Source organism: Deinococcus apachensis DSM 19763 (assembly GCF_000381345.1).
GTDB classification, from domain to species: domain Bacteria; phylum Deinococcota; class Deinococci; order Deinococcales; family Deinococcaceae; genus Deinococcus; species Deinococcus apachensis.
Window position 1 is genome coordinate 1 of the sequence record NZ_KB906411.1, and the last position, 110,981, is coordinate 110,981.

General features: G+C 68.4%; 82 protein-coding genes and 3 pseudogenes. 43 read left to right on the forward strand and 42 right to left on the reverse strand.

The annotated features are described in order from the left end of the window. Window positions 1-310 precede the first annotated feature (310 nt). Window positions 311-1,375 carry an IS4 family transposase gene (locus F784_RS0116380; RefSeq protein WP_026332528.1) on the forward strand — a complete coding sequence of 355 codons (1,065 nt, stop codon included), beginning with the start codon at window positions 311-313 and terminating at the stop codon, window positions 1,373-1,375. 830 nt (window positions 1,376-2,205) lie between these two features. Then, window positions 2,206-2,631: pseudogene (locus F784_RS27270) on the forward strand (transposase domain-containing protein); the annotation flags it as partial. A 126-nt stretch (window positions 2,632-2,757) separates the two neighbouring features. Here F784_RS27270 and F784_RS24760 read toward each other — a convergent pair. Then, the gene (locus F784_RS24760) at window positions 2,758-4,050 is read right to left on the reverse strand and encodes a S8 family serine peptidase (protein ID WP_019587812.1); all 1,293 of its coding nucleotides are present in this window, start codon (window positions 4,048-4,050) and stop codon (window positions 2,758-2,760) included. A gap of 364 nt (window positions 4,051-4,414) precedes the next feature. Between F784_RS24760 and F784_RS24765 the strand changes: the two genes are divergently transcribed. The 4 genes from F784_RS24765 (at window position 4,415) to F784_RS23555 (ending at window position 7,723) form a co-directional block, all read left to right on the forward strand. After that, window positions 4,415-6,892, forward strand: a complete 2,478-nt coding sequence (locus F784_RS24765) for an EAL domain-containing protein (RefSeq protein ID WP_019587813.1) — start codon at window positions 4,415-4,417, stop codon at window positions 6,890-6,892. Between the two features lie 50 nt (window positions 6,893-6,942). After that, window positions 6,943-7,131 carry a helix-turn-helix domain-containing protein gene (locus F784_RS27890; protein WP_083939259.1) on the forward strand — a complete coding sequence of 63 codons (189 nt, stop codon included), beginning with the start codon at window positions 6,943-6,945 and terminating at the stop codon, window positions 7,129-7,131. Next, window positions 7,064-7,270 carry a helix-turn-helix domain-containing protein gene (locus F784_RS27895; protein WP_483782814.1) on the forward strand — a complete coding sequence of 69 codons (207 nt, stop codon included), beginning with the start codon at window positions 7,064-7,066 and terminating at the stop codon, window positions 7,268-7,270. Before F784_RS27890 ends, F784_RS27895 begins: the two co-directional genes overlap by 68 nt. Before the next feature lie 72 nt (window positions 7,271-7,342). Then, a complete protein-coding gene (locus F784_RS23555) occupies window positions 7,343-7,723 on the forward strand; it encodes a transposase (RefSeq protein WP_157465321.1) in 381 nt (126 codons plus the stop codon). Between the two features lie 286 nt (window positions 7,724-8,009). Here the strand turns inward: F784_RS23555 and F784_RS0116415 are convergent, their stop codons facing one another. From F784_RS0116415 to F784_RS0116455, 10 genes and pseudogenes are all read right to left on the reverse strand, one after another. Beyond that, a complete protein-coding gene (locus tag F784_RS0116415) occupies window positions 8,010-8,870 on the reverse strand; it encodes an alpha/beta fold hydrolase (protein WP_019587815.1) in 861 nt (286 codons plus the stop codon). Next, window positions 8,867-10,339 (reverse strand): NAD(P)/FAD-dependent oxidoreductase, encoded by a 1,473-nt coding sequence (locus F784_RS23560; protein WP_019587816.1) that lies wholly within the window; start codon window positions 10,337-10,339, stop codon window positions 8,867-8,869. The genes F784_RS0116415 and F784_RS23560 overlap by 4 nt, the downstream gene beginning before the upstream one ends. 99 nt (window positions 10,340-10,438) lie before the next feature. Beyond that, window positions 10,439-10,975: a TetR/AcrR family transcriptional regulator gene (locus F784_RS23565; protein WP_040383439.1), complete on the reverse strand. Its 537-nt coding sequence runs from the start codon at window positions 10,973-10,975 to the stop codon at window positions 10,439-10,441. Window positions 10,976-11,120: 145 nt separating this feature from the next. Further along, a pseudogene (locus tag F784_RS25515) lies at window positions 11,121-11,864 on the reverse strand (IS6 family transposase). Between the two features lie 46 nt (window positions 11,865-11,910). Then, window positions 11,911-12,276 carry a transposase gene (locus F784_RS27275; protein ID WP_245557911.1) on the reverse strand — a complete coding sequence of 122 codons (366 nt, stop codon included), beginning with the start codon at window positions 12,274-12,276 and terminating at the stop codon, window positions 11,911-11,913. A 27-nt stretch (window positions 12,277-12,303) separates the two neighbouring features. Continuing rightward, window positions 12,304-12,567, reverse strand: a complete 264-nt coding sequence (locus F784_RS27280) for a hypothetical protein (protein WP_245557917.1) — start codon at window positions 12,565-12,567, stop codon at window positions 12,304-12,306. Beyond that, window positions 12,497-12,919 carry an IS110 family transposase gene (locus F784_RS27285; RefSeq protein WP_245557912.1) on the reverse strand — a complete coding sequence of 141 codons (423 nt, stop codon included), beginning with the start codon at window positions 12,917-12,919 and terminating at the stop codon, window positions 12,497-12,499. The genes F784_RS27280 and F784_RS27285 overlap by 71 nt, the downstream gene beginning before the upstream one ends. Before the next feature lie 354 nt (window positions 12,920-13,273). Next, a complete protein-coding gene (locus F784_RS0116445; protein ID WP_019587821.1) occupies window positions 13,274-13,759 on the reverse strand; it encodes an NUDIX domain-containing protein in 486 nt (161 codons plus the stop codon). Window positions 13,760-13,926: 167 nt separating this feature from the next. Then, a complete protein-coding gene (locus tag F784_RS0116450) occupies window positions 13,927-14,403 on the reverse strand; it encodes a GbsR/MarR family transcriptional regulator (protein ID WP_019587822.1) in 477 nt (158 codons plus the stop codon). Next, a complete protein-coding gene (locus F784_RS0116455; RefSeq protein WP_019587823.1) occupies window positions 14,400-15,266 on the reverse strand; it encodes an alpha/beta fold hydrolase in 867 nt (288 codons plus the stop codon). Before F784_RS0116455 ends, F784_RS0116450 begins: the two co-directional genes overlap by 4 nt. A 608-nt stretch (window positions 15,267-15,874) precedes the next feature. Here F784_RS0116455 and F784_RS0116460 point away from each other — a divergent pair. Next, on the forward strand, window positions 15,875-16,966 hold the full coding sequence (locus F784_RS0116460; RefSeq protein WP_019587824.1) for an IS701 family transposase: 1,092 nt from the start codon (window positions 15,875-15,877) through the stop codon (window positions 16,964-16,966). Window positions 16,967-17,194: 228 nt separating this feature from the next. Here the strand turns inward: F784_RS0116460 and F784_RS26660 are convergent, their stop codons facing one another. The 5 genes from F784_RS26660 to F784_RS0116485 form a co-directional block, all read right to left on the reverse strand. Further along, the gene (locus F784_RS26660; RefSeq protein WP_019587825.1) at window positions 17,195-18,298 is read right to left on the reverse strand and encodes a hypothetical protein; all 1,104 of its coding nucleotides are present in this window, start codon (window positions 18,296-18,298) and stop codon (window positions 17,195-17,197) included. Between the two features lie 1,179 nt (window positions 18,299-19,477). Continuing rightward, window positions 19,478-20,206 (reverse strand): cysteine hydrolase family protein, encoded by a 729-nt coding sequence (locus tag F784_RS24775; protein WP_019587826.1) that lies wholly within the window; start codon window positions 20,204-20,206, stop codon window positions 19,478-19,480. Between the two features lie 287 nt (window positions 20,207-20,493). Continuing rightward, on the reverse strand, window positions 20,494-23,133 hold the full coding sequence (locus F784_RS24780; RefSeq protein WP_019587827.1) for a GAF domain-containing protein: 2,640 nt from the start codon (window positions 23,131-23,133) through the stop codon (window positions 20,494-20,496). Window positions 23,134-23,346: 213 nt separating this feature from the next. Continuing rightward, window positions 23,347-24,309 (reverse strand): alpha/beta hydrolase family protein, encoded by a 963-nt coding sequence (locus F784_RS0116480; protein WP_019587828.1) that lies wholly within the window; start codon window positions 24,307-24,309, stop codon window positions 23,347-23,349. Window positions 24,310-24,335: 26 nt separating this feature from the next. Next, window positions 24,336-25,355: an aldo/keto reductase gene (locus F784_RS0116485; RefSeq protein WP_019587829.1), complete on the reverse strand. Its 1,020-nt coding sequence runs from the start codon at window positions 25,353-25,355 to the stop codon at window positions 24,336-24,338. A 155-nt stretch (window positions 25,356-25,510) separates the two neighbouring features. Here F784_RS0116485 and F784_RS0116490 point away from each other — a divergent pair, with 155 nt between their 5' ends. Next, a complete protein-coding gene (locus F784_RS0116490) occupies window positions 25,511-26,125 on the forward strand; it encodes a TetR/AcrR family transcriptional regulator (protein ID WP_019587830.1) in 615 nt (204 codons plus the stop codon). Window positions 26,126-26,242: 117 nt separating this feature from the next. On the opposite strand, the gene F784_RS24785 is transcribed toward F784_RS0116490, so the two are convergent. From F784_RS24785 to F784_RS0116515, 5 genes are all read right to left on the reverse strand, one after another. Continuing rightward, a complete protein-coding gene (locus tag F784_RS24785) occupies window positions 26,243-29,353 on the reverse strand; it encodes a PAS domain S-box protein (RefSeq protein ID WP_019587831.1) in 3,111 nt (1,036 codons plus the stop codon). Window positions 29,354-29,515: 162 nt separating this feature from the next. Then, entirely contained in the window at window positions 29,516-30,265 is a 750-nt protein-coding gene (locus F784_RS0116500) for a hypothetical protein (RefSeq protein WP_019587832.1), read from the reverse strand. A 133-nt stretch (window positions 30,266-30,398) separates the two neighbouring features. Then, window positions 30,399-32,507, reverse strand: a complete 2,109-nt coding sequence (locus tag F784_RS0116505) for a tetratricopeptide repeat protein (protein WP_157465322.1) — start codon at window positions 32,505-32,507, stop codon at window positions 30,399-30,401. Window positions 32,508-32,814: 307 nt separating this feature from the next. Then, the gene (locus F784_RS23590) at window positions 32,815-33,549 is read right to left on the reverse strand and encodes a carboxypeptidase-like regulatory domain-containing protein (RefSeq protein WP_019587834.1); all 735 of its coding nucleotides are present in this window, start codon (window positions 33,547-33,549) and stop codon (window positions 32,815-32,817) included. Beyond that, the gene (locus tag F784_RS0116515) at window positions 33,546-34,301 is read right to left on the reverse strand and encodes a carboxypeptidase-like regulatory domain-containing protein (RefSeq protein ID WP_019587835.1); all 756 of its coding nucleotides are present in this window, start codon (window positions 34,299-34,301) and stop codon (window positions 33,546-33,548) included. The genes F784_RS23590 and F784_RS0116515 overlap by 4 nt, the downstream gene beginning before the upstream one ends. A 420-nt stretch (window positions 34,302-34,721) precedes the next feature. Here F784_RS0116515 and F784_RS0116520 point away from each other — a divergent pair, with 420 nt between their 5' ends. The 4 genes from F784_RS0116520 (at window position 34,722) to F784_RS23595 (ending at window position 40,376) form a co-directional block, all read left to right on the forward strand. Then, a complete protein-coding gene (locus tag F784_RS0116520; protein ID WP_019587836.1) occupies window positions 34,722-35,753 on the forward strand; it encodes a hypothetical protein in 1,032 nt (343 codons plus the stop codon). Window positions 35,754-35,835: 82 nt separating this feature from the next. Continuing rightward, window positions 35,836-36,594: a carboxypeptidase-like regulatory domain-containing protein gene (locus tag F784_RS0116525; protein WP_019587837.1), complete on the forward strand. Its 759-nt coding sequence runs from the start codon at window positions 35,836-35,838 to the stop codon at window positions 36,592-36,594. Between the two features lie 74 nt (window positions 36,595-36,668). Next, the gene (locus F784_RS0116530) at window positions 36,669-37,211 is read left to right on the forward strand and encodes a DUF3592 domain-containing protein (RefSeq protein WP_019587838.1); all 543 of its coding nucleotides are present in this window, start codon (window positions 36,669-36,671) and stop codon (window positions 37,209-37,211) included. Between the two features lie 108 nt (window positions 37,212-37,319). Next, window positions 37,320-40,376, forward strand: a complete 3,057-nt coding sequence (locus F784_RS23595) for a BTAD domain-containing putative transcriptional regulator (RefSeq protein WP_019587839.1) — start codon at window positions 37,320-37,322, stop codon at window positions 40,374-40,376. Between the two features lie 118 nt (window positions 40,377-40,494). On the opposite strand, the pseudogene F784_RS25520 reads toward F784_RS23595, so the two are convergent. Together F784_RS25520 and F784_RS0116545 are read right to left on the reverse strand one after the other, a co-directional pair. Further along, window positions 40,495-41,152, reverse strand: a pseudogene (locus F784_RS25520) (IS6 family transposase). A gap of 49 nt (window positions 41,153-41,201) precedes the next feature. After that, window positions 41,202-41,873, reverse strand: coding sequence for a Type 1 glutamine amidotransferase-like domain-containing protein (locus F784_RS0116545; protein ID WP_019587841.1), 672 nt, complete (start codon window positions 41,871-41,873; stop codon window positions 41,202-41,204). 482 nt (window positions 41,874-42,355) lie between these two features. Between F784_RS0116545 and F784_RS0116550 the strand changes: the two genes are divergently transcribed. Genes F784_RS0116550 through guaD form a run of 4 tightly spaced genes read left to right on the forward strand, consistent with a single transcriptional unit; the run spans window position 42,356 to window position 48,306 of the window. After that, window positions 42,356-43,762, forward strand: coding sequence for a xanthine dehydrogenase small subunit (locus F784_RS0116550; RefSeq protein WP_019587842.1), 1,407 nt, complete (start codon window positions 42,356-42,358; stop codon window positions 43,760-43,762). Further along, window positions 43,759-46,149 (forward strand): xanthine dehydrogenase molybdopterin binding subunit, encoded by a 2,391-nt coding sequence (xdhB, locus tag F784_RS0116555; protein ID WP_019587843.1) that lies wholly within the window; start codon window positions 43,759-43,761, stop codon window positions 46,147-46,149. The genes F784_RS0116550 and xdhB overlap by 4 nt, the downstream gene beginning before the upstream one ends. A gap of 1 nt (window position 46,150) precedes the next feature. Further along, a complete protein-coding gene (gene xdhC / locus F784_RS0116560; protein ID WP_019587844.1) occupies window positions 46,151-46,990 on the forward strand; it encodes a xanthine dehydrogenase accessory protein XdhC in 840 nt (279 codons plus the stop codon). Continuing rightward, complete coding sequence (gene guaD / locus F784_RS0116565; RefSeq protein ID WP_019587845.1) at window positions 46,987-48,306, forward strand: guanine deaminase; 1,320 nt, start codon at window positions 46,987-46,989, stop codon at window positions 48,304-48,306. Before xdhC ends, guaD begins: the two co-directional genes overlap by 4 nt. 20 nt (window positions 48,307-48,326) lie before the next feature. Here guaD and F784_RS0116570 read toward each other — a convergent pair whose 3' ends face one another. Further along, window positions 48,327-48,737, reverse strand: a complete 411-nt coding sequence (locus F784_RS0116570) for a response regulator (RefSeq protein WP_019587846.1) — start codon at window positions 48,735-48,737, stop codon at window positions 48,327-48,329. Next, on the reverse strand, window positions 48,734-50,587 hold the full coding sequence (locus F784_RS24795; RefSeq protein ID WP_019587847.1) for a sensor histidine kinase: 1,854 nt from the start codon (window positions 50,585-50,587) through the stop codon (window positions 48,734-48,736). The genes F784_RS0116570 and F784_RS24795 overlap by 4 nt, the downstream gene beginning before the upstream one ends. 181 nt (window positions 50,588-50,768) lie before the next feature. Between F784_RS24795 and F784_RS23610 the strand changes: the two genes are divergently transcribed. The 3 genes from F784_RS23610 (at window position 50,769) to F784_RS0116590 (ending at window position 54,643) form a co-directional block, all read left to right on the forward strand. Further along, entirely contained in the window at window positions 50,769-52,430 is a 1,662-nt protein-coding gene (locus F784_RS23610; protein ID WP_019587848.1) for a sensor histidine kinase, read from the forward strand. Window positions 52,431-52,489: 59 nt separating this feature from the next. After that, on the forward strand, window positions 52,490-52,933 hold the full coding sequence (locus F784_RS0116585; protein WP_019587849.1) for a response regulator: 444 nt from the start codon (window positions 52,490-52,492) through the stop codon (window positions 52,931-52,933). A gap of 312 nt (window positions 52,934-53,245) precedes the next feature. Next, window positions 53,246-54,643 (forward strand): NCS2 family permease, encoded by a 1,398-nt coding sequence (locus tag F784_RS0116590; protein ID WP_019587850.1) that lies wholly within the window; start codon window positions 53,246-53,248, stop codon window positions 54,641-54,643. Window positions 54,644-55,303: 660 nt separating this feature from the next. Here the strand turns inward: F784_RS0116590 and F784_RS0116595 are convergent. Genes F784_RS0116595 through F784_RS0116610 form a run of 4 tightly spaced genes read right to left on the reverse strand, consistent with a single transcriptional unit; the run spans window position 55,304 to window position 59,316 of the window. Further along, window positions 55,304-55,864, reverse strand: a complete 561-nt coding sequence (locus tag F784_RS0116595) for a TetR/AcrR family transcriptional regulator (protein ID WP_019587851.1) — start codon at window positions 55,862-55,864, stop codon at window positions 55,304-55,306. 49 nt (window positions 55,865-55,913) lie between these two features. Further along, window positions 55,914-56,675 (reverse strand): (S)-ureidoglycine aminohydrolase, encoded by a 762-nt coding sequence (gene allE, locus F784_RS0116600; protein ID WP_019587852.1) that lies wholly within the window; start codon window positions 56,673-56,675, stop codon window positions 55,914-55,916. Beyond that, complete coding sequence (locus F784_RS0116605) at window positions 56,672-57,940, reverse strand: allantoate amidohydrolase (protein WP_019587853.1); 1,269 nt, start codon at window positions 57,938-57,940, stop codon at window positions 56,672-56,674. The genes allE and F784_RS0116605 overlap by 4 nt, the downstream gene beginning before the upstream one ends. Next, window positions 57,937-59,316, reverse strand: coding sequence for an aldolase/citrate lyase/malate synthase family protein (locus F784_RS0116610; protein ID WP_019587854.1), 1,380 nt, complete (start codon window positions 59,314-59,316; stop codon window positions 57,937-57,939). Before F784_RS0116610 ends, F784_RS0116605 begins: the two co-directional genes overlap by 4 nt. A 58-nt stretch (window positions 59,317-59,374) precedes the next feature. Here F784_RS0116610 and F784_RS0116615 point away from each other — a divergent pair, with 58 nt between their 5' ends. Then, a complete protein-coding gene (locus F784_RS0116615; RefSeq protein WP_019587855.1) occupies window positions 59,375-60,631 on the forward strand; it encodes a glycerate kinase type-2 family protein in 1,257 nt (418 codons plus the stop codon). A gap of 106 nt (window positions 60,632-60,737) precedes the next feature. After that, the gene (gene aceB, locus F784_RS0116620) at window positions 60,738-62,306 is read left to right on the forward strand and encodes a malate synthase A (RefSeq protein WP_019587856.1); all 1,569 of its coding nucleotides are present in this window, start codon (window positions 60,738-60,740) and stop codon (window positions 62,304-62,306) included. Between the two features lie 189 nt (window positions 62,307-62,495). Here aceB and F784_RS0116625 read toward each other — a convergent pair whose 3' ends face one another. The 4 genes from F784_RS0116625 to F784_RS0116640 form a co-directional block, all read right to left on the reverse strand. Continuing rightward, the gene (locus tag F784_RS0116625; RefSeq protein ID WP_019587857.1) at window positions 62,496-63,335 is read right to left on the reverse strand and encodes an SDR family NAD(P)-dependent oxidoreductase; all 840 of its coding nucleotides are present in this window, start codon (window positions 63,333-63,335) and stop codon (window positions 62,496-62,498) included. Window positions 63,336-63,338: 3 nt separating this feature from the next. Then, the gene (locus F784_RS0116630) at window positions 63,339-64,856 is read right to left on the reverse strand and encodes a flavin-containing monooxygenase (protein ID WP_019587858.1); all 1,518 of its coding nucleotides are present in this window, start codon (window positions 64,854-64,856) and stop codon (window positions 63,339-63,341) included. After that, window positions 64,853-65,719, reverse strand: coding sequence for an alpha/beta fold hydrolase (locus F784_RS0116635; RefSeq protein WP_019587859.1), 867 nt, complete (start codon window positions 65,717-65,719; stop codon window positions 64,853-64,855). Before F784_RS0116635 ends, F784_RS0116630 begins: the two co-directional genes overlap by 4 nt. A 311-nt stretch (window positions 65,720-66,030) precedes the next feature. After that, a complete protein-coding gene (locus F784_RS0116640; RefSeq protein WP_019587860.1) occupies window positions 66,031-66,288 on the reverse strand; it encodes a hypothetical protein in 258 nt (85 codons plus the stop codon). Between the two features lie 221 nt (window positions 66,289-66,509). Between F784_RS0116640 and fdhF the strand changes: the two genes are divergently transcribed. From fdhF to fdhD, 3 genes are read left to right on the forward strand one after another with little or no spacing between them, the layout of a single operon-like run. Further along, window positions 66,510-69,509, forward strand: coding sequence for a formate dehydrogenase subunit alpha (gene fdhF / locus F784_RS23615; RefSeq protein WP_019587861.1), 3,000 nt, complete (start codon window positions 66,510-66,512; stop codon window positions 69,507-69,509). Next, window positions 69,509-70,009: a helical membrane plugin domain-containing protein gene (locus F784_RS0116650; protein WP_019587862.1), complete on the forward strand. Its 501-nt coding sequence runs from the start codon at window positions 69,509-69,511 to the stop codon at window positions 70,007-70,009. Before fdhF ends, F784_RS0116650 begins: the two co-directional genes overlap by 1 nt. 4 nt (window positions 70,010-70,013) lie before the next feature. After that, on the forward strand, window positions 70,014-70,838 hold the full coding sequence (gene fdhD / locus F784_RS0116655) for a formate dehydrogenase accessory sulfurtransferase FdhD (protein ID WP_245557913.1): 825 nt from the start codon (window positions 70,014-70,016) through the stop codon (window positions 70,836-70,838). Between the two features lie 397 nt (window positions 70,839-71,235). Here the strand turns inward: fdhD and F784_RS0116660 are convergent, their stop codons facing one another. Next, window positions 71,236-72,084: a tryptophan 2,3-dioxygenase gene (locus F784_RS0116660; RefSeq protein WP_019587864.1), complete on the reverse strand. Its 849-nt coding sequence runs from the start codon at window positions 72,082-72,084 to the stop codon at window positions 71,236-71,238. 60 nt (window positions 72,085-72,144) lie between these two features. Here F784_RS0116660 and F784_RS0116665 point away from each other — a divergent pair, with 60 nt between their 5' ends. The 4 genes from F784_RS0116665 (at window position 72,145) to F784_RS0116680 (ending at window position 77,935) form a co-directional block, all read left to right on the forward strand. Further along, the gene (locus F784_RS0116665; RefSeq protein WP_019587865.1) at window positions 72,145-72,984 is read left to right on the forward strand and encodes a VOC family protein; all 840 of its coding nucleotides are present in this window, start codon (window positions 72,145-72,147) and stop codon (window positions 72,982-72,984) included. A gap of 470 nt (window positions 72,985-73,454) precedes the next feature. After that, on the forward strand, window positions 73,455-75,596 hold the full coding sequence (locus F784_RS23620) for a family 1 glycosylhydrolase (protein ID WP_019587866.1): 2,142 nt from the start codon (window positions 73,455-73,457) through the stop codon (window positions 75,594-75,596). Window positions 75,597-76,162: 566 nt separating this feature from the next. Continuing rightward, a complete protein-coding gene (locus F784_RS0116675) occupies window positions 76,163-76,333 on the forward strand; it encodes a hypothetical protein (protein WP_157465324.1) in 171 nt (56 codons plus the stop codon). Between the two features lie 216 nt (window positions 76,334-76,549). Further along, complete coding sequence (locus F784_RS0116680) at window positions 76,550-77,935, forward strand: ATP-binding protein (protein ID WP_019587868.1); 1,386 nt, start codon at window positions 76,550-76,552, stop codon at window positions 77,933-77,935. 238 nt (window positions 77,936-78,173) lie between these two features. Here F784_RS0116680 and F784_RS0116685 read toward each other — a convergent pair whose 3' ends face one another. Together F784_RS0116685 and F784_RS0116690 are read right to left on the reverse strand one after the other, a co-directional pair. Continuing rightward, window positions 78,174-78,611: a response regulator gene (locus F784_RS0116685; RefSeq protein ID WP_019587869.1), complete on the reverse strand. Its 438-nt coding sequence runs from the start codon at window positions 78,609-78,611 to the stop codon at window positions 78,174-78,176. Beyond that, entirely contained in the window at window positions 78,608-80,188 is a 1,581-nt protein-coding gene (locus F784_RS0116690) for a sensor histidine kinase (RefSeq protein ID WP_019587870.1), read from the reverse strand. The genes F784_RS0116685 and F784_RS0116690 overlap by 4 nt, the downstream gene beginning before the upstream one ends. 366 nt (window positions 80,189-80,554) lie before the next feature. Between F784_RS0116690 and F784_RS0116695 the strand changes: the two genes are divergently transcribed. Beyond that, window positions 80,555-81,754: a glycosyltransferase family 1 protein gene (locus F784_RS0116695; protein WP_019587871.1), complete on the forward strand. Its 1,200-nt coding sequence runs from the start codon at window positions 80,555-80,557 to the stop codon at window positions 81,752-81,754. A gap of 31 nt (window positions 81,755-81,785) precedes the next feature. Then, a complete protein-coding gene (glf, locus tag F784_RS0116700; protein ID WP_019587872.1) occupies window positions 81,786-82,925 on the forward strand; it encodes a UDP-galactopyranose mutase in 1,140 nt (379 codons plus the stop codon). A 172-nt stretch (window positions 82,926-83,097) separates the two neighbouring features. Here glf and F784_RS27630 read toward each other — a convergent pair whose 3' ends face one another. Further along, window positions 83,098-83,229 (reverse strand): response regulator, encoded by a 132-nt coding sequence (locus tag F784_RS27630; protein ID WP_157465325.1) that lies wholly within the window; start codon window positions 83,227-83,229, stop codon window positions 83,098-83,100. A 118-nt stretch (window positions 83,230-83,347) separates the two neighbouring features. Further along, window positions 83,348-86,209, reverse strand: coding sequence for a PAS domain S-box protein (locus F784_RS24800; RefSeq protein ID WP_019587874.1), 2,862 nt, complete (start codon window positions 86,207-86,209; stop codon window positions 83,348-83,350). Window positions 86,210-86,549: 340 nt separating this feature from the next. Here F784_RS24800 and F784_RS0116715 point away from each other — a divergent pair, with 340 nt between their 5' ends. Both F784_RS0116715 and F784_RS0116720 read left to right on the forward strand, forming a co-directional pair. After that, window positions 86,550-87,014, forward strand: a complete 465-nt coding sequence (locus F784_RS0116715) for a response regulator (RefSeq protein ID WP_019587875.1) — start codon at window positions 86,550-86,552, stop codon at window positions 87,012-87,014. 271 nt (window positions 87,015-87,285) lie between these two features. After that, a complete protein-coding gene (locus F784_RS0116720) occupies window positions 87,286-87,705 on the forward strand; it encodes a response regulator (protein WP_019587876.1) in 420 nt (139 codons plus the stop codon). A 300-nt stretch (window positions 87,706-88,005) separates the two neighbouring features. Here the strand turns inward: F784_RS0116720 and F784_RS0116725 are convergent, their stop codons facing one another. Both F784_RS0116725 and F784_RS0116730 read right to left on the reverse strand, forming a co-directional pair. Next, on the reverse strand, window positions 88,006-89,535 hold the full coding sequence (locus F784_RS0116725; protein ID WP_019587877.1) for a hypothetical protein: 1,530 nt from the start codon (window positions 89,533-89,535) through the stop codon (window positions 88,006-88,008). A gap of 80 nt (window positions 89,536-89,615) precedes the next feature. After that, the gene (locus F784_RS0116730; protein WP_019587878.1) at window positions 89,616-90,680 is read right to left on the reverse strand and encodes a glucose-1-phosphate thymidylyltransferase; all 1,065 of its coding nucleotides are present in this window, start codon (window positions 90,678-90,680) and stop codon (window positions 89,616-89,618) included. A 509-nt stretch (window positions 90,681-91,189) separates the two neighbouring features. Between F784_RS0116730 and F784_RS0116740 the strand changes: the two genes are divergently transcribed. Continuing rightward, window positions 91,190-93,022 carry an NPCBM/NEW2 domain-containing protein gene (locus F784_RS0116740; RefSeq protein WP_019587880.1) on the forward strand — a complete coding sequence of 611 codons (1,833 nt, stop codon included), beginning with the start codon at window positions 91,190-91,192 and terminating at the stop codon, window positions 93,020-93,022. 145 nt (window positions 93,023-93,167) lie between these two features. Here the strand turns inward: F784_RS0116740 and F784_RS0116745 are convergent, their stop codons facing one another. Next, the gene (locus tag F784_RS0116745; RefSeq protein ID WP_019587881.1) at window positions 93,168-95,588 is read right to left on the reverse strand and encodes an AAA family ATPase; all 2,421 of its coding nucleotides are present in this window, start codon (window positions 95,586-95,588) and stop codon (window positions 93,168-93,170) included. 847 nt (window positions 95,589-96,435) lie between these two features. On the opposite strand from F784_RS0116745, the gene F784_RS0116750 reads away from it, so the two are divergent. The 10 genes from F784_RS0116750 to F784_RS24810 all read left to right on the forward strand — a co-directional run bounded on the left by F784_RS0116750 (window position 96,436) and on the right by F784_RS24810 (window position 108,109). Next, the gene (locus tag F784_RS0116750; RefSeq protein WP_019587882.1) at window positions 96,436-97,386 is read left to right on the forward strand and encodes a GDP-L-fucose synthase family protein; all 951 of its coding nucleotides are present in this window, start codon (window positions 96,436-96,438) and stop codon (window positions 97,384-97,386) included. A 122-nt stretch (window positions 97,387-97,508) separates the two neighbouring features. Beyond that, window positions 97,509-98,900 (forward strand): UDP-glucose dehydrogenase family protein, encoded by a 1,392-nt coding sequence (locus F784_RS0116755; protein WP_019587883.1) that lies wholly within the window; start codon window positions 97,509-97,511, stop codon window positions 98,898-98,900. Beyond that, window positions 98,897-99,859: a UDP-glucuronic acid decarboxylase family protein gene (locus F784_RS0116760; RefSeq protein ID WP_019587884.1), complete on the forward strand. Its 963-nt coding sequence runs from the start codon at window positions 98,897-98,899 to the stop codon at window positions 99,857-99,859. The genes F784_RS0116755 and F784_RS0116760 overlap by 4 nt, the downstream gene beginning before the upstream one ends. Continuing rightward, complete coding sequence (locus F784_RS23630) at window positions 99,856-100,851, forward strand: glycosyltransferase family 2 protein (RefSeq protein ID WP_019587885.1); 996 nt, start codon at window positions 99,856-99,858, stop codon at window positions 100,849-100,851. Before F784_RS0116760 ends, F784_RS23630 begins: the two co-directional genes overlap by 4 nt. An 11-nt stretch (window positions 100,852-100,862) precedes the next feature. Further along, a complete protein-coding gene (locus F784_RS0116770) occupies window positions 100,863-102,020 on the forward strand; it encodes a glycosyltransferase family 4 protein (protein WP_019587886.1) in 1,158 nt (385 codons plus the stop codon). A 532-nt stretch (window positions 102,021-102,552) separates the two neighbouring features. Then, complete coding sequence (locus F784_RS0116775) at window positions 102,553-104,028, forward strand: lipopolysaccharide biosynthesis protein (RefSeq protein ID WP_019587887.1); 1,476 nt, start codon at window positions 102,553-102,555, stop codon at window positions 104,026-104,028. 63 nt (window positions 104,029-104,091) lie between these two features. Beyond that, window positions 104,092-104,604: a hypothetical protein gene (locus tag F784_RS0116780; protein ID WP_019587888.1), complete on the forward strand. Its 513-nt coding sequence runs from the start codon at window positions 104,092-104,094 to the stop codon at window positions 104,602-104,604. Between the two features lie 51 nt (window positions 104,605-104,655). Further along, window positions 104,656-105,627 carry a glycosyltransferase gene (locus tag F784_RS24805; protein WP_019587889.1) on the forward strand — a complete coding sequence of 324 codons (972 nt, stop codon included), beginning with the start codon at window positions 104,656-104,658 and terminating at the stop codon, window positions 105,625-105,627. A gap of 53 nt (window positions 105,628-105,680) precedes the next feature. Next, the gene (locus F784_RS27290; RefSeq protein WP_019587890.1) at window positions 105,681-106,928 is read left to right on the forward strand and encodes a hypothetical protein; all 1,248 of its coding nucleotides are present in this window, start codon (window positions 105,681-105,683) and stop codon (window positions 106,926-106,928) included. A gap of 287 nt (window positions 106,929-107,215) precedes the next feature. Then, a complete protein-coding gene (locus F784_RS24810; RefSeq protein WP_169405704.1) occupies window positions 107,216-108,109 on the forward strand; it encodes a glycosyltransferase in 894 nt (297 codons plus the stop codon). 160 nt (window positions 108,110-108,269) lie between these two features. Here the strand turns inward: F784_RS24810 and F784_RS0116800 are convergent. Beyond that, window positions 108,270-110,981, reverse strand: a 2,712-nt coding sequence (locus F784_RS0116800; RefSeq protein ID WP_245557915.1) for an NPCBM/NEW2 domain-containing protein, incomplete at its 5' end; no start/stop codon positions are given.

Consider the following 110,981-nt stretch of genomic DNA (forward strand, 5'->3'; position numbering starts at 1 on the left):
CATTGACGCCTTGGAGCGTGTTGGCGACGCTCAGGAGTTCTCCGGTGGGTCGGATGACGACATCCAGGCGAGCCTGACAAACGTCGATGCCGACGAACAGTTCTTCGGACATACGAACCTCCTGGGGACGGTCCAGTACAGCCCGGCCTTGCATACGAGGTGGACTCCGTCAACCGTTCGGGCTTGGACTGGGGGGCCAGCACGGTGACCCAGCTACAGGACGGTCTCGAAGATCGACGGTGTTTACGGCCTCCCGTGCTGCGTCCCGGTTCAGTTATAGCCCCGGCCTTATACAAGGGTGTTTTCTGCGATGAACACACCTGGGAGCCGACTCCCCTACGATAGCTTGCAGACGGCGCTGCGGTCTGCCTTTGCTCTGGATGCCCGCCGCCTGGCGGTGCTGGCGGCCCTGGTCCTGGCGATGATCCAGGCCCGGACCGTGGTGTTGTACACCCTGAAAACGCACGTGCAGCTCCCGGGTTCCCTGGAGGTGCGCTACCAGCGGCTGCTGCGCTTCGTCCAGTTTCAGGTGCCCGACGGCCTGTTTGTCCGCTTTGCTCTGCGGTGCCTCCCCGAGGGCCCACTCGACCTGATCCTCGACCGAACGAACTGGAAGTTGGGCCAGCACGACGTGAACATCCTCCTGCTCTCCGCCGTGTGGAACGGCTTCAGCCTGCCGTTGATGTGGTCACTGCTCCCACACGGCGGTTCGAGTTCGCAGACCGTGCGGGAAGCGCTCATGGAGCGCTTCTTCGCGGCTTGTCCAGAACGCACGTTCAGCGGTCTGCTCGCTGACCGGGAGTTCATCGGCAAGGACTGGTTTGCCTTCCTCGCTCGACACGACCTCGACCCGTGCATTCGTCTGCCCGCCACCGCCACAGTAGGCAGGTATGGCCTGCCCGTCTGGGCATGTTTCAAGAAGCTCCAACCCGGCGAGGTGCGCATCTGGTTTCGCCCCCTGCTGGTCTACGGCGTCGCGCTGCGGGTCAGCGCGACCAAAAATGCCGCTGGGGAGACGCTCTATCTGGCACACCGGGGACGGGCGACCACCAGCCTTCAACGGTATGCGCAGCGTTGGCAGGCCGAGAATCTGCACTCAGCTCTCAAGACCCGGGGGTTCAACCTCGAAGATACGGGCCTGACCCGGGCGGAGCGGGTCTCCACGCTGCTGACCGTCGTCTCGGTTGCCTTCATCTGGGCCTGTCTCACTGGGGAACTCCTGGCCGCCAAGACACCCCCGCTGCGCAAGAAACACGGACACCGTGCGGTGTCCGTGTTCCGACTGGGCCTCGATTACCTCCAAGACCTCTTGCTGCACCCCTCCCCGGCGTCCTGGCAGGCCCTGTCCGCTCTCATGCCACGTTTTGAGGGGTAGTCAGGCCCAGGCGAGCCGCTCCTGCCAGAGGTGGAGTGCGGGTAGCACGCTCCTTCGGCCGCCCAGGTCTCCTCGCTCCGCGAGAAACCCGCCTGGGCCTGAGCGGGTGCGAGGGGAAGTCCCTGTCTGGGAGCGGGGGTGCCTCAGCGCATGAGGAACGGCATGAGTCCCAGGGTGAGGACGAGGATCAGGAGGGCGAGCAGGGTCATTTGGAGGGCTTCACTTCGCTGAAGCCGCCATACAACTCGGCGGATTGTGTGTTTCATCACTCAATACTTGCCTGTGGCCCGAGAAGTTCACCGTCAAATACTTCGGATGGCAGGGGTACCCCCACCCAGAAATAGGCTCACCCAGGGGTGGGGCACTTCGAGCTACGGGTCCAGTTCAGGCCGGGGCTCAAGCTCCCGGGGCTCGTCGTTCAGCGACAGAAAGCCCAGGATCACCAGCAGCACGGTCACGCCGAACATCACCAGGGTGAGCACCACGGTTCAGTCCGCCCCCTCTCCAGCCAGGCCCAGGTCGTAAGCGGAAAGCTGGGTTCGGAGGAGCCGCGCCAGGAGGCCAAGGCCAAGAAGCATTCCGCCTGCTGCCGCACCTAAGAGCATGGTCACCATGAGGCACTGTGCCCCGCGCCCGGCTACAGCAACGCTAATGCGCCACGGCGCAGTGGGGGGGTTGGGGGTGTGCCAGGTTTTGCGGCCGATGCCGAAGCGGCGGCGACAACAGTTTGCCTCCTCTGTGGTTCCGCCTGTTCCTGAGGAGCGCGCTGCTCGTCCTGCTCTCTCGGTGGGAGCGGCTCTGGCAAGTTAAGGGGAGCCGGGTGGAGAGTTGTGTGTGACCGGAAGTCGTATCGCCATCGTTTTCCCTTGAATGGCCCGGGCGACGCCCTGGGGCTGTCCCACCACTTCCCCATGAGCCAGCGGGATGTCCAGGAGTTGCTGCCAGGGCGTGGTCTTCGGGTCAGCCACGAGACCCTGCGCCAGTGGGACCTCAAAGGTGCTCCGCTGCTCACCGAGGAACGGCGTCACCGGGAACCCCGTCGGGGTTCCCGGTGACCTCTGGACGAGGTCTGCGTGCCGGTGGGAGGAGTCAACCACGGGCTGTAGCGCGGTGGAGGAGCAGGGCGCCGTGCCCGACCTCCTGCTCCAGGCTCACCGGGACGCGGAGGCAGCCCGAACCTTTTGCTGGGTGAGGCTGAGTTCCCGGAAGTCACTCATCCCGACCAACTCTGGAGCGCTGGGATCGCGGTTCTGGAACGTTACGTGTTCCATTCAACAGTGACAGAGCCAGACGGCGTCGCCGATGACGGCAAAAGGAAATGGGTCGCCGGGAGATTTCGGACCACGTCTGCTCGTCTGCCCGAGCGGCTGGGTGGCTGGCGATCAGCGCAGGTCGGTGAAACGGGCGGTACCGGCCTGACCCGTCGCGCGGTCCCCAGCAAGGTCTGGCTTGAGGGCCAGCGCGCCGGACGCCACCGCCGTGGCCATGGACGTCCCCGTCCAGCGCGCCGCCCCACCAGCCGGTGCGGCCGTTACCAAGTCCTTCCCCGGCGCGAGCAGTTCCGCCTGCATTCCGCCACTGCTCCACACTTGCGGCTGGGACCACTGTCCGTTGACGGACGCGCCGACACTCACCTCGCCGTGCAGGTCCGGGGCGAGCGCCGCGGGGAAGTCCATCGTGCCCGCGCCCGTGTTCCCTGCTGCAGTGACAACCTCCACGCCGCGGCTCACCGCGTACCGGATGGCCGCGTCGATAGCGGGGCTGGCGTCCTGCACACCCAGGCTCAAGTTGATCACGTTCGCCCCCTCGTCCACCGCGAGGGCAATCGCCTCTGCCAGCTGGTCCGTCGTCCCCTGCCCTTCGGAATCCAGCACCCGGATAGGGAGGAGTGCCGCGCCTGGCGCCACCTGTGCAACGAGACCCGCGACGGCTGTGCCGTGCCCGTAACCCGCTGCGCCCGGCGTGCCCTCCGCTGGCGTGCTGTCACCGTCCACCAGATCCCGCCACGTCGACGGGTCCGTGAGGCGGCGCTGCAGCAGCGGATGGGTGAGATCCAGGCCGCCGTCGATTACCGCCACCGTTCGCCCTGCGCCCGCGGCCGCGCCGCCCCGCGCTGCTTGCGCCTCCCTCAGGCCCATCGCGTCCCACGCCGCGCCGTTGCTGCCCTGCGCCACCTGGTTCCCGTTGCCGTCCATCCAGATGGGAGTCCCACCGTCCATCCAGATGGGAGTCCCGCCGTCCATCCAGATGACGGCGCCCCCATCCATCCAGATGGGGGTCCCACCGTCCATCCAGATGGGAGTCCCCCCCTGGGCGCTGAGGTGCGGACCGGGAGCCGCGCTCAGGCCGGGCTGGAGGCTGTTGACGCGGTGTCCCGCGTCCTCAACCGCGCCCAGCGCTTGCGCCTGCAGTGCCGAGGTCCCCGTGGACAGGCGCAGCACCGCGAAGCCCGCCCGGCCCGCGTACAGCGCCTGTACCTGCGCGCCCGGGTACCGCTTTTGAAGTTCTCCGCGCGTCGTGCCACTCGGCGCGGGGACCGTCAGCAGTTTGGCGGTGTCTGCCGAGGGCGTGCTGGGCGACTGACCGCAGGCGGCGAGGGTGAGGGCCGCCAGGACAGCGGTGGCAGCCCGGATGAGAAAGGCGGGAGTGGAAGCGTGACGCAGGGGTTGCGGCATACCCCCATTCTTTCATCTTTTCCTCCTAATTTTCAAGATTCCTACACGAAAATTTCACTTAGTTGGATAATGGACTCATCAAGAGCTCAGCCGGGGTTAACAGACCGTCCAATTGGGAGGTGTCCCGCCAGAACCTTCCGTTCGTCCGGGGAGGCTGACGGTTCCCTGCGGTCCTCGTCTCGACCCGGTGAGCTGGGCACGAGGACAACTCCTACTCGATCCGTCACGCCCGCCCCCGACGACGGGAGGCCCGTTGCGTACAGGTGGGGCTCACCCGTCCGTGTGGCCTGAGACCGGACGAGGCGGCCTTGCCCGGGCTGACTTTGTAAGGCGACCGGCAGAGGGCAAGCGGCAAACTCCTGGTATGAATCTGCGTCGCGAGGCCCGCGAACCCACCGACCGGCGCCCCACATCCCCCCCCCACCCCACTGTTGTCCAGGCCCTGCTCGATGCCGCCAGCCAGCACCGCGCTGCGGGCGACATCACCCTCGCCCTGCACGCCGCGCGGGCCGCAGTGGGCGCCGAACCGGACAACGACCGCGCCCACGTGCTGTTGGGCACGCTCCTCGCCAGCTGCGGCGAGAACCTGGAAGCGCACCAGCACCTCGACCGGGCCGTCACCCTTCGTCAGATCGCACGGAGCCCCCAGGTACACGGCGCCCGCGTCAACCGCGCGATGGTCCGCCTGTCCCTCGGCGACGCCGAGGCGGCCATCCAGGACCTGCTGCTCGCCGAGACCGCGCTGCGCGGCACACCGTGGCACGCGGAAGTGGAAGGCAACCTCGCGTACGCCCTGCTCGTCGGTGGGGACGCCGAGCGGGCTGAGCAGGTCGCCCGCCGTGCCCTGGACTCCCGGCATGACACGAACCTGCGGGTGCACGCCGCGATGCTCCTCAATCACGGGGAGGCCCTCGCGCAGCTTGGACGGCATGATGAGGCCATCATCGCCTTCCGCGAGGCGGCGGGTTGCACGGACCTGGATCGCTGGCCCGGGTTGCACGCCATCGCCTGCGCGGGTCTGGCCAGCCAATTGCGCCGCCGTGAGGACTTCGGCGCTGCGGGAACTCAGTTGCAACGGGGTCTGGAGGCAGGCCTGCGTTCCCGGGAGCTGCGACCGCAGTTGGAAGTCCGGCTGGAATGCGCGCGGCTGCACCTCGCCCGGGGTGAATTTGACGCGGCCGCAGTGGATGCCGAGGCGGCGACGCTGCTCGGGATGGCCGCGGGTGGTCTGGACACGTTGGGCCAGAGCGAGCTGGACTTGCGGGTCCAGGCACACGAGTTGCGCGCACAAGCGCTGGCCGCTGCGGGACGCTGGCGGGAGGCGCACGCCGCGTTACAGGCGGCGCGCGGCGAGGAGCGGGCCGTCAGCGCTCTGCGTGCCCAGCGGCAGCTGAGCCTCGCGCAGGCCCAGGTGGACTTGCAAGAAGCCCAGGCTGCCCGCGACCGCGCTGAAGCTGAAGCGCAGCACAAAAGCGAAGCGCTCGCGCACCTCACGACCCACGACGCCCTCACCGGGCTCCCCAACCGCGCGCACTTTATGCAGCAGCTCGGCACGCACCTCCAACGCGGGCGTCACTCTGATCACACGGCACACCTGGCGGTCGGCATTCTCAATCTCAGCCGGTTTCGCCGCGTGAATGACGCCCTCGGCCACAGTGCCGGTGACCGCCTGCTGCAGGCCGTAGCAGAGCGGTTGCGCTGCTGGCAGCAGCCTGATGAGCACCTCGCGCGGATGGGTGGGGACGAGTTCCTCGTGATGCTCCCCACCGGTCCTGGTTGCGTGCCGGTGACAGAACGGGCGCAGGCGCTGATCCAGGCCCTCGACGAGCCCTTCATGATTGACGGCGATCCACTCAAACTTCGCGGCAGCCTGGGCCTCACCCACTGGACGAACTCCACGCACACGGCGGAGGATCTGCTGCGCCTCGCCGACCAGGGACTGTATCTGGCCAAACGCGCTGGCGGCGGGTACCGCCTCTGGGAAGGGCAGCAACCCGACCCCGGGGAGGGCCAGGGACCGGGCGGGATGGGCCTACTGTCGCTGGAACGCGCCCTGACCCGCAGCACCCTGGAGGGCAAGGGCTTTACCCTGCTACACCAGCCCATCATCGACCTCCAACGCGGGCACGTGCTGGGCGTCGAATCCCTTCTGCGCTGGTGTACCCCGGGCGGCATGCCAGTTAGCCCCGCGGTGTTCGTGCCCGTTCTGGAAGACAGCGGGCTGCTGGACCAGGTGGGCCGCTGGGTGTTGCTGCAAGCCTGGCAGGAGCTCGAACCGTTCAGCACACCTGACGGCACGCCTCTGCGCGTCAGCGTGAATGTCTCCCCCCGCCAGCTGCACGTTCACGCCGGGCAGAGCAGTATCGTCGACATCGTTCGTGAAGGCGTCGCGCTGGGCCTTGACCCACGGCGCCTCACCCTGGAACTCACCGAGTCGTCCCTGATGCAGGACGCCGCGCACGCGGCGCGGATCCTCGGCGAGGTCGGTGACCTGGGTGTTCGCGTTGCCATTGACGACTTCGGGACCGGCTACTCCAGCCTCAGCGTCCTGCGGGACCTGCCGGTACACACCCTGAAAATCGACCGAACGTTCACCGCTGACCTCGCTGCGGACAGCGCCGACCCGACCAGGGCGGGATTCGTGCAGGTCGTGCACGCGCTCGCGAACACCCTAAACCTCACCACCGTCATCGAAGGTATCGAGCGACCCGAGCAGGCCCGCGCCGCGCAGGCCCTCGGCATTCAGGCCGCGCAGGGCTGGCTGTACCACCGCGGCGGCTTCCTCCACGAGCTGCCACAGGTCCTCGCGGACACCGTTGCGAAGATGGTCCGCAACCCATAAGGGTTCTGGCAACTTAGGGCGGGGCGCAGAAAGGTTGCCGAAGGAGTAGGGTGGGGTATACGCACCCCCAGGATTTACGGCTGCGAGTCCTGGCTTGGTTGCGGGCGGGGGACCAAGTCGAGGTGGTCGCGCAGCAGTACAACGTCGATCCACGACCGGTGGAACGCTGGCGTGAACGCCAGCGAGAAGAGGGGCATGTCTTGCCCCACGCCATCCCGGAGGCATCCCCGGAAACTTGATGCCGCGCTGGACCAGCGGCTGGCTGAACAGTGCGACCAGCACCCTGACGAGACGCTGGCTCAGCACGCTCAATGTCTGGCCCAAGAACAACAGGTCCAGGTGTCGCGGCAGACGGTGGGGCGGGCCTTGCTGCGCTAGGAACGCCTGAGAAAAAAGACGCTGTACGCCAGTGAACGCGATGAAGCGGTGCGCCACGCCTGGCGGACCGCCATGCAGCACCAATCGGCGGATGAGTTGGTGTTTGTGGACGAGAGCAGTACTCATGCGGCGATGACGCCTCTGTACGCCCGAACGCCACGTGGAGAGGGGGCTTACGCCGCGGTCCCCCGCAACAAATGCGCCAACTTCAGCCTGCTGGCGGCGCTGAGCACCCAAGTGATGAGCGCCGCCATGACGGTGCCTGGGGCCGTCGGCGCCCTGGCCTTCGAGCGCTACGCCGAACACGTCCTGCTGCCCGAGTTGTCTCGGGGACAAACGGTCGTCATGGACAAGCTCAGCGTGTACAAGAGTGCACGCGTCGCCCAACTCCTGCACGATCACGGCTGTACCCTGCGGTTTCCCCTCCTACTCCCCCAACCTGGCGCCCATTGAGTGGGGGTTTGGCAGAGTCAAGACGCTAGTTCGCCCCGATCAGCCACGGACACAAGACGAGCTCGACCAATCGATTGGTCGAGCTCTGGCCGCCGTTTCCTCTCAGGATGCTCAGGGCTGGTTCGAGCGCTGCGGTGACCCCCTCACCAGGCTAATACGAGCCGCCAAGCTACCCGCTGCGAGTCCTGGCGGTCCACGTGGACGGAAACACGCCTTCACACCGCCCGTTTCCGGCGTTCACCCCCCTCTGGCTCCCTTCCCGGAACACAGGCTGTACCCCGCTTCCTCAGGGGAGGGCGCCCCGGGCCAGCCAGTTCGTCAGCACCTGCGTGACGGCCCCTGCCGCGTCGTGTTGCACGAAGTGTCCCGCTCCCGGCAGCGTGACCAGGGTGAGGTCGCGCTCCACCCACTGCCAGGTGTCGTTCAGGCCCCCCGGCAACAGGGCCTCGTCGCCCAGCCCGTGGATGACGAGGGTGGGGGCCTGAATCTTCAGGACCGGGCTCTGGGGTTCCCGGTACGGCGGGCGCGGGTAGTTCTGCTTGTAGTAGTGCAGGAGCGCCTCGAAGTCTGAGCGCCCCAGGGCTTCCCGGTAGCGTTCGCGGGCCTCGTCGTCCCTCACCCAGCTGATCAGGCGCTCCAGGTCAAGCCGTTCATGCGCGCCCTCCTCCTGGAAGGTGCGGGCGTATCCACTGTTTCGCTGCTGCTCGGGATTGCGGGCCAGTTCGCGCGCCAAGCCCTGGGGGTGCGGCAGATTCAAGATCACCAGGCGTTCGACCATGCCCGGGAAGTGCATGGCGAACTGCCAGGCAATCGCCCCGCCCCAGTCGTGTCCCACCAGGATGGCCCGCTCCTGACCGAGGTCCCGGATGATAGCCGCCACGTCCTCCAGCAGGTGCCGCATGGCGTAGTGCTCGCCCCCCCTGGGCTGGTCGCTGAGGTTGTAGCCGCGCAGGTCGGGGGCGGCCACCCGGTGCCCCTGGGCGAGCGCGGGCATCTGATGGCGCCAGGTGTACCAGAAGTCCGGGAAGCCGTGCAGCATCACGATCAGTGGACCCTCACCCAGGGTGACGTAGTGCAATCGGACGCTCCCGTTGTGGGCGAAGCGGTGGGAGACCTGGGTGTCGAGGTCCGGGGTGGAGAGCGTCATGCAGTCCTCGCAGGGGCGTGGAAGGGTGTGGCGGCGGGGCGAGCGCGCAGGAGTGAGACTTGCTCCGGGGAGAGGGCTTGCGCCCCGCCGTGTTCCAGCCCCTTCCCCCTCAGCGCATGGGCGAGGCTGCCTCTCAGGACCCGCGCCAGGATGGCCGGACGGGCGAGGATCGTGGGCGGCTGAAGGTACATGATCATGTCTAGAAAGGCGCCCGCCACCACCTCGTCCCGTACGGCCTGCCTGAGGACCAGGTTCCCGTAGGCGTGTCGCAGGCGCAGGCCCGGCCCCACGGCCGCACCGGTGAGCCGCACGCCCGGCCAGCGCAGGTCCTCGCCCGTGGCAATCTGCCACGGCACGGCAACGACCTGAGCGAGCGCTCTCTGAAAGGCCTGCTCGAAGTCCGGCCGTCCCGTCTTCAGGCTCGTCTCCAGCGCCTCGGCACTCACGGCCGCCGCACTCATGCCTTGCCCGTAGATGGGGTTGTAGTGGCACACGGCGTCCCCCAGGGCAATCAAGCCGCGCGGCCAGCGCGCCAGGCGCTCGAAGTGTCGCCAGGTGTTTGTGGGCGTGCGGTAACCTCGGATGGGCGTGAGGGGTTGGGCCACGCGGATCGCCTCGTACAGGCCGGGATCCGGCAGGTCGCGTGCCCAGGCGAGGAAGCCCGCCTCATCGGTGGGTGGGTGGTGCCCCGCGAAGCCGCCCAGGGTGACGTGCCAGCGCCCGTCCTCGACCGGCAGGATCAGGCCTGCCCGCGGGTTGTGCGGCGGACGGCCGTTGATGATCAAGCCGTGCCAGGGGGCGGGGAAACCCTCGGGGCGCCGGTAGAAGCGCGAGGCGTACCCGATGTCGGAGGTGACGCTCTCCTCGGGGACCGCCCCGTACCCAAGGTCCTGGAGCCAGCCGCCCAGCTTCGAGGTCCGCCCGCTCGCCTCGACCACCAGGTCGGCGTGCAAGACCTCGGGGTCGGCCCGCCCATCCCGGTAGCGGACCTGCACGCCCACCACGCCCGTCCCGTCCTCGCTGGACACCAGCCGGGTGACTTCCGCAGCGGGAAGGAAGCGGACGTTCGTGTGTTCGCGCAGCCACTGCCGCACATGCCATTCCAGTAGGAAGCGGCTGAAGGCGAGGTACTCGCCCTGCCCGCTCAGCGGCGCGGCCGGGAGTTTCCCAGCAGGGGTCACCTGCAAGATGGGGATGCCTTCCCGGGTATGGAAGGCGCCCGCCTGGGCCAGGGAGGCGAGCAGGCCGGGGAACAGCCGGGTGAGGACGTCGTGCCCGCGGGGGAGCAGGCCGTGGGCGTGATGGGACTGCGGCACGCCCGCCCGGTGATTGGGAGCCTGAGGGAAGACGTCGCGGTCGAGCACCACGACCTCGTTGTAGTGGTTACTCAGGACGCGGGCGGCGAGCAGGCCTGCCATGCTTCCCCCGATGACGAGGGCGTGTCGGTTGGCGGTGGAGAGGTCGGTCATGGGCGGCTCCTTGGGGTGAGGGGGCGAAGATGGGCACGACGGACCGCTGAACCCGGAGAAGTTTGTAAGTAATCACTAATAAAAAGGGAAAAGAGAAGTTCAGGGATCCTCCCAGGCTAGCAGTTCCGGGAGGTCGAGGACCGAGGCGATGGTGATCAGCATGCCAGAGGCGAAGAAGTTCTGGACCTGCGTGTGCGAGGCGCCGGACAGGGCGCGCACCTCCTCAAACAGCGCCCGGTAGCGGCGGCGGACCTCCTGGCGGATCTCGTCCTCCCCGCTGGCGCTGAAGGCCTGGAGCAGCAGCAGCAACTCGTGGCGCCGTGAGCGCAGCCCCTCATAGGCGAGTCCCATCGCGTCCAGTTTGTCCCCCTGGGTGGACTGGGCGGCGACGGTGAAGACCCGCTGGACGTGAGCGAAGACCGCGTCTACGGCCGCCAGGAACAACTCCCGCTTGGTCCCGAAGAGGCGAAAGACGTAGGGTTGCGAGATCCCCACGCGCCGCGCGATGGCGTCCGTCGAACCCCCAGCGTAGCTGTGCTGGGCGAACTCCTCGATGGCCGCCGCGATCACGGCCGCGCGCCGCTCCTCGCCCGACTGCCGGGCGGGAGGTGTGGAGCCGGAAGTCGAACGGGCCATAAATTAGTTTGTACTCACTAACAAGGAAAGTCAAGTGGCGGACGCCTGTCTGCCTCACACCTGCAGGGGGCTGAAGTTGGAGCGCGGTGTGGAGCTGGCCCTGAATCCGGTGCCTCGTGCTGGCGAGTTCCTGCCTTCGCCTGCGTCACGAGGGTTCTGGCAACGTCACCGTAATGGGTCGAATACGCCAGCAGGCGGCCTGCTGAACGGCTTGGTGCCCAGTTCGAAGGGCCTTGGTGTGGTTGTTTGGTCTGAGGGAGGCGGGGCTGGTCATTCGGGTGTGGCGGTGAAGGGTGGAGACTCGGGCGTATTCCGGAGTCCGTCTTGGCCATTTGAAGCCGAGCTGGGTGGGTTCTTGCTGAGGTTTGGGGCGGGGGGCCTGTTCAACCAGGTGGTGGCAGCGGGCCGCTGCCACCACCTGGACGTGCTCCACGCCGTGGAACACGGGAAGTTTCCGAAGCGCTGCGCCGTCACGCCCGAGCGGGTCGGTGTGGATCACCTCGGAAACCTCGTCCTCTCCCAGCCGCCGGGTGAAGCAGGTCCGAGCCGCCTTGGTGTCGCGGTGTTCCTGAAGCAGGAGGTCCAGAACAGCTCCAGACCCATCCACGGCCCTCCAGAGCCAGGGCCCCACCCCGCCAACCTCGACGCACCCCTCGTCCAGAGGCCAGCGGGAACTCAGATGGAGTTCCCGCTGGCGCAGTGCTTCGGTCAGGAGCGGCGCACACCCCGTGTTCCACTACCGGAGGGTCTCGTGGCTGACCTGAAGACCACGCCCTGGCAGCAACTCCTGGACATCCCGCTGGCTGAGGGAGAAGCGGTGGGACAGCCGCAGGGCGTAGCCCAGGCCACTCCAGGGAAAACGATGGCGATACGGCTTCCGGTCACACACAACTCTCCACCCGGCTCCCCTTAAATACTGTGTTGACCTGGCAGCGTCAAGCGGCCAGAGAAGGCTGGCGTCGATAGTTCGGATCGAATTTCTGGCCTGACTTCAGGACGGCGAACGCGACTCGGAGGAGTTTGCGAGCCAGGGCAATGAAGGCGACTTTCTTGGGCTTCCCCTGGGTGACCAGGTGGCGGTAGAAGTCGCCGAACACATTCTTCATGCGCGACGCGGTCAGGGCACAGAGGTAAAATGCACGTCTGAGACGTGCGTTTCCTCTTTTAGAGATCCGGGTTCGTCCGGTAAAACTGCCGGACTGACGGGGAACGGGCGACAAACCTGCGTCGGCGGCCCATTGATTCGAGCTCTCCATGCGGCTCAGGTGCAGGGTCTCGACCAGCAGGATCGAGGCCGTCAACGGGCCGATCCCGGGGATCGAGGTGAGTCAGTTGACTTGCTCCTGCACCTCCCCGGGGGCCACCACCAGCGCCCCTATCGCCTCATTGGCTTCCTCCAGTTGCTGTTCGAGCAGCTTCTGGCGCACTTCACAGAAGCTAAGGGCTCTCGGATGGGGGCGGTACTGGTGATCCATCGCGTGGTGGCGGCCTGCTTCTAGGGTCAGGAGCTCCACGATGGTGTCACGAGCATGGAGCAAGGCACGCAGCTCGACCAGGTCTGCTTCGGGGGGCAGCCAGCACGCTGGCTGCATGGTGGCCCCGTACCGCGCAATCAACTCCGCATCCAGCTTTTTTCCCCCGCCTCAACGTGCTTTTCGCGAAGTCCTTGATCTGCGCCGCCTTGACCACGCTGACCGCACAACCCGCGTCATGCAGGGTCATCGCCATCCGCTCCCAGTACACACGGGTGGATTCCATCACCACCGAAAGCTCTTCATCTACGGTGGCTGACTTCGTCAGCCACACGAGCAACTGTTCATGCCCGCGGGCCGTGTTCGCAACGGCTTTCACTGCACCAACCTGGGTCGGGGACTCAGGGGACTGAACTCGGAGCAGGCAGGCGTACAGTTCAGTTTTGCCGACATCGAGACCCAGCACAAACATAAAAACCCCCAGAAAGGGAAACAGAGGGTCACCACCCCATTCCGGTCGGCGGAAGGTGCAGGCTTCTCTGGCCTCAGATCCTGTTGCGCCTGATCGAAAGGGGCTCGAGCCGGCCAGGATTTAACGAACGATCTTGGAGGACCCTCCTTGCCAGCAGGCTTGTCGGCTCGAGTGGGCGTGACGAGCCGAGCTTCTCACGGCTCAGCTCAACACACAATCTTGCCAGAGCCTTCCCAACGCCCTTCGAAGGATCAATCCGCGTTCTGCCGCAGGCCAGCCTCTCCACCAGCCACGCACGGGTCGATCACGCGTCCAGTCACGGCTATCAGAAGCGCGCGAGGGTCCCCGGCAAACTCACACCACTGGCCGCGCCTGGCGGGAGAGGTAGTACGTCAGCGCCGCACGGTCGAGCCAGCTGAACTGATAGGGCTGCTCGTTCAGCAACCGCCGAAGGTCCCTCAGTTCCACCCACCTGAGGTCCCGGCTGTCGTCGCCCCGCTCCAGCAGCGTGCCACTCACATGACAGCGGAAGTAGTACCCGAGCGAGTCGACCGGGCCGCGCAGCGTCTGGTACGCGAAGTACGGCAGGAGGCATTCCGCCGCGCCATCGTCCCCGTCAACAACCGCGCGTTGTGGATCGTCGAGGATCACGGTGACCTCCAGGCCCGTCTCCTCCCGCACTTCGCGTCTGAGTGTGTCGAGGATGCTCTCGAACGGCTCAACGCAACCGCCGGGCGTTTCCAGCCGGGCAGGGACACCCACCTCATCTCGACGTTGCAGCAGCAATGCGGGCACGTGAGGCAATTCGCGTTCGATGAGGGCGCGGGCGTTGACGTACATCACTGTCAGAGGGTAGCAACCCGTCCTCGTCGCGTTGGCGTCGTCAGGATCACGTCGTAGTCGTGGGTCGCATCGACCTGCCCTGCGTCCTCCGCGAGTCATCCTTGTGGCCGCGTGACAGGGCGTCGTTGATGTTCTTCCGGTCGCTCTGACGTGACGGTGAGCGTTCAGCTCCGCGTGTTCCTGGGCTCCTCCCGCTCGCGCTGCCAGCGTTCGAGCAGCGCCGGGTACTCCCGCTCGATGAAGGCGAACAGGTCCCGCATCTCCTCCAGCTGGGTGCAAGCGGCGGGTGTGTCCGGCGTGACGGCCAGTCCCCGTTCGGCCAGCTCACGCATTGCGCTCGCCATGACGGCATTGCGGGCCAGGAGTCGCACCCAGGCATCGGCTCGGACGCGGTAGTGGTCGCGGCGATCGCCGGGTACGCCGACCCGCTCGATGAGGCCGAGGTCCACAAGCATTCGGGTGGTCAGGCTGATCGCGCCCTTGCTCGCTGAGAGTGCGTCAATGAGCGCGCCCGTCGGCTGAAGGGGCGGTTCAGCGGTCATCAGGAAGCCCAGCACCCGGCCCGCCATGCGCGGCAGGCCCTGCCCCTCAAAGAACACCCCGACCTCCTCGACGTACTGCGCGCGTTCCGGGGTGATCACGAGGTCTCCCTCACGGTGGTTGCGTTCGCGGTCCTGCCCGCGCCGCTATTCATCACGTCGCGGCTGAAGGCGGTGAGCTGACGCAGGTAGTCAGGGTTCTCCTGGTCGTTGCCGTGCCCGTAGCCGCCGTACAGCTTGAGGGTGGCGTGGGGAATCAGCCCGGCCATCTCACGCTGGATGTAGGCGGGGATCACCTGATCGTCCGCACCGCCGATGACGAGGGTCTCGCAGGTGATGCGGGGCAGCACGTCGCGCTGGTCGATGTCGAGCAATCCTTCGAGGACGCGCCGCAGCCGCATGGGATCGCGGAGCCTGCTGAAGCCCAGCAGCGGCCGGAGGGGGCGGTACTTCGCAACGGTGGCTGGACGAAAGGTCTTCTCGATGCTGTCCCAGTTGAAGTCGCGCCACTCGCGCCGGTCGAGCTGAGTAAGCCAGCGGGTAAGAACCGCGCGGGTTTCGGGCGCGGTGCGGTGCATGGTGACGGAGAGGACGAGGCCACGCACGAGGTCGGGGCGCAGCGCGGCGAGTTGCTGGCCGATGGGGCCGCCGCCGGAATTGCATTCGACGATGCCGCCCATCCAGCCGAGCTGGTCGAGGGCGTGGAGGTAGTCGCGGGCGTGGTCCTCCATTCGCCAGTGCGCGGGGAGAGGGTCGCGGCGGCTGAGGTAGGTGATGGTGAAGGTGTTCAGGCGGGGGCGGAGGTAGAGGGCGAGGGGAAGGCGGGCGTGTCGCGCGGTGGCTTTGCCATCACCAGCGCCGGGGATGAGAAGGAGGGGGATGGGGCCGTGGCCGAGCCGTAGGCCGTGGAGGACCGCGTTGTCGGGCGTGAGGTTCTTCAGGATGGTGACGCGTGGGAGGAGCATGGAGGTCCTTTCGAGGTGAGGGAAGGTGAACCCAGGCTGGTTGTTTAAAAAGTTCAATACTTATTGAACATAGCTTGCGCTTGGTCAAGAGCAACCCGCACGCCGAGTTCAGCGTCCACCTGAAGCTGATGGCATCGACATCGCTAGAGACCGCCTCATCTCTCCCACAGAGACCTTTCCCCGACGGTTCGGGCCATCCATGGCTGGCGGCACCTGCCCACCCCTGCCCACGACGCCTGCATCCCGAGCACACCCTGACCTCTTCCGACCGGGTTTTCCTCTCGGACACCGCGCGGCTGCTCGGCAGCGCCGCCTTCGGGGGGCTCGCCAGGAAGAGCCAGGCTTTCGATGTGCAGCGCCATCGCACCATCCACTCCCGGCTCACGCACACCCTAGAAGCTGCGTACGTCGCCCGCGCCCCCTCGCGCTGGCTTGGCCTTGAGTGGGGGCGCCGGTGCTCAAGTCGCGAAGCACGGGCCGCTTGTCCTGCGTGCCGTTGGCGGAGTCCACAATCCTGAAGCGGTACGAGACCCAGGGGCATGTGGAGTGCTCATCTCTTGCACCTGGATAGGTAGCGAAACGGCGCTCCCAGACGCGAGAAAGAGGGTGTGTGGAACCAGGGGCTTCGCGGGGAGCGCGCTCGTATTCTGGCAGAGGCGCTCCTCGCCGTTCCGAATAGTCCGTATCAGCAGCGCAGCCTGGAGGCTGCGCTGGGGCTCTTTCTCGACCTGAAGACGAAAACGGCCCTGCACCGAGCCCACACGGTCAGTGCCAGTGCGCTCAGTCGCCTGCTGAACGTGTACGAGTGGGACACGGCGGAGTGCAGGGCGACCCTGGTCCAGGCCCAATGGGCCGCCCTGCTGCTCGCGGCGCGGCGCAAACACCATCCTCGCTTGCGGCTGTGCGTGGACCTCACCAGCGTTCCGAAGACGGGACGCGACCTCCCCTTCGTCCGCGTGCAGGGCGAGGTCTACGGCATTCATCTGGTGGTACTGTACGCGGTGTACGGAGACCTGAAGTTTCCGGTGGGCTACCGGGTCTATCGGGGGCAGGGGTCCCCTGCCCCCGTCCGTCTCGCCTTGGACCTCCTGACCACGGTTCCTGCCGAAGTGAGCCGCCGCTTCGACGTGTGGGTGTTAGCCGACAGCGGTTTCGAGTCGTCGGCGTTCCTTCAAGGCGTACGGGACCTGGACTTCGAGTTCGTGGTCGGTGTTCGCTCGACGCGCCGCACCGACCACCCGGGTCACGTCACTGTGCAGCAGTGCGACCACGGGAGTTGGGTGAACCTCGCCAACTGGCCCTGGGAGCCCCTGACGCTGGCCCGGGTCGACCGAGGCGAGCGGACCTTTTTCTCTGTGGCCTCCCAACTGCTCCCGGGCAACCTCGTCGCCCGGGAGGGGGGAAAACGGTGGGTCATCGAGTCTTTTTTCAAAGAGGCCAAGCCTGGCTTCGGGTTGAATCGGTTCGCGTTGCGAACCGCGCAGGGACTGGACCGCTGGGTCTTGCTGGTCTTCGCAGCGTTCACGCTGGCGTTGCTCTGCCGCGCCGACACCCTCTCACTGGAACAAGCGGCCGAAGTCGCGGCCCGAGTGGCCCTACCCCTGCTGGTCGTTCAGCGCCTCGCTCTACAGGTCTGGCGAGAGGAGGAATTCCTGCGCCAGCACGGCTATTCACTCGCCCTATCCAGGTGCAAGACCTGAGGAGTGGAGTGCCACTCTCGGGCTTGCCAATGCGGGTGCCTCAGGGGCACATACGGCACGTCGGATGGCGGGATGACCTCTGGGAAGTGTGACGGCAGGGCAGCTCTTCCGATCTGGCGCACAGAGGCGTGACAACAGCAGACCGCCTGTCCTGCGTCTAGCTGCTGACCGCTCAGCACGGCGTCACCCCCCAAACAACTGGCCACACTCGCACCAGAGCGTTCTTTCTCACCGCTGGAGGTGCACCCGCAGTTTGGCGGCCAGCGTGAGGTAGAACTCGGGGTGATGCAGGTAGGCGACGTGCCCGGATTGGAGGGGGTCGTCCATAGGAAACTCCATGTCATGAGCGCCCTCCACGACGCCTTCCGCCCGGAAGCTCAGCAGGTCCTCCAGGCTCCAGACATTCCAGAAGTACCCCAGGTGGGGTGAGTGGGACAGGGGCACGGCGTGAGGCGACTCCTCCTCCAGAAAGAGCCCCAGTTCCTTGAAGAGGCCTACCTGGCTGCCCGCCGCGCACCAGAAGTCGACTCTCAGCCTGGCAAGAGCCGGGTCAGCGGGGACGAGGGCGGTCAGCGCGTCGTACAGCAGCTGACCGCCCATGCTATGCGTGAGCACGATCAACGGCTCCCCGGTGCCCTGCCGGGCCTTGTCGGCGGCATGCAGGCCGTCCAGCACTCGCTGGGCAATGCGCCCCGGGCTTCCAGCCGTGCCCCGCCCGTTCAGGTAGCACAGCACGTCCCCCAGGAAGAGGGGCATAAAGGCCTCCAGCGGACGGCGGACGCTGAGCATGACCCGCTGCATGTCCCGCTGGCGCTGGAGCCGCCATTCCTCGGACAGGGGAGGCCAGAGCAGCGCGGGTCCCGCCGCCGGATGCAACCGGGCGCGGACAGCCGCCTCGGCCAGGGACCACTGGTCGGGTGGCGGCGTGAGGCGCAGCACGTCGCGGAAGGAGGTGTCCCGGGCGACTGCCCACCCCGCCTCTACAAGCGCAGGCCAGTCGCCCGGGGGAGCGGCCTGTCGCAGCCGCCGTTCCAGCAGTTCGCCCAGGACTTCCTCGTCCAGAGCGTCCAGCCGTTCCGGCCAGGGCCTGTCCGGGAGGCGGGACCCCTGAAAGCGGCCGCCCAGCGCGTAGCGGGCACCGAGATCACCCCAGTAGAGGAACGACAGCGCCACCTCCTCGGGATGGGCCGGGTTCAGGGCAGGTGCGACGTGCGCCCTGAGCGACTCCTGGATCTGAGACCAGTTCACGCCCCGGGTGAGGCGGTGCAGGGTAGCCCACTGGGGTTCGTCCCCTTCCCGGATGGCGACGCCGTGAATGAAGAGGATCGGCATGACCTACTGTAGGCACGCGGCGTGCGCGTGGGGGCCAGGGCCGGGTGCGTTCCGGCTGCGGCAGGAGCCTTGACTCGGTCTAACTTGGCGATAGCCGCAGAGCCTCCCCCGGTGTTCTCCAGCACCCCACATTGGGGTGATTGGTGATGGGCACGTGACTTCCTCCTGCCAGGCTAACGGCATCACTGATGCAGGACAGGAGGGCCGCGTATTCACAGGGTCCCTGTTCCGATTGACGGTCCAACCTGTGACGAGGAGGCTGCGCGGCCCTCGCTTGACATGGCCACCAACCAGGGTGCCGTCATGTGCTGCTGCCTGCTGAGGAGGACTGCTCGCTGGCAGGCCACTTGGTGGGAGGAGAACGCCACTGGAAGCCATGGCGTACACGCCAGCAACGCCGAGGACGACCGCCTCACCGCGCAGCCTTTCCGGGATCAGGGGACGTGGGGTGGCTGTCCGGGTGAACCTCAGCATGAGCAGCAGGCCAATCATGACGAGGGGCAGCAACCAGGTCGGGAAGGACGTCGTTGTAAAGGACATGGGGGACCTCCGTTCTCTTGCCTTGAACCCACGTTCAGACGGCGGGCGATCACAACATGCTTTTGTGGGGCTGCCGTAAGTCGGGTGCGTCACGGGTCGCTCCTGGAATCCTCCTTGTTCACTCGGGCGTCGATGTCGGCATGGGAACCGCAGGATGCAGGTGGTGCGCTGGCCGATGCCGCTCCCCCAGGACGGCGGCAGCTGGACACACAGGAGACCGAGTGCCAGGGAAATCTCAGGGCGAATCCTCCTCTGTTACTTTTGCCGTGGGTACGTGTCTGCGGGAGGCTCAGAAGTATGGGCGTCGGGGAGGACCTGGGGATGGTCATGCAGAGTGCTCCTCTGCATTCTGTGGATGAGGGCGGGGCGGGTCCAATTCTCGGCCGCGGAAACCATTCCGGAGGAGAATGAGGACGCGACGAACCCGGACAGCGAACGCTCCTGCCCGACGCCCAGGGGTCCTCTGGTGGGAGAGCAGGGACGGCGGCCCCGATACCGGCGAAGGTTCTGGCAACTTAACCTCCCGAGGTCAATGACTCCAGCAGGCCGTCTAACGTTCAGGCAGTCTGCTGAACCACTTCCTGCCAGACTTGCGATGCGACAAGCCCGGCGCTGGAGACGCCCCCGTACTGAGCGCCGTCATGACGCAGGACCTGTGGAAGTAGGTCCCGCGTCACCATGGTGGGCCGCGTGGATCCAGTCGGCGCTCGTTGCGGTATACCCCACGTTGGTCTCCAGCAATCTCAGGATGACGTGGCGTGTCCAGCCGCCCTCGGGCAGCGTCATGTCGCGCGTGTCGGCGTACTCCTTGGCCCCGGGCGGGCAGGTCGCGTCGCGTAGCAGCACCACGCGGTAGTTGCGTTCCTGCGCGGCCCAGGCCGTGTGATACACGCAGGACTTGAGGCTGAATCCGACGAGGACAAGCGTCTCGACGCCCCATGAGCGCAGGTACGGGTCGAGGGCGGTATCGCGGAAGCCGTTCTGGTGGGCCTTCTGAAACTCCGCCTCATCGTCGCGCGGCGTGAGTTCGGGGAGGTACGCGGGCCGCAGAGGCTTCCAGCTGGACGAACCGAGACGTTCCCGGCCGTGACGCAGGCCGTGAAGTTCACGGTGGATGTTACGTGGTCCGCCTTCCCCGCCGGGCGCATTGTGCAGGTACACGACGCGCACACCGAAAGACCGGGCGGCGTGCAGGGCGGGCGCGATCACGTCCGTCTTGACGCCCTGGTCGTAACGGCCGGGAGCGTCGCCGTCGCAATCGACGAGGAGGAATGCGACGGTCGAGGACTCAAGGGTGAGGGTGCGGTGGGCGTGCTGGTCGTGGTCGCTCCACCAGCGGACGGGCAGTTGGAGGTGGGGCTGGGTCATGGCTTCATGGTGGAGCAGCGAGGCGCACGGCACGGCCAGGGGATGAGGTCAGGACCTCGTGCCCATCCCCTTCCATTTTGTGGATCTGGGGTATCCCCCAACCCGACGTCAGAGTAGGGTGGATTTTGGTGTTTTCTGACATCGTCCCGTGAAGGTCTCAGACCTCAACCTGACACCACAAGGGCCGCTGAGAGCGGCTGCCTCCCTGTGGCTGCTTTCGCTCGGGGATTGTGCAATGCAGAAACGCCGTGTTCATTCCGCCACCTCGTTGCCGCGAAATCCTTCGTTTACACATGTCGGGGCAGCCCGATGTGGAACGCGGCCCCTTCCCCAGGTGTACTCTCCGCCCACACCCGCCCGCCGTGACGTTGCACCACCCGCTTCACCATCGCGAGTCCCACCCCGCTGCCCTCGAACTCGTCTGCCCGGTGCAGGCGCGAGAACATCCCGAACAGCTTGTCGGCGTACTGCGGATCAAACCCGACGCCATTGTCCGCCACGGTCACGACGGTTTCCCCAGGGTCCTGATACGCCGAGACCGTCACGACGGGTGCGGGATTCAGCGCGCTGTACTTCACGGCATTCCCCAGCAGGTTGACCATCACCTGCCGCAACAGGGTCGGGTCCCCCCGCACGGTCGGCAGGGTCCCCACGCGCACCTCCACCTGCGCTCCGGTGGTTTCCAGGTGCAGGTCCTCGCACGCTTCCCGCACCAGTCCGTTCAGGTCCAAGTCCACCACGCTGAGAGGTTGCCGGGAGGTGCGCGCGAAGGACAGCAGCGCGTCGGTCAGTCTGGTGAGGCGTGCGGCGGACGTCTCGATGATGCCCAGCGGTCTGAGCACCCGGTCCGGCGCGTCCTCTCCCACCGCACGGCGCAACACGCTGCTGAAGCCCATGATGTGCCGCAGCGGAGCACGCAGGTCGTGGGACACGCTGCTGGTGAACGCGTCGAGTTCCGCATTGAGCTCCTCCAGTTCCGCCGTGCGCCGAGCCAGCCCCTCCACGGCCTCGGCGCGCTCCAGGGCCAGCCGTACCTTGCCCATCGCTGTTTCCAGCAGCACCCGGTCCGCCTGGGTCCACCCATGCTGGTGGTACAGCGCGATCACCAGGACCCCGAACAGGCCACTCCCTGTCCCAACCGGGAACGACGCGGTGGACAGCAGCCGCGCAAGGGCCTCGGGAGACAGATGCCCGGTGTTCGGCTCGAAGTGGTCCTGGTACAGCGGCGCCTGCGTGTCGAAGGGCACGTCCAGCAGCGGGGCCTCACCGTGGGGCAGACCCCGCAACAGGACGGCCTCGACCGTCCCGTCCGGCATCTCGCCCTCCAGGCTGCGGACCTGCCAGCGACCTGCGTCCAGCTCGAAGTACCCCGTGACGCCGTGGGGCAGCAGGGTCAGCAGGATCTGCTGCGCCCGGCGGAGCAACTTGACCCGGTCGGTCTCCACCGCGAGGTCACGGCTCAGCACCCCGAAGGCGTCGAGCGCCCGGTTACGCGCAGCGAGCTCACGGGTCCGGTCCTCGACCGTGCGTTCCAAGGTTGCGGCCCACTGCTGCGCCTCCTGATACAGCCGCGCGTGATCGAGGGCCACACCCGCCCGCCGCGCGAGTTCCAGGGCGAAGTCGAGGTCCTGGGCGTCGTAGTGTCGTTCGGTCTCCGCGAGCGCGAAGGCCAGCACCCCCACCGTGCGGCCATGCGCGACCATTGGGACACCCAGGTACGAACGCAAGCCCAGGGCGTGCACCTGGCGGGTGTGGTCCGGGTCGCGGCCCTGCGCGCTGATCAGGGCGGGCGTGATGACCGGCACGAAGAGCGGTTTCCCCGTCCGCAAGACCTCGGGGGCGCCACCCGGGTCGTCGATTCGGAGCGCCACGGCGCTCGTCACCGCGCGCACGAGCTCGACCTTCGCGGGGTCCTGGTGGGCCACGGTGACCACCCTCAATTCCTCACCTTGCGGGAGGTACACGGCGCACCAGTCCGCCACGGCGGGCACCGCGAGTCGCGCGAGGCTCTCCAGGGTGGCGTTCAGGTCGAGGGAGTTGGCAAGGTCGCTGCTGGCGCGCGTGAGGAACGCCCCGTACTGGCGCGCACGGGCTTCAGCTTCCTGAGACCGTGTGCGCTCGAGGGCCTGGGCAGCCTGCGCGGCCACAGCGTTCAAAAAAGCCTGTTCAGCCGGATCGAACAGCCGGGGTGTGGGAAAACTCAGACCAAGGGCGCCGAAGGTGTGGGCCTCGAACCGGAGCGGGAGCGCGGCCCAGGCCTCGTGCGTGTTCTCGACGCTCAGCAACACCTGGAATGACTGCTCGGCCTCCTCGCGGGAGTGAACGAACACCGGGTACCCCTCGCGTGCGGCGGTGGCGAGCGGGACGGGTGAGGCGAGCGGGAAGGCCGCCCAATTCCGGAAGCTCTCCTCGGGCAGGCCGTTCGCGGCGATGACACGCAATACCTCGTCGTCCTCGTCCAGAGCCACCACGACGGCGAAGGCCACACCGAGCGCGGGCGGGACAACCCGCACGAGCACCTCAGCCACCTCGCGGGGGCTGGCCGTCTCAATGAGGCTGGTGCTGATGGTGGCGAGGGCGCGGGCGTGCTCCTCCGCCTGTTTGCGTTCGTGGATGTCTCGGTGGTAGACGATCAGCCCGCCGCCACTGGGGTACGCGTCAAGGCTGACCCAGCGGCGCATGACGGCGGAGAACACCTCGAAGTGCGCGGCACGCTGCTGCCCGAGCGCGTCCTGCAACCGCCGGTACCCCTCACCGCTCACCGCTTGGGGGAGGACGTCACCCAGCTTCTTCCCGAGGGCGTCAGGTGTGAGGCCGAGAGCGCGCCGAGCGGTGGCGTTGAGGAAGGCGAAGCGGAACTGATCGTCGAGAACGTAGAAAACGTCTTGGACGTCATCAAGGAGCTCAGGCAGAGAGGGCTGGGTCACGTGAAGGGCTCCTGGCGAGTCGGTCGTTCAACCGCTCAGAGTAGCAGTCGCACCCAGGATGTCTGTATGAATTCCGCAGGGGAAGACCTCCGCCTCGTGAACGGCAGACCCGGACAGGACGGCAACACCCTTCGTTTCCGCAAAGCCGACGTACAGCCAAAGCACAGCGCGCCGTTGCCCCTTGTCTCCCCCGACCCTATGCCTCACGGCGCCTCACTTGCATTCGACCCGGCCCAGTGGGTCGGGGCTGTTCATCAACGCGGCACACGCGGCGGACCAGGCGGGATCTCCCGGGGAAAGCGCGGTGCGGAGGTAGGCCCAGGTCAGCCGCCCGACCGCCTCCACACGCTCGGGGCTCTCGTCGTTCGTCTCCGCCGCGTCGTACCCGGAGATGCCGCCGAGAAGGTGTCCCGCGCCGAACAGCGTCAGCAGGCATTTGGGGCCGGGACTCAGGCGGTACGCATCTGCCCGGTAGTCCACGCGCTCCGAGAAGTTGGGGTTCACGTCCCTGTCACCCACCACCACGAGGGCTGGTGTTGTCATTTCGGCGAAGCTGAGGTTGCGAAGGACGGGATAACGCTGGGCCGCGAACGTGCCGGGATCAACGCTGCTGCCCGGTGCGGCGAGGATCACCCCCGCCTTGATCCGGGCATCGGCCATGTCGACGGCCACTCCTCGTTCGTCCGTCACCCGCTCACCCAGCAACATCCCGGCCGTCAGCCCGCCCAGGGAATGCCCCGCCACGGCGATCCGGTTTCGGTCGAGCCGCCCAAGAAGACCCGGAACGGAAGCCTCGATGACGTCAAGGCCGGCCAGGATGCGCCGCATGTCCTCAGCCCGGGACCGCCAGAACAGGGGAGCCTCGGGGTCACTCGCATCGACGATGCCGCGAAGCGTCATTGAACTCAGGTGGGTGGGTTGGATCACGACGAAACCGTGCGCCGCCCAGAAATTGGCGAGCGGGCCGTAACCGTTCAGAGAGGAGAGGTTGTTCGAGTTGCCGTGGCCGTGCGAGAGGAGAATGACGGGCAGGTCGCCTCCCGTGACGGGCGCGGACACCCGCACCTGCAAGTCTACGGCGCGTCCCGGAGAGGACAGCACCACCGGAGCGACCGAGACGACTGGAGTGGGCGCGCTGACGGGTATGGTTTCGGCTGCACGGATGGGCCTGTTCATGAGGCCGCCTCCTTTGGGGTCAGGTGTCAACGGCGGCGCAGCGAGGGGTCGAGCAGGGCGGGCGGCGTGTCGAACTTTTCGTGCGGGGCCAGGTCAGTGCCGGGAGGGACGATGCTGTCAATCGCGTCCAGCACGTCGGTGGAAAGCACAGTGTCCGCGGCGGCCAGTTGCGAGTGCAGGTGCTCCAGCGTGCGGGGGCCGATGATCGCGCTGGTGACGGCGGGGTGGGCCTTCACGAACCCGAGCGCGAGCTGAATCATCGTCAGGCCAGCCTCGTCGGCAACCCTCGCCAGTTGCTCCACCGCGTCGAGCCTGGCCCTATTGGACGGGATGGACAGGTCGAACCGCTGCGGCATGAAGGTGGAGCGGCTGGTGGTGATCTCCCGGCCCTCACGGACCGCCCCTGATAACCAGCCCGAGGCGAGTGGGCTCCAGACCAGCACGCCAAGCCCGTACTCCTCAGTCACGGGCAGGACATGGGCCTCGACCCCGCGTTGGAGGATCGAGTAGCCCGGCTGCTCCGTGACGTACCGGCCCAGGTGGTGGTCCCGGGCCGCCCACTGCGCCTGCACGATGCGGTGGGCCGGGTAGGTCGAGGAGCCGAAATACCGGATCTTTCCCGCGCGCTGAAGGTCCGTCAACGCCGAGAGGGTCTCCTCGTCACTGGTGGTGGGGTCCCAGCGGTGGATCTGGTAGAGGTCGATGTGATCGACACCGAGGCGGCGCAGGCTGTTCTCCACCGCAGTGACGAGCCAGCGTCGTGAGCCGCCCCGGTGGTTGCGCCCGTCCCCCATTGGCAGGCTGGCCTTTGTGGCCAGCACGATGTCGTCACGGCGCCCGGCAATGGCCCTGCCGACCATCTCCTCGGACTCGCCGCCGCTGTACACGTCGGCGGTGTCGATGAAGTTGATCCCGGCGCCCAGGGCGGCATCGACAAGGGCGGTGACTTCCTCCTGAGTAGTGCGTCCGATCTGGCCGAAGTTCATCGCGCCGAGCGCGAGCGAGCTGACCTGGACGCCGGTGCGGCCGAGGATGCGGTAGTGCATGAGATTGTTCCTCCAGAGTGGGGCCGTGATGGCCGAACGGGGCGTAGTCGCCGGGCCTCCGTTCGGGTACCATGCCCAAGCGGAACGACGTTCCAATAAAATACGGAACGATGTTCCGCTTGTCAAATAGTGTGATGGAGGGAGGCGGTACAGTGATGGAGAGGGACGAGCGAGCAGGACAAGACACCCGGCCTAGGCGGGCCGATGCTCGGCGGAACGAGCAGACGCTGCTTGACGCCGCTGCCGCCCTCTTTGTCACGTCCGGCGTCAATGTGCCGATACGTGACATCGCGGCCAAAGCTGGCGTCGGAACGGGCACCATCTACCGGCACTTCCCGACCCGGGCGGACCTGATCGTCGCCGTCTATCGCCATCAAGTTGAAGGCTGCGCCGAGGCTGGTCCAGCCCTACTTGCCAGCAGCCCCACGCCTTTCGAGGCGCTGAGGCAATGGATCAACCTCTTCGTTGACTTCCTCATCACCAAGCACGGGCTGGCTGCGGTAATGCAGTCCGACCAACCCAGCTTCAACGCTCTGCACGCCTCCTTCCTTGATCAGCTCGTGCCCGTCTGTGCCGTCTTGCTCGACGCCGCAGTGATGGCTGGTGAGATCCGCCAGGGCGTAGAGGCCTACGAACTGATGCGCGGCGTCGGCAACCTCTGCATTGGCGCAGGGAATGACCCCCGCTATAACGCCCGTCGCCTGGTCGAACTGCTCATCGCCGGACTACGGACGCCGGAAGGATTGCTGGACCAAGTGGAACACCGCTAAAGGCGTGGTCTCTGGTCGCAGAGGCGGCTTTCTGCTGTAGCCCCACCTCACGCAACGTGTCCTGAGCACGCCAGTTCACAGATCAGCCCACCGCTTCTGTCTGGCATCCGTCAGCCGTCACGTACCCGCCGTTACGGCAACGGCGGCGGGCAGGGTGAAGTGGAAGGTGCTGCCCTCGCCCGGCGTGGACGTCACCCAGGCGCGTCCCCCATGGCGTTCCACGATGCGCCGCACGATCGCGAGGCCCATCCCAGTACCCGGGAACGCTTCACGCGGGTGCAGGCGCTGGAACATCTCGAACACTCGCTCGACGTACGCTTCCTCAATGCCCAGGCCGTTGTCGCGCACCTCGAAATGCCACAGGTGCCCTTCAGGAGTGGCGGAGACGTGCGCGCTCGGCGGCACACCCGGACGCCGGAACTTCACGGCGTTGCCGAGCAGGTTCGCGAACACCTGCGCCAGCTGGGCCGCGTCCCCGGGAACGACGGGCAGCGCGTCCCAGGTGATCTGCGCACCACTCGTGGTGATCGCCGCGTTCAAATCAGCGAGTGTACGTCCTAACACTTCCTCGGTGTTCACCAGTCCCCAGTCCTGGGTTTCAGCACGAACGCGGGAGTACGCCAGCAGGTCCTCGATGGTGGTCTTCATGCGCTGCACACCGTCCACCACGAATCGAGCGTACCGCGCGGCTTGAGCGTCGCCAGCGCCGGACCGCCGAACGAGCAGTTCCGTAAAGCTCGCGACGGTGCGCAGGGGTTCCTGGAGGTCGTGAGACGCAACGAAGGCGAACCGCTCCAGGTCGCGGTTGGAGCGCCGCAACTCCTCGTTGGCGGCCTGCAGCGCGTGCTCGGTGCGCCGCCGTTCAGTGATGTCCCGGAAGGTCACCACCACCCCCTCCTGGATGCCGCTCCCATCCAGGAGGGGCGTAGCACTGTATTCCACCGGGAAGGCCGTGCCGTCCCGCCGCCAGAACACCTCGTTCGTGACCTGGCGTTCCGTGCCGTCCCGCGTCACTTGGCAGATGGGGCAGTCCGCGAGCGGGTACGGTGTGCCGTCGGCGCGGGTGTGGTGCAGCAGGGCGTGTTGCTGCTGGCCGAGCATCTCGTCGAGCGCGTAGCCGGTCATCCCCAGCGCCGCCGGATTGGCGAACGTCGTATGCCCCTTCAGGTCCAGGCCGAACACCCCGTCCGCGGCAGAGGCGAGAATCTGCTCGTTCAAGGCCCGCAACTCGTTGTTCTCGTCATTCAGCGTCCGTTCCAGTGCTTTGCGGTCGGTGAGGTCGAGCACGAACCGGACTTGCAGATCTTCCCCGTCGCCCAGCTGCGCCACCACCACCAGGACGGGCAGGCGGCGGCCGTCGGCGAGCAGGTATTCCTTCTCGTACGGATCGCTGTGGCCCCGCGCCTGTGCCTGAGCGAGGGCCCGCTTGTCCTGCGCCCGCCACTCCGGCGGCGTCAGGGCGTGCCAGTTCACGCCCCCCACGTCCAGGTCTGCACGCGTCACGTTCAACAGGCGCAGGTACGCGTCGTTCGCGTACGACACCCGGCCGTCGGGGTGACCGAGCGCCACCCCGATGGGGTTCACGTCAGCCAGGCGCCGGAAGTGCGCCGCACTCGCGCGCAGCGCCGCCTCAGCCTCCATGCGGTCGTGAATGTCCACCGCGTACCCCAACCACTGGTACTCGTCGGTCGCCTGGTCCGCGGGCAGAGGCACCACGTGGGCGGTGTGCCAGCGATACGTGCCGTCCGTGCGGCGGAAGCGGATGTCCGCGGTGTACGGGGTGCCGGTGGCCAGGCCGCGCTGGCGCGCTTGCACTGCGGTTGCGCGGTCGTCGGGGTGGATGGCCTCAGCCCACTCGAGTCCCTGCGTCCGGGTGGGGAGCCCGGTGAAGGCGTGCCAGTACCCGTTGAACTGGTTCGACTGCCCGCCTTGCCTGGAGGTCCACAGGATGTGCGGCAGCGCCTCGAACAACGTGCGGTAACGCTGCTCGCTGCGCCGCAAGGCCTCGCGCCTGCGGTGTTGTTGCAGGGCGAAGGTGGCGAGCCTGGCCCCGGCTCGCGCGATGTCCTCCTGCGCGGCAGTCACTTTCGTGGGCGCGGCGAAGTACAGCGCCAGGGTGCCGTGCACCTCGCCGGTCTCGTCAAGCAGGGGTACCGACCAGCAGGCCCGCACCCCGAACGCGTCCGCAAACCCGCGCATTTCCGGCCAGCGGGGGTCGGTGTGGTAGTCCTCCACCGCGGTGACCTGCACGCTCTGCGCGGTGACCCCACAAGCGCCGCCGGTGTGCCCGAGCGGTACGGCCCCAAGCGCCCCCCGGAAGGCGCTCTCCAGACTGGGCGCCGCCTGCACCCGCAGCACGCCACTGGCCGCGTCCAGGCCCATGACGGCGCACCGCGCCGTGTCCCCGACCAGCGACTCCATGAGGCGCGCGGTGCGGGTCAGGACGTCCGCGAGGGGTTCGCCGCGGGTGAGGGCCTCCAGGATGTCGGCCTGACCGCGTGCGAGCTGCTCCCCGCGCACGCGGCCAGTGATGTCGCGTGACACCGCGAGGAGGTGCGTGACCTGCCCCTGGGCATCGCGCACACCCCGCACGGTGACGTCCCACCATTTGGGCGTGCCCGCAAGGGTCCGGCAAAAGCCCTCGAAGTGCGCCGTGTGGCCTTGACGCGCCCGTTTCACCGCGGCCTCGACGTGCGGGCGGGTGTCGTTTTCCCAGAACTCCGGCCAGTACGCGCCCGCGCACATCGCGAAGTCGGGGACTTCCATGACGCGCTGGCCGCCAGCGTTCATGGCGAGCAGCTGCCCGTTCAGGTCAAGGGTCTTGATGCAGTCCGGGCTCTCGTCCCAGGCGAGCTGCACGGCTGTTGCGGGAACATGCTGCACGTTGGTGAAGACGAGCAGCCAGCGCGCGGGCAGCGTTCCCGCTGCGGGCAGGGGTTGGTGGTCGGCGCGGTGGTCGCGGTACGTGCCGTCAGCGGTGCGCAGGCGCAGGGTGAGGGCGCTGGGGCGTCCGTGCGCGCGGTCGTTCGCCCACTGCCCCAGCGCGTGCGCGGCCTCGTCCGGGTGCAGGGCGGCCTGGAGGTCCGGCGTGTCCAGGCCCGTGCTGACCTGCCAGGCAGGATTGGCATACGCGCCCTCACCAGCCTCAGTGGTGCCGATTGCGGCCTGCGGCAGGCCGTCGAGCGCGGATAACCCAGGCGCCCGGGTATGGTGCGCCGGGAAGTTCATCCGCACAGCCTATGCCAGCGGGCGATTCTTATCTGCGGGTCGTCTCGCCTTTGTGCGTGCCTCATGTTTCTCTCCGGTGAGCCATGCGCCCTGCCCGCCGTCGGAAGTGCCCATGAAGCCCCCAGTCCTGTTGTCAGCACGCCCAAGACAGTTCGGGCAACTTCACCGGCGGAGGGTGAACACGGCGCTCAGGTAGCGTTGCCCGACGGCCGGGGCATCACCGTTCAGGGCCTCCTGGGTGAACTTCACTTCGTCCAGCCGCACCTTGAAGCGTTCCAGCGGGCTGAAGGTCTTCAGGGCGGTGGGCACCTGGGCCAGCGGGGTGGCGCCGCTGGCGTCGGTGGGATCAGCGAGTCCCTTGGCGAACGGTTGTACCCCCCCGCGCAGGTCGTAACGCAGCACCTCGCCGTCCCCCTCTCGCTGAACCATCAGCTTGGGCACTACGCCAGCAGCAGGCACGCGGATGACGGTCATCACGTTCAGTTTTTCGGCGGGCTTGAGCCGCACCGCCAGACTCTCGCTCGTGCCATCGTGGGCCACGGCCTGCACGTAGGAAAAGCCGCGGTCCTGGGCGTCGAAGGCGGTGGAGCGCAGGTCTGGCCAGTAGCAGCGCACCTCCGCCTTCTGCGGGTTGTGGACGGTGAAATGGAGGACCAGCAGCTTCTCGGCGGCCTTGGGGAAGTACACCGTCTTGCCGATCACCACGCGGCCCACGCTGTACTCGGCCTTCAGCAGCGTGAAGTTCAAGGGGCTTCCCTTGCCCAGGGTGAAGGTCTGCCCCAGCTTCGCGGCCACTCCAGCGAGCTGAGTGGTGCCTTGGACGACGCGGGTCGGTGCGGCGGCGTGTGCCGCCCCTGTGAGCGTCAGGGTGGCGAGAAGGGGAAGGAAGCGGCGGGCGGTGATCTGATTCATGGCGTCTCCTGGGTGGCCTGTGCGGCCTTTGAGCTGCGCCCACCGTAGGAAAACGGGGATGATGAGCCGATGGTGGAGGGAAAGGAGACGGAGAGGCCCCGTGTTCCGAGACCTACCCGCCCGCCCTGCCCTCTTAACGTTCGCGCCAGTACGCCACCGCTGCCGCCACGCCGAACTCCTGCTCGATCTTGCCCTCCCACACGCCGGTGGAGGCGTCTGGCCCTGCGCCCAGCGACCCCTTGAGTTCCACGCGCATCCCAGCGTCCTGAATGCCGCCTTTGCCGAACTTGATGTACACGCCCTCCTTGGCACCCACGCCGCCTGTAGCAGGCACGCTCTTGGGAAGTTTCAACTCCGCCTTGACCCCGGTAAACAGCGTCGCGTTGCCGTTCCAGTCCAGGCTCGCCGAGGCGAAGCCGCCCAGCCAGTCCGTGCCCATCAGGGAGGAGGTCGAGAGTTCGATGTCGATCTTCTTGCAGCTCAGCGACCAGCTCAGGCCCAGCCCCTGCCCCTTGAGAGTCGCCGAGGGTACCTTGGACTTGAGCTTCATGCTGGACAAGGCGCCGCCGCAGGGGTCGGCGTCGAGGGTGGGCAGTTCGGCGAGGTCGAGGGGCACGTTCGGCAGCGGGCCTGCACACACGGTGTCGAGGTCCGTCACGTCGCTCAGCAGGATGGCGCCGTACACGACCGGCCCGTAGAACGAGGCTTTGGCCGAGGCCTCGATGCTCGCCCGCTTCGCCGCCCGCACCCGCGGATCGGGAATGTTGGCGGCGAGTGCCGTCTCAAATTTCACCCGCGCCGACACGAAGCGCGCCATCGCCTGCTCCTGGCCCTTCACGTAGGGCCGGAAGGCGTCCATGTAGGTCTGTTCGGCGTCGTCGTAGACCTTCTTGCGCATCTCGCAGGTGATGGGGGCGGACAGCGCGGCGATGCCCCGCTCGATGGTTTTGTTGCGGGCGTCCGTCAGGGCGGGGCGGGCCTTTTCCATCGCGTAGTGCGCCCGGTACGCCGCCTGGTACGCGGGCCAGACCTCCGGCTCGAAGACCGAGGTGTTGATGGCTCCACTCACGAGCCCGTACCAGCGCAGCTCGCCGGGATCGAGCATCAGCGAGAGATTCGGCGCAACTGCCCGTGCGTGCAGGGCGTTCAGGATGCCGCGCCCCTCGCGCTCCAGGGCCTCGTACTTCCTGTTCAGCACGACGGCTTCCTGGCGGTTTCTGGGCAACTTGAGCTGTGGCAGGTCGAAGGTTGCCCCCCGCGAGAGGTCGAACAGCGTCCGGGCCGAGCGCCGGGTGGACGCCTGCTCGCGTGGCTTGAGGGCGTCGCCGTGCGTGCCGGGCGTGTCCTCGGTAATGATGAGGTCGCTTCTCTCGGGCGCGACGGTGCGGCGCAGGGCCGTGCGGAGTTCGCGCGTTGCCGCGGTCACGTCGCCCGAGCACAGCAGGGCCTTGGAGAGGTTCATCCTGGCCTCGGAGAGGTCGGGGGCGAGCGCGAGGGCCTGCTTCAGGGGAGCCTGCGCCTCACTCCAGCGCCCCAGGCCCAGGAAGGCGTGCCCCCGGTTCGTCAGGGCAATGGCCTGCCCAGGCACACCTCCGGGCGAGGGCAGCTTGCCACCCAGTTCCGCCGCCCGGTCAAGCACCGCGATGGCCTCGCGCGGCAATCCTGCCAGCGTCAGCACGCCCGCGAGGTTCACCAGGGTCATCGGGTCCTTGGGCTTTGCGCGCTGCCCGGCGAGCAGCAGGGCCAGGGCCGCCCGGGGACTCTCCGCCGCCAGGGCCGCTGCCACGTCTGACGAGGTGCTGCCCACCGCCTTCTTGCCCGCCGCGCCCACCAATGTTTGCGCTGCCTTGATCGCGGTATCGAAAGTCATCGCGCCCTTTTCCCGGCGGACGGGCAGGGGCAGCACCTTCGTTCCCTTCTCCTTTTGCTCGCGCAGCATCTTCAACGAGTGCTCCAACCCCGCACGTGCCGGGTCGCCGGGTTTCAGCGTGGCGAGCGTCCTCTCCAGGGTTTTGATCGCCTCGTCGATGTTCAGCCCGCCCACAGGTGCGAGGCCGGGCGTCTGGTAGTCGCGCACGGCGGGTCTGCACGCTTCCGCGCGGAGTTGGGCCACCTCGGCGCGCATCTCGGTTTCGGGACCCAGGATGGTCTGGTCGCTCAGGGACACCCAGGACCCAGCGGCCAGGGCGGGCGAAGCGAGGAGGGCGGCGGCGAGGGCCAATGGTCGACGTGCTCTGTTCATGGCCGCAGCGTGACGCAGGGGGGATGATGGCCGGATGGTGGGACGCCGGGTGGCCGGAACGGGCAAACCGGCACCGGGGAAAGGGCGGCTGGATGTGGGGAATCAGCCTCGGATTTCAATGAGAGGAGTTCCACCGGTTCGTCGCCCCGGTCCGGGCGGTGGAATCCGGCGACGCCGCTCATGTCTGGTCGGTGGTGACGGTGGCCCCGCTCGCGCTCGGCGAGGTGTCAACTCTGGCGGCGTTGAGATCAGGACTCGAAAGCGGAGCGCCCCTCACACAAGGAAGGGCGCTCCTGCGCTGGCCGCTTCAGGGATTGTTCAGGAACAGCCGCATGATGTTCTCCCTGCCGAAGTAGGCGAGGTAGCGAGTCGAAGGCGGCAGCGAGGTCTCGACCCGATTGCCGGGAGGTTGTGAGATGACCAGCCGCTGCCGAACACCGTTCAGCACCTGCGAGACACTGACGTAGTACGAGCCGAGCGGCACGTTGCGGACGCCCTCGCCCTCCACGTAGCGCCGCGTGAAGGTCTCCCTGTGGCCGAACACGTTGGGCACCTTCGGCTCGAAGGTCACTTCCAGGGTAGCGTAGTCGAGTTCGACGCCCGAGTGCGCAAGGCCGGGGTCTACAGAGCCGTAGGACTCCTGGAGGTACGGGCCAACCGAAATGTCACGCATGGCGCCCCGTGCGCCCTGGAAGGGTTTGTAATCGTCGGGCCCCCAGGTCATGACGGAGCCCGTGCCGCCCATGCTCATCAACACGTGCGCCTCGACGGTCCACTGGCGCGGCGTGCGGGGCAGGGTGATGCGGTAGCGTCCCGAGCCGTCGGTCGTGGCGCTCACCGGGCTGCCCGCCCCTTCCGGCGTGGCGACGACCTTTACGCCGACATGGGGCTCGTGGAGGACATTGTGTACGGTCCCCGTGACGACGTAGGGGGTGGCCGGGACGGGGGCGGGCGGGGCGGCAAGCACGCCCCCGAGGAGCAGCGAGAGGGTGGCAAGCAGGCGGATGGAGGGTGCCTGATTCAGGAGGACTCCCTCCCTCATTCGGGGTTCTTCCAGAACAGTTCCAGCGTGGGACCATAGTGGCTGTCCGGCAGGAAGCGGGCCAGGGCGCGGGCTGCGTAGTTGGGATTGTCGCGCGTGGCGATCAGCAACTGCTCGTTCACGCCGCCGCGCCTGTGGCTGGCCGTCACGTAGTACTGGCCCAGGGGCAAGTCCGGCAGGCCATAGCCGTAGGGATACTTGACGGTCACCGTCTCGGTGTTTTTCGCTGCATTCGGGCCGTCGGGCGTGAAGGTCACTTCCAGGGTGCTGTAGTCGATTTCCACGTTCGAGTTGTCGATGTAGTCGAGCACCTTGCCCTTGGGGGTGTCCTCGGCACGGTACACGAAATCGCGCACCGCGCCCTGGCTTCCGGCAAATGGATGGTCGTCTTCGGGAGAGAGGCGCACGTCGAAGTTCTGTCCGCCAAACGTCAGGGTCATGGAGGCCCCCACGTCCCAGGACCCCAGCGTGTGCGGCAGCGCGATGTGGTAGCGCCCCTGGGCATCGGTTTTCGCAGAGCCGTAGGTATAGGACACTGTGTGCGAGGCCGTGACCTCCACCCCTGCCAGCGGCTCACCGGCTTCAGTCAGGACGCGGCCCGTGACGGTGTACGCGCCGGGGGTGGGCGTGCTGGATGAGGGCTGCTCGGCGCCGGGGGGCGTAGGGCCGGGCTGGTCGGGGGCCGCGCTGCCACCGCAGGCGGAGAGGGTGGTGACGGCGAGGGCCAGCAGCAGCAACTTCGCGTTCTTCATGGCGTTCCTCCTGAAAGGCGACCTTGCCTGTGCCGCCTTTAGTGACCGGAGCGTAGAAGGCTGCGGATGATGGGCGAATGGTGCTGCATCATTGGGGTGCGGAGGGGCCGGTTCCGCACCACTGCTGCCCTGGAAAAAAGGCGTCCTGGCTGGAGCGAAGCCCCCGCCCTTCTCCTGCTGAGGGCTCAGCCCAAGAACACTGACCACGCCAAGTGGGACCCAAGGCCTCTTTAAGCGGGTGGAGATGCACGGCGACGTTCGACGTGGCCGTGCTTCCCCGGTCATGGCTTGAATGGCGCCGGTTCATCTAAGGACGGGCACTCGCGGCTGTTGCCCTTCACCCACCATCGGCCCATCATCCTGCCCCCTGCATCATCCGGTCAGTTCAAGCGCACCCACGTTGCGCAACTGGAGACCACCATGACCCACGCCCGACTGCTCGCCCTCGCCCTCCTCGCGCTGCCCATCGCCCCTGTGTCCGCCGCCCTCACCGGAACCGCCGCCGCCATGCCCGCCAGCACTCTGAGCGGCGCCTGGAAGGGCAAGCTCGACGGCTTCTACGAACTGGACGCCAGGTTCACCGTGAAAGGCAACCGCGTCACCGGGGTCCTGCGTTTCGCCAAGATCGACTTCCCCTTCCAGGGCACCTGGGACGCCGCCAGGAATCTCGTCACGTTCAAGTACACGTATGCAAAGGAAGTGCAGACCGTCAAAGCCACCCTGAAGGGCAGCACCCTCACCGGGTTCAACATCTCCCCGAAGGGCAAGCAGACGGCGGTGAGCCTCGCGCGCGTCACGACCGCCGGGGCCGGAACGGCCGGGGTGAATGCCGGGGCCTACGTGATGACTGGTGTGGTGCGCGACGACAAGGGCAACCCCATCGCGGGGGTCGAGGTCTTCGCCGACCACACCGCGTACTACAACATGAACGCGGTGGGTAAGACCGACGCCCAGGGGAGGTACACCATTACCCTGGCTCACCAGCCCGGCACCTGGAACGCGGGTGCCTACCTGCGCGGGCAAGTCGGCGGACAGCCCTTCGAGGTGCGCCTCTCGCCGGACAACGACACGCCCTTTGACGGGTCGAAAGGGGCCGTCCGGAACTTCACCTACAAGGCCAGCACCGGCGCGACCGGCAAGGTGTACACCACGGTCGCGCACTCGGCGGTGGAACTCGACTACGAGACCCTGGAGTTCACCTTCACGCCCGACGGCCCGAACTCGGCGGGGAGCACCGCGCCCTTGACCCGCAAGTTCGTCATGGGGTTCGGCGTTCCGAACATCCCGTTGGGACGGTACAGGGTCAGCGCCACTCACGTTCTGAACGGCGTCAAGCAGCAGCTCCTGCTGAGTTCGCGCCAGCAGAAGAACGAGGCGACCAGCGTTCTGGCGGAGTTCACCGACGACAGCCACTACGGCCAGACCCTGGAACTCTTCCTCAAGAACCCCTGAACGGGCGAACGCGAGTGGCGGGACAGGGCTTCGTTCCGCCGCTACACGTCAGGAGCTTCCCTTCATGACAGGAGAACACACCATGCCAACCCTGATCCGGCTGACCCTCGCCCTTTCGCTGCTCACACCCCTCGCGCTCACCGCCCACGCGGACGCCGCCGCGCAGGGCCAGACGCGGACGGCATCCGCCAAGGCCCGGCCCTTCCACATGACCGGCGCGGTGAAGAACTCGCAGGGCAAGCCTCTCGCGGGGGCACGGGTCGGTGCCGACAACACGGTGCTGGACGGCTCCGAGGTCTGGACGACCACCGACGCCCAGGGCCGCTACGACCTCGACCTGTCGAAGATGCCCATCCTGAACGCGTGGACCGCCGTGGCCCACATCGTCGTGAAGTACGGCGGCGAGCAGCAAACCCTCACTCCCGAGGTGGACGACACGGCCGCCTTCCTGGGTAAGGACGGTGCCATTCGCAACTTCACGCTCAAGATCACCGGCAAGACGCCGAACGGCGGGTACTACGGAGCCCTGTTCTCCGCGCACCTCGGTCTGTCCGAGGCCGGGGAGATGCCCGAATACGGGGACGTGGAGTTCACCCTGACGCCAGCGGGACCGCTCATCGACGGCTCGAAGGGGCAGCCCATCAGGGTGCGCCAAGCCCAGCTTCCCTTCGAGGTGCCGCAGGGCCGTTACAAAGTCACCGCACGCTCCCTCTCGGGCAAGGGGCCGATCTGGCTGAAGGCGCGCGGTGGCGAATATGGCCCCGAGGCGGTGCTCGATATGACCTACACGGCGGGCACGGGCATGACGCTCTCGGTGGACATGGTGCACCCACGGCGCTGAGGCGGGGGGCGCGGCCAGCCCACGGGGCGGCCCGTCACTGTCGGGTACCGCTCGTGCCGCCGGTAGGAGACGTGATGACAAAAGACTTCTTGAGGTCGGCTGGGCTGGCGCTGGTGCTGCTGAGCCTGGTCACGGGAGCCGTGCTGGTGCCCGCGCTGCTTGGCGTGACCCGTGGCGCGAACTGGGAGAGCGTGCCCGGCACCGTCCTGTCCTCGACAGTCGAGCGCCGTGTCTCCCATGAGACGGACGCGGACGGCAATGGATTTACCGTCGAGCGTTTCGAGCCCCGTGTCACCTACCGCCACACGGTCTCCGGCGTGGCCCGGGTAGGCCACGACCTCGCGCCGCATGAGGTCGCTTCGGTGGACGAAGCGTGGGCCCGGACGCAGGCCGCGCGGTACAGGCCCGGCGATGGGGTGACGGTCTACCACTCGCTGGACGGCACACGCGCCGCCCTGCTGCCCGCTCTGTCCGCTGGGGTCTGGGCCTGGCTCGCCCTGCCCGGCCTCGCGCTCCTGCTCGGGGTGGGGCTGATGCGGACGGGATGCGGGTCACCCCGGGGTCAAATTGGGCGGCGCGCCCCAGCGTCTCAACACCCTCCTCGCAGCGTCGGTTAACCTTCCGACCGCACGACCTCTCGCCCCATCCAAGCCTGTTCCAGCTCCCCGCGAGGACGGTCGGGCCTCTCGATTTCGGGGCTCCGCGCCGTTGTATCTTAAGGAATCATGAGCAGCGCAGCCTGGCGTCTGGTGGCCTTCGGCAAACCGCGCCTCCTGAACCCGTCCGGGGAGGGGGTGCGCTGTGAGGTGCGGACGCTCGCGCTGCTGACCTACCTCGCGCTGGAGGGGCCCACCTCGCGCTCTCGCCTGGCAGGACTCCTCTGGCCCAACACGCCGGAGGCGGCGGCCCGGAACAACCTCGTTCACCTGCTGCGACGGGTGGCGAAAAGCCACCATCCTGACCTGATCCACGCGGGGGAGGCGGTCGCGCTTGGGGGCGGGCTGGAGTCGGACGTGGCGGCCTGGGGGGTGATGGGGGCGGCCCCCGTGGAGAGCGTGCCGCCCGGCGTATTGCTCGACGGCCTCTCGTTCGACGACCAGCCCGACCTCGCCGAGTGGGTGCTGGCGTGGCGGGAGCGCCTTGACCTCGCGCGAGCCGAACAGTTGGCGGGCGCCGCGGCCCAGGCCGAGGCGGAGGGCAACTTCACGGAGGCCATTCGCCTCACCCGCGACCTCGTGGACCTCGATCCCCTGTCGGAGGAGGCGCACCGGCGCCTGATGCGGCTGCTGTACCTTGCCGGGGACCGTCCGGCGGCGCTGAGGGCCTACCACCGCTGCCGGGACCTGCTGGAGCGCGAACTGGGGGTGGAGCCCCTGCCCGAGACCCGCAACCTCGCCCGGCTGATCGACAGGGGAGCCGTGGAGGCGCCGCCGCCGCCCGTCCCGAGAATTCCGCTGTCAGTCCTCAGGCCCCCGGTCCTGGTGGGCCGCGCCGCCGCGTGGATGCAGATGGAGGAGGCGTGGGCGCAGGGGCAGTCCATCCTGCTCGTGGGCCCGGCAGGGTCAGGCAAGTCCCGGCTGATGCACGACTTCGTGGCGAGCAAGGGCCCGGCCTTCCGCCTGGAGGGTCGGCCGGGGGACCGCGCCGCCCCCTTCTCGACGACCGCGCGGATGCTCCGCCGGGTCCTGGATTTCCTGCCAGCGGGGTTTGAGCTGCCCGGGTGGGTCATGCCCGCCCTCGCGCCCCTGCTGCCCGAGACGCGGGCGGACCTGAGCGGCAGCCGCCCCGACCCGCGCATGCTCGAGGCGATCCACGTCATGTCGGGCGTGGCGATTCAGTTGCAGGGTGCGGTGGTGAGCGTGTTCGAGGACCTGCACGAGGTCGATGCCGCGACCACCGAGATGGGCATGGCGATGCTGGCAAGCCACTTCCCGCTCGGCCAGCCGGGGGGGCTGCCGCATTTTGTCGGTACCTTCCGCGACGAGGAGCTGGACCCGGAGACGCGGGGTGTGTTCGAGCGCTTCGTGGCGGCCGGGCAGTCGGTCTGGATCGACCTCTTGCCGCTCTCAGAGACGGACGTGCAGGAACTGGTGGGGAGCCTGGACATCACTGAGCTGGAGGAGCGTGGCGACGAACTCGCCCGCTTCACGGGCGGCAATCCGCTGTTCGTCCTGGAGACGATCAAGCACATGCTCGAACAGGGGTTCACGGGTACGGCGGGTCCCCTCCCGGTGGCCGGGAAGGTGTCGGTCATGATCACCCGGCGTCTGGCAGGGCTCTCGACCCCGGCCCTGCACGCGGCGCGGGCGGCGGCGGTCCTCCAGAGCGACTTCGAGCTCGAACGGGTGGCCGAGGTGTTGCGCGCACCGCTGCTCGAGGTCGCCGCCGCCTGGGAGGAGTTGGAGGAGGCGCAGATTATGGTCGGCGAGCGCTTCAGTCACGACCTGATTGCCGAGACCCTGCGCCAGGAGACGCCCGAGGGGGTGCGCCGTCTGCTGCACCGCGCCGCGGCCCGCACCTTGGGGACCGTGGGGAACGTCTCGCCCGCGCGGGTGGCCGGACACTGGCTGGCCGGGGGGCAGGGCGAGCAGGCCGCCCCGTGGCTGGTGCAGGCCGGGCATGCGGCGTGGCGGGCGGCCCGGCTGGAGGAGGCACAACGCTTTTTCGCCGAGGCTGCCGAACTGCTGGCGGTCCACGACCCCTCCGCCGCCTTCGGGGCCCTCGCGCTGCGGGCCGAGGTGCTGGCGAACATGGACGATCCCCGGCATGGGGACGCGGTGCGAGCCCTGCACGCAGGGGCGGTGACGCCGTTGGAGCGCGCGACTGCCTTCATGCAGGAGTACCGCGCCCTGGAGGGAACGATGGATGTCTCCCGGATCGAGCCCGCCCTCCTGTCGGGCCTCGCCGCCCTGCGCGCCGCGGAGGCAGGCCGGGAGACCTGGCTCGTGGAGGCGCAGCTCACCGAGGGGCTGGCCCTCGTCGCCTACGTGCGCGGGCAGCGGGAGGCGACGCTTGTTCACCTGCGGCGACTGGCCGACCTGGGCGAGCGCACGGGGTCGCTGGAGTGGCAGGCCAAGGCGCAGGAGGCGCTGGGCCTGGCGCTGACGTCCACCTCTCCGCGCGAGGCGGGGTTGCACCTGGAGCGGGCGGAGGCGCTGCACCTGCGCAGAAACGACGTGCTGCGGGCGGGGTCGAGCCTCGCCAAGCTCGCCCGCGTGCTGTGCGAACTCGGCGAGGTCGCGGCGGCCCGCAAGGTGGCGGCGCGCGGCGAGGCGCATCTGGGCCGCCTTGACGCCAACCACGGCGAGCGCGTCGCCCTGCTCTATTCGCAAATCATGGTCGCCCAGTCGTCGGGAGACCTCGACCTCGCCCGCGCACTGTACGACCAGGCCCACCGCGACCACACCGCCGAGCACAACGCGCTCCTGGGAGCCTTTCCGGTCCTCCACGCGAGGACACTGCGCCTTGCCGGGCATCCCGAGGCGGCCTGGGATGAGGTTACGCGCTCCCGCGATGGTCGGCCTTTCCCCGGTCACCTGAACGCCCTGCGGTCGCTGGAGGAGGCCACGATCCTGCTCGCCCTGGGCCGCGCGGCAGAGGCAGACCCTCTCCTCATCGAGGCCGAGGGGGAGCTTCAGGCGGCCCCGAATGTCCCGTGGCAGGCCCGGCTCCACGACCTGCGGGCCGCGCGGTGCGGCCCAGCGGGGGAAGCCCATCGGCAGGCTGCGCGGGCGCTGCGTGAGGAGCACGGGTTGCCGAATCACCACTGGAGCGCTCTGTAGGGGTCGCGACCTGGGGGGTTCTGGCAAGTGAACGGCGGGCAGGCTGACGTTCCTGGTGGGCCGCCTGGAATTCAGGCTGCCCGCTGCATCACCTCATCCCAGACCTGCAGGGCGCCGCTCAAGTCGCGTCGCCATGCTGGGGCGGGTCCGGTGGTGCGGTTGAAGCTTCGAGGACTCGCACGTGCAGGGCCAGGAACTCCCGAGTTCGGCGGCGGCGCCCCAAGCCCAGGTGTTGCCCAGCCTGCTGCCGAGTGGCGCGGTGCGATTGCGGGGTCAGGGTGTTGCAGCGGGCCGTGGAGGCAACCTGAACGTGCTCCACCCTGTGGAGCACGGCGAGTTCCCGAAGAGCCGCCGGGCCGCTCCAGAGGTTGTCGGTGTGAATGACCCCGGGACTCTCGGACTCACCGAGCAACCGGGTGAAGAAGGTCCGGGCCGCCTCAGGCTCCCGATGCGGTTGGAGCAGGATACCGAGCACCGCGCCGCGCTCGTCAACCGCACGCCACAGCCCGTGTTTAACCCCTCCCACCGGCGCGCAGACCTGGTCGAGAGGCCACCGGGAAACCCGACGTCCCCTCCCGATGACGCAGTTGCTCGGTGAGCAGTAGGACGAACCCCATGTTCCACTGGCGCCGGGTCTCGTGACTCACCTGGATCCCACGCCCTTGCCGCAACTCCTGGACATCCCGTTGCCTCAGGGGGAAGTGGTGCTACAGCCACAGGGCGTAGCTGATGATGCTGAGGGGAAAACGGTAGCGGGCGGGCTTCCGGTCCGGCACGGCTCACCACCCTACCGAGCTTAAGTTGCCAGAACCAGCAGAGGTGAGTTCAGGGCGTAAACAGCTTCCAATGCCCCTCAGAAACGACTTCGGCGGAGCCGCCCTGCACCCTGATGGCCGTCTGATCGTCAATCGCGTACGCTGGACCCTGGATCTCAGCCGCCCACCTCTCTGCGGCGGCCATGGTGTTTCCCGGCAGGTCCGGGTGATCCAGATGCGGGAAGATCGAGAAGTCGACGGTGCCCAGCGTTTCGTCGCTCCCAGTAGGCGACATCCACTCGACGAAGTACCTCCCGATGCGCGGGGTCATCACCATGCTCCCGGCGCTCAGCCCCACCCAAACGGTCTCGCGTAGCGACGGCAGGAGGTCCGCCAACCCAGACTCCCGCAGCCAGTGACACAGGTACAGAGCGTCGCCCCCATTCACCAGCAGGACGTCCGTCTCCTGGACCCAGGGGACCCAGCGCTCTTCACCGATGCTGGGCAGTGCGGTGAGTTCCAGCACGCCCAGAGACTTCCATCCCAGCTCGGTCATCGGGCACCTGGGTTCTTGTCCACTGATGAACCGCCAGGCATGACCCGGATTGGTCTGGGGGTGCCCGTATCCCGCAGTGGGAATGCACAGGGCACTGGCCTCAGCAATCGGCTTGCCCAGGAGGTCGACCAGCGCGTTGTGGATGCTGGCATTTTTGATCCCAGCGGAAGTAAGCAGAAGTTTCATGGTTCCCCCTCGTATGATGCGATTCTAACGGAATTGTATGACCCGATTTAGCGTGTGGCTAACCGCTGCCTCCTTCCTTCCGCCTCGGTGACGATCCGTTCGAAGTAGGGCAGGGCGGTCGGCCGCACCTCCTGCGGACAGTCCCCCCACTCCTGCTGACCCCAGCATCTGCACCCACATCCGGGTGGAGCGCCGCGAGGAGGTCCTGCTCGCCGCCATGCTCCATGACCCACCCCGGCGGGCTGCTGAGCCGGGACCAGCCGCCACTGCGGGAAGCGGTAGGGGTGGAAGAGGGGTGCGGGGCGGGTCCTCTTGCGCTCGGTCAGGGCGGGCCTTACCATGCCGTCACAACAACAGGCCACTGTTCTGCATGGATAACCAGCGGTCCGCCTCGTGCGTCAACCATGCGCTCGCCCTCAGGGCTGGCGTCTGGCAGGCACGAGGCGGTCCCTTTTCCGGTTTCCCTCCATGAAGGAGCGAGGATGAACAGCATCACCCTGACTGTGAATGGCGTGCCGTGCGAGGCGCGGGATGTGCGGCCTCACACCACCCTGCTGAACTGGCTGCGCGACCAGGGTCTGACCGGCAGCAAGGAAGGCTGCGCGGAGGGGGAATGCGGGGCCTGCGCGGTGCTGGTGGCCCGCCCGGCGGAGGGAGGCGGCACGCGGCTGGAATCCGTGAACAGTTGTCTAGTACTTCTCGCCGCCCTCAATGGGGGAGAGGTCGTGACCGCCGAGGGGCTGGGCACGCCGGGCCATCTGCACCCCGTCCAGCGCGAACTCGCCGTACGGGGCGGCAGCCAGTGCGGCTACTGCACCCCCGGTTTCGTGGTCAGCATGGCCGCCGAGTATTACCGGCAGGGCCGACCCGCCGACGACTTCGACATTCACGCCCTGAGCGGGAATCTCTGCCGCTGCACAGGGTACCGCCCCATTGTGGACGCGGCGCGGGCGCTGGGCAGCCCCGCCGAAGAGGATCTGCTCACCCAGCGCCGGTCGGAGGCCCCGCCCCTCCCGCAGCCCACCCACCTCCAGACTCCTGACGGCGAGTTTCATCGGCCCACCACGCTGGCCGAGGCCCTTGACCTGCTCGCCGCGCAGCCCGGGGCCGTGCTCCTGGCAGGGGGCACCGACTGGGGGGTGGACGTGAATCTCCGGCACTCGCGCGCGGCCATCACGGTGGCCCTGGACGGCCTGCCCGAATTGCAAACCCTGACCTGGAATCCGGACCACCTGGAGATCGGCGCGGGCCTGACGCTCTCGGACATCGAGCGGCGGCTGGCAGGCCGGGTGCCGTTGCTGGCCGAATGGCTTCCCCTCTTTGCCTCGCGCCTGATTCGCAACAGCGCCACGCTGGGGGGCAACCTGGGCACGGCCAGTCCCATCGGGGACAGCCCGCCCGTGCTGCTCGCGCTGGACGCGCGGGTGGTGCTGGTCTCCGCTTCGGGTGAGCGCGAGGTGCCCCTGGCCGACTACTTCACGGGCTACCGCCGCACGGTGCGCCGGGGGGACGAACTCATCCGCGCCGTGGGAATCCCACTGCCCCTCGCGCCCCTGAGCGGCTTCTACAAGATCGCCAAGCGCCGCTTCGACGACATCTCCAGCGTGGCGGTCGGCATCGCGCTGGACCTCGACGGGGAGGTGGTGCGCTCGGTCCGGATCGGGCTGGGAGGAGTGGCGGCTACACCTATTCGAGCTTATGCCACCGAGGAAGTCCTGATCAGTCAGCCGTGGAATGAGCGGACCGTCCGCGAGGCGGCCCGGGTCCTGCGTGGAGAGGGCACGCCGCTGGACGACCACCGCGCCAGTGCGGCCTACCGTGCGGCGATGCTGGAACAGGCCCTGCTGAAGTTCTACTTCCAGAAGCCCGCCCAGGAGGTGACCGCATGACCAGCCTGTACGAACGTCCGCCGGGGGGCGCCGTGGGCGAGGCCATCCCCCACGAGAGCGCCGAGGGGCACGTCACCGGGCACGCGCTGTACACCGACGACCTGGGCGTGCGCCTCCAGAACCTCCTCCACGCCTGGCCGCTCCAGGCGCCGCACGCCCACGCCCGCGTGACCCGGCTGCACATCACCCCAGCGCTGGAGGTGCCCGGCGTCGTCCGCGTCCTCACCGCCGCCGACGTACCCGGCCTGAACGACGCGGGGGTGAAGCACGACGAGCTGCTGTTTCCGTCCGAAGTCATGTACCACGGCCAGGCGGTCTGCTGGGTCCTCGCCGAGAGCAGCGAGGCCGCCCGGCTGGGCGCGCAGACCATTGAGGTCGAGTACGAACCGCTGCCCGCCATCCTGACCCTTCAGGAGGCCATCGGGGCGCAGTCCTTCCAGGGCGCCCAGTCCACCGTGAGGCGGGGCGACGTGGAACACGGCCTCACGCAGGCCACCCACATCTTCGAGGGTGAGTTCGAGATGGGTGGCCAGGAGCACTTCTACCTGGAGACGAACGCCTCGCTCGCGCAGGTGGACGAGTGGGGGCAGGTCTTCGTGCAGAGCAGTACCCAGCACCCCACCGAGACGCAGGAGATCGTGGCGCATGTCCTCGGGCTTCCCAGTCATGCGGTCACCGTCCAGTGCCTGCGGATGGGCGGCGGCTTCGGCGGCAAGGAGATGCAGCCGCACGGGTACGCGGCGGTGGCCGCCCTCGGAGCTGTTCTGACCGGCCGCCCCGTTCGCCTCCGCCTGAATCGTCAGCAGGACCTCACCCTGACGGGCAAGCGCCACCCCTTCCACGCGAGCTGGAAGGTCGGCTTCGACGCGGACGGACGCCTGCTCGCCCTCCGGGCCACCCTCACCTCCGACGGGGGGTGGAGCCTCGATCTCTCCGAGCCGGTAATGGCGCGGGCGCTGTGCCACATCGACAACGCCTACTTCATCCCGCATGTGGAGGTTCACGGCCGGATCGCCAGGACGAACAAGACCTCCCAGACGGCCTTCCGGGGCTTCGGCGGGCCGCAGGGGATGCTGGTGATCGAGGACATCCTGGGCCGCTGCGCGCCGCTGCTGGGCCTGGAGGCGCACGAGCTGCGGGCGCGCAACTTCTACCAGCCGGGTGAGAGCACACCCTACGGCCAGCCTGTCCGCCACGCCGAGCGGATGCATGAGGTGTGGGACACGCTCCTCTCCCGCTCCGACTTCGTCGCCCGTCAGGAAGAGGTGCGGGCCTTCAATGCCGCCCATCCCCACGTCAAGCGCGGCCTTGCCGTCACCCCCGTCAAGTTCGGCATCTCCTTCAACTTCACGGCATACAACCAGGCGGGCGCCCTCGTCCACGTGTACAAGGACGGCTCGGTCCTCATCAACCACGGCGGCACCGAGATGGGGCAGGGGCTGCACACGAAGATGCTTCAGGTGGCCGCAACCGCGCTCGGCGTCCCGCTCTCCTGCGTTCGCCTGGCCCCCACCCGCACGGACAAGGTGCCCAACACCTCCGCGACGGCGGCGAGCAGCGGCGCGGACCTCAACGGCGGCGCGGTCAAGGACGCCTGCGAGCAGATCAAGGAACGGCTGGCAGCCGTGGCGGCGGGGTCGCTGAGCGCGAAGGGCAAGGCGAAGGTGGGCACCCTCGGCATCCACCCGGGGGACGTGCGCTTCGAGGGCGGGCGCGTCTTCCCGGTCGGGTACCCCGAACTCGGCCTGGACTTCCGCGAGGTCGTCCACGACGCCTATCACCTGCGAACTCAGCTCTGGGCGGCGGGCTACTACCGCACGCCCGGCCTGCACTGGGACCGAGAGGCGATGCGCGGCGAGCCCTTCAAATACTTCTCGTACGGTGCCGCCGTCTCCGAGGTCGAGGTGGACGGTTTCACCGGGGCCTACCGCCTGCGCCGGGTGGACATCCTGCACGACGTGGGAGACAGCCTCTCGCCGCTGATCGACCTCGGGCAGGTGGAGGGCGGCTTCGTGCAGGGGGCGGGGTGGCTGACCCTGGAGGACCTGCGCTGGGACACCTCGGACGGGCCTTACCGGGGTCGCCTCGCCACCCAGGCCGCGAGCACCTACAAGCTGCCCAGCCTCTCGGAGATGCCGGAGGTGTTCAACGTCGCCCTGCTGGAACGCGCCACCGAGAGCGGCGTGGTCTACGGCTCCAAGGCGGTCGGCGAGCCCCCCCTGATGCTGGCGATCAGCGTGCGCGAGGCGCTGCGGCAGGCGGCGGCAGCTTTTGGTCTCGGGGAGCGTTCCACCCTCCTCGCCAGCCCCGCCACACCGGAGGCCGTGTTCTGGGCACTGGACGCGGCCCGGCAGGCGAGCGTCCGAACTGAAGTGGCGGCGGACTGAGATGCCGGGCTGGCTGGACGCGGTGCAAACTCTCTCCGAACGCGGCGAGCCGGGCGTCCTCGTCACCGTCGCGGCGGTACGGGGCCACGCTCCCCGGGAGGCGGGCGCGAAGATGGTCGTCTCCCGTGAGGCGACCTGGGACAGCGTGGGCGGCGGCAACCTGGAGGCGACCGCCGTGGAACGCGCCCGCGCCCTGATCGCCTGCGGGGCCTCCACCCCCGAACTCCTCACCCTGCGCCTGACCGACCGCGCCCCGAACGAGTACGGGCGGCAGTGCTGCGGCGGCGAGGTGACGCTGCTGCTCGAACCGCTCAGGACTGGGCGGCCCACCCTGGCCGTCTTCGGGGTGGGGCACGTGGGTCTGGAACTCGCACGCTTCCTTTCGCGGCTGGAGGTCAATCTTCACCTGATCGACTCGCGGGCCGCGCAGCTCACACCCGAGCGGCTGGCCCCCCTGCAGGACGCTCCCGCCCGCCTCCACATCCACCACGCCCCCATTCCCGAGATGGTGCTGGCCGAGGTGCCTCCCGGCACCCACCTCGTCATCCTGACCCACGATCACGCGGAGGACGCCGCCCTGTGCGACGCGGCCCTGCGCCGGTCCGACCTGGGCTTTACCGGCCTGATCGGGTCTCGGGCCAAGTGGGCGCGGTTCCGCGAGCAACTGCGGGCGCTGGGCCACACCGAGGCTGGCCTCGCCCGGATCACCACGCCCGTCGGCCTTCCCGGTATTCGCGGCAAAAGTCCGGCGGTCATCGCCCTGAGCATGGCCGCCCAGCTTCAGACCGTGCTGGAAGCCGCCGAACCCGTCTCCTTCTCCCCAACTCAAAGGACTCCATGAAGCTCTACCGCGCCGCCCTGATGCACACGCCCACAAGCCCCTTCGCCGATCCCGCTGCGCTGCGAACGCACGATGACGGTGCCCTGCTGGTCGAGGACGGCCGCATCGTGGCCTGCGGCGACTACCCGGAGGTGCGCGCCGCCCATCCCGAGGCCGAGGTCGTGGACCTGCGCGGCGGCGTGCTGCTCCCCGGCTTCGTGGACACCCACGTGCATTACCCCCAGGTGCGGGTGCTGGGCGGCCTGGGGATGGGGCTGCTGGAGTGGCTGGACAAAAATACATTGCCCGAGGAGGCCCGGCTGGCGGACGACACCTACGCCCGCAGCGTGGCCCGCGAGTTCCTGTCCGCCCTCGCGGCGAACGGCACCACGACCGCGCTCGTCTTCGGCAGCCACTATGCCTCCGCGATGGACGTGTTCTTCGGCGAGGCGGGGGCGAGTGGCCTGCGGGTCGTCGCCGGGCAGGTCGTCTCCGACCGCTTGCTGCGCCCCGAGCTCCACACGACCCCGGAGCGGACCTACGCCGAGGGCAAAGCGCTGATTGAGCGCTGGCACGGGGTCGGACGCAGCCTCTACGCCGTCACCCCGCGCTTCTCCCTGTCCACCAGTGAGAATGTTCTCGACGCCTGCGCCTCCCTGCTCGCCGAATTCCCGGACGTACGCTTCACCTCCCACATCAACGAGAGCCCGCGCGAGGTCGAGACGGTGCGGGGGCTCTTTACGGGCGCCCGCGACTACCTCGACACCTACGAGCGGGCGGGGCTGGTGACCGGCCGCTCCGTCCTCGCCCACAATGTCCACCCCACCGACCGCGAACTTGGCGTGATGGCCGAGCGCCGCTGCGCGGCCGCCCACTGCCCGTGCAGCAACTCGTCGCTGGGGAGCGGCCTGTTCCCGCTGCGGCGCCACCTGCGGGCCGGGGTCCACGTCTCGCTGGGCACCGACGTGGGGGGCGGCACCGGCTTTTCGATGCTCAAGGAGGGGCTCCAGGCCTACTTCATGCAGCAGCTTCTGGGACCGGAGGGGGCGCCGCTGACCCCGGCCCACCTGCTCTACCTCGTCACCCGGGCGGGGGCGCGGGCGCTGGGGCTGGAGGGGCTGACCGGGGACTTCGGCGAGGGCCGGGCCTTCGACGCCGTGTACCTGCGCCCGCCTCCCGGGGGCACCCTGGACACGGTCCTGCGGCACGCGGACGGCCCGGAGCGCGTGCTGGCCGACCTCTTCACCCTCGGCACCCAGGCCGATGTGGCGCAGGTGTGGGTGGGGGGCGACGTGGTATACCGCCGGGCCTTCGCGCCCCAGGCGGCCCACGCCTGACGCTCCCCGGCTGACCCCGGTCAGCGGCCCGGGGGCCGGGTGTTGAGGCGCAGCCAGTATGCCCCCAGAGTTCCCACCAGGTGGCGCAGCGCCTCGGCGTTCACGGGCTTGACGAGGTACGAGTTGGCGCCCAGCTCGTACGCGCCGCGCACGTCCTGCGGCTCGTGCGACCCGGTGAGCACCACCACCGGTACCAGCGCGAGGTGCGCTTGGGCGCGCAGCCAGGACAGCACTTCCAGGCCGCCCACGCGCGGCAGCTTCAGGTCGAGCAGGATCAGGTCCGGCACGCGCTCCGCGCCCAGCGCCTCCAGGGCCTGCTCGCCGTCGCAGGCGACCCGCAGCGCCACGTCGGCCTCGGCGGCTCGAAAGGCCCGCCGGATGAACAGCACGTCGTCCGCGCTGTCCTCGATGAGCAACACGTCCGCGCTCACGCCGCCCCCGGGCCGGGGGGCAACTCGAACCAGAAGCGGCTCCCGCCGCGCTCACCCGCCCTGACGCCCACCCGGCCGTTCATCCGCTCCACCCCTTTTTTCACGATGGCGAGCCCCACCCCGGTCCCAGGGTATTCCTCCAGGGTGTGCAGCCGCTCGAACACCCGGAAGATGCGCTGCTCGTGCCGCGCCTCCACCCCGATGCCGTTGTCCTCCACCCACACCCGGACCCGCTCGCCGCACGGCTCGGCCCACACGCGCACCTCGGGCCGCACCCCGGGGGCGACGAACTTCAGGGCGTTGCCGAGCAGGTTGAACGCCACCTGGCGCAGCGTTATCTCGTCCCCCAGCACCGCGGGCAGGGGCGAGGCGACCTCCACCGACGCCTGCCGGGCGCGGATCTCCGGCCCGAGGTCCCCCAGCACCTGCCCGAAGACCCCGTCCAGCCGCACCGGCCCGAGGTGCAGCGGCGTGCGGCCCAGGTGGCTGTAGGCCAGGAGGTCGCGGATCAGCCGGTCCAGGCGCTCGGCGTTGTGCTCGATGCGCCGCAGCATGTCCTGCCCCTCCTCGTCCAGCGTGCCCGCGTGGTCCTCCCGCACGGCGTGCGCGAACCCCCCGATGGAGCGCAGCGGCGCGCGCAGGTCGTGTGCGACGGTGTAGGCGAACGCCTCCAGCTCCTCGTTCGTGGCGATCAGCTCCGCGGTGCGCTCGGCCACCCGGCGCTCCAGGGTCCGGTTGAGGTCCTCCAGCCGCTGCTCGGCGCGTTTGCGGGCCGTGATGTCCCAGTTGACCTCCAGGATGGCCCGCACCCTGCCGCGCTCGTCGCGCTGCACGGCCTGGCGGCTCAGCACGACGATCTCCTCCCCGCCCCGCCGCAGATGCGTGAGTTCGCCCTCCCAGAAGCCCGCCCCGAACAGCGCGCGGTCGACCGCCTCCCGCGACTCGGGAAAGCGGGTGCGGAGCAGGCTGTGCGTCACCTGCCCGCGCGCCTCCCCGGCCGCGTACCCGTACAGGGCCTCTGCCGCCGGGTTCCACTCCACCACCCGGCTCACGGGGTCGCGCACGATCACGGTCTCGTTCGCCAGGGCGAGCAGCTCGGTCTGTTCGCGCAGGGTGCGCGCCTGCGTCCGGAGCGCGAGTTCGGCGCGCCTGCGCTCGGTGATGTCGATGGCGAGCCCCGCCGCCCCCACCACCCCGCCGTCCGGCCCGTGCAGCGGGTACTGGTCCACCAGCCAGGCCCGTGGCTCGCCGGGGGTGGCGGGAGTCTGGCCCAGCACCTCGACCGGGCTCCCCCGGGTGCCCTGGCGAAGGGTGTCCCCCAGGCGGCGCGTGACCTCGGCGGGGAGGCCGGGCAGCAGCTCGCCGACGGTGCGGCCCACATGCGCCCCGGCGGGCAGGCCGTTCATCCCCGCCAGCGTGTCATTCACCCGCAGGTAGCGCCCGTCCGCATCGAACAACGCGAACCCGATGGGCGCCTGGTCGAACGCCTCAGCGAGCAGCGCGGCCAGGGTGCCGGTCTCCTCCCGGGCCTCCTCGAAGGTGTGCAGCCAGACGCCGCCCCCCAGGGGTCCCGCCTCCCAGCGCGCGCACCAGCCCGCCGGGGGGGCGAAGGCGGTCACGAGGGGCTCCCCGCGTTCCCGGGCGGCTTCCCACCCCGCCTGCGCCCGTCTCCGCGCGGCGCCAGAGAAGTTCAGCGTGTCTAACAAGAACCGTCCGGTTGGGGGCGCGGGCACCCGTGCCTTGAACGCCGGGTTGGCCGCCAGGATGACAGCCGCGTCGTCCGTGAGGCAGGCGGGGCGGGGCAGCGCCAGCAGGAGGTCGTCAGGCCGGACCTGGGCGGGGAGGGTCAATCCCTCACCACTGCGGGTAGACCTGGAACTTGGGGGCAGGGGAAAGGCATAACACGGCGACCCCGGCGGCAACCCAGCCGGACTTCGGGACAGGATAACGGCCATGTCGCCGATGGAAGGCCCGCCAGTGTCTTAACATTTCTTGAAGTTTCCCTCCTCCACCTTTTCATATAGTGCCCGCGTGCAGAGCGCTCCTTTCCTCCAGGCGAACCAGGAGCACCCCGAGGTGGAGACCCTGCTGCTGGAGGCGACCGAGCGGCTGGGGGCGGCGCGCAGCTGGGCGGATGTGGGGCAGGCGCTGCGGGACCTGCTCGTGCCGCGCGTGGCGAGCGCCTGCTGGCTGGACCTCGGGGAGGGGTGGGCGGATGCGGCCCCGCCCGAGGCGCACGAATGGAAGGTCCCCCTGCGCTGCCGCGGGGAGCCGCTGGGCATCCTCCACGTCGCGGCGCACCCGGCGCTCGACCCGGCCCGGGTCGGGACGCTGCTGACGCTGCTCGCCGACCGTGCGGGCGCGGAGCTGGGGCTGCTCGCGGGGCCGGGGGCGCCGGAGGCGGACAGCGTGCTGGAGCGCGCGGTGGAGGCCCGCACGCTGCAATTCTTCCGCGCCAGCAGCGAGCTGGCGGCGCGCAACCGCGCGCTGGAGGCCTTCGCGGCCCTCTCCAGGGAACTGGCGACCGAGACCGACGAGCGCCGCCTCGTGACGCGCGCCCAGGAGAGGCTGCTGGCCCTGCTGCCCGAGGGGGTGAGCGCGTACCTGGAACCGGAGGGTGACCTGTGGCGGCTGCGTTCCCTGGTGGGCGACCCGCGCAGCGAGGCCCTGCGCGAGACGCTGGAGCGCGGGGTGCCGCGTGGGGCCCTCGCCACGCTGGAGCGGGCGTTCGCGGAGGGGAAGGCCGCGTTCGAGGGCGTGGTGCCCGACCGGCATGGCGACCCGGCGCACCCCCTGGCCCACGTGGGCGCGCTCGCCGTGCTGCCGCTGTCGGTCGGGGGGGAGGCGCGGGGCGTGATCGCGGTGGCGATCTTCCGGCAGCGCACCTGGCAGGAGGCCGACCGGGCGCTGCTGGTCACCGCCGTGCGGCAACTGCAAACCGGGCTGGAGCGCTCGGAGGCCCTGGCGCAGGTCGCGCGGCAGCACGCGCAGCTGGAGGCGCGCGCCGGTGAACTCGCCGACCTCAACCGGGAGCTGGAGGCTTTCTCGTACTCGGTGTCGCACGACCTGCGGGCACCTCTGCGTCACATCGCGGGCTTCGCGGACCTGGCACGCGGGCTGCCGCCCGGACCGGACGGGCGCCTGGAGCGGTACCTGGACCACATCGCCACCGCGGCGGCCCGCATGTCGGCGCTGATCGAGTCGCTGCTCACGCACGCGCGGCTGGGCCGCCAGGAGGTGCGGCGGGTCAACGTGGACCTCGCGGCCCTGGTGCAGGGTGTGCGCCTGGAACTCGCGCCCGACGAGGAAGGGCGGCAGGTGACGTGGCAGGTGGGCGCCCTGCCCGGGGTGCCCGGCGATCCCGGTCTGCTGCGCCTCGTGCTGCAAAACCTGCTGTCGAACGCCCTCAAGTACACGCGCGGGCGCGAACACGCCGTGATCAGCGTGACGGCGGAGGTCACGGGTGACGAGGTATTGCTCGCCGTGAGCGACAACGGGGCGGGTTTCGATCCGCAGTACGCCGACCGGCTGTTCACGCCCTTTGGCCGCCTGCACCGACAGGAGGACTTCGAGGGCACCGGTGTGGGCCTGGCAAACGTGCGCCGCATCGTGACCCGCCACGGCGGCCGCGTCTGGGCCGAGGGGCGGCCGGGGGAGGGCGCGACCTTCTTCGTGGCTTTTCCGCTAGGCTGACGTGTGCTTTCGACCTTCACCCTCGCCCAACCACGCCCCGGGTTGCTCGCGGGAGGGGCATGACGCCGCCCGACGCCCTGCCCGCGCGCGTGCTGCTCATCGAGGACACGGCGGACGAGGCCCTCCTGATTCGCCGCGCCCTCGCCGAGCGCGGGGTCCGTGACGTGACGGTGATTCCCCGCGGCACCGACGCGCTCGACTACCTGTATCGCCGCGGCGCCTACACGGGGCGTGGCGAGGACGATCCGGACCTGATCCTGCTCGACCTCGGCCTGCCCGACATGAGCGGTCTGGAAGTGCTGGAAGCCATCCGCGCCAGCGCGGCGCTGCGGCACGTGCCCGTCGTGGTCCTCACCGTCAGCGCCCAGGAGGCAGATCGGGGGCGCAGCTACGAGACGGGCGCGAGCCTGTTCATCACCAAACCGGCGCACCCGGCGGAATTCACGGCGACGGTGCGGGCCATCAGCTCGTTCTGGCTCGAAGCGGACCAGGGGCCGTCCTGAGCGCGTTTGCCTGGTCAAAGACGCTCTGCCCTTCCCCCCCACTCCTTCGCGGCGCCCTTCATCTGCTGGGGAGAGGGGCAAGCCTGGTCTCCCGGGGATAAAGGGAGGAACCTCTTCGGCCCCGGGACCTTCTCCTGCCCGGGGGACTGTGGGTGGCGTTGCAAAGGCACCTCCGGCGGGAGTGGCCCCGCCGCCCGCCGCTCAGGTCCGGTGGGTGGTGTTCCTTGGGGGTGAGCCGGAGTACTCTGCCTCATCGGAGGGTCACTCCCGGCCCGCCCTCCGCGTGCCCCCCGTTCCCGCCAGGAGTCCCCCATGTCCGATGCGTCCACCACTCCCGCCGCCCCCCGCTCCGGCCTCGACCGTTACTTCGGCCTGAGTGCCCAGGGCTCGACCGTCTCCCGCGAGGTGCGCGCGGGCCTCACGACCTTTCTCACGATGAGTTACATCCTCTTCGTGAACCCGCAGGTGCTCGGCACGGCGATCCAGGTGCCCAACGCCTTCGTGCAACTGCTGATGACCACGGCCATCGCGGCGGCCTTCGGGTCCTTCGTCATGGGGCTGGTCGCGCGCTATCCCTTCGCGCAGGCGCCGGGCATGGGGCTGAACGCCTTCTTCGCCTTCACGGTGGTGCAGGGGCTGGGCGTTCCCTGGCAGACGGCGCTCGGCGCGGTGTTTATCAGCGGCGTGCTGTTCGTGCTGCTCAGTGTTCTCGGCGCACGGCAGGCTATCGTGCAGGCCATTCCGAACTCGCTGAAATTTGCCATTACCGGGGGCATCGGCGCATTCCTGGCCTTCCTGGGGCTGCGGAGCGCGGGGATCGTGGTGACCAATCCGGCCACCATCGTGGGGCTGGGCAACCTCGGCACGCCGTCCGTCCTGCTGGCGCTGCTGGGCCTGCTGATCTCCACCGTGCTGATGGCGCGGCGAGTCACGGGCGCGATCCTGTGGGGCATCCTGGCGACCAGCCTGATCGCCATCGTCACCCGGGCGGCCGTGTACGCGGGCGGGGCGAACGGGGCCCTCCAGGCCTTTCCCGGCTTCGGTGGCTCCTTTCTGGGCATCTTCGGCACGCCGGTCTGGCCCTCCTCGCTCGTCGGGCAGCTCGACATCGCCGGGGCGCTGGGCCTGGGCCTGCTGAGCGTGGTCTTCACCTTCTTCTTCGTGGACTTCTTCGACGCGACGGGCACCCTCACCGGCCTCGCGCAGCGGGCGGGCTTCCTCGACGCGAGCGGGAACATGCCCCGCGCCCGGCGCCTCTTCGCCATGGACGGTCTGGCCGCGATGTTCGGCGCCTTCATGGGCACCTCGACGACCACCGCGTACGTCGAGAGCGCCTCGGGCATTGGGGAGGGGGGGCGCACCGGGCTGACCGCCGTCACCGTCGGCGTGCTGTTCCTGCTCGCCATGTTCCTGTGGCCGCTCGCCGCCGCGATTCCCGGCGCCGCGACCGCCCCCGCCCTGATTCTGGTCGGCGCGATGATGATGGAGGGTGTGCGCCACGTGGACTGGGGCGACATCAGCGACGCCCTGCCCGCCTTCCTGACCATCCTCGCCATGCCGCTCACCTTTTCCATCGCCAACGGCGTCAGCCTGGGCGTGATCAGCTACGCGGCGGTCAAGCTGCTGAGTGGGCGGGGGCGGCAGGTCAGCCCCATCCTGTACGTCGTGGCCGCGCTGCTGCTCGCCCGGTATATCTGGCTCTCGGAGTAGCGTTCACCGCGAGCTGTTCACACCAGTCCTGGTCTGAGCGCCAGGACTTTTTTTCGTTGTGGATAGGGTCGGGGGAATGATCGTTGACTATTGGGGAGACGCCGCCAGGTTGGGATGGGAAGGACGCGCCCCACCCGGAGCTGGACCCGGGCTGTCCCGTGAACCAAAGAAAAGTCGCCCGCAGCAGGGCGAAAGGCGGCTCTTCAAGAAAGGGCGCAACCGGGGGAGAGGCTGATTTCAGGGCGTTCAGGAGCGCCGCGAGGCGGGTAAGAAGCGCGCTGATCGCCGTGATCGTCACGGCGGTTTCAACGGGCTTTCATGGCCTGCGCGGGCGCTTGGGTATACCCTTACGTTGCTTGGACACAAGGATTCACCTCCTTTCCGCACCCGGACTGCAACTCCGGGTGCTTCGCGTTCCCGTTGTTGCGCCTCCCTTCCCGGTTGTCATGCACCCCGTCCCCTGAGGGACATCCGGAGTTTCGCCCCTCTCCGGCATGTGGCGGTCTGCATTTCTACGCCGCGCTGCTGCTCGTCTGCTCCGTCCAACCAGCGGGGGCACGAGCGCGGCGGGGAGCGCCAGCCGCAAGGCCACGCGGAAGAGGTGTCGCAGCACGGGGGCATCGACGAGCGCCTGAATCAGAAAAGCCGAGCCAAAGAGGGTCAGGCGGCGCGGATCTCCTTGACCGCGCGGCGGCCGATCGCCTCGAAGCGCCGGATATCCTGGTACGAGCGGGCGAGGAGCATCGCCCCCTCCAAGGCGGCCTCACCAGGCGTGCCCGTGAAGGTGAGCTCTCCCCGTGAGCGGCCCCAGGCGAACACCTCGGTGAGCCAGCCCTCGTTGAGGTCAAAAGAGGCGCGGACCTCCCGGCGCATCTCCTCCGGCAGCGTGTTGTCGTCCCCGGCGAGGACCGCGCACAGGCAGATACGGCCGTCCTCGTGGACCACCGTTCGGTAGGCCGTCAGGTAGCGTTCCAGCCGCCCCGGGCCGGAGTCGGTGACCTGGGTGATGGCCTCCAGCTCGCGTTCCAATCGCTCCCGGGAGCGCCGCACGAGGGCCACGCCCAGATCAGCCTTGCCGGGAAAGTGGTCGTGGATGCTGGCGTTGCGAATGCCGAGGCGGCGGCTGATGTCCGCGTAGCTCACCGCGTTGAACCCCCGCTCCTGGACGAGTTCCTGCGCCACGTCCAGAATCTGGTGGAGGGTGTCTTTCTGTCCCGGCATGGGCGAAGTCTCTACCTATAGGTAGGTCAAAGTCAGGGGGAGGGCCGGGCTACTGCAGTTCCAGCGGGTGGCGGTTCATGTCCTTGTACAGCAGGTACTTGCTCCACGTCTTGCCCAGCGCCCCGTACCACTGCGGACAGTGGGCGCCCATCCAGATCACGTCGCCCTTCGTCACCGGCAGGAAGCGCTCGCCCAGGCGGTAGATGCCCTCGCCCTCCAGCATCAGCAGGCCGTGTTCCATGTAGTGGATCTCGACGTAGGGCAGGGTCGCGCCCGGCGCGTAGCTCATGGTGGTGACGATGAAATCGAACTGGGGCTGGTCGGGCAGCAGCTTGCGGGCGATGAGGCCGGGGTCGCCCTCGAACTCGCTGCCCGGCACCTCGCGCTCGTTGCCGATAACCAGTTCGGGTGCGGGCAGGCCCAGGGCCTGGGGGTGAAAACGCTTCTCGAAGACGGAGACGCGGGCGGCGTGCCCGGCGCGCAGGGTATGGTCTGTTCCGGCGGGGAGGTAGGCGTAGCCGTACTCACCCAGGCGGTGCGTCTCGCCGTTCACGTGCAGTTCGACCTGACCGTCCAGCACAAAGACGAAACGCTGGATGCCGGGGGGAGGGGGACCCGCCTCCGCGCCCGGCGCCATCTCCGCCGTGAACTGGGTGAAGCGGGCGCCCTGCCCGATCACCGGGGCGATGTGGACGAGGCAGGCCGTGTTCTTCCACTCGGCCACGGCGGTGCGGATGAAGGTTTCGGGCGTCAGGAGCGCGAACTCGGGGGCGACGACGCTGCGCGTCAGGCCAAGCTGTTTCAGGGTCAAGGGGTGTCCTCCTGGAATGGGGTACGGGTTTCTTCCCGCGCGGCGAGCAGGGTGAGGAAGCGGGCGCCGACGCGCAGGGCGGCCGCCACGTCCTCCGGCAGCACGGCCTCGTCGGGGTGGTGGCTCACGCCGCCGGGGCTGCGGAGGAAGAGCATGGTGGCGGGCCAGATGGGCGCGACGATCATCGCGTCGTGCCCGGCGCCGCTGACCATCGCCGGGGCGTCGAGGCCCTCGGCGGCCAGGGCCTCGACCAGCAGAGAGGTGAGGGCCGGGTCCATCGGCGTCGCCCGCTCCTCCATCCGCGGCTCGTGGCTGAAGGCGAGGTGGCGTTCCCACGCAATGCGCTGCCCCTCGGCGAGCAGCCGCTCCAGGGTCCCTTGCCGCACCTCGTCCCGCGCGTGGCGAATGTCGAGGGTGAGCCAGACCTCGCCGGGAATCACGTTGATCGCCCCCGGGAAAGGGGTAAGCGAGCCGACGGTGGCGACCAGGCCGGGTGTCGCGCGGGCAAGCGTCTCGGCGGCCAGCACGAAGGCGCTCGCCCCAGCCAGCGCGTCCCGGCGCAGCCCCATCGGCGTGGTGCCCGCGTGGTTCGCCCACCCAGTGAAGCGCAGGTTCAGCCGCGCCTGCCCCACGATGGCCTCGACGGGACCAAGGGGCCGACCCTCCGCTTCCAGCACCGGCCCCTGCTCGATGTGGAACTCCAGATAGCCCAGCACGTCCTCCCGGAGCCGTGCCTCCGGCAGCGCGGCGGGGTCCAGACCGTAGGCCGTGATCGTTTGCGCCACCGTCGTCCCCCCCGCGTCCGTCAGGCCCAGCAGTTCATCCGCGGTGCCGACCAGCGCCCGGCTCCCGATGAAGGGCACGCCGAAGCGCACCCCCTCCTCCTCGCTGAAGCCGACCACGCGGACGTGGTAGGGGAGAGGGGTATCCCGCAGCGCTTCGAGCAGGGTCAGCCCCAACACCACGCCCAGCACGCCGTCGTAGGCCCCCGCGTTCGGCACGGAGTCGAGGTGCGAGGCGAGGATCAGGGTGCGGGCGTCCGGGTTCAGGCTCGGACGAGTGGTATGCCAGTTTCCCACCGCGTCCAGGTGCGTCTCCAGCCCCAGCGAGGCGGCCCAGGTGTTCAGCCAGGCGTGGACCTCGCGCATGGGGGCACAGAGGAAGGTGCGCGTGGTGCAGCCGGGCTGCTCGGTGAAGGCGGCGATCTCGGTGCAGCAGGCGAGGGCGCGGCCAGCGAGTTCGGACCAGGGAAGGGCGACAGTCATGGGGGGGATACCTCGTCAAGCGTGCGGGCCACCGCTGGGAAGAAGGCGGGGCAGGATTCGGACAGGACCAGGGCGCGCAGCAACCGGGCGGCGGGTTCCTGTGGGTCGGCCTGCTGGGCAAGGAGCTGCCCGAAGAGGGTGGGCGTCAACGGCTCCCCGTGGTCCAGCGGGAGACGGTGACGGACCCACAGCCAGAGCTGCGCCCGGGCGAGTTCCGCGGTTGCGGTGTCCTCCACCCGCCCCGCCCGCACGATCACGCCCCGCCCGCCCAGCCACGCGCGGAAGTAGTCGCAGGCCACGCGGATAGCGTCGTGGACGGCGGCGAGCGGCACCGTTTCTGCCTGTGGGAAGGCGAGGAGCCCGGCCGCCACCTCCGCCTCGGGCAAAGGGGATGGTGGAGAGGTGGGCGGGCGGGACTGGAAGACGGAGCGCACGGTGGGGATGAGTTCCGGCAACCCGGCCCAGGCGGCCACGTACCCCTGCGCCGCCTCCCGTTCCTTGTCGGCGCGCACGACGGCGAGGGCGGGTTCAGGATGAGCTGGATCGGGGGCCAGCGCTGCCGTGCCCCCGATGGCCTGCGCGCCTCGACGAGCACAGACGCGGGCGAGATGAGCCTCATAAGCCTGCATCGCGGGCTGGCCCATGTGCAGCGCGGTCCGTTCGGGCAGGCAGAAGCCGGGGTCCCTGCCCAACCACTTCACCGCACTGAACACGTAGTCCCAGCGCCCCGCGTTCAGGCCGAAGGCCCGGTCCCGCAGCCCGTACAGCAGTTCCTCGGCGTGGAAGGCGCCGGGCAGCGTCTCGATCTGAATGCAGACGCGCAGGGAATTCGGCTCGCGCCCGCTCAGCCGCTCGGTTTCCCCCAGCAGATCGTTCCAGAACTCGGCCTCGTCGGGAAATTCCAGCTTGGGCAGGTAGAGGTACAGCGTCTCGCGCCCGGCGAATGCACTCACGAAGGCGGCGAGGTCACTGATGCTGGCGCTGCCTCCCTCCCCGTCCTCCAGGTACAGCGGGCGGGGGCGGGTCATGGGGAGGGGGCTGCCCAGCCTCGCGGCGGTTCGGAGGTTTACGTAGGCCGCCTGGACGTTTGCCGCAGTAGGCGAGAAGGTATCGTCGAAGTCGAAGATCAGCGCGTCGGGGGAGGCCGCGAGCGCCGCGCGGAGGGCCCCGGTGTCATTGGGCTCCACCAGCACCTCCACCTTGCGGGCGTGCAACTCGGCGGGTGGGGGTGCCACCTGCCAGTCGCCATCCCGGATATGGGCGCTCCGGGGATCGAAACCGGGCGTCCAGGCACGCGGACGGGCGAGCAGGGCGCGGCGGCGGACGGCGAACTGCGCCTGAAGCCTGAGGTGAACGTAGGGGATGGGTGGGGTCAAGGGGGGCTCCGGTGGGTGGGGAGGCTGACCTTGGCGCCGCCTCCCCGAGAATGGTGACATGGAGAGGCGTGCCCTGCTTGAACACAGCTTCCGGTCGGCCCTAGAGGCGGTGGCCCCCGCTCACCTGCTCGCTCCCTTTCTTACCGGGCCGCGCCCCGACCTCGTGCTCGCCTTTGGAAAGGCCGCGCTGCCGATGCTGCGGGCGGCGCTGGAAACCTATCCCGGTGTGCCGGGTCTGGCCGTTCCCCCCCGCGGGACGCCTGACCTGAGCGCCCCGCCAGGGGTGGAAGTCTTGCCCGGCAGCCATCCCGTCCCCGACGAACACAGCGTGCGTGCGGCCGAGGCGGCTCTCACCCGGGTTCGTGCCCTGCCCGCGGGCGCCCGGCTGCTCGTCCTCGTCTCGGGGGGTGGGAGTGCGCTGCTGAGCGCGCCGTGGGGCGTGACGCTGGCGCAGAAACAGGCCCTCACGCGTGATCTGCTGCGTGCGGGGGCCAACATTGTGGAGATCAACGCCGTCCGCAAGCACCTCTCCCGGGTCAAAGGGGGGTGGCTGGCGCGGGCCACCCAAGCTCAGGTCCGCGCCCTGCTGCTCTCCGACGTGATCGGCGACGATCCTTCGGTGATTGCCAGCGGTCCCACGGTGCCCGATCCGACGACCTTCGCGGAGGCTCTGGACGTGCTGGACCGTTACCGGGTGGAGGCTCCCGAAGCCCGCGCCCATCTGCGGGCAGGGATTCAGGGTAACCTTCCCGAGACGCCGAAGCCCGGCGAACTCCCCCACGTCGAGAACGTCGTCATCGGCTCCAACCGGGTGCTGCTGGAGGCGGCGCGGAGGGTTCTGGAGGAGCGGGGCGTGCGGGCCGTGATCCTCTCGGACACCTTCGCGGGAGAGGCGCGGGACCTCGCCGGATTCCATGCCTCGCTCGTGCGGAGTATTCGAGCCTACGGCACACCTTTCCGGGGGCCGCTGGTGCTTCTTTCTGGTGGAGAGGCCACCGTCACGGTTCGCGGCGATGGCTGGGGCGGGCGCAATCAGGAGTTCGCGCTGGCGCTCCTACACGAACTTGGCGAGCGCGGTGTCTACGCCCTTTCGGCCGGGTCGGACGGGATCGACGGCCGCAGCGACGCGGCGGGGGCTTCTCTCACACCCGACTCACTGGCACGCGCCCGGTCCCTGGGTCTCGACCCGCGCGATTTCCTCGCCCGCAACGACTCGGGCTCCTTCTTTGCCGCGCTGGGGGACGCCCTGATCACCGGGCCGACTGGGCACAACGTGGGCGACTACCGCGCGATCCTCGTGGAGGGAGAATTGTAGCGTCACTCACCGGGAGACGCCTCCTGGCCCCGGCCCGGCCCTACGATAGGCACCACCTTCACCCGCTGGATCATCCCCGCCCGTTTCGCGCCCCCAGGAGGTTGCCGTGACCACCCTTCCGCATCTGCCCGCTGGCCTGTCCATCACTGCCCCCGTGCAGGAGGCGTTCGCCGGAGTGCTGACCCCTGAGGCCCTGACCTTCGTGGCCGAGCTGCACCGCCGCTTCGATGCCCGGCGCCGCGAGCTGCTGGCGGCCCGCGAGGAGCGGCAGGGGCGGCTGGACGCGGGCGAGCTGCCCGGCTTCCTGCCCGGGACGGCGCACATCCGGGCGGGGGACTGGAAGATCAGCCCACTCCCCGCCGACCTCCAGGATCGCCGGGTGGAGATCACCGGGCCGGTGGACCGCAAGATGATCATCAACGCCCTGAATAGCGGCGCCCGGATGTTCATGGCCGACTTCGAGGACGCCAGCAGCCCCACCTGGGAGAACATGGTCGAGGGCCAGCTCAACCTGCGCGACGCCGTGCGCGGCACGATCAGCCTGGAGCAGGGCGGCAAGAGCTACCGCCTGAACGAACGGGTCGCCATGCTCCTGGTCCGTCCGCGCGGCCTGCACCTCCCCGAAAAGCACATCGCGGTGGACGGCGAGGTCATGAGCGGGTCCCTCTTCGACTTCGGCCTGTATGCCTTCCACAACCTGCACGAGCGGCTGAACCGGGGCACGGGGACGTATTTCTACATTCCCAAGCTCGAAAGCCATCTCGAAGCGCGCTGGTGGAACGACGTGTTCACTTTCGCGGAAGACACCCTCGGCGCTCCACGCGGCACCATCCGGGCGACGGTCCTGATCGAGACGATCCTCGCCGCCTTCGAGATGGACGAGATTCTGTATGAGCTGCGCGAGCATTCGGCGGGCCTGAACGCGGGGCGCTGGGACTACATCTTCTCGTACATCAAGAAGCTCAGGAACCGGAACGACCGCATCCTGCCTGACCGGGCGCAGGTGACGATGGCGGTCCCGATGATGTCCAACTACTCCAGGCTCGCCATTCAGACCTGTCACAAGCGCGGGGCTCCAGCCATCGGCGGGATGAGCGCCTTTATTCCGGTCAAGAACGACCCGTCGGCGAACGAGCGCGCCTTCACGCAGGTGCGGCTGGACAAGGAGCGCGAGGCGACGAACGGCCACGACGGCACCTGGGTCGCGCACCCCGGCATGGTAGAACTGGCGACGGAAGTGTTCGACCGCCTGATGCCGGGCGCCAATCAGATCGACTCGGGCAAGCAGGCCGACCTGCGGGTGACGGCGCCCGACCTCCTCACCCCGCCGGAGGGGACGATCACCGAGGGGGGCGTGCGGACGAACATCAGCGTGGGCATCCAGTACCTGGCCGCGTGGCTTCAGGGCCGGGGCGCGGTGCCCATCCACAACCTGATGGAAGACGCGGCCACGGCGGAGATCAGCCGCGCGCAACTGTGGCAGTGGCTGCACCACGGGGTCAGGCTGGAGGATGGCCGGACGCTGACGGCGGAACTGCTGGACACCCTCTTCGCGGAGGAACTAGGCAAGCTCGGCCCGGACTTCGCGGAGGCGGGACGGCTGTTCAAGGAGGTGGCGACCCGCTCGCCCCTCGTGGAGTTCCTGACCCTGCCCGCCTACGGGGCGCTGGCCTGAAAACGGTTCGGTGAGTTTTGGTCTCTTTCCAACTCTGGGTTCTGATAAGCCGCACCGAGACGTGATTTTTTGCTCCTCCCCCTCGAGAAGGAGGCTGGGTGGGGGTGAATGGGCCCGACCCGCGGCGCGGCAGAACACCGGCATCCCGGACAACCTGCCGGGGCATTGTTGAAGGTGGTTTGGTTGTCCCTACCGACCTCCCCCGGTCGAACGCATCAACACCTCTATCACCTGCCCGTATGAGCCTGGCCGCAAGCGCGCGAGCAGATCGAGCATTCTGGCGTCATTGCCGACGAGAACGCGGGGCTGGCGGCGCTCGACTCCCCTCAGGATGATCCCGGCGGCCTGGGCGGGGTCGAGACGGAGCAGACGCTCGAATTCCCGCTGACCTGCCTGTGCGTCGCTGGCGCCGACCCCGTTGCCCACCCGGGCGTTCCGGGCGATGTTCGTCCGGACCCCTCCCGGATGCACGGCGGTCACGCCCACCCCCAGCGGTGGAAGCTCATGGCGCAGCACCTCCGTAAAGCCCCGCACCGCGAACTTGCTCGACGAGTACGCGCTCTGCCCCACCGGGCCGATGAGCCCGAACAGGCTGGAGACGTTGACCAGATGCGAGCCCAGTTCAGAGCGCAGCGCGGGCAGGAACGCTCTTGTCATGGCGACGACAGCCCGGAAGTTGACGTCCATCACCCAGTCGAACTCCTCCTCGCTGACCTGGGTGAAGGCGCCGCCCAATGCCACGCCCGCGTTGTTGACCAGCAGGGTCACCCGGGGATATTCCCGCAGCACCGCGTCGGCCAGATCGGGAATCTCCGCCGTCCGGGACAGGTCGAAGGGGTGGACGCTGATCCTCAATTCCGGGTATTCGGGCCGCAGCCGGGCCACCAGCGTCCGCAGCCCCTCCTCGTCCCGGTCGATCAGCGCGAGGTGGCTGCCGCGCTCCGCCAGCCGGGAGGCCAGCGCTCGCCCGATGCCGCTCGCCGCGCCCGTCAGGACCGCCGTGCCGCCCGCGAAGACGTAGGGTTGCACTGTTCAGGCGCTCCGGGGGGCGGCGGACCGCAGGGGCGCGAGGGGCCGGGGGCTCAGCCGGGCGCGGTACAGCGTGGGGTCGAAATGAGCCAGGGTGCGCCGGAAATTCAAGGCCCGCTCGGGCCAGAGCGAGGTGTTGCGCCCCCCCTCGTCGATGTACCAGCTCGTGCAGCCGCCCTGCATCCAGACGCTGCCCAGCAGCTTGCCCTGAATCGCCTCGTTGTACGCGGCCTGCGCCTCGGGGCGGGGTTCCAGGGAGAGCAGGTGCCCCTCCTCCAGGTACTCCAGCGCGCGCAAGATGTACCGGATCTGCGCCTCCATGATGTACACCATGCTGTTGTGGCCGAGGCCGGTGTTCGGCCCCACGATCAGGAAGAGGTTGGGAAAGCCCGCCACCGTCGTCCCGTGCAGCGCCGCCGAATGGGGCTGCCAGACCTCGGCGAGGGAGCGCCCGTCCCGCCCGTGGATCACCCGTGCAATGGCGGGCTGCGTCGCGTTGAAGCCCGTTCCGCCGATGAGCACGTCGAACTCCCGCTCGGCACCGTCCGCCGTGATGAGGCGCGAGCCACGCACCTCGCAGATCGGCTCGGTGACGACCTCGACGTTGGGCTGCGTCAGGGCCGGGTAGTAGTCGTCGGAGACCAGCACTCGCTTACAGCCCAGGCGGTAATTGGGCGTCAGCCTCGCGCGCAGCAGAGGGTCCGCGACCTGCGCCTCCAGATGCTTGCGCCCGGCGTCCTCCGCCAGCCTCCTGACCCGCTCGTTGGAAAAGCTCAGGAAGCGGGCCTCGGCCACCCCGAAAATCCACTGCCGCGAGAGGCGTTGCAGGGCCGGGTAGCGGCGGAAGAGGGCGCGGCGGCGCTCACTCGTCTCCGTGTCCATCCGGGGCATGATCCAGGGGGCCGACCGCTGGAAGACCGTGAGCTGCGCCGCCTCTTTCTGCACCTCCGGGACGAACTGGATGGAGGAGGCCCCGGTGCCGATCACCGCCACCCGCTTGCCGCGCAACTCGGCCGAGTGGTCCCAGCGGGCGGAGTGGAAACGGGGACCGCTGAAGCTCTCCAGCCCCGGGATCGCGGGCCACTTCGGCTCGACGAGCGGGCCGTGCCCGGAGATCAGGACGCGGGCAGTGAAGGTGTTGTTGCCGCCCTGGCCGTCGCTCGTCCGAATCCGCCAGAGCGAGTCCGCGTCGTCCCACTCGGCCCGCTCGACCTCGTGCCCGAAGCGGATGTGGGGGCGGAGGCCAAACTCGTCCGCCGTGCGGCGCAGGTACTCCAGAATCTCGGGCTGGCGGGCGTAGCGGTGGCCCCACTCCGGGTTGGGCGCGAAGGAGAAGGAGTACAGGTCGCTCTTCACGTCGCAGGCGCAGCCCGGGTAGGTGTTGTCCCGCCAGGTGCCGCCGACCTCCCCGGCCCGCTCGAAGATCACGAAGTCCTCCATCCCATGCCGCTGAAGCAGAGCCGCCATGCCCAGCCCCGCGAAGCCGCTGCCGATGATGGCGATCTGGTGGTGCGTGGTCACACGGAAACCTCCTGCAGGAAGTCGAGGGCGAGGCGGTTGAAGGTCTCCGCGCGCTCCAGTTGCGGCATGTGCCCGGTGTCCCGGAAGAGGTGGAACTGGGCGTGGGGATGATGGCGCCGGGCCGCGTCCAGCAACCTCGCGGGCAGGATGAGGTCGTGGTCGCCCCAGACGATCAGGGTGGGAAGCCGCCGCTCCGCCAGGCGGCCCAGCAACTCCTCGCGCCACACGGTTTTCGCCCCGCGCCAGTCCCCCAGGTCGCGCAGCACCCGCAGGAACGTGCGGGCTGCCCCGGGCTGCCGGGCCAGGTCGAGCGCGGCGGCCACCCGCTCCGGGGTGGCGAGGCGAGGGTCGTGGAAGAGCGAGCGGACTGTTTGCCGGGCACTGAGCTTCGTGGACCTCAGCAGCAGTTCGCCCAGGCGCGGGACCGTGAGAACTCGCAGGATGGCGGCGATCTCACGCCCGAACCCCGCGCTGTTCACCAGGATCAGGCCCCGGGTGCGCTCCGGGAACGTGGCGGCGAAGCGTTGCGCCACTGCCCCGCCCAGCGAATTGCCGATCAGCGTGACGGGCCGCGTCTCGCCGACCGCGTCCAGAAAGTGGGCCACGAAGCGCGCCAGGCCAGCCAGGCTGTACGGAACGTCCGGCTTGTCGGTGTAGCCGAAGCCGATCAGGTCGAGCGCGTAGACCCGGTGCCGCTCACTCAAGGGGGCAAGGTTGGCCTCCCAGTCCTCCAGACTGCGGCCGATGCCGTGCAGCAGGACGAGTGGAGGGCCTTCGCCCGCAATCACGGCGCGGGTACGGACCCCGCCCACATCAGTAAAGCTGGGTGCGCAGGGGAGAGGAAGGGCGGCGGGCGAACTCATAGCAGCCTCCGGGGGTCAGGGAAGGGTCACCGGGTGGGGACGGATGGAGGAATGATACCCATCCGGGTGGAACAATGGTCCGGTACGTTTTGCTGACTTCCCAGGATACAGGTTCCAAAAAACTGCATCGCGGCGTGGTTTTTTGCTCCTCTCCCTTGACTCACAGAGCTGCTTGCAGGGGGGAGGTCGGGTGGGGGTGAACAGGCACGCCGTCCGGACGCAGCAAATCTTGATCTCTGGGACAACGTCTCAGGCTGTTGGTGGAAAGGGGTCAGCGCCTCCCGTTCCTCCGGCTCCCCGCCCTCGCCCCCTCAGTCCTTCCCGTTGCCATCGTAGCGGGCGCGGGCATCGGTGGGGGAGAGGCTGCCGCCCGTGCTGGAGTCCGTGCCCGTGCCGGTGGAGGTGCCCTGGGCGGGGGTGGCCGTGTTCTCCTCCGGTGCGCGGGTGCCGCCCAGCAGGTTCTTCATGTCGCTGCCGAAGGGGCCCTCGCCTTCGTCCTTGTGCTCGTTCACGGCGTCCTGATCGGGGGATTCGGGCTTCTTGTAGGGCGTGTTCAGATCGTCTGGCATGAGTACCTCCGGTGGAAGCCACAGCATCGGCCTTCACGGCCGTCCGGCCATGAGGGATTGCTAAAGCGCTCAGGGCGCAGGAACGGTTGCGGAAGGTGGGGCCGCAGGAGCACATTGCAGCGGAACAAGCCGTCAACGCGCCGCTAGAGCCAAGAGGCCCCCAGGCGGGGTCGCGCCTGCTTCACCACCGCCGACTTCCCCACCCCACCACGGAGGCTGCCTTGCCGTCTTTCGATACCCACGTCACCGTCAACGGAGTGGCGCAGCCCGCGACCCTCGGCGAGCCGCTGGTGGAGGTCATCAACCGCGCCTCGGTCGAGCTGCCCCAGGTGTGCTACCACCCGCAGCTCGGCCCCATCCAGACCTGCGACACCTGTCTGGTGGAGGTGAACGGCGAGCTCGTGCGCTCCTGCGGCACCCGCGTGACGGCGGGGCAGAACGTCCGCACCGAGACGACCGCCGCCCGCACCTCGCGCAAGGCCGCCTTCGACAGGCTCCTCGGCAACCACCTGCTGTACTGCACCGTCTGCGACAACAACAACGGCAACTGCGTGGTCCACAACACCACCGCGCTGCTCAGGGTCGAGCACCAAGCGACGCCCTACCAGCCCAAGCCCTACGCCAAGGACGAGTCCAACCCCTTCTACCGCTACGACCCCGACCAGTGCATCCTGTGCGGGCGCTGCGTGGAGGCCTGCCAGAACCTGCAGGTCAACGAGACCCTGAGCATCAACTGGGAGGACCCCCATCCCCGCGTGCTGTGGGACGGCGGCTCGCCCATCAACGAGTCGAGCTGCGTGAGCTGCGGCCACTGCGTCTCGGTGTGCCCCTGCAACGCCCTGATGGAGAAGTCCATGCTGGGCGAGGCGGGGCTGATGACGGACCTGCCGCTGCCGGTCTTCCACTCCGCGGTCGATCTGGTCAAGGCGGCGGAACCGTCCATCGGGTACGGCCCCATCCTGCAACTCTCCGACACAGAATCGGCGATGCGCGAGGGGTCGGTGAAGCGCACGAAGACGGTCTGCACCTACTGCGGGGTGGGCTGCTCCTTCGAGGTCTGGACCAAGGAGCGCCACATCCTCAAGATTGAACCGACGCACGGCCCCGCGAACGGCGTCTCCACCTGCATCAAGGGCAAGTTCGGCTGGGACTACGTGAACAGTGACAAGCGGCTGACCACGCCGCTGATCCGCGAGAACGGCGCCTTCCGCGAGGCGAGCTGGGACGAGGCGTTCAACCTCATCGCCCGCCGCTTCGGGGAGATTCGGGCGCAACACGGCCCGGACGCCCTGGCCTTCATCGCCTCCTCGAAATGCACGAATGAGGAAGCGTTCCTGATGCAGAAGCTCGCCCGCGCGGTGGTCGGCACTAACAACATGGACAACTGCTCGCGCTACTGCCAGAGCCCGGCCACGATGGGCCTGTGGCGCACGGTGGGCTATGGCGGCGACTCCGGCTCCATCCACGACCTCGAACAGGCGGGGCTCGTCATCGGCATCGGCACGAACACCGCCGAGTCGCACCCGGTCCTCGCCACCCGGGTCAAGCGGGCGCATAAATTGCACGGCCAGCGCCTGATCGTGGCCGACCTGCGCGAGCACGAGATGGCGCAGCGGGCCGACCTCTTCGTCCGCCCGGTGCCCGGCACCGACTTCGTGTGGCTCACCGCCGTGGCGAAGTACATCCTCGACGAGGGGCTGGAGAAGAAGGACTTCATCGCGCAGTGGGTGAACGGGCTGGACGACTACAGGGCGAGTATCGCCGGGTACACGCTCGCCCATGCCGAGGAGGTCACCGGCATCAGTCAGGACACCCTCAGGCAGATCGCCCACGAGATCGTGCAGGCGGACGGCACCTGCATCATGTGGGCGATGGGTGTGACCCAGCAGTGCAGCGGCAGTGAAACCTCGACGGCGATCTCCAACCTGCTGCTGATCACCGGGAACTATATGCGCCCTGGCGCCGGGTCCTACCCCTTGCGCGGGCACAACAACGTGCAGGGGGCGTCCGATATGGGCGCCATGCCCAACTTCGTGGGCGGCTACCAGAAGATTGATGACCCAGCCGTGCAGGAGAAGTTCACGGCGCGGTGGGGCGTGCCCCTCCCCCAGAACAAGGGCCTGGACAACCACGAGATGGTCCACGCGGTCCACGGGGGCACCTTGAAGGCCATGTACCTCAAGGGCGAGGAGATGGGCCTGGTGGACGCGAACGCCAACTACGTGGACGCGGCCTTCGAGAAGCTCGACTTCTTCGTGGTGCAGGACGTGTTCTTCAGCCACACGGCGAGCTTCGCCGATGTGGTCCTCCCCGCCAGCCCCAGCCTGGAGAAGGACGGCACCTTCACGAACACCGAGCGCCGCATTCAGCGCCTCTACCGCGCGCTGGAGCCGCTGGGCGACAGCAGGCCCGACTGGGAGATCATCCAAGGCGTCGCCAATGCGATGGGCGCGGGCTGGAGGTACGACCATCCCTCGCAGATCATGGACGAGGTCGCCTCGCTGGTGCCGCTGTACTCCGGCGTGACCTACGACCGGCTGGAGGGCTTCCGCTCGCTCCAGTGGCCAGTCCTGCCCGATGGCAGCGACACGCCGCTCCTCTTTACCGAGGGCTTCCCCTTTCCCGACCGCAAGGCGCGGCTCTACCCCGCCGAGTTCGTGGCCCCGCAGGAGGCCCCCGACGCCGAGTACGACCTGCACCTCAACAACGGGCGGATGCTGGAGCACTTCCACGAGGGGAACATGACCTTCAAGTCGGCGGGGATCACCCAGAAAGTGCCGGGGTCCCTCGTCGAGGTGTCGCCGGACCTCGCCCGCGAGCGTGGCCTGGAGAGCGGGCGGTACGTGAGGCTGGTCTCGCGTCACGGGGCCGTGCGCGTGCGCGTCCACGTGACGGACCGGGTGAAGGGCAAGCAGATTTACATGCCGATGAACAACCCGGAGGCCAGGGACGCCGTGAACCGCCTGACCGGGAGCCACACCGACCCCTCGACCCACACGCCCGCCTACAAGGACACGGCGGTGAGGATGGAGGTGCTGCCCGAGATGGGTGACAACCCGCTGCCGCGCGTCAACCACCGTTACGGGCATCCCACTCCCCAGCGGGGGGTGGAGGTCGAGCGCAAGTGGCGCCGGGCGGACTACCGCTTCCCAGGGGCGCTGTACAACCGCATCTCAGCGCTGCGCCAGACCCAGCCCGATGCGGTGGGAGGCGATGACTGATGGCGAAGGCGCTGGACTTCGACCCCCGGACCCTGCTGCCCACTCCGGAGGAACGGGTGGCGGCGGGCACGGCGGAGAGCGCGGACGCGCTGCTGGAAGCCATGGAACTGCTGCGCGTGCTGCACGAGCACAGGGTGCTGCACACCCTCGTCCGGGTGGTGCAGGGCGGCGAGGGGCTGGCCTTCCACGCCCTGGAGGTGCTGAACGAGCCGGGCAGCGTGCGGGCCATCCGCAACGCGCTGGGAGCTGTTAAGGCGCTGGGCAGCATCGAGCCCGAGGCCCTGGACACGGTCACCGGGGCTCTGGCGGACGGGCTCCAGGAAGGCGCCCGCCGGGTGCGGGAGGGCGAGCGGGCGGGCCTGGGCGAACTCCTCGCCCTCGTGCGCGACCCCGATGTGGGGCTGGCCCTCGGCGCCCTCGTCGGCGTGCTGCGCGGCTTCGGGCGTGGCCTGCGCGAGCGCGAGGCGCACGGCAACCTCTCCGAGGTGCCCCATACCTGAGCCCGTGACGACCGCCCGGCCCGCCTCCCGCCCCGTCCTGCGATATGTGGACGGCGCGATGGCCCCTGTCACCGATCAGGTGGTGGTCGAGGAACCGCTCGAAATTCGCCTTGTGTCCGGCGGCGAGGAACAGTCCGTCGGCGTCACCATGCGAACGCCCGGCACCGACCACGACCTCATGCGGGGCTTCCTGTATGCCGAGGGGGCCATCACCTCCGCGCAGGACATTCTGGGCATCTCGGAGTGGCGGGAGGGCGACCTCGTGGCCCCGAACGTGCTGCGGGTCGAACTGCGCTCGGGCTTCGAGGCGTTGCGGACCCTCTCGCGCCACACCTTCACGAGCAGCGCCTGCGGTGTGTGCGGCACGGGCAGCATCGAGCGGCTGGCCCTGCGCGCTTCTCCCGCCGTCTGGACCCGTCCGCCTCTTGACCCCGAAATGGTCTGCGCCCTGCCCACCCGGCTCCGCGCCGAACAACCGCTGTTTGACGCGACGGGCGGCCTGCACGCGGCGGGGCTCTTCACCCCCGAAGGCGAGTGCCTGGCCGCGCGCGAGGACGTGGGCCGCCACAACGCCGTCGACAAGCTCATCGGCTGGTCGCTGGAGCATGATCTTCTGCCCCTTTCCGACCACATCCTTGCCGTGAGCAGCCGGGCGGGCTTCGAGATCGTGCAGAAGGCGGCGCTAGCGGGCCTTCCCGTCGTCTGCGCCGTCTCCGCTCCCACCAGCCTCGCCATCGAAGTCGCCGAGAGCTTTGGACTCACCGTGCTGGGCTTCGTGCGGGAGGGCCGCTTCAACGTGTACAGCTTCCCGGAACGCCTGCGGCTTTGATGGGGGACGGCGGGCTTTCTCGTTGCACATCTGGACAGCCCAGCAAGCTTTGCTGACCTCCAGGGATCAAGGCTCAGAAGACCGCTCGACAAGATGCTTTTGGCTCCTCCCCCTTGAACGCTTGATGTGCCATGCGGGACGCCGTGTGGGATGACGTCTTTTTCTCCCTCCCCCCTTGCGGTGGGCTCGCCGAGCTGCTTGTGGAGGTTTGGGGAGGGGGTGGCGAGCGCAACTCGTCCTCATGCTGCACAACGAAAACACCCTGTCACCCAACTTCTCATTTCGCATCAAGCGTCCCCTAGGGAGAGACTGGGTGGGGGAGACCGGGCCGGGCGTCTCCGGGCCACCCCAGACACCCAAGCACCCCTCTTTCAGCTTCAGTAGCCCAAATCCACCCCTACAAACTCGTCCGCACCTGCCACAACTCGGGAAACAGGACCACGTTCAGCGCCCGCCTCAGGTAACCCGCCCCGCTCGTGCCGCCGCTCCCCGTCTTGAAGCCGATGGTGCGCTCCACGGTCGTGAGGTGGTTGAAGCGCCAGGCCCGGAAGTTGTCCTCCACGTCGAGCAGCTTCTCGGCGAGTTCGTACAGGTCCCAGTAGCGCTCCGGGTCGCGGTAGACGGTGAGCCAGGCGTCCAGCACCCCGGAATGCTCGGTCGCGGGCTGGGTGTAGTCCCGCTCCAGCACCTCGGCGGGGATGGGCAGGCCCCGCGCGGCGAGGAGGCGCAGGGTGAGGTCGTACACGCTGGGCGCGTGCAGGGCGGCGTGCAGCGGGCCGTGCTGATCCGGGCGGTGCTCGAAGGGCCGCAGCAGCACCGGGTTGCGGTTCCCGAGCAGGATCTCGACCATGCGGTAGCCCGCCGATTGAAAGCCCGACGCCTCGCCAAAAGCCCCGCGGAACTGGAGGTAGTCGGCGGGGGTCATCGTCTTCAGCACGCCCCAGGCCGCCGTCAGTTGCTCCTGGGCGCGCACCACCCGGGTCAGCATCTTCAGCGGCTCGTCGGTCACGCCCGCCTCCAGCAGCGCCATCGCGGCCTGAAGCTCCCGGATGATCAGGCTCAGCCACACCTCGGAGACGTGATGCACCGTGATGAAGAGGTGTTCGTCGTGCGCCCCCGTGATGGGCTGGTGGGCGCTGAGCAGCGTGTCCAGCCGCAGGTAATCCCCGTAGCTCAGCCGCCGCCCGAAGTCGGTGTGGGCGCGTTCCGGCGCGTCCCGGTCCGTCCTGTGTTCCGCCTGGCTCATGGCCGAAGACTACAACCCTGGGTAAAGGCCCGCCCCGGCGCCGCCCCTTACCCTGAACCCATGCCTTCCCCCATCCTCGACCTCGCGGGAATCACGCTGGAGGTCAACCACCTGCCCCGGGGCATCCGCTTCTACACCCAGGTGCTGGGGCTGGACCTGCTGGACGCCGACGAGGAGCGCGGCGTGGCGCAGTTCCGGGTCAACGAGGCCCAGACCCTCACCCTCTGGAAGCCGATCACCCGGCAGGCGAACGACTCGCGTCTGGCGCCCTTGCACGCTCGCGGCGCCTCCCACCTGCACTACGCCTGGCAGATTCAGCCGGGGGATCTGGACCGCGGCAAGGCGACCCTGGACGAACACGGCCTGCCCTGGACCGAGATCGACCTGGGCACCCCCGAGCGGCCCGATCCCACCGTGTACTTCTTCGACCCCTTCGGTCACGGGCTGGAGTTGCGCGGCATCAACCTCGCCGACGAGCGAAGGCCGACCTATCTGCCTGTGCCGGTGGAGCGGCCCCCGCACGCCCTCCCGGTGATGGGGCTGCGCGAGGTCGCCCTGGCTTTCGCTGACTATCCGGCGATGAGGGCCCGGCTCCCCCGCGCCTACGGCCTCGCCTACGCCAAGGAGCAGGAGGACCGCGACTTCGCCCAGTTCACCCTGGGGCCCGAACCCGAACCCGACGGCAACGGGACGCCCCGGCGCTGGCTGTACGCCTGGGACCCGCAGGTGGGCCTGGCCGACATGTTCGGCGGCGACCACGCCCTGGTGCAGTTTTACGCGCGGGTGGACGAGGTGCTGCCCCGGGTGCGGGCGGAGGGCCTGCCCCACGTGCTGGAGGACGGGCGGCTGGCCGTGCGCGATCCCGAGGGGCATATCTTCGAGTTCCTGCCCCCGCTTTGAAGGTGAACACGGCACAACTTCCCCTGACCTGTATCAACGTCATGGCCTGGGTAAGAAGAGGCGGCGACGTTTCTTTTTCCACGGTTGAGCAGCGCCAGTCTTTGGTCCCGCGCTAGATGCAACAGGCATTTCTGAAGTTTGCTTTCATCCCCCACAGAGGAAGTCTCAAGTTCCCTATAGAAATCATTTTTTTTATCGCTGGCACCCCGTGTTAACCTTTGCCCCTCGCCGCTTGGGGCGATAAGGCAGGCTGAACGAGGCGGCCGGAAGGGGGCGGGGAGAACTGCTGGGCTCCACGTTCACCAGGGATTGTTGCCCCTCGCCACTCTCCGCAGACGAGGAAAGAAAATGTCCTGTTTATCCCACCTCCATTTGCACGTCGGCATGGTTTTCTCTATCGACCGGTTCCGGGGAGGGGAGGATGAATTCGCCTCCTCCGGCTGCTCCTCCCAGGGGCTCAGGAGGTGCGGATGCGTCCGCTAGACCGGCTGGAGCTGTGGGTGGGGGTGGAGCCCACCGTCAGCCGCATCGGGGACAGCGTGCAGGACCAGCTGATCCTCAGCGGCTTTCATGAGCGGCTGGAGGACATCGACCGGCTGGCGTCCCTGGGCGCGACCCGGGTGCGCTTTCCGGTGCTGTGGGAGCGCACGGCCCCGTCGGGGCTGGACCAGGCCGACTGGACCTGGGCGGACGCGCGGCTCGCACGCCTCGCCGAACGTGGCCTCGATCCCATCGTCGGGCTCGTCCACCACGGGGGTGGGCCACTACACACCCACCTGCTCGACCCGGAATTCGTCCCCGGCCTGACCGCCTATGCCCGGGCGGTGGCCGAGCGCTATCCGCACCTGGGCACCTACACGCCGGTCAACGAGCCCCTCACGACCGCGCGCTTTTCCGCCCTGTACGGCCACTGGTATCCCCACGCGCGCGACGACCACTCCTTCTGGCGAGCGCTGATGCACCAGCTTCAGGCGACGGTGCTGGCGATGCGGGCGATCCGCGAGGTCAATCCGGGGGCCGAACTGCTGCAAACGGAAGATATGGGGCTGGTCAGCGCCCGCCCCACACTGCGCGAACAGGCGGACTTCGAGAACGAGCGGCGCTGGCTGTCCTTCGACCTGCTGCTGGGCCGGGTGGACCGGGATCACCCCATGTGGTCCTACCTGCGCTGGGTGGGGGCCACCGAGAGGGAAATCCTGTGGTTCGCCGAGAACCCCTGCCCCCCCGACGTGCTGGGCCTGAACGCCTACGTCACCAGCGAGCGCTTTCTGGACGACCGGGTGGGGCACTACCGGGGCGGGCATCACGGGGGCTTTCACGGCGGCAACGGGCGGCGCGCCTACGTGGATGTCGAGGCCGTCCGGGTGCAGGGCCAGCCCATCGGCGGCCCCTGCGGGCGGCTGTACGAGGCGGACGCGCGCTACGGCCTGCCCCTGGCACTGACCGAGGTGCATCTCGCCTGCACCCGTGAGGAGCAACTGCGCTGGCTGCACGAGACCTGGCAGCAGGCGCAGTCGGCCCGAGCCGACGGGGTGGACGTGCGCGCCGTGACCGCCTGGTCGGCGCTGGGGGCCTTCGACTGGAACTCTCTGCTGACCCGACAGAACGGCCACTACGAGAGCGGCCTGTGGGACGTGCGGGCGCCGCAGCCCCGCCCCACGGCCCTGGCCCAGCTCGCCCGCCACCTGGCAACCGGGGCACCCCTGGGCCCCGCGCAGGCCGTGCTGGAGGGCCCCGGCTGGTGGCGCCGCGCCGACCGGCTGCGCTTTCCCCCGGAAGGCCCCCTCCATGCCGAGACCCCCGACGGCCCCCCGCTGCTGGTCGCCGTTCCGGGACGGCTGGGTGAGCGGCTGCTGGAGGCCTGCGGGGGGCGCGGCCTGCCCGCCCGGCGCCTGGCGCTGGGAAAGGTCCAGACCGCCCTGGAACTCGAGCGTCCCTGGGCAGTCGTGGCCGCAGCGGGCAGCTTCGGAGATGCCGGGCACCTGGGCGCGCTGGCGACGGCCTGTGCCGCGCGGGGGCTCCCCCTGCTGCTGCTGTCCTCGGCCCAGGTCTTCGCTGGGGATGCCGCCCGGCCCCTCCTGGAATCGGACGCGCCCAACCCCACTCGTGCTGGGGGAATGCGGCAGCGGCTGGGAGAGGAGGCCGTTCTCGCCGCCCATCCCGGCGCGCTGGTGATCCGCAGCGGCCCCCTTTTCGACGTGGGGGAGACGGAGGGCTTTTCGGCCGCCCTGCTGCGCGCCATTCGGGCCGGGCGGCCCTTCCCGGCGCCCACGGGCGGGGCCGTGTCACCCACCTTCCTGCCCGACCTGCTGCACCACGCCCTCGACCTGCTGCTCGACGGCGAGACGGGCGTGTGGCACCTCCCCAACGGGGGGGCGGTGTCGTGGTTCGAATGGGCGGAAATGCTCGCGCGGGCGGCCCGTCTCGACCCGGGGAGGGTGCGGGCCGTCTCTCCGGCGCGGCTGGTGTCCCCGGCCTCCTGGCCCGCCCTCGCCAGCGAGCGGGGGTGGCCGATGCCGAGTCTGGAGGATGCCGTGGCCCGGTGGTCGCCCGTCCCCGCCACGCGGCAGGCGGACCCCCGGGCGCCCGAGTACGTGGGTGGGCGGCCCTGAGTGGGCTGCCCAGGGGGGGTAGGGGCTTCGGCCCGGGGACTCCCAACATTCCGTCAGGCTTGCTCACGCCGCCTGGATCAGAAAACGTCACGCTTGAAGGCGCGTGCTCCGGCCTGGCCCCCCCGCCTCGCTGGTCCCCCGCAGGCCCCCTCCGGTCGCGGTTTCCCCCATCATGACCACCCTGCCCCCCCTGTCCCGACTCGTGGCCGACCTCGACGGGTCGCGCACCCCCCTCGGAGCGCGTGACCGCTGGCCGCAGAGCCTGCGGATGGTGGTGGACCTCGTGCTGCCCAGCGCCTTCCCGATGATCCTGCTGTGGGGACAGGATCTGATCCAGACCCACAACGACCGGTATGCCGTTCTCTTGGGCGCCCGGCACCCCGCCGCCCTGGGCCAGCCCGCTCGTGAGTCCCGGCCCGAGGGGTGGCCCAGCCTCTCCACGACGGTGTGTGACGCGGCGAGACCCTGCTCTTGGAGGACCAGCTCTACCCCATCAGCCGGAACGGCCGCCCGGAGGAGGCGTACTTCACCCTCTGATCAAGCCCGGGGAGGGCGAGGTGGGCGGCGTGCTCGTCACCCTGACCGAGACGACCGCGCGGGTCCTCGCCAACCGGCGGCGGGGCGTGCAGTGTGACCTCGCCGACCGCCTGGGGCAGGCCCTCACGGTGGCGAACGTGCGGAGGCCGCCCTGGCGTCCGCCTCGCGGCCCGACGTCCCTTTTGCGGACCTCCACCTGACGGGTGATCCGGCGTTTCCCCCACCCTGGGTGCGGTTCTGGGGACGCGGCAGCCTGCGGAACTGGACTGGGCGGCGGACGACGCCGGACCCCGTCGCGCGCTGGCCCTCCCCGTGGACGGGCAGACGCAGGCGGAGGCGGCGAGCGTGCTGGGCCTGAACCCGCGGTCGGCGCTGGACGAGGCCACCGGGACTTCCTCTCGGGGTACGCCCGGCAGGTGGGGGCGGCGCTGCGGCGGGTCCGTTCCCGGGAACAGGCGGACCTGAACCGCCGGGTGGAGGAGGAGCGCGAGGCCCTCGCGGCGTTCGCCCGCCTCACCGAACTCGTCGCCAACACGGGGGACGTGGGGACCCTGGCGCAGCAGGCCGCCGACCTGATCCACGGGGTGCTGGACGTTCACAGCGCGGTGTATTTCGAGTGGGAGGGCGATTTCTGGAAGGCCCGCCAGGTGTCGGGTGCCCTCTCCCCGGAGCTGGTCGCCGAGCTCGAACGCGGCCCGCTCGCGGAAATGCCCGGCTTCGCCCTTCCGGCCGGACGCCGCGAACCCATGTTCTTCGAGCACTGGAACGCGGCCGCGGGAAGCCCGCCCGGCCTGGTGCCGTACACCGCCGTGGCGTGCTCCCCGCTGTTTACGCAGGATCACCCGGCGGGCATGCTGAGCATGACGACCCTGACCAGCCCGGTCTGGTCCGAGCGGGAAAGGGCGGGCTTCCGCGCGGTGGGTGACAGCCTGCGCCTCGCCGTGGAGCGCACGGCCCGGCTGCGGCAGGTGGAACGGCAACGCGAGCGCCTCGCGGACCTGAACGCTGAGCTGGGCTCATTCATCACCCGCACTGTCCACAATCTGGGGGTGCCCGTGCGTCGCCTGGCCCACCTCCTCGATCCGGCCCGGACGGGCCAGGCCCACCCGGCGGGCGACCTGCTGCCCTACGATCCGGCCGCCCTGGGGGACGAGGTGGTGCGCCTCACGGCCGTCGCGCGGGACCTGTGCCAGCTCTCACGGCTGGAGCAGCAGGAGCTGAACCTCGACCTCCTGCCGCTGGGGGAACTGTTCGCCGGGGTGCGGGCGGAGTTCGCCGCCACGCCGCCGGGGGCACGGACCGAGTGGCTGATCCGCGCCCTGCCCACCGTGCGGGGGGACCGGGCGCTGCTCGGCCAGGCGCTGCGGGTGCTGATGACCTTCACCCTCAGCGAGACGCGCGGGGTGAGCCTGGTGGACATCGGGGCCGAGGAGGGCGAGGTGCGGGTGAGCATCTGGGACGACGGCCTGGGCCTCCTGCCCGAGGAGGTGGCCACGCTCTTCGACCTGGCCGTCCGCACCGATCAGCCTGTGCCGCTCCTTCCGGGAAACGGCGGCCTGGCCCAGGTGCGGCGCGTCCTGGCGCGGCACGGCGGCTGGGCCTGGGCCGAGTCGCACCTGCGCGGCGCCCGGGTGGTGCTCGCCTTCCCGGGCGCCGCGCCGCTGAGCGAATTCGAGGCCCTGCTGCGGGGGGGGTGGGGCGGAACCCTGAAGGCCTGCCCAATCGAGGCCAGTGCGGTACGAGTTTCATCCGGGCAGGTATCCGGGCTCAGCCTCCGCTCCACACCGGGGAAGTCATGCTGAGTGATTGCGAAGCATCTCCAGACGAGACCCTTCGCGGTGAGCAGGAGCAAATGCGGGCGGCGCTGAGCATGGGCCCACCCTCACTCCTTGCGGGAGAGGGGGAGACCCGGGTGGAACGGCCTCTCCTTCACGAGCCCCTGATCCGGGTCCCTGGTCATGATCAGGGCGACTAAGGTTGCTGAACCCCACCCTAAAGCCTGGCCCGAAGGCCAGTACGTTTGCGCCCCACCCTGACTGCTCAAGGCCGCTCCTTCGGTGACAACGCCGCCGTCGCAAACCAGAAGGTGCCGAAGGACTTGATCACGTCCACGAACTCGCTGACGGTCACTGGCTTGGGGATGTAGGCGTTGGCGTGCAGGTTGTAGGAGCGCCAGATGTCGCCCTCGGCGCGCGAGGTGGTGAGGACCACGACCGGGATGTTCCGCAGCACCTCATCGGCCTTCAGAACGTCCAGCACCTCCAGGCCGCCCATGCGCGGCATGTTCAGGTCGAGCAGGATCACGTCGGGGGTGGGTGCCCCCGCATGCGGCCCTTCCCGCCGCAGGAAGCTCAGGGCCTCGACGCCGTCCCGGGCGAGGTGAAGGTGATGCGGGAAATGCGCCTCCTCGAAGGCCTCCCGGGTGAGGAGGATGTCGGCGGAATTGTCTTCTACAAGCAGGATGTGAAGGGGTTTCATGGTTGGGGCACCTCCTGGGCACCGGGTGGGGGGGCGTCGGGGAGGGTGAGGGTGAAGGTGCTCCCCTCGCCCGGAGTGCTCTGGACGGTGACCTGGCCGCCCTGACGCTCGGCGGCGGTGCGGACGAGCGCGAGCCCGATGCCGCTGCCGGGATACTCGTCGATGGGGTGCAGGCGTTGGAACACGCCGAAGATGCGCTCGAAATATTGTTCCTCCATGCCGATGCCGTTGTCCCGCACGTGAAAGTGCCACTCGCCCGCCCCGCGCTCCGCCCAGACTTGCACGAGGGGCGGACGGCCCGGTGCGCGGAACTTGACGGCGTTCGTCAGCAGGTTCAGAAAGACGTGGTGCAGCAGCTCGGGGCTCGCCCGCACGGTGGGCAGGTCGCCGACTTCCACCCGTGCGCCCTCGTTCTCAATCTTGGCCGCCAGGTCCTGCACCAGGGTGTGGACGAGTTCGGCCGTGTTCACCGCCCGGAAGGTGTGCTGCACCTGCCGCACCCGCGAGTAGGTGAGCAGGTCCTGAATCAGGGCCTTCAGGCGTTGCGCGGCCGAGATGGTGAAGCCGATGTACTGGTCGGCGCGGTCGTCGAGCTGGCCCCCGTACCGCCGGGCGAGCAACTCGGTGTAGCTGGCGATGGTCCGCAGCGGCTCTTGCAGGTCATGGCTGGCAACGTACGCGAACTGCTCCAGTTCCCGGTTGCTGCGGGCCAGGCCAGCGTTGCTCGCCTCCAGCGCCCGGGTCGCCTCACACAGCGCCCCCTCGCGCTGCTGCACGGCCTCCGCCATGCGGTGAAACTGGCTGCTCAGCTCGCCCAGCTCCCGCAGGGGTGGGGCGGGCAGGCGGGCCGAGTAGTCCCCGGCGGCGATGTGCCGGGCCCCCTCGGTGACTTGGCGGGTGGTGCGTGACAGGGTGCGGGCGGCGCGCAGCGCGGCGAACACGAGCAGCGCCCCTGAGGTAAGCAGCCCGGCGACCGTGAACAGGCGCACGCGGCGCAAGACGGCGGTGCTGTTTTCCAGGGCGCCCTCCAGGCGCAGGTTCTCGCGCGTCTGCATATCGGCCAACACCCGGCGGACCTCCTCCAGGGTGCGTTTGCCGATGCCGTTACTCACCAGGGCCGCCGGGCTCTCCAACGAGACCCGGCGCGCCGCGATCTCGGGCCGCGCGGCCTGGGCAGACCACTGCCCTGTGAGGGTCCGCACCCGGGTCAGGTCCTGGCGCCCCGGGTCCGTTCCCACCCGGGCCTCCAGCTCCCCCAGGTGGCGCTCCAGGTTCACCCCGCCCTGAAAGTAGGGCTGCAAGAAGGCCGGGTTGCCGGTGATGACAAAGCCCCGCTGCCCGTTTTCCAGGTCGGACACGTCGCGCGCCACCGCCTGGATCAGCGTGAGCCGCACCTGGGCCGCCGTGACCTGGGCTGCGCTGCGGGCATTCTGCTCCACCCCAGCGGCGACGGCCACGGCCACAGCCCCCAGCAGCAGCAGCGGAAACAGGAAGGCCCGCAGGATGAAGGCCGCAATGGTCGTGCCGGGCGGCGCACCGGGTGGACCGGTCAGCGGGGGGGATGAGGCGACCGACATCGGGGGGCATTCTAGAGAGCCTGGGCGCAAGTTCTGGGTGGTGGCACCGGGTGGAGGAGGGGAGAGGGCAATCTTCCCCGGCTCCATGTCTAGACCGGTCGCCCTTTTTCTGGACCGCTCACTTGGTCTAGACATATAAATAAAGTTTTCCTCCAGAATTGCTCGGGTTCGTTCAGGACGGTTCGGGGAGAGGCACGTTAGACTCCAGAAGTTCCCGGAACCGTGCGAGTGCCGCCAGAGGGGGAACCGGCGAGTTGCTGGCGCGGCGTTCTAACTGAACTGCTCTTTTCACTTTCCGCACCTGGCTGCGGCGGTGACTCTTTTCCAGACACCGGCCGCGCCCCTGATCCCTGAGGGAGGGACGACATGCTGAATTCTTTCGAGGGCCGCCTGCCCCTGAACCGCTCGGCCTCCACGCCCGCCCTGCTGGTGCTGTCCCACCTGCGCTGGGATTTCGTGTTCCAGCGCCCCCAGCACCTGATGACCCGGGCGGCCCGCACGCGGCCGGTGTACTACATCGAGGAGCCCATCTTCTCGGAGGCGCCTGACGGCCTGACGGTGCGCCAGGAGCCCTGCGGGGTCACTGTGGTCACGTCGATGCTCACCGCGCCCGCCGAGAGCCGCACCCTGGAGGAGCGGCAGGCCGCCATCGCCCGGCTGCTGGAGGACTTCGTCGCTGCCGAGGGTCTGGAGGAGTACGACCTGTGGGTCTACTCCCCTATGGAGCTGCCCGTCACCGCGGGCCTGGCGCCACGCGTGACGGTCTACGACTGCATGGACGAGCTGGCGAACTTCAAGGGGGCGCCGCCTGAGCTGCGCCGCTGCGAGGACGCGCTCTTCGAGCAGGCGGACGTGGTGTTCACAGGCGGGCACCGGCTGTACGAGGCCAAACGCCGCCAGCACCCGAACGTCCACCCCTTCCCCTCCAGCGTCGACGTCAGCCACTTCGCCCAGGCGAGGGCCGGTCTGGAGGACCCCGCCGACCAGCGCGACCTGCCCCATCCCCGCCTGGGCTTCTACGGCGTCATCGACGAGCGTTTCGACATCGAGCTGGTGGGCGAACTGGCCCGGCGTCGCCCGGAGTGGCAGTTCGTATTGCTGGGACCGGTGGTGAAGATTGACCCGGCGGAGTTGCCGCGCGGCGAGAACCTGCACTACCTGGGCATGAAGAGCTACACGGAGTTGCCGTCGTACCTGGCCCACTGGGACGTGGCGCTGCTGCCGTTTGCGCTGAACGAGGCGACCGAGTTCATCAGCCCGACCAAGACGCCCGAATACCTCGCGGCGGGTGTGCCCGTCGTGTCCACCGGCATCCGCGACGTGGTGCGGCCCTACGGTGAGCGGGACCTCGCGCGGATCGCGTACGGGGTGGACGCCTTCGAGGCCGCCTGCGCCGCCGCACTGGCCGAACAAGGCACGTCAGCGGGGGAAGCCCGGCGCGAGCGGGCTGACCGCCACCTGTCCACCCTGTCCTGGGACCGCACCTGGGCAGACATGAGTGCTCTGATCGAACGGGCGGCAGCCGACCGCGCCGCCGTGGCCCTGGCCGGAGTGGCCGATGACTGAGCCCCGACCGACTGGCCCTATGATGGACCCGATGACAGAACCCACCTCCAACGGCTTTGACTACCTGATCGTCGGCGCGGGCTTCGCGGGCAGCGTGCTCGCCGAACGGCTGGCAAATGACGGCAAGCGGGTGCTGATCGTGGACCGGCGGCCCCACATCGCGGGCAACGCCTACGACCGCTACGACGACGCGGGTATCCTGATCCACCCCTACGGCCCGCACATCTTCCACACCAACTCCAAGGAAGTCTTTGACTACCTCTCGCGCTTCACCCAGTGGCGGCCCTACGAGCACCGGGTGCTGGCGAGCGTGGACGGCCAGCTCCTGCCCATTCCCATCAACCTCGACACGGTGAACCGGCTGTACGGCCTGAACCTAACCTCCTTCCAGGTCGAGGAGTTCTTCGCGTCGGTGGCGGAAAAGGTCGAGCAGGTCCGCACCTCCGAGGACGTGGTCGTGAGCAAGGTCGGGCGCGACCTGTACAACAAGTTCTTCCGGGGCTACACCCGCAAGCAGTGGGGGCTGGACCCCAGCGAACTCGACGCCAGCGTGACGGCCCGCGTGCCCACCCGCACCAACCGCGACGACCGCTACTTCGCCGACACCTACCAGGCGATGCCGCTGCACGGCTACACCCGGATGTTCGAGAACATGCTCGCACACCCGAACATCAAGGTGATGCTGAACACCGACTACCGCGAGATCGAGAGCTTCATCCCCTACGGCCACATGATCTACACCGGCCCGGTGGACGCCTTCTTCGACTACTGCTACGGCAAGCTGCCCTACCGCAGCCTGGAATTCGTCCACGAGACGCACGCGCGCGAGTACTTCCAGCCCACCGGCACCGTGAACTACCCCAACGACTACGGGTACACCCGCATCAGCGAGTTCAAGTACATCACCGGGCAGCAGCACCCCCACACCAGCGTGGTGTACGAGTACCCCCGCGCCGAGGGCGACCCCTACTACCCGGTGCCCCGGCCCGAGAACCAGGAGCTGTACAAGCGCTACGCGGCGTTGGCCGACGCCCGCCCCGACGTGACCTTCGTAGGTCGCCTCGCCACCTACCGTTACTACAACATGGACCAGGTGGTCGCGCAGGCGCTCGCCACGCACCGCAAGCTCACGGGGCAGAAGACCCAGCCCGAACCGGCGACAGCCAGGTAATTCATCCCCTCTCCCGCCCGGTCGCCTCAGGTGCCGGGCGGATGTTTTGTCATCACACTCCCTGGCCGGGCAGGGTGGCGAGCGACGACCAGAACGACAGGAGCTGCTCCACGACCTGCAAGAAGTCGGGCAGGTTCACCGGCTTGGTGACAAAGACGTTCGCGCCCAGGGCCTACGCCTGGTCAATGTCGCGCAGCTCGTTCGACGTGGTCAGCATGATTACCGGGATGTGCTTCAGGTCAGGGTCGGCCTTGAGCTGCGCGAGCGTTTCCAGGCCGCCTAGGCGGGGCGTCTTGACGTCCATCAGGATCGGGTCGGGCCGCTCTCCCACCGCGCCGCACCGCGAGGGCCTCCTCGGTGGGCAGGGCGTCGATGGGGTCGTCCTGCGCCAGGAGCACGTCCAGCCCGTGTAAGCGCGCGCGTCATGCCTCCTCCGTTTCCGCGGCGGGGAAGGTGAAGTGAAAGGCCGTGCCGACTCCCTCCTGCGACTCCACCCAGATGTGCCCGCCGTGCTCCTCCACGATCTTTTTCACGATGGCGAGGCCGACGCCGGTCCCGTTGAATTCCTCGCGGCGGTGCAGGCGTTGAAACACCCCGAAGATGCGCCCGAAGTGCTGCGCCGCAATTCCGATGCCGTTGTCCCGCAGCGTGAACTGGACCACGTCGCCCCGCACCTCGGCACTCAGATGCACCTCGGGTATACGGCCCGCGGGTTGGAACTTGATCGCGTTTCCAATCAAATTTTGCAGCACCTGGCGCAGTTGCGTCTCGTCGCCGCGGACACTGGGGAGGTCGCCGGAGGTCACGCGCGCGCCGCGCTCCTGCAGGGCGTCCTCCAGGTTCTCCAGCACCTCGCGCAGCACCCGTCCGGTGTTCACGTTCGACACCCGCATCTCGCGCCCCACCCGGGAGTAGGCGAGCACGTCGTCGATCAGGACGTTCATGCGCTCGACCGCGTCCACGGTGAAGGCGATGTACCGGTCGGCCTGGTCGTCGAGCTGGCCCCGATACTTGCGCTGCAAGAGTTGTACGTAGCTCGCCACGGTTCGCAGGGGGGCCTTGAGGTCGTGCGAGGCGACGTAGGCGAACTGCTCCAGCTCGCGGTTGCTCCGCAGGAGCTGCTCGGTGCGCTCGGCCACCCGCGCCTCCAGCGTCTCGTTGAGGTGGCGCTCGTCGGTGATGTCGGTGTTCGTGCCGAACCAGCGCACGAGTTCGCCGCGCTCGTCCCACAGGGGAATGGCGCGTGTCAGGAACCAGCGGTACTCGCCGTCCCGGCTGCGGAGCAGGAAGGTGCCCTCCCAGGGCTGCCCGGCCGCCCACTTCGCGGAGACGTCCTCCAGCACCCGGCCGATGTGCCCCGGGTGATGCACGTCCCGCCAGCCCCAGCCCTGCATCTGCTCGAAGGTCGTGCCGGTGTAGTCGTACCAGCGCTGGTTGTACCAGTAGATCCAGCCCTGCGGGTCCGCCATCCACGCCAGTTGCGGGATGGTGTCGATCATGGCGCGCAGTTCCGCGTCGCGCTCCTGAAGGGCCGCCTGCGCCGCCTTACGCTCGGTGATGTCGGTATGGGTCCCCACCCACTCCCGCACCTCGCCGTCCTCCCCCTTGACCGGCACGACCCGCACCAGCATGTGGCGGTACTCTCCGTCCGCACGGCGCAGGCGGTATTCCACCTGATACAGGGTCTTCGCGGCATGCGCCCGGTTCCACTCCCTCAGGACCTGGGGGCGGTCGTCGAGGTGCACCGCCTGGAGCCAGCCCCGGCCCTGCAACTCCCCGGTGGTCTGCCCGGTGAAGTTTCGCCACGCGGGCTGATCGCCCTCGAACTCACCGCTCGGGGGCGTGGTCCATACCATCTGGCTGCTGGCCTCCACCAGTGAGCGGTAACGGGCCTCGCTGTCCCGGACGCTCTGCACCGCGCGGGCGTTTTCCACGCTGCCCGCGGCGAGCTGCGCGAGCTGCACCAGAATGCTCTCGTCCTCGGCCGTGAAGTCGCCCTCGGTCTTGTCGCTGAGCTGGATCAGGCCAATGTTCTGTCCGCCGCGGCCCACCAGGGGCACCGCCAGCCAGCCGCGCATGGGCGGGTGCCGGTCCGCGTCGGCACCAAAGCTCTGCCAGGCAGGGTGCGCCTCCAGTTCAGCCCGGGTGAGGCGCAGCGGGGTGTTGAGGCGGCACACCCGGGCGTAGAGCCCGCTGCCGTCGGGGGCACCCTGGTACTCGCGCCACGCGGCGTACTTGTCACTCAGGGACACCGCGTTGATGGCCTGCGCCCAGTCGTCCCCTACACTGAGGCTGACCACCGCCTGGTGCGCGCCGATCACGGCGCGGGCCTGCTCGGTGATCACGTCCAGCGTTTCGTCCAGGGTGCGCGCCGCGTTGATGTTCAGCGCGGCTGCCGCGAGACCGCGCAGGCGCTGGGCGGAGCGCGCCTGCGTCTCCTGCAAGCTCGCGCGGGCCAGCGCCTGCGCGAGCTGACCGGCGAGCGACACGGCAAAGTCGCGTTCCGCCTGGTTGAAGGTGCGGTCAGTGTCGAAGCTGAGCGCGAGGGCGCCGAGGGCCCGGCCGTCCACGATGAGGGGCAGGGCCGCGAGCGCGCGGGTCCGGTCGCTTTTCTGCGGGCCGAGGGCCGGGTAGCGGGCGAGCAGGTCCCGCTCGCGCATAAACACGGCCTGCAGGTTACGCACCGCGTCGGTGATGGGCAACGGGGTGCTCATGGGAAAGTGGTGCCAACTCTGGCTGCGCCCGTCAGCGTAGCCGTGGCTGTGGACCAACTCCAGCCCGTCACCCTGCCCGGTGACCCGCAGGACTGTCCCCCCGTACGCGCCCAGGACGGGCAGGCCCGCCAGAAGGGCGGTCGCGGCCACCTCGCGCTCGGTGGAGGCTCTGGCGAGGTCGAGCGTCACGGCGAGCAGCGCCTCGCGGCGCTCGTCGGCAAGCCTGCGCGCGGTGATGTCCCGGAAATGTACGGCGATCCCGCCCTCGTGGGGAAAGGCCTTGACCTCGACCCATACCTGCAGGGCAGGATAATGCAATTCGAATTGCCGCACCTCGCGGGCCGTCATCACGCGGCGGTACTCCTCTTCCAGCCGCGTGTCAAGCGCTTCTGGAAAGCATTCCCACAGCACCTTGCCCAGCAGGTCGGGCGGCGTGACCCCCATGATGCCCGCCGCGTGGGCGTTGACATATGTGTACCGCCACTCGCCGTCCACTACGAAGAAGGGGTCGGCCAGACTGTCGAGCAGGTGGTGGGCGTCGGGGTTGAGGAGGGGTCCGGGGATCGTCATGGAGACGTGCTTTCCCCCTCATCTTAGGGTGGGGGCGACGGCAAAGGTCGGCTTGACTCCACATAAAGGAAGGCTTAAAAAATGGGCCTCCCTCCTGCTCTCCCTATCAGGCGTGGGGGTCAATTCCTCCATCTAGCCCGGCGGAGGGGGACCAGGAGCAACTGGACAGGCCGACGGGGCGGGCGGTGAAACGACCACGAAACCTCGCCCTGAAGGGGAAGGGCTGCCCCTCGTCCTGACAACCCGCGGGCGGGCCCGGAGAAGCATTGGCCCGGGAGGAAGCGCCCGCCACCGCACGGCGTGATCTTTTTGCCAGGGGGGCAGGCTTACTCTGCGCCTGATGCTCCTCCCCTTACCCACCCTCCCCGGCATCGCGCGCCGCCCCCTCCAGGTCCTGCTGATCGACGACAACCCCGCTGACCTCCTCGCTCAGGAGGCCTTTGCCGCGCTGGAAGAACCGGTCAGCCTCACCTCATGCCGGAGCGGTGGGGCGGCCCTCGGGGCGCTGCGTCAGGTGAACGCGGCCCTTCCCGACGTGGTGCTGCTTGACGTGAACATGCCGGGCCTGAACGGGTTCGAGGTGCTGAGCGCCCTGAAGACCGACCCACGGCTGTGCCTGGTCCCCGTGGTGATGCTGACGACCTCGCGCAGCCGAGCGGACATCCGCGAGGCATATGCCCGCCATGCCAACGCGTACCTGCTGAAATCGGGGGATTTCGGGGAGTTCCTCGCGGACATCCGCAGCTTCGTGAGGTTCTGGGCGGGGAGCAACCCGGACCGTCTGCCTGGGAGCGTCTCCGCCTAAGGCGGGCGGGGGTGGGAAAGGGGGAACATTTGGCCCGCCTGCCCGAAGAGGCAGGGCAAGCAACAAGAGGAGGCTGGGCCACCGGGCCGGGGGACGCCCTACTGCCGACCATGACACCACCCAGGGGCAGCCAGTCAAGGCGGTGCAAGGGGGGAGGCGTTAAGCCAAAAGTCTATATTCCTTCACACAGAGCTCAGCTATGCTGGGGACAGCACACCAGGTCCGAGCGGCGAAGCCGCCCTCTCGCCGCTGGTGTTCGGAAAGGACTTCCTTGACGTCTCCCGCTTTCCCCAAACACCTCCTGCTGGTCGAGGACAACGAACACGACGTCGAGCTGGCGCGTGCGGCGCTGGAGGAGAGCGAGGTGCGCTGTGAGGTGACCGTGGCCCGCGACGGGCAGGAGGCGCTGGACCTGTTGCGGGGGGCGGGGAGCCAGCCGGACCTCGTGCTGCTCGATCTCAACATGCCGCGTGTCAGCGGCCACGAGGTGCTGCGGGCCGTGAAGGGGGACGCCGCGCTGCGCCATGTTCCGGTGGTGGTCTTCACCACGTCCAATGAGGCTTCCGACCGGGATGCCTGCGCCGCGGCGGGGGCCGACGATTATGTGCTCAAGCCGGGACGCTTCGAGGGGCTGGTGGAAGCCGTGAACCGCCTGGGCCGCCGGTGGCTGACTCCGACCTTCTGCGTCTGAGCCCGGTACCGGCTTCCGGCCGCCGCCCCGCAGTTGGTGGGACTGCCGCCAGGCGCTTGAAAGAACGGCCCTGACGATTTAATACAGATTCGTGTTGAACAGCTCTGTAACTGTTCAACACGAGCGGAGCGAGCAGGAAAGAAACGGTTTGCGTCCGGGCCCAAGAGCACCGCCAGCGGGTCCACCCGGCCCGCCCACCAACATTAGCGTTCCCTTGACGCGGGCCTCTCGCGGGGCGACGGGTTCCCGAAGGAAGGAACGCCGCCCCGCGAAAGGCCCGGATGTTCGGCGAAGCCGCAGTCAGGTGAGCGTGCGGTCCGCCTCCCCGGCGAGCAGGTTGCGGTCGGGCAGGGGTTGCGGGCTCCCGGCCGCCTGCTGGGCCTCGTCCTCCAGCCGCAGCTCGTTGAGGACCACGCCCAGCACGCGGACCCTGGCGAGTTCGGCGCTCTGAAGCACCCGCTCGACCTCGCCCGCGCGGCTGGTGCCCGGGTCGAGCACCAGAACGATGCCCGCCGCGTCGGAGGCCCACAGCAGGGCGTCCGACCGCCGCAGCAGCGGAGGGGCGGCGATCAGCGTCAGGTCATAGGCGGGAGACGGGTTCCCCACTAGCGTCCGGGCCTGGAGAGGGTCGGTGCCAGGCAGGACCAGTCGGTCGACCCCCTCGGCGAGGCGCTGCATCCCTCCCGCCAGAATCGTCCCCGTACCCGAATGGAGCTGGGTGTCCACGATCAGCACGCGCTGGCCCGCCGCCGCGAGGCTCGCCGCCAGGGCCGTCACGACGCTGCCGCTGCCCGCTCCGTCCTGCGGGCTGGCGAACACTAGGCGGCGCGGCCCGTCCGCCGGAAGCTGCGAGAGCACGTTTACCCGCAGGAAGCCCAGGCTGTCCTGAAGGGGGCCGTCTTGCAGGGCGCCCGGCCCGCCCCGGCCCGCCGCCAGGCGGGGAAGCTGGCCCAGCAGCGGCAGCCCCAGGTCGCGCAGGCTGTGGGCATCGTACACCCGGCGCCGCCACGCCTCCAGCAGCAGGATCACGGCCGAGGCCCCGAACAGGGTGAGCAGGGCGGCCAGCCCCGCGCGGCTCAGCGGGCTGGTCGCCACCGGGGCGGAGGGCTCGGGCGCCCGCGCGACGACCTGGAGGGTGCTCACTGCCGCGTTCTCCAGTAGCGATACCCGGTTCAGCGCCTGGTAAAGACGGGCCTGGGTGGACTGGTAGGTGTCCCAGCGCAGGTCGCTGGCGCTTGGGGGCGGCTCGTTGCGGTTGAGTTCCGCAAGCTGCTTTTGCAGGCTGGCGCGGGCCAGCGCCACCCGCTCGCGGGCGCGCTCCTGATCCCAGGCCAGCAGGGCGTCCACCGAGGCGTTCACGAGGACCTGGGCCGAGGCGGCGTCCCCGGCGCGGCCCCAGACCTCGTACAGGTCCGAGCGGGTGCCCTCGGGGGTCGTGACGCGTACGAGCGAGAAGGTGTTGCCGCGGCGCTGCCTCTCCACGTCCTGGGCCAGGGCGCGGGCCTGGGCGGGCGGCAGGTCACTGGCGAGCACCCGCCGGGCGATATCGCCCACGACCTCGCCGTCGCGCAGGGCCTGCTGGAGGGTGCCGGGCGGCAGGGGCGGGGCGGCGATCAGCCCCTCCTCCAGCGCGCCCTCCGCGTTGCCGCTCACGGAGACCACGCTGCTCATCGTCTCGTACTGCCGGGCCTGCCGGGCGGTTGCGGCGTAGGTCAGGACGCCCGCGAGCAGGGCCGCCGAGAGCAGCGGCAGGGCGTGGCGCCGCAGGGGCAGCGCGAGACGGGGCACATCGACATCGTCGTTGGGGGACTGGGTGGGTAAGTACGGCATGGAGCAGGCACCTTTCGGGGAGTTCAGGGAAAGCGGGCGGGGAAGGCTGGCGGGCCAGGAGAGCAGTGGGCGGCGGGGGCTCAGCAGCCGAATTCGAGCAGGCTGGTGTCCGAGAGGACCAGGCGGTGGACCCGCGGCACCTCGCCGTGCCCAATCACACGGGCGCCCAGGCCGATTAGGCACTCCTGGAGCCGCAGGCTCATGTCGCGGATCTCGGCCTCCTCGTCGATCACGCTGTACTCGACCTCGGCGTTCCGGATCACGCTGCCGCGCCCGACACTGGTGAAGGGCCCGATGTAGGCGTTCTCGATCCGGGCCCCAGCCGCGATGGTCACGGGTCCCATGATGACGCTTCCGCGCACCTGGGCGCCCGGACCCACCACGACCCGGCCACACAGCCTCGACTCCGTCACCTCGCCCAGCACGCAGGGTTGAAGCCGTTCGAGCAGCAGCCGGTTGGCCTCAAGCAGGTCGTGGGGACGGCCGGTGTCCTTCCACCAGCCCGTGACCCGCTGGCCCACCACCCGGCCGCCCTCCTCAATCAGCCGCGCGATGGCGTCGGTGAGCTCGTACTCCCCCCGCGCGCTGGGCGGCAGGGTCTCCAGCAGGTCGAGGATGCCCGCCCGGAAGCAGTACACCCCCGCCACCGCCAGGTTGGAGGGCGGAACCTGCGGCTTTTCCAGCAGGCCCGTGATGTGGCCCCGCTCATTCAGCACCGCCACCCCGAAGGCCCGGGCGTCCGGGACCTCTGCCAGGGCGATCACGGCGTCCGCCTCCTGCTCGCGGAAGGTGGCCAGAAAGTCCCCCACCCCGTTTTCGAAGAGGTTGTCCCCCAGGTACACGCAGAAGTCGCTCGTCCCGATCCAGCCCCGGGCCACCCGGACCGCGTGTCCCAGCCCGAGCATCTGGGGCTGCTCGATGTACTCGATGTGGGCGCCCTCGACGTCCCGCAGCGCCCCCTGGATCGCCTCCCGCGTGACGCCCGACACGACGATGCCGATATCCCGGATGCCCGCCGCCGTCAGGTTCTGGACCGCGTGGCAGATGATGGGCAGGTTGGCGACGGGCAGCACCGGCTTGGGGCGGGCGTAGGTCAGGGGGCGCAGGCGCGTGCCGAAACCCGCTGCGGGGATGAGGGCCTTCACGAACCGGTCTCCCGCCGGGGGGACCGGCGAGGCTGCGCGAGCAGGCCGCGGTCGACTTCGGATCAGGGTTGAACATATGCTCCCGCCTTTCTCTTCTCTCCAGGCTGCCGGGCTGCCCCACACGGCGGGCCCCATTCCTGTTTGAGACGAGTATGTGAATGGAAGCGTTACAACTTCGCCAATTGCCATCACGGTCACCAACTCCGTCCGGACGCGAAAAAATCCACATTCGAGTGAAACTTACCGCCCTGTCAGAAACCCCACATTTTCAGGAGCTGACTGGGAAATTAAGAGTTTTTAACAGAATCTTATAATTTACTTTGTGTAACCTCAGCCCGTGCAGAGGTCCGCAAAAGTGTTGAGGAATGGATGAGAGAAATTTCATCAAGCTGAAGTTCTTTGGGTGGCCCCGCTTTGCGTTCGACGTCCCGGCTACCACCGCCAGGGTCACTACTTGATTTGCCCGTTTCGGTCTACCGCCATTTATTCCCTTTCTCTTTAGGAGACCTATGAGCAACAGCAACAAGATCCAGCTTTCTACTGCCCGCACTGCTCTTTCCTCGCTGGGCGTGCTGGCCCTGACCCTGGCGCTGGCAGCTTGCGGATCGACGCCGTCGACTCAGGCGCCGTCCAGCCAAACTCCAGCCGCCCAGGACTCCACCCCCACGTTCACGTATGACGGCGCGGACCACAGTTGGAGCAGCGACGGCGAGTCCACCCTGCAACCCCTGACCATCACCTCGGGCGACAACGGCCTGAGCTACGAGAACTGGACCTCAGCGACCAACGGCTGGGGTCCCGTTGAGCGCGACCGCAGTAACGGGGACAAGAACGCGGGCGACGGCCGGACCCTCAGCATCGGCGGCGTGACGTTCGACAAGGGGTTCGGGGCGCATTCCAACTCGAGCATGACCTTTAATCTGAACGGGCTGTGCAGCACCTTCACGGCGAACGTGGGGGTGGACGACGAGGTGGGCAGCCGCGGCAGCGTGGTGTTCCAGGTGTACGCCGACGGCACCAAGCTGTATGACAGCGGCGTGATGCGCGGCTCCGACGGGGCTAAGGCGCTGAGCGTGAATGTGAGCGGCAAGAAGGAACTGAAGCTGGTCGTGACCGACGCCGGTGACGGCATGAACTACGACCACGCCGACTGGGCGAACACCACCCTGCGCGGCTGCACCAGCGGCACCTCCTCGGCGCCTGCCCCCATCCCGACTCCTGGCAACGTCCAGTACGGCGGCCGCCTGATCATCTCCAAGGGCGGAACGTACTCGGGCAACTGGGAGAGCACCACGACCGGCGCGGCAGTCCTCATTCAGACGAGCGAGCCGGTGATCATCGAGAATGCCAACATCCGCGGCCTCGGCAACCTGATCAGCGGCTTCGGTAATCGCGTTACCATCCGCAACGTCCGTGGCTACGGCCTGAACCCGAACATCGCGGGCCGGACAGTCGGCAAGGCGGTGAACGCGGAAGAGATCAAGAGCCTGACGGTCGAGAACAGCTACTTCGAGAACACCACCGGCATCTACATCCGCTCGTTCTACGGTGACCCCACCAAGGGCGACGGCATCCGGATTCTGCGGAACCAGTTCCGCAACATCAACGGCATGAGGAGTGACGGCGCGGGTGGGTACACGAAGGACACCGCTGTCGTGCAGGCGCTGCTGTTCAATGCCGTGCGCCGCGTGCCCGGCGTCGAGGTGGCCTGGAACGAGATCATCAACGAGCCTGGGAAGAGCCGCACCGAGGAGACCATCAACCTCAACGGCAGCAGCGGTACGCCAGACTCGCCCATGAAGATCCACGACAACTACATTCAGGGCGCCTACCCGGTGGACCCCGCCACCACCACCAGCTACCCCGGCGGCGGCATCCTGCTGGGCGACGGCAAGGTCAGCAACCCGCTCGACAACGGCTACGCCTGGGCCTACAACAACCAGATCGTGGGAACCACCAACCACGGCCTCGCCATCGTGGGCGGCGTGGGTAACCAGATCTTCAACAACCGCGCGGTATCCAGTGGCCGCATGCCCGACGGAACGCGCCTGCCCTCCGTCAACGTCGGCATCTATGTCTGGGACATGTACGGCGCCGGTTCCCTGCCCACCCCCACCTTCGCCAACAACGTGATGCGTGACAATGTGATTGGCTGGACCAAGGTCAACTCGAACGGCACCACCACCAACAACGCCACTTGGCTCCCGGCCTGCGGCCTGAATGGGACGGTCTGCAGCAACAACCAAAACCTCGGCACGATCACTCTGGAGATGGAAAAGGCAGAGTGGACGCGCTGGCAGGGCAAGCTGGCCTCGGCGGGCGTCAAGGTCGGCCCCCGCTAAAGGCAAGAGAAAAGCGGGCGGGCCCACGGAGAACCGTGAGCCCGCCCCCAACTTGAGGCGGCGAATGGGCTTCGGTTCCCATTCGCCACCCACTTTGATAAGGTCAGGTTCGGGTTCGGCCGGGGAACGCCCTGGCCAGTCCCCCTCAGCGCACTTGTTTGAGGAGTGGCAGGCCGGGCTGGGGGAGGAGATGCGGACCGCGCTGTGCCGAGCGCAGGGCGGGATCGGAGGCGGCGACCAGCAAGTTCTGCCCCTGCCAGGTCAGGGCTCCCAGGGTGAGGGCCACATCGAGGGCGCGCACGCTGAGTTCCAGGATGGCCCCATCCGCTGCGGGCGCCGGGAAGGTCAGGTGATGCTCCATCCACTGTTCGGTCGCGGCCTCGTGAATGGTGTGCCGGACCTCCCCTTCCAGGTAGTCGGAAGTCGCCGTGCGGGTTAGGACGTGGGCCGTGCCCGAACCGAGCAGCTCCACCCGTAGGGGAAAGGGAAGCTGCTGCGGGCCGAGCTCCTCGCCGCCGCTGAACATGTCCAGGCGCCAGACCAGGTGCAGCTCGGCCTCACCCGAACCCGGGGGCAGGCTCAGGTGCAGGCGCAGGGTCTGCGGATGCCCGTAGCGGCCCACGCTCCAGATGTTCAGCCAGCCGCTGTTGTCCCGCGAAACCAGGTACCCCTGGGCCGCGACCGGGCCGTGCGGCGGGGTGGGGACCCGCTGGGGCTCCGGCGCGGGGGAGGAGGACCCGGAGGCGGGGCGCCGCCCGGCGTCCGGCAACTGCTGGCCCTGAAGTCCGGCGCGGTACACCCGCTGGAGGCGCTCGGCGTCCTCGGTCAGCCCGCCCCGGCGCGCGTAGTAGGCGGCGAGCCCCGGCGCACTGTCGGCCAGCGCGGGGACCAGGCGCCGCCGCACGTCCTGGCGGATCAGTTGGGGCGAGCGGCTGGCGAGCGCGATGCGCAGGCCCTCGCTGGCGAAGGTGTACAGCGTCTCGGCCCCCTGGGGTGAGGGCCGCAGGGTGAGGCCGGGCCATTCCAGCGTGCCCCCGGTCTCCGTCTCGCGCAGGATGTGGCGCTCCAGCGCCTCGTACAGCAGGGTGTCGGTGGAGGCGGCTAGCCCCTCGCCCAGTGCTGCCCGGGCCACCCGCCGGTCGAAGTGGCCGTAGATGGCACTCAGGCGGATCATCGCCTCCACCAGCGCGGACGGCCACCCGTCGATGTCCATGCCGTAGCTGTCACGCACGGCCTGCGGGAAGTGCGTGGCCTGGTCACCGGACTCGCCCGCTGACCCCAGCAGGCTGAGCAGGTGCAGCGGGTTCCCCTCGCTGCGCTGCACCAGCCGGGCCGCTTCGCCGTGCAGCGTCCGGACAGGCTGCGCGGCGAAGCGGGCCTCCAGGGCCTGCTGCACGCTCGCCCGGGTGAGCGGCGGCAGCTCCAGTTCGCGGCAGATTCCCCCCACCCGCGCGCGCAGGGCCCGGGTGAGCGGGGCCTGCGCCGCCTGCTGGCGGCTGAGCAGCACCAAGGCGCGCGGTCCCTCGCTGGGCACCTGCGTCAGAAAGGTGAGCAGCGGGGCCAGCTCGGCGGGGGCGTCGTGGACATGGTCGAACACCAGCAGCAGCGGGCGGCCCAGCCGGGCCAGGGCGACCGCCACTTTCACCGCGTCCTCCTCCAAGCTGGTCGGGGCGAGCAGCAGGCGGCGCAGCGCCTCGGCCTCGGGCCCCCCCGCCTCGCTTTCCCGCAGGGCCGACTGCGCGAGCGAGGCCAGAACCAGGCGGCTCGACCGCGTGTCGGGCACCCGCACCGTCAGCCAGCCGCCGCGCGCCGCCGCTCGCTCAACGTGGTAGCTCTTGCCGATCCCGGGAGGGCCGTGCAGTACGACGACCTGCGGTTCCCGCTCGGCCTCCCGCAGCATCCGCTCCAGAAGCTGCTCCTCCTGGGGGCGCCCGAAGTGCAGTTCCGGCACCTGGGCCAGTTCTGCCGGGGGCGTGTCCTCCCCGCCGGGCGCCGGGAGGTCCGCGGGGCTCAGGTCCTCCGGCGCCTCGGTACTTAGTTCGAAGCCCAGGGTGTCGGCCCGCGCCGCGATCAGCCGCAGGGCCCAGGCCTGCTCCGCGCGGGCGTAGCGCCAGTACACCCGGCTCAGCCCCTCCTCGATCTGCTGGCTCAGAATCCAGCGCTGCTGGTCCACCCACTCCTTGAAGGTGGAGCTGCCCAGGTCCTCCAGCCCGCTGAGCGGAAAGCCCCGCAGCATCGCCAGCCAGTCCGAGAGCTGCGCCTGGTTCATGTCCTGCTCGGCGCGCGCCTGCCACAGGTCGAAGTCGGTGGTGACGTTCTCCAGATACAGGAGCTGGCGGCTGGCGGGGAACAGGTTGAGTCCCGCCGTGCGAATCCGCGCCAGCTCGACCCGTAGGTTCTTGCGCGCCTCGGCCGTGGTCCACAGCAGGTCCGCGAGCCGCTCCCGGTGCTGGGGCAGCTTTTCTATAGAGAGATAGGTGATCAGGGCGACCGCCTTGGCCGAAACCGGCACGGGCTGCCCGCCCCGGCTGAGGTGCGCGTGTCCCAGAAGGTGGATGGTCAACACCTGTGGCCTCCGTCCGTTCCCTGCGCCAAAAGCCCCTTCCTCCCGGGAGAGGTCGGTGTGCCACAGCGCCAGTGTCCATTTCCTGCTTTTCGATGGGGATTCCTGCACACCCCAGAACTCTCGTCTCTTGTAGCCTCACACGGGCACATATTCTTAGGCTCCGGTGAGCCTCCATGAGCTTACCATGCAAAACAGGCGGTGGTCCGTCATTGTATGGGTTCAGTCTGTTTCAGGTCCCGTGGCTATGTGGAAGGGGTGAGGAACATAGCTCGCCATACAACGACCTCTCCGCCTAGTTGTCCCCCGTAAGGTAAAGATTGGGCAAAGAAAGAGCTATAGAGGTGAATCTCTCAGAAAGCAATCAGCTTTATGAAAAGGCTGACTACAGCTTTATAAAAGCAGCCTCAAGGGGTAGGATCCTGGCTGAACTTCCCCGCCCCCGGAAGGCATTAGCGCGGAGTTAACGCCATCTCCCTCACCATGGCGCCACCTCTCCAGCTTCCTGGAGCGGCAAGACAGGATCAGCGGGGGCTGAGGCGGGATGCGGCCCGGAGCCCGTGTTTGGCCGGGCGGCGGTCCAACGTCAGGCGGAAGGTGGGAAACAGAGGATGGGGATGGATGTGGCAGTGAGGAGAAAACCGGTGGGTGGGGACGGCCAGCCCGCTCCCGGCCGTCTGGCGGAGCCCCGGGGGCGTCCAGCCGGGGGCGGCCAGTCCGGGCCGTTTCTGTGGCGAGGACGTGGGGTCGCAGCTCTCCCGCCCGGCGGCCGGGGGCTTCCCCCCGGAAGGGGTCACCCCTGTTCCGGCCAGCAGCCCGTTCGCATCCTCCCCACCCTGCTGGTTCAGCCATGAGTCTTCCCACCGACGCCAAGATTTTCGTGGCCGAACATACCGGCTTCGTGGGGCAGGCCCTGGTGCGCAGGCTCCAACACCTGGGGTATCACAACGTCACCACTCGCGCGGACTACGAGCTGGACCTGCGCGAAAAGGACGACGTCAACGCCTTTTTCGAGAAGGAGCTGCCCGACTACGTCTTCCTGTCCTCGGTCAAGGTGACGGGGGCCATCACCGACTCGATCTACCCGGCGCAGTGGCTGCGCGACAACCTGATGGTCATGACCAACACCATCCACGCGGCGTACCTGTACGACGTGGAAAAGCTGCTGTGTATCGATTGCAGCTCCACCTATGCCGACGTGGGCGCCCTGCCGCTGAACGTGAGTTACCTCCAGGCGGAACTGATCGAGGAAACCCAGCGGGTCTGCCAGGTCGTGAGCCACACGACGACTGAGCTGTGTGACAGTTACCGCCGCCAGTACGGCTGCGACTTTGTCAGCGCGGTATTCAGCAGTCTGTACGGCCCGAGCTCCAGCGGCGACCTGCACCGCAGCAGCGTGGTGCTGGGGCTGCTGCGCGAGATGCTGCACGCCAAGGAGCTGGGCCGCCCCTCGGTCCGCTGGCCGGGCGGGGGCGTGTGGCAGCGCGACCTGCTGCACGTGGACGACATGGCGGACGCCTGCCTGTTTCTCGCCAACCACGTCTCGGAGCCGGGCGCGGTCCATGTCGGCTACGGCCGACCCTGTACCCTGGCGGACCTTGCGGCGGCGGTCAAGGCCGTGGTGGGCTACGACGGCGCCTTCGAGGTCGACCCCCGCGCCCCCCTGCTTCCCGCGCGCGGCGCGTTCGCCCAGGACATGCTGCGGTCGCGGGGCTGGGCGCCAGGCACCTCGCTGCACGCCGGGATCAACCAGACCTACCACTGGTATCTCCAGCACCGGCCTTTCGCGTCTTTCGGCTGAGGCGGCGACGCACAGCAGCGCGTTTATTTTTCTTTAGCGCCCGCCTTCTTAAGTTGACCCCAGCGTTGATCGAGCTCTGTTCGAAGCCTCTATGAAAGCGCAGCACCACAAGGAGAAATGAGATGCAGGATGCCAAGGCGTTACAGGTAGCGGTGGTCGGAACCGGGTACGTCGGGCTGGGAACGGCGGTCATGCTGGCCTACCTGGGCCACCACGTCACTGGTGTGGACGTGGACCAGGCCAAGATCGACATGCTCACTCGCGGGGAGCTGCCCATCTACGAGCCGTACCTAGACGAGCTGCTGCGCGAGAGTGCGCCGCGGCTGCGCTGGACGACCGATTACGCCAGCGCAATTCCCAACGCCGACGTGATCTTCATCTGCGTGGGCACGCCCCCGCTGCCCAGTGGTCAGCCTAACCTGGCCTACGTCGCGGAGGCCGCCCAGAGCATTGCCCGGCACCTCAACGGCAAGGTGCAGGTCGTGGTGAACAAGAGCACCGTGCCCATCGGCACCGGGGACTGGGTGGCGCGCATCCTGGAGGAGAACGCGGTCGACTACCACGCCAACCGCTACCTGGTGGTCAGCAACCCCGAGTTCCTGCGCGAGGGCACCGCGCTGCACGACAGCCTCTACCCCGACCGCATCGTGCTGGGGAGTGACAGCCCCGAGGCCATCGAGCGGATGGTGGAGCTGTACGAGCCGTTGCTGAGCCAGGATTTCGCCGAGCCGGTGTCGGTGCCACGCCCCGCGACCTACACCCAGCCCGCCCTGGTCAAGACCAGCCTCAGTAGCGCGGAGATGATCAAGTACGCGGCGAACGCCTTCCTGGCGCTCAAGATCAGCTTCGCCAACGAGATCGCCGGGCTGTGCGAGCGGGTGGACGCCGACATTCAGGAGGTCACGCGCGGGATCGGCTACGACCAGCGCATCGGGCCGCACTTCCTGGGCGCCGGGGCGGGCTGGGGCGGGAGCTGCTTCGGCAAGGACACCGCCGCGCTGATCAGCATCGGCCACGAGTACGGCTATGAGATGCCCATCCTGGCGGCCGCCGTGGAGATCAACCAGCGCCAGCTCGTGATCGCCAAACTCCAGCAGCACCTGCACCGCCTCAAGGGCAAGCGGGTAGCGGTGCTGGGCATGGCCTTCAAGCCGAACACCGACGACCTGCGCGACGCGCCCGCCCACGATTGCATCGCGCGCCTGGTCGAGCTGGGTGCCCAGGTCGTCGCCCACGACCCCATCGCCATGCCGCGCGCCCGTCACGAGTGGCGGCACCTGCGCTACCAGGAGGCGGAAAGCGCCGAGGCGGCCCTCCGGGGGGCGGACGCGGCGATCCTGATGACCGAGTGGGACGACTACCGGCGGATCGACTGGGAGAGCGCGCTGCGGGGCATGCGCCACGCTCTCGTGATCGACACCCGCCGGGTGATCGGCCACTTCGGCGGGGCGGGCACCGTCGAGCAGATCGGCAAGCGCCCGGCCAGCCGCGCCGCGCCCGAGGTGACCGCGTGAGAATTCTCCTGACCGGCAGCGCGGGCTTCGTGGGAAGCCACCTCGTCGAGCGCTTCCTGGGGGAGGGCCATGAGGTGGTCGGCGTGGACAACTACCTCAGTGGCCAGCGGCGCAACACGGCGCTCTTCCTAGGGCACCCCCACTTCCGCTTCGTCGAGGCCGACGTGAGCGCGGGGCTCCCGGTCGAGGGGACCTTCGACGCGGTGCTGCACTTCGCCTCGCCCGCCAGCCCGCCGCACTACCAGCAGCACCCGGTGGAGACGTTGCTGGTGGGCGCCCAGGGTACCCAGCACGCGCTGGACGTAGCCCGGCGCTCCGGCGCGACCTTCATGCTCGCCAGCACGAGCGAGGTGTACGGCGATCCCCTGGTTCACCCCCAGCCCGAGGACTACTGGGGGCACGTGAACCCCGCCGGGCTGCGAAGCTGCTACGACGAGGCCAAACGCTACGCCGAGGCCCTGACGATGGCCTACCACCGTCACCACGGGGTGGACACCCGTATCATCCGCATCTTCAACACCTACGGCCCCCGCATGCGCGCCGACGACGGCCGGGTGGTGACGAACTTCGTCAACCAGGCGCTGCGCGGCGAGCCGCTGACGGTCTACGGTGAGGGGCTGCAAACACGCTCCTTTCAGTACGTGGACGATCTGGTGGAAGGCATTGTCCGCCTGCTGGAAGTGTCCTACCACGGGCCGGTCAACCTGGGGAACCCGGATGAGTACACCATTCTAGATTTCGCCGAAGTTATCCGGGACCTGATCGACCCACGGTTGGAGATCGCGTATGAGCCCATGCCCGCCGACGATCCGCGGCAGCGCCGTCCCGACATCACTCGCGCGCGCGCGTTGCTGGGGTGGGAGCCGCAGGTGCCGTTGCGCGAGGGCCTGGAGCGCACAGTCGCCTCCTTCCGCGAGGTGGAGCCGGGGTGGCCGGAGCGCGTGCAGGTGGACGCGTGACCGGAGTCGAGCCCCAAGTGAGCGTGGTTATTCCAACCCGCCACCGCCCTGAGCTGCTGTTGGACCGAGCGGTACGCACGGCGCTCGCCCAGACGCTGCGCGACCTGGAGGTCATTGTCGTGGTTGACGGCCCCGACCCGGCCACGGTGGAGGCGCTCGCCACTGTCACCGACCCCCGCCTGCGCGTCGTCGCGCTCCCCCGGAATGTAGGGCCCTCTGAGGCCCGCAATGTCGGTGTGCGTCACGCCCGTGCTCCCTGGGTCGCCCTGCTGGACGACGATGACGAGTGGGCGCCCGCCAAGCTGGAGCGGCAACTGGAGGCGGCGCGGTGCTCGTCCCTGCGTCACCCCATCGTCGTGTGCCGCTATGACCTCCCTACGGCACAAGGCGCCCGTCAGGAACCCGCCCGCTTTCCGCGCCCGGACGAGCCGGTCGGCGACTACCTGATGGCGCGCGAGCACTGGTTCAGTCCCAACCTCACCCTGATGAGTACAGTGCTGTTCGCCGAGCGTGCCCTCTTCGAGAAGATGCCCTTTCGCTCGAGCGTGCCCCGCCACGAGGACTGGGACTGGCTCATTTGGGCCACCTCGGTGCCGGGCGCGGGGGTTGTGGGTGTACCCGACGTGCTGGCGACGTACCATTTCCACGAGGTCCGGCCCCACCTGGGAACCTCGGTAAACTGGCGCACCTCGCTGAGCTGGGCCAGTGACCTGCGGTCCCAGGGGCTGTTGAGTGACCGGGCCTACGTCGGCTTCGTCGTGTTTCATGTCGCGCACTTCGCCGCGCTGGAGGGCAACACCGCCGCTCTGCGTGAGACGGCCCTCGCGGTGCTGGGGGCACGGCCCCGGCCATTCGAGCTGCTGCGCTTCGCGGCGACCTGGCTGCTGCCGCAGGCACGGCGGCGACAGGGCCGGGAGGCACTCGAGCGCGTGCTGACGTGGCTGGGCCTGCGCCGGGGCGGGCGCGGCAGGCGTGAACTCAGCCTGAAATGAGGAGGCCCGAGATGCCCCAAGCGAGGCCCCTGGCCGTAACGTTTGCCGTCTACACCCTGGAGACTGTCGGCGGTGTGGAGCGCGCGACCACCCTGGTCGCCAACGGGCTCGCCGAACGCGGCCATCAGGTCACCATCTTGACCACCTGGGGCCGGGAGAGCCGTTTCCCGCTGCATCCGGGCGTGCACCTGCACACGCTGCGGCCGACCAAGGGTTCGTTCAAGCGCGAGTATCTCGGGGACGTGCGGAGGATGCGCGCCTACTTACAGCAGCACACCCCGGACGTCCTCGTCGGCTCGGAAACCAGCATCATGCTGCTGGCCCTGCCCGCCGCTGCTGGTCTCGGCCTGCCCTGCGTCGCGTGGGAGCACTTTAACTTCAACACGGTCTTCAACCGCCCGCGGGGCGCGCTAAACCGCTGGCGGTTGGCGCGGCGCCTCACCGGCCGTTGGGCTCGTGCCGCCGTCGTCCTGACCCGCCGCGACGCCGAGCTGTGGCGGTTGGGCCTGCCGGGGCTGCGGGCACGGGTCGAGGTGATCGCCAACCCGCTGTCGTTTGGCCCCGCGGACACCGGACCCTACAACGTGGACCACAAGGTCGTCCTTGCGGCGGGACGCCTGACTGAGCAGAAGGGCTTTGACCTGTTGCTAAAAGCGTGGGCGCGCGTCGAGCCCGAGTTCCCGGACTGGACCCTGCGTCTTGTCGGCGGGGACGGGGAGGAGGAGGCCAACCTGAAGGCCCAGGCGCTTCACAGCGGACTCCAGCGGGTTAAATTTGTGGGCAAGGTGGCGGACATGAGCGCCGAATACGCGGCGGCGGGCCTGTACTGCCTCAGCTCACGGTACGAGGGCCTTCCCATGGTGCTGCTGGAATGCCAGGCGCACGGCCTTCCCGTGGTTGCCTTCGACTGCGAAACCGGACCCCGGGAGGTCATCGAGCCGGATGTGAACGGGGTGCTGGTCCCCCCCGGGGACACCGCTGCCCTCGCGGCCGCCCTGCGGAGTCTGATGGCTGATCCCCAGCGCCGGGCCAGCCTGAGTGGGCGCAGCCGCAACTTGGCCGCCCGCTTCGGTCCCGGGGAGGTCTTGCCCCGCTGGGAGCACCTGCTCGGGCAGGTGTGCTCCGCGCCGTCCAACCCCACCATCACCGCTCGGCACAGTTGGCGCTGAGCTGCTCCGGCTCCGTCGCTGATGGGAAGGGGGCCTGCTCTAGGGCCTGGGCCAAGCACCGAACTGAGTTGAACGTTCCGGCCCGCCTTCGCGTAGCGGCAGCCCCGTCGCTCTTTGGCTTCCAGGCGGACGGCCTGGGTGGGCCTCAGGTCCTCCCTAAATGGGAGAAGCGGACTCCCCACGGTGCTGAGGACATTATGCCTCCAGGCCACGCTTCTGTACGGCGTGGAATGATGATCACCTGCCAGGTATCGACGTGTTCCAGCAGACGGCGCGTAGGCTTGCTCAGGAACGGTGCAAGTTTACCTTCGTGTAACGGCCTGGCTTCTACGGTAGGAGCCTATGAAGTGCTTCAGGTGGCCCAACCCCTCCGGCCCGACCCTATTCTGCTACCCACTGCGGTGCCTATGAAGTGTAGCCCGGGAGCCGGATGTGGTGAGCCTGCGCGGTCGCCTGGTTGGCGGGCGCCACGGGAGGGGCTGGCCTCAGCCCGGCTGGCGCTTCCGGGTGTTTTGGAAGGAAACTACTCCCGATGACCACCCTGCGCGAGAGGACTATGAACGCCTTGAAGTGGAGCTACCTGGGCTTTCTGACGAACCTGCTCCTGCAACCCCTGCTCATGGCCGTGCTGTCGCGCCTGCTGACGCCCGCGGAGTTCGGCGTCGCGGCCTTTGCATCGACCCTTTCCACCTTTGGCGCGCTGCTCACCGAACTGGGGGTGGGACAGGCCCTGGTGCAGCGGCGCGACCTCACCCACGAGCACATTCGGGCTGGGTTCACCTCCTCCGTCCTGCTGGGCGTGACGGTGACGGCGCTGGTCTGGCTGGCCGCGCCGCTGGCGGGGGTCTACGCCCACAATCCCGCAGTCGTGCCGGTGTTCCGGGGCTTTGCCCTCACCTACGTGGTGGCGGCAGTGGCGGTCGTATCCACGAGCCTGCTGCGCCGTGAGCTGCGGTTCAAGCCGCTCATGATCGGGGAGGTCTGCGGCTACGTCATTGGCCACGGCATCCTGGGAATTGGGGCGGCCTACCTGGGCTTCGGGGCGATGAGCCTCGTCGTGAGTGCGGCCGCCACCTGGACGATCCAGCTCGTGGTGAGCTATGCCTTCGCCCGCCATCCCTTCGCGTTCACATTCCGCTGGGCGCCGTACCGCGACCTGTACAGCTTCGGTGCCCGCGCCTCGGCCCTGCGGCTGCTGGAGTTCTTCAGCGGGAATATTGCAACGTTCATGCTCACGCGCTTGTTCGACGCGGCCGCAGTGGGCTTGTACAACCGCGCCTTCGTGATCGCCGGGATGCCGGTCGGGCGCTTGGCCGGGGGCCTGACGAGGGTCCTGGTGCCGTCGTTCAGCGCCATTCAGGACGACCCAGTCAAGATGCGCCGGGTGTACAGTTCGAGCCTGCTGGCCATGGCCGTGGTCCTGTTCAGCCTGTCGGCCGGGTTGTTCGTCTGCGCGCCCGAGATCGTCCGGGTGCTGCTGGGCGACCGCTTCACGGCGGCAGTGCCGCTGGTGCAGGCCTTCGCGGTGTACGTGCCTTTCCCAATCCTCGCCAACGTGGCGGCCATCGTAGCGGAGGCGACTGCACGGCTGAACATCAAGCTTGTCCTACAAAGTGCTCAACTGCTGTTCCTGATGCTCGGCTTCTGGACGGTGTACCGGCTGGGGTGGGGCGTGCAGGGCTTTGCCTGGGTGCTGGTGGGGGCTGGGGTGCTGTACAGCGCGGCCTACGCGGTGGTCGCGGCGCGCATCCTGGGTGGGGGAGGCCGGGACACCGTCCGGGCCTATGGAGTGGGCTTTGCCTGCGGCGCTGCTGTCGGGATCCCCCTCTTCCTGATCATCCAGGCCCTGCGGGCCGCCCATGTCGGGGCCTTCGCCCTGTTCGGCCTGGAACTGCTGCTGGGCGGGGTGCTTCTCGCGCTGGTGGTGATCTTCGGCCCGAACACCGAGCTGCGGGGCTACGCCCTGAAGTTTCTGCGCCCCCTCACCGCCCGTCTGGCGGCCCGCTGACCATGGGTATGGAGTGGGGAATGGCTGGCCATCCGGGGATCACCCCCGAGTCTGGAGGAAGACATGAGATTGAAATTTAAATGGCTGGCCGCGTGGCTCCTCCTGGCGGCGATGAGCAGCGCATCGTCGCAGACCTGGACCGTCTACTTCGTGTTCCGGCTCGCCACGGCGCTTCCCGTGACGCTCCAGGCGACGCCTGAATGTGAGGTGGATCGGGCCGCTTGGGAGGCTGGAACGGCTGCCCCGGAAACAGGGTCGCCCCTGAGGCTGCTGGAGACGTACAGCTTCGTGAGCGGGCAGAGCCCTGCCGAACTGCAGGGAAACATCGAGGCCTTCGCACAGGACCTCGGCTTCTCGGGCGCCGACTTGTGGGCGCAGGAGCAGATGACCGGGGACGGGAAACCCGGAGCGGCCGTTCAGACCCAGGAGTTCCAGGGTCCTCAGGCCCCCGGCTACCACTATGGCCTCCGAATCTACCCGCGGTTGGGGACGAGCGAGGTCAAAAGTGTTCTGTGCATCACTGTCCGTCTGGCCCCTGGTACGGGGGACACCAGCCCGACTTCTCCCGATAACTGAGCTTCTGGTCCCCTGCGAACCAGATGCCTCCGGTGCGAAAGGATGTTTACCATGAATGATTCCCCCAGTTTGTCCGCACGCCGAGCCGAGGCTCAGGCGACCCCCGGCCTCCTGCCCGGACAGGGGACGGAGCCGACCAGCGGGGTGGCCGCTGTCGTCGTGACGTACAACCGTAAGGAGTTGCTGGTCAAGTGCCTGGACAGCCTGCTGCGGCAGACGGAGCCGCTCGCGCGCATATACGTGATCGACAACGCCTCCACCGATGGAACGTCCGAAGTGATTCCAGACCATGAGCACGTGACCTACCTGCGGCTGGAGCAGAACTTGGGCGGCGCGTATGGCTTCGCGTACGGGGTGCGTCAGGCGTTGGAGGGCAACTACCGCTACGTGTGGGTGATGGACGACGACTGCTTTGCGGAGGATGACGCCCTGGAGCAACTGTTGAGGTGGGACGGTGCCGCCGAGGCGCTGTGCGGCGCCGTCTTGGCACGGGACGGAAGCTACGATCTTAACCAGCGGCGCAATTTCGATCCCGTCACCTTGGTCGAGACCAAGGTCAACCCCACCTTCTATGCCGAGCCGTGTGCGCCCATCGACCTGTTCACCTTTGTGGGCGCGCTGATTCGAATGGACGCGGTGCGCCGGGTGGGCCTGCCCGTGGACAACTTCTTCTACATGGCTGACGATTCGGAATACGCCCTGCGGCTCAAGGCACATGGCCTGCGAACCTACCTCGTTCCGACCAGCCGCATGTGGCATCACGGGAGCGTCACTAACAAGGCGCCGCATGAAAAGTACCACCCGAAAAAACACTACTACAGCATTCGCAATGGTCTCCTGATTCGTCGCCGGTATGGCAAGTCCCGGCCCTGGTTCGCAATCCGCTTCTGCTCCTTCGCCGTCCGAAGTTTCTTGATTCTCGCCAAGAACGGAAACCTCGACCGAAGCTCGGCCACTCTGACGTTCGAGGCGCTGCGGGACGCCCTGCTTGGCCGCGCCTACATCAAGGATTTTGGGACGTGAGTCGAAACGCCTCATTTACTCTTCTGAAACGGCTCTGCCCGGATACTGCCTCCATGAAGGTCGTCTCAACCCCTTTCACGATCCCGCGTGTTGGTCTGGTGCTGGTCGCCACCCTCCTGTTGGGAACAAGTGGGCAGCAGAGCCCGGCGGACGTGTCCTACGACGGCCCCATCGTTATCCGCAAGGGCGGCACCTACAGTGGGAATTGGCGCAGCCTGGATCCCAACACGCCTGCTGTGGACATCGCCACCCGTGAGCCGGTCATTATCGAGAATTCCGACGTCGAAGGCCGGGGAACCTTGATTCACAGCGCCTTCGACCGGGCCAACGTCACGATTCGCAATACACGGGGCGTCGCCCTGAACCCGGATCTTCCGGTGAGCGCGAAACGCGCGCCCGGGCGTTTCCTCAACCTGGAGGAATTCGAGAGCGCCGTCGTGGAGAACAACGAGATGATCGGCACGTCCGGCATGTACTTCCGCAAGTACCTGGGCGACCCCGAACGGGGCCAGACGATCAAGGTCCTGCGAAACCGGGCACTGAACATCGACGGGCGGTACAGTGACGGCGAGGACCAGTTCTCCAGCACCGGCTACAGGCTCGTGCAGTTCGTGCAGTTCAATGACATCAAGGACATTCAGGGGGCCGAGGTCGCTTGGAACGAGGTGATCAACGAACCGGGCAAGAGCCGGGTCGAAGAGGTCATCAATATGTACGGCGCCCGCGGCACCGCGTCGAGCCGCATCTCCATCCACGACAACTACATCCAGGGCGCCTACCCGGTGCATCCGGGCACAGACAAGTACGCGGGGGGCGGCCTGATGATGGGTGACGGCGGCTCGAAGACCAAGGAGGGCGCGGGCGGCTACATCATCGCCTACCGCAACCAGATCGTGAGCACGTCCAACCAGGGTATCGCCATCGCTTCGGGCAACAACATCGAGGTGTTCGAGAACCGGGTGATCTCTAGCGGTTACCTGCAGAACGGCACGCCCATCGCCGCCCAGAACGTGGGGATGTATGTGTGGGACACCGCCGGGAACAAGCAGCACGGGACGTTCTATAACAACCTGATGCGCGACAACCTGGTGGGCTGGGCTCGGCCCCTCAAGTCGCCCACCGCGCAGAACCCCTTGTGGCTCCCGGACTGCGCGATCACCGGAACAGGGGAGAGCCGCTGCACCGGCAACCGGGTCCTGCCTGGCCCCATTACTCTTCAGATGGAGCGGCAGGAATACCGGCGCTGGCAGGAGAAGCTGCGGGACGCTGGGGTAGCGCTCGGCCCCCAGCAGGCGCCCTGAACCCCGGGTGAGCCCCAGGTGGAGGGCCAGCCGTCCATCGGCGAACTCTCCACTGTCTTTTATTGGTGCTTCTGGGGCCACCCATCCGGGTCCATGCCGGTGGGTCGAGGGTCGTGGCCCTCAATACCGAGTGCTCTGATTCCAGAACGCGCGGTAGTGTGCCCCGATATTCCGCCGCTGCTAACCGGCATCTCCTGCCTCTCGCTTCGTCCAAGTTCGGGCTCGGATTACCGTCGTTTCATATAAGTTGGAGTGGGTGTAACTCTATGTCATGTCGTGTGTGTGCCGTGGTCGTTTCGTACAATCGAATAGCCCTGCTTCATCAATGTCTGGGAGCATTACTCCGCCAAACACAGACCGACCTCGACATCCTTGTTGTCGATAACGCCAGTACTCAGGAAGGGTACGAGTCGCTGGCCGATGAGTACAAAGGGGTGCGCTTCCTCCGTCAAGAGAAAAATATTGGGGGTGCCGGGGGCTTTCATGTGGGCCTCAAGGAGGCCAGACAGGGTGACTACGATTTCTACTGGGTGATGGACGACGACGTGATTCCTTCGCCTGACGCCCTGTCCTGCCTGCTGAGGGCCTTTGGGATTTCCCAATTCTCCTATGCCTGTAGTCTGGTCTACAGCAGGAGCGGGAAGATCATGAATGTTCCCAATGTTAAGACCATGAGTAGTGGCTTCTACCCGGATTGGGCCGAGTACCTCCCCGACAGGTTAGTCAAGGTGACGAACGCCACCTTCGTCTCGGTGATCATCCCCAAAGCCTCTATAGACAGATATGGGCTCCCCATCTATGACATGTTTATCTGGGGTGACGATACCGAATACACGCTGCGGTTGACACAAGACGAAGAGGCGGTGCTGGTTGGAAGCTCTACAGTCGTTCACGCACGTGAGATAGACGAACCCATTAACATAAGGTCGGAAAAGTTAGGCTCTCGAATTCATCTCTACTACTTCTATTACCGGAACAACTTGTACATCAATCGGACCTATTTCAAGTGGACTCGGGCCGCAAAATTTACGGTGCAGGCCATATCGGATGCTGTTGCTGTGCTGGCGAAGCGAGACGGCATCCGCAAATCCCTGGTGGTCGTTCGCGGCGTGCTGGACGGCTGGAAGTATAGTCCCGGCCCGGCGCAGCCCGTAGGAAATGGTGTTGGGGTAAAGGGCTAAAACTCTCCGCCCCCCTTTTCCCCGGCATGTCCTGAGAGGACGCAAGCTCCTCGCAGGCTAACTGGCCGGACGAAGGCCGCAACAGGAGCGTTCAAACAAAGGCAAGCTGGGTCGGAAATAGGCCGACCCAGCTTGAACCCTTGTGCCTGGAGTGGAGGAGTTAGGGGGTTCCCAGGGGCACGACCCGCCAGCCCGAGCGGCTCCAGTTGCCCGCGCTGTACACGAAGCCGTTCCCGAGCGGCGCGGCCACCCCTGAGGCGCGCGTGCCCGGCAACGACGTGAGCACCGACCAGGTGTCGGTCGCCGGGTCGTAGGCATTGACCGCCGAGATGTTTTGCAGGTGGGCCCGTTCACCCCCCGCCACCACGATGCGCCCGCCCAGCACGAAGGTCGAGCTAGAGATGTGACTGCGCGCCGACGGCAGGTCCCGCAGGGTGACCCAGGTGTCGGTCGCCGGGTCGTAGGCGTTCACCGTCGCCTGGGTCACCAGCCGCTCGTCGTGCCCGTGCTGACCGCCGATGGCGTAGATTTTGCCGCCCAGCACCGCCGAGCCCATATGGTGGCGGGGGTTGGGCAGCGGCGCGGCACTGACCCAGGCGGTGGCCCCGTTCGCCAGGTCCAGAACGTAGTGGTCCCCGACATCCTGGGTGCGGGCGAGGTTGGTGCCGCCGAAATAATGCAACTTGCCGTCCAGGTACTCGAGTTGTCCGGCGGCGCGCTCGACCGGCAGATCCGGCAGACGAGTGTACTGCTCGGAGGCGAGGTCGAAGCGCCAGACAGCCTTCGTGCCGTAGACCTGCGCCGTCCAACTGGAGTTGGCGATATATCCACCCGCGTAGTAGATGCTCTTGTCGTCGGTGGTCATGCCCGCGTGGGTCGCGCCCCGGTTGGGCATGTTGGGAAGCCTGCGCCACAGATTCACGGCGGGCTCGTAGACGTAGGCGCGGTCGGTCGGCGTGCAGCAGCTCTTGGCGCTGTCGAACCCGCCGAAGGAGTAGATTTTGCCCCCCACCGCCCGGCCCTGCGACTCCGAGACGCCCTGCGGCTGGTCGGCCATGGGGGAATACATGTAGTCGTTCGTCACGGGTGCGGCGGCGCGCGTGGCGCTGACCGTCGCCACCCCGGAGACGTTGCCACCCGGGTCCACCGTCGTCACCCGGTAATAGGACGTGCCCCCCGCGGGCGCGGCGGTGTCCTCGAAGTCCGAAGTGCCGATCACGTCGGGGGTCACCGGCAGGAAGGGGCCGTCCGGGCTGGAGGCGCGTTCCAGGCGGTAGCCGCCCAAACCCGCGCCCAGCATGTCGTCCCAGTCGAGCGCGATACCCGAGGTGCGGCCACTCGCCTTGATGTTGCCCGGTGTGGCGGGCGGCGTCGGTCCGGCCGCGCAGGAGAGCTTGGTGTCTCCCCAGTCGGCGTGGTCGGAGGTAATGCCGTCCCCCGCGTCCGTCACCACCAGCCTCAGCTCGTTTACGCCCGAGACGTTGGCACCCAATGGGATAGGGCCGTCAGTGCCGCGTCGAACCGGGCTCTCCGTCAGCTTCGTGCCGTCCCCGAACACCTGGAAGACGACGCTGCCCGCGTTACCCACCTCGTCATCCACGCCCACAGACGCGCTGAAGGTGGTGCAGCGGCCCCCCAGCGCGTAACTCACGCTGGCGTTCGCGTTCATCCCCAGCCCCTTGGCGTAAGTTTGCCCGCCGATGGTCAGGGCACGGCCGTCGCCCAGCCCCTGTCCGCCGACACTGCGGTCCTTTTCGACAGGACCCCAGCCGTTGGTGGGAGTGAACCAGGGAAGGTTGGACAGGAAACCTTCGCTTGACGTTGTGGGAGGCGGGGCTGAGCAGCTCAGTTTGGCGTCGGCCCAGTCGGCGTGGTCGTAGTTGACGCCGTCACCGCCGTCATTCACCACCAGCTTGAGTTCATTGACGCCGCTGACGTTCACGCTGATGGGTTGCGCACCGTCGCTGCCCCGCCGCGAAACGGCGGGCAGCAGCTCCACCCCGTCCCCGTACACCCGGAACAGCACGTTGCCCCGGTCGCCGACCTCGTCGTCCACGCCCACCGAGGCGGTGAAGGTGGTGCAACGGCCTCCCAGCACGTAACTCACGCTGCTGTTGGCATGAACGCCCAGCCCCTTGGCGTAGGTCACGCCGCCGATGGTGAGGACCCGACCATCGCCAGCGGCCTTGTCGCCGTTGGAGCGGTCTTTTTCAATGGGACCCCAGCCGTTGGTGGGGGTGGACCAGGCCAGGTCGGAGACGTATTGATCGCCGCTGGGGGCGGGGGGAGGACAGGTAACGCGGGCGCTGGCCCAGTCGGCGTGGTCGTAGTTGATGCCGTCGCCCGCGTCGCGGACGACCAGGCGCAGGGTAGAGACGCCGCTGACCGAGAGGGAGATGTCCCGGGGCGCGTCGGCGCCCCGGATCACGCCGCTGTCGTAGAGCCGGGTGGCGTTGGGGTCGGTGGCGCTGCCGCTCCAGACTTCGAAGATCACCGAGCCGCGGTCGCCGACCTCGTCGTCGAGGCCCAGGGTGGCGGAGAAGGTGGTGCAGGTGCCGCCCAGCGAGTAGGAGACCGAGGAGTTGGCGTGGGTGCCCAGCCCCTTGGCGTAGGTTTGGCCACCGATGGTGAGGGTCTTGCCATCACCGGCGTTTTTGTCGCCGTTGGAGCGGTTGAGCTCGATGGGACCCCAGGCGTTGGTGGCGGAGCCGGGGTCCCAGGTGGCGTCGGAGAGGTAGCTGTCGGCGGTGATGGCGGTGGCGTGGAGGCCAGCGGGGGCACCGGGACCGGACCAGGGGTAGCTGACCCCTCCGGCGTAGGGATCAGCGGAGTTGGACTGGACCTGGTCGCTCCACGGGTAGCTCACTCCCCC

Excerpts from the sequence above, each read along its gene's own strand:
- F784_RS0116380 (WP_026332528.1), top strand. The coding sequence starts at position 311 with ATGAACACACCTGGGAGCCGACTCCCCTACGATAGCTTGCAGACGGCG.
- F784_RS24760 (WP_019587812.1), bottom strand. The coding sequence starts at position 4,050 with ATGCCGCAACCCCTGCGTCACGCTTCCACTCCCGCCTTTCTCATCCGG.
- F784_RS24765 (WP_019587813.1), top strand. The coding sequence starts at position 4,415 with ATGAATCTGCGTCGCGAGGCCCGCGAACCCACCGACCGGCGCCCCACA.
- F784_RS23555 (WP_157465321.1), top strand. The coding sequence starts at position 7,343 with ATGCAGCACCAATCGGCGGATGAGTTGGTGTTTGTGGACGAGAGCAGT.
- F784_RS0116415 (WP_019587815.1), bottom strand. The coding sequence starts at position 8,870 with ATGACGCTCTCCACCCCGGACCTCGACACCCAGGTCTCCCACCGCTTC.
- F784_RS23560 (WP_019587816.1), bottom strand. The coding sequence starts at position 10,339 with ATGACCGACCTCTCCACCGCCAACCGACACGCCCTCGTCATCGGGGGA.
- F784_RS23565 (WP_040383439.1), bottom strand. The coding sequence starts at position 10,975 with ATGGCCCGTTCGACTTCCGGCTCCACACCTCCCGCCCGGCAGTCGGGC.
- F784_RS27280 (WP_245557917.1), bottom strand. The coding sequence starts at position 12,567 with ATGCAGCCAGCGTGCTGGCTGCCCCCCGAAGCAGACCTGGTCGAGCTG.
- F784_RS27285 (WP_245557912.1), bottom strand. The coding sequence starts at position 12,919 with ATGTTTGTGCTGGGTCTCGATGTCGGCAAAACTGAACTGTACGCCTGC.
- F784_RS0116445 (WP_019587821.1), bottom strand. The coding sequence starts at position 13,759 with ATGTACGTCAACGCCCGCGCCCTCATCGAACGCGAATTGCCTCACGTG.
- F784_RS0116455 (WP_019587823.1), bottom strand. The coding sequence starts at position 15,266 with ATGCTCCTCCCACGCGTCACCATCCTGAAGAACCTCACGCCCGACAAC.
- F784_RS26660 (WP_019587825.1), bottom strand. The coding sequence starts at position 18,298 with ATGCCGATCCTCTTCATTCACGGCGTCGCCATCCGGGAAGGGGACGAA.
- F784_RS24775 (WP_019587826.1), bottom strand. The coding sequence starts at position 20,206 with ATGACCCAGCCCCACCTCCAACTGCCCGTCCGCTGGTGGAGCGACCAC.
- F784_RS0116480 (WP_019587828.1), bottom strand. The coding sequence starts at position 24,309 with ATGAACAGGCCCATCCGTGCAGCCGAAACCATACCCGTCAGCGCGCCC.
- F784_RS0116485 (WP_019587829.1), bottom strand. The coding sequence starts at position 25,355 with ATGCACTACCGCATCCTCGGCCGCACCGGCGTCCAGGTCAGCTCGCTC.
- F784_RS0116490 (WP_019587830.1), top strand. The coding sequence starts at position 25,511 with ATGGAGAGGGACGAGCGAGCAGGACAAGACACCCGGCCTAGGCGGGCC.
- F784_RS24785 (WP_019587831.1), bottom strand. The coding sequence starts at position 29,353 with ATGAACTTCCCGGCGCACCATACCCGGGCGCCTGGGTTATCCGCGCTC.
- F784_RS0116500 (WP_019587832.1), bottom strand. The coding sequence starts at position 30,265 with ATGAATCAGATCACCGCCCGCCGCTTCCTTCCCCTTCTCGCCACCCTG.
- F784_RS0116505 (WP_157465322.1), bottom strand. The coding sequence starts at position 32,507 with ATGAACAGAGCACGTCGACCATTGGCCCTCGCCGCCGCCCTCCTCGCT.
- F784_RS23590 (WP_019587834.1), bottom strand. The coding sequence starts at position 33,549 with ATGAGGGAGGGAGTCCTCCTGAATCAGGCACCCTCCATCCGCCTGCTT.
- F784_RS0116515 (WP_019587835.1), bottom strand. The coding sequence starts at position 34,301 with ATGAAGAACGCGAAGTTGCTGCTGCTGGCCCTCGCCGTCACCACCCTC.
- F784_RS0116520 (WP_019587836.1), top strand. The coding sequence starts at position 34,722 with ATGACCCACGCCCGACTGCTCGCCCTCGCCCTCCTCGCGCTGCCCATC.
- F784_RS0116525 (WP_019587837.1), top strand. The coding sequence starts at position 35,836 with ATGCCAACCCTGATCCGGCTGACCCTCGCCCTTTCGCTGCTCACACCC.
- F784_RS0116530 (WP_019587838.1), top strand. The coding sequence starts at position 36,669 with ATGACAAAAGACTTCTTGAGGTCGGCTGGGCTGGCGCTGGTGCTGCTG.
- F784_RS23595 (WP_019587839.1), top strand. The coding sequence starts at position 37,320 with ATGAGCAGCGCAGCCTGGCGTCTGGTGGCCTTCGGCAAACCGCGCCTC.
- F784_RS0116545 (WP_019587841.1), bottom strand. The coding sequence starts at position 41,873 with ATGAAACTTCTGCTTACTTCCGCTGGGATCAAAAATGCCAGCATCCAC.
- F784_RS0116550 (WP_019587842.1), top strand. The coding sequence starts at position 42,356 with ATGAACAGCATCACCCTGACTGTGAATGGCGTGCCGTGCGAGGCGCGG.
- xdhB (WP_019587843.1), top strand. The coding sequence starts at position 43,759 with ATGACCAGCCTGTACGAACGTCCGCCGGGGGGCGCCGTGGGCGAGGCC.
- xdhC (WP_019587844.1), top strand. The coding sequence starts at position 46,151 with ATGCCGGGCTGGCTGGACGCGGTGCAAACTCTCTCCGAACGCGGCGAG.
- guaD (WP_019587845.1), top strand. The coding sequence starts at position 46,987 with ATGAAGCTCTACCGCGCCGCCCTGATGCACACGCCCACAAGCCCCTTC.
- F784_RS0116585 (WP_019587849.1), top strand. The coding sequence starts at position 52,490 with ATGACGCCGCCCGACGCCCTGCCCGCGCGCGTGCTGCTCATCGAGGAC.
- F784_RS0116590 (WP_019587850.1), top strand. The coding sequence starts at position 53,246 with ATGTCCGATGCGTCCACCACTCCCGCCGCCCCCCGCTCCGGCCTCGAC.
- F784_RS0116595 (WP_019587851.1), bottom strand. The coding sequence starts at position 55,864 with ATGCCGGGACAGAAAGACACCCTCCACCAGATTCTGGACGTGGCGCAG.
- F784_RS0116605 (WP_019587853.1), bottom strand. The coding sequence starts at position 57,940 with ATGACTGTCGCCCTTCCCTGGTCCGAACTCGCTGGCCGCGCCCTCGCC.
- F784_RS0116615 (WP_019587855.1), top strand. The coding sequence starts at position 59,375 with ATGGAGAGGCGTGCCCTGCTTGAACACAGCTTCCGGTCGGCCCTAGAG.
- F784_RS0116635 (WP_019587859.1), bottom strand. The coding sequence starts at position 65,719 with ATGAGTTCGCCCGCCGCCCTTCCTCTCCCCTGCGCACCCAGCTTTACT.
- F784_RS0116640 (WP_019587860.1), bottom strand. The coding sequence starts at position 66,288 with ATGCCAGACGATCTGAACACGCCCTACAAGAAGCCCGAATCCCCCGAT.
- F784_RS0116650 (WP_019587862.1), top strand. The coding sequence starts at position 69,509 with ATGGCGAAGGCGCTGGACTTCGACCCCCGGACCCTGCTGCCCACTCCG.
- F784_RS0116660 (WP_019587864.1), bottom strand. The coding sequence starts at position 72,084 with ATGAGCCAGGCGGAACACAGGACGGACCGGGACGCGCCGGAACGCGCC.
- F784_RS0116665 (WP_019587865.1), top strand. The coding sequence starts at position 72,145 with ATGCCTTCCCCCATCCTCGACCTCGCGGGAATCACGCTGGAGGTCAAC.
- F784_RS23620 (WP_019587866.1), top strand. The coding sequence starts at position 73,455 with ATGCGTCCGCTAGACCGGCTGGAGCTGTGGGTGGGGGTGGAGCCCACC.
- F784_RS0116685 (WP_019587869.1), bottom strand. The coding sequence starts at position 78,611 with ATGAAACCCCTTCACATCCTGCTTGTAGAAGACAATTCCGCCGACATC.
- F784_RS0116690 (WP_019587870.1), bottom strand. The coding sequence starts at position 80,188 with ATGTCGGTCGCCTCATCCCCCCCGCTGACCGGTCCACCCGGTGCGCCG.
- F784_RS0116695 (WP_019587871.1), top strand. The coding sequence starts at position 80,555 with ATGCTGAATTCTTTCGAGGGCCGCCTGCCCCTGAACCGCTCGGCCTCC.
- glf (WP_019587872.1), top strand. The coding sequence starts at position 81,786 with ATGACAGAACCCACCTCCAACGGCTTTGACTACCTGATCGTCGGCGCG.
- F784_RS27630 (WP_157465325.1), bottom strand. The coding sequence starts at position 83,229 with ATGGACGTCAAGACGCCCCGCCTAGGCGGCCTGGAAACGCTCGCGCAG.
- F784_RS24800 (WP_019587874.1), bottom strand. The coding sequence starts at position 86,209 with ATGACGATCCCCGGACCCCTCCTCAACCCCGACGCCCACCACCTGCTC.
- F784_RS0116715 (WP_019587875.1), top strand. The coding sequence starts at position 86,550 with ATGCTCCTCCCCTTACCCACCCTCCCCGGCATCGCGCGCCGCCCCCTC.
- F784_RS0116725 (WP_019587877.1), bottom strand. The coding sequence starts at position 89,535 with ATGCCGTACTTACCCACCCAGTCCCCCAACGACGATGTCGATGTGCCC.
- F784_RS0116740 (WP_019587880.1), top strand. The coding sequence starts at position 91,190 with ATGAGCAACAGCAACAAGATCCAGCTTTCTACTGCCCGCACTGCTCTT.
- F784_RS0116750 (WP_019587882.1), top strand. The coding sequence starts at position 96,436 with ATGAGTCTTCCCACCGACGCCAAGATTTTCGTGGCCGAACATACCGGC.
- F784_RS0116755 (WP_019587883.1), top strand. The coding sequence starts at position 97,509 with ATGCAGGATGCCAAGGCGTTACAGGTAGCGGTGGTCGGAACCGGGTAC.
- F784_RS0116770 (WP_019587886.1), top strand. The coding sequence starts at position 100,863 with ATGCCCCAAGCGAGGCCCCTGGCCGTAACGTTTGCCGTCTACACCCTG.
- F784_RS0116775 (WP_019587887.1), top strand. The coding sequence starts at position 102,553 with ATGACCACCCTGCGCGAGAGGACTATGAACGCCTTGAAGTGGAGCTAC.
- F784_RS0116780 (WP_019587888.1), top strand. The coding sequence starts at position 104,092 with ATGAGATTGAAATTTAAATGGCTGGCCGCGTGGCTCCTCCTGGCGGCG.
- F784_RS24805 (WP_019587889.1), top strand. The coding sequence starts at position 104,656 with ATGAATGATTCCCCCAGTTTGTCCGCACGCCGAGCCGAGGCTCAGGCG.
- F784_RS27290 (WP_019587890.1), top strand. The coding sequence starts at position 105,681 with ATGAAGGTCGTCTCAACCCCTTTCACGATCCCGCGTGTTGGTCTGGTG.